Annotated in this window: 105 protein-coding genes and 2 pseudogenes (1 of these 107 running past the window's edge); 58 read left to right on the top strand and 49 right to left on the bottom strand. The window is 45.8% G+C overall.

Annotated elements, in window-relative coordinates; translation table 11 throughout:
• The 3 genes from NC996_RS13805 to arsM form a co-directional block, all read right to left on the bottom strand.
• On the bottom strand, nucleotides 1-65 hold the beginning of the coding sequence (locus NC996_RS13805; RefSeq protein ID WP_242033843.1) for an MIP/aquaporin family protein. 652 nt of this gene lie to the left of the window's left edge; the window shows 65 of its 717 coding nt (coding positions 1-65); it begins with the start codon at nucleotides 63-65; the stop codon falls past the left edge of the window.
• An 87-nt stretch (nucleotides 66-152) separates the two neighbouring features.
• The gene (locus NC996_RS13800) at nucleotides 153-476 is read right to left on the bottom strand and encodes a metalloregulator ArsR/SmtB family transcription factor (RefSeq protein WP_190414878.1); all 324 of its coding nucleotides are present in this window, start codon (nucleotides 474-476) and stop codon (nucleotides 153-155) included.
• Nucleotides 477-535: 59 nt separating this feature from the next.
• Nucleotides 536-1,504, bottom strand: a complete 969-nt coding sequence (gene arsM, locus NC996_RS13795) for an arsenosugar biosynthesis arsenite methyltransferase ArsM (protein WP_190414877.1) — start codon at nucleotides 1,502-1,504, stop codon at nucleotides 536-538.
• 191 nt (nucleotides 1,505-1,695) lie between these two features.
• Between arsM and NC996_RS13790 the strand changes: the two genes are divergently transcribed.
• The 3 genes from NC996_RS13790 (at nucleotide 1,696) to NC996_RS13780 (ending at nucleotide 4,714) form a co-directional block, all read left to right on the top strand.
• Complete coding sequence (locus NC996_RS13790) at nucleotides 1,696-2,031, top strand: (2Fe-2S) ferredoxin domain-containing protein (protein WP_242037691.1); 336 nt, start codon at nucleotides 1,696-1,698, stop codon at nucleotides 2,029-2,031.
• Between the two features lie 194 nt (nucleotides 2,032-2,225).
• Complete coding sequence (locus NC996_RS13785) at nucleotides 2,226-3,200, top strand: M48 family metallopeptidase (RefSeq protein ID WP_190689254.1); 975 nt, start codon at nucleotides 2,226-2,228, stop codon at nucleotides 3,198-3,200.
• Between the two features lie 227 nt (nucleotides 3,201-3,427).
• Nucleotides 3,428-4,714: a hypothetical protein gene (locus tag NC996_RS13780; protein WP_242031450.1), complete on the top strand. Its 1,287-nt coding sequence runs from the start codon at nucleotides 3,428-3,430 to the stop codon at nucleotides 4,712-4,714.
• Nucleotides 4,715-4,839: 125 nt separating this feature from the next.
• Here the strand turns inward: NC996_RS13780 and NC996_RS13775 are convergent, their stop codons facing one another.
• The gene (locus tag NC996_RS13775; RefSeq protein ID WP_190689230.1) at nucleotides 4,840-5,844 is read right to left on the bottom strand and encodes a lysylphosphatidylglycerol synthase domain-containing protein; all 1,005 of its coding nucleotides are present in this window, start codon (nucleotides 5,842-5,844) and stop codon (nucleotides 4,840-4,842) included.
• A 90-nt stretch (nucleotides 5,845-5,934) separates the two neighbouring features.
• On the opposite strand from NC996_RS13775, the gene NC996_RS13770 reads away from it, so the two are divergent.
• From NC996_RS13770 to NC996_RS13695, 16 genes are all read left to right on the top strand, one after another.
• Nucleotides 5,935-6,105, top strand: coding sequence for a hypothetical protein (locus NC996_RS13770; RefSeq protein ID WP_190430270.1), 171 nt, complete (start codon nucleotides 5,935-5,937; stop codon nucleotides 6,103-6,105).
• A 230-nt stretch (nucleotides 6,106-6,335) separates the two neighbouring features.
• A complete protein-coding gene (locus tag NC996_RS13765) occupies nucleotides 6,336-6,890 on the top strand; it encodes a DUF6658 family protein (RefSeq protein WP_190414873.1) in 555 nt (184 codons plus the stop codon).
• A 100-nt stretch (nucleotides 6,891-6,990) separates the two neighbouring features.
• On the top strand, nucleotides 6,991-7,587 hold the full coding sequence (locus tag NC996_RS13760; protein ID WP_190414872.1) for a DUF6658 family protein: 597 nt from the start codon (nucleotides 6,991-6,993) through the stop codon (nucleotides 7,585-7,587).
• Between the two features lie 363 nt (nucleotides 7,588-7,950).
• A complete protein-coding gene (locus NC996_RS13755) occupies nucleotides 7,951-8,931 on the top strand; it encodes a HetZ-related protein 2 (protein ID WP_190689227.1) in 981 nt (326 codons plus the stop codon).
• Nucleotides 8,932-9,160: 229 nt separating this feature from the next.
• Complete coding sequence (locus NC996_RS13750) at nucleotides 9,161-10,510, top strand: hypothetical protein (RefSeq protein WP_348260000.1); 1,350 nt, start codon at nucleotides 9,161-9,163, stop codon at nucleotides 10,508-10,510.
• Nucleotides 10,507-11,862 (top strand): DUF1822 family protein, encoded by a 1,356-nt coding sequence (locus NC996_RS13745; RefSeq protein WP_190689222.1) that lies wholly within the window; start codon nucleotides 10,507-10,509, stop codon nucleotides 11,860-11,862. Before NC996_RS13750 ends, NC996_RS13745 begins: the two co-directional genes overlap by 4 nt.
• 64 nt (nucleotides 11,863-11,926) lie before the next feature.
• Nucleotides 11,927-14,392, top strand: a complete 2,466-nt coding sequence (locus NC996_RS13740; protein WP_199303313.1) for a CHASE2 domain-containing protein — start codon at nucleotides 11,927-11,929, stop codon at nucleotides 14,390-14,392.
• Complete coding sequence (locus tag NC996_RS13735) at nucleotides 14,385-15,146, top strand: DUF928 domain-containing protein (RefSeq protein WP_190689219.1); 762 nt, start codon at nucleotides 14,385-14,387, stop codon at nucleotides 15,144-15,146. The genes NC996_RS13740 and NC996_RS13735 overlap by 8 nt, the downstream gene beginning before the upstream one ends.
• A gap of 116 nt (nucleotides 15,147-15,262) precedes the next feature.
• Nucleotides 15,263-17,812, top strand: a complete 2,550-nt coding sequence (locus tag NC996_RS13730) for a CHAT domain-containing tetratricopeptide repeat protein (protein ID WP_348259999.1) — start codon at nucleotides 15,263-15,265, stop codon at nucleotides 17,810-17,812.
• 113 nt (nucleotides 17,813-17,925) lie between these two features.
• Nucleotides 17,926-20,115, top strand: coding sequence for a caspase family protein (locus NC996_RS13725; RefSeq protein WP_190689213.1), 2,190 nt, complete (start codon nucleotides 17,926-17,928; stop codon nucleotides 20,113-20,115).
• 210 nt (nucleotides 20,116-20,325) lie between these two features.
• Nucleotides 20,326-23,016, top strand: a complete 2,691-nt coding sequence (locus NC996_RS13720) for a tetratricopeptide repeat protein (protein ID WP_190689210.1) — start codon at nucleotides 20,326-20,328, stop codon at nucleotides 23,014-23,016.
• A gap of 264 nt (nucleotides 23,017-23,280) precedes the next feature.
• On the top strand, nucleotides 23,281-24,672 hold the full coding sequence (locus tag NC996_RS13715) for a serine/threonine-protein kinase (RefSeq protein ID WP_190689207.1): 1,392 nt from the start codon (nucleotides 23,281-23,283) through the stop codon (nucleotides 24,670-24,672).
• Between the two features lie 203 nt (nucleotides 24,673-24,875).
• Nucleotides 24,876-26,186, top strand: coding sequence for a serine/threonine-protein kinase (locus NC996_RS13710; RefSeq protein ID WP_242037688.1), 1,311 nt, complete (start codon nucleotides 24,876-24,878; stop codon nucleotides 26,184-26,186).
• 175 nt (nucleotides 26,187-26,361) lie between these two features.
• Complete coding sequence (locus tag NC996_RS13705) at nucleotides 26,362-26,592, top strand: hypothetical protein (protein ID WP_190430751.1); 231 nt, start codon at nucleotides 26,362-26,364, stop codon at nucleotides 26,590-26,592.
• 134 nt (nucleotides 26,593-26,726) lie between these two features.
• Nucleotides 26,727-27,497 carry a hypothetical protein gene (locus tag NC996_RS13700; protein ID WP_190689204.1) on the top strand — a complete coding sequence of 257 codons (771 nt, stop codon included), beginning with the start codon at nucleotides 26,727-26,729 and terminating at the stop codon, nucleotides 27,495-27,497.
• 145 nt (nucleotides 27,498-27,642) lie between these two features.
• The gene (locus NC996_RS13695; RefSeq protein ID WP_190689201.1) at nucleotides 27,643-29,103 is read left to right on the top strand and encodes a serine/threonine-protein kinase; all 1,461 of its coding nucleotides are present in this window, start codon (nucleotides 27,643-27,645) and stop codon (nucleotides 29,101-29,103) included.
• Between the two features lie 136 nt (nucleotides 29,104-29,239).
• On the opposite strand, the gene NC996_RS13690 is transcribed toward NC996_RS13695, so the two are convergent.
• From NC996_RS13690 to NC996_RS13675, 4 genes are all read right to left on the bottom strand, one after another.
• Nucleotides 29,240-31,792 (bottom strand): sigma 54-interacting transcriptional regulator, encoded by a 2,553-nt coding sequence (locus NC996_RS13690; RefSeq protein ID WP_190689198.1) that lies wholly within the window; start codon nucleotides 31,790-31,792, stop codon nucleotides 29,240-29,242.
• A gap of 211 nt (nucleotides 31,793-32,003) precedes the next feature.
• A complete protein-coding gene (locus tag NC996_RS13685) occupies nucleotides 32,004-32,678 on the bottom strand; it encodes a GNAT family N-acetyltransferase (RefSeq protein WP_190414858.1) in 675 nt (224 codons plus the stop codon).
• Between the two features lie 20 nt (nucleotides 32,679-32,698).
• On the bottom strand, nucleotides 32,699-33,523 hold the full coding sequence (locus tag NC996_RS13680) for a PD-(D/E)XK nuclease family protein (protein ID WP_190689195.1): 825 nt from the start codon (nucleotides 33,521-33,523) through the stop codon (nucleotides 32,699-32,701).
• A 211-nt stretch (nucleotides 33,524-33,734) separates the two neighbouring features.
• Complete coding sequence (locus tag NC996_RS13675; protein ID WP_190438285.1) at nucleotides 33,735-34,316, bottom strand: PAP/fibrillin family protein; 582 nt, start codon at nucleotides 34,314-34,316, stop codon at nucleotides 33,735-33,737.
• Nucleotides 34,317-34,530: 214 nt separating this feature from the next.
• On the opposite strand from NC996_RS13675, the gene NC996_RS13670 reads away from it, so the two are divergent.
• The 5 genes from NC996_RS13670 (at nucleotide 34,531) to NC996_RS13650 (ending at nucleotide 39,366) form a co-directional block, all read left to right on the top strand.
• Nucleotides 34,531-34,770, top strand: a complete 240-nt coding sequence (locus tag NC996_RS13670) for a DUF3134 domain-containing protein (RefSeq protein WP_190414854.1) — start codon at nucleotides 34,531-34,533, stop codon at nucleotides 34,768-34,770.
• Between the two features lie 90 nt (nucleotides 34,771-34,860).
• The gene (gene mraY, locus NC996_RS13665) at nucleotides 34,861-35,973 is read left to right on the top strand and encodes a phospho-N-acetylmuramoyl-pentapeptide-transferase (protein ID WP_190689248.1); all 1,113 of its coding nucleotides are present in this window, start codon (nucleotides 34,861-34,863) and stop codon (nucleotides 35,971-35,973) included.
• A gap of 419 nt (nucleotides 35,974-36,392) precedes the next feature.
• Entirely contained in the window at nucleotides 36,393-37,076 is a 684-nt protein-coding gene (locus NC996_RS13660; protein ID WP_190414852.1) for a response regulator transcription factor, read from the top strand.
• Between the two features lie 591 nt (nucleotides 37,077-37,667).
• Nucleotides 37,668-38,252 (top strand): low molecular weight protein arginine phosphatase, encoded by a 585-nt coding sequence (locus NC996_RS13655; protein ID WP_190689192.1) that lies wholly within the window; start codon nucleotides 37,668-37,670, stop codon nucleotides 38,250-38,252.
• 130 nt (nucleotides 38,253-38,382) lie between these two features.
• The gene (locus NC996_RS13650; protein ID WP_190689189.1) at nucleotides 38,383-39,366 is read left to right on the top strand and encodes an alpha/beta fold hydrolase; all 984 of its coding nucleotides are present in this window, start codon (nucleotides 38,383-38,385) and stop codon (nucleotides 39,364-39,366) included.
• Between the two features lie 96 nt (nucleotides 39,367-39,462).
• Here the strand turns inward: NC996_RS13650 and NC996_RS13645 are convergent, their stop codons facing one another.
• Complete coding sequence (locus NC996_RS13645; RefSeq protein WP_190689245.1) at nucleotides 39,463-40,170, bottom strand: PHP domain-containing protein; 708 nt, start codon at nucleotides 40,168-40,170, stop codon at nucleotides 39,463-39,465.
• Nucleotides 40,171-40,266: 96 nt separating this feature from the next.
• On the opposite strand from NC996_RS13645, the gene NC996_RS13640 reads away from it, so the two are divergent.
• On the top strand, nucleotides 40,267-40,995 hold the full coding sequence (locus NC996_RS13640) for an ATP-binding cassette domain-containing protein (RefSeq protein WP_190414849.1): 729 nt from the start codon (nucleotides 40,267-40,269) through the stop codon (nucleotides 40,993-40,995).
• Between the two features lie 68 nt (nucleotides 40,996-41,063).
• Here the strand turns inward: NC996_RS13640 and NC996_RS13635 are convergent, their stop codons facing one another.
• Both NC996_RS13635 and NC996_RS13630 read right to left on the bottom strand, forming a co-directional pair.
• Nucleotides 41,064-42,260: a HetZ-related protein gene (locus NC996_RS13635; RefSeq protein ID WP_190689186.1), complete on the bottom strand. Its 1,197-nt coding sequence runs from the start codon at nucleotides 42,258-42,260 to the stop codon at nucleotides 41,064-41,066.
• Between the two features lie 480 nt (nucleotides 42,261-42,740).
• Nucleotides 42,741-43,394, bottom strand: coding sequence for an L-threonylcarbamoyladenylate synthase (locus NC996_RS13630; RefSeq protein WP_190414847.1), 654 nt, complete (start codon nucleotides 43,392-43,394; stop codon nucleotides 42,741-42,743).
• A gap of 70 nt (nucleotides 43,395-43,464) precedes the next feature.
• Here NC996_RS13630 and larC point away from each other — a divergent pair, with 70 nt between their 5' ends.
• The 6 genes from larC to recJ all read left to right on the top strand — a co-directional run bounded on the left by larC (nucleotide 43,465) and on the right by recJ (nucleotide 52,800).
• Nucleotides 43,465-44,802, top strand: coding sequence for a nickel pincer cofactor biosynthesis protein LarC (gene larC, locus NC996_RS13625; RefSeq protein WP_190689183.1), 1,338 nt, complete (start codon nucleotides 43,465-43,467; stop codon nucleotides 44,800-44,802).
• Nucleotides 44,803-44,903: 101 nt separating this feature from the next.
• Nucleotides 44,904-45,764 (top strand): class D beta-lactamase, encoded by an 861-nt coding sequence (blaOXA, locus tag NC996_RS13620; protein WP_190689180.1) that lies wholly within the window; start codon nucleotides 44,904-44,906, stop codon nucleotides 45,762-45,764.
• 239 nt (nucleotides 45,765-46,003) lie between these two features.
• Nucleotides 46,004-47,152 carry an alanine--glyoxylate aminotransferase family protein gene (locus tag NC996_RS13615; protein ID WP_190689177.1) on the top strand — a complete coding sequence of 383 codons (1,149 nt, stop codon included), beginning with the start codon at nucleotides 46,004-46,006 and terminating at the stop codon, nucleotides 47,150-47,152.
• Nucleotides 47,153-47,504: 352 nt separating this feature from the next.
• A complete protein-coding gene (locus tag NC996_RS13610; protein ID WP_190689174.1) occupies nucleotides 47,505-48,215 on the top strand; it encodes a hypothetical protein in 711 nt (236 codons plus the stop codon).
• 9 nt (nucleotides 48,216-48,224) lie between these two features.
• Nucleotides 48,225-49,982 carry a zinc ribbon domain-containing protein gene (locus NC996_RS13605; protein ID WP_190689171.1) on the top strand — a complete coding sequence of 586 codons (1,758 nt, stop codon included), beginning with the start codon at nucleotides 48,225-48,227 and terminating at the stop codon, nucleotides 49,980-49,982.
• Nucleotides 49,983-50,424: 442 nt separating this feature from the next.
• Entirely contained in the window at nucleotides 50,425-52,800 is a 2,376-nt protein-coding gene (gene recJ / locus NC996_RS13600; RefSeq protein ID WP_190689168.1) for a single-stranded-DNA-specific exonuclease RecJ, read from the top strand.
• Between the two features lie 58 nt (nucleotides 52,801-52,858).
• Here the strand turns inward: recJ and NC996_RS13595 are convergent, their stop codons facing one another.
• Nucleotides 52,859-53,572, bottom strand: coding sequence for a YdcF family protein (locus NC996_RS13595; protein ID WP_190689164.1), 714 nt, complete (start codon nucleotides 53,570-53,572; stop codon nucleotides 52,859-52,861).
• A 292-nt stretch (nucleotides 53,573-53,864) separates the two neighbouring features.
• Between NC996_RS13595 and ctpB the strand changes: the two genes are divergently transcribed.
• Nucleotides 53,865-55,172: a carboxyl-terminal processing protease CtpB gene (ctpB, locus tag NC996_RS13590; RefSeq protein WP_190414839.1), complete on the top strand. Its 1,308-nt coding sequence runs from the start codon at nucleotides 53,865-53,867 to the stop codon at nucleotides 55,170-55,172.
• A 175-nt stretch (nucleotides 55,173-55,347) separates the two neighbouring features.
• Here the strand turns inward: ctpB and NC996_RS13585 are convergent.
• The 3 genes and pseudogenes from NC996_RS13585 to psb28 all read right to left on the bottom strand — a co-directional run.
• Nucleotides 55,348-55,716 (bottom strand): annotated as a pseudogene (locus tag NC996_RS13585) (four helix bundle protein); the annotation flags it as partial.
• A 123-nt stretch (nucleotides 55,717-55,839) separates the two neighbouring features.
• Nucleotides 55,840-56,352 (bottom strand): MogA/MoaB family molybdenum cofactor biosynthesis protein, encoded by a 513-nt coding sequence (locus NC996_RS13580; protein WP_190414837.1) that lies wholly within the window; start codon nucleotides 56,350-56,352, stop codon nucleotides 55,840-55,842.
• Between the two features lie 487 nt (nucleotides 56,353-56,839).
• Nucleotides 56,840-57,175: a photosystem II reaction center protein Psb28 gene (gene psb28 / locus NC996_RS13575; protein ID WP_190414836.1), complete on the bottom strand. Its 336-nt coding sequence runs from the start codon at nucleotides 57,173-57,175 to the stop codon at nucleotides 56,840-56,842.
• 299 nt (nucleotides 57,176-57,474) lie between these two features.
• Between psb28 and NC996_RS13570 the strand changes: the two genes are divergently transcribed.
• Entirely contained in the window at nucleotides 57,475-58,059 is a 585-nt protein-coding gene (locus NC996_RS13570; protein ID WP_190525116.1) for a DUF99 family protein, read from the top strand.
• Nucleotides 58,060-58,152: 93 nt separating this feature from the next.
• Here NC996_RS13570 and cax read toward each other — a convergent pair whose 3' ends face one another.
• Nucleotides 58,153-59,250 carry a calcium/proton exchanger gene (gene cax / locus NC996_RS13565; RefSeq protein ID WP_190415026.1) on the bottom strand — a complete coding sequence of 366 codons (1,098 nt, stop codon included), beginning with the start codon at nucleotides 59,248-59,250 and terminating at the stop codon, nucleotides 58,153-58,155.
• A 221-nt stretch (nucleotides 59,251-59,471) separates the two neighbouring features.
• On the opposite strand from cax, the gene NC996_RS13560 reads away from it, so the two are divergent.
• From NC996_RS13560 to NC996_RS13540, 5 genes are all read left to right on the top strand, one after another.
• On the top strand, nucleotides 59,472-60,374 hold the full coding sequence (locus NC996_RS13560) for an EamA family transporter (protein ID WP_190689158.1): 903 nt from the start codon (nucleotides 59,472-59,474) through the stop codon (nucleotides 60,372-60,374).
• Nucleotides 60,375-60,896: 522 nt separating this feature from the next.
• Nucleotides 60,897-61,799 carry a 3-deoxy-7-phosphoheptulonate synthase gene (gene aroF, locus NC996_RS13555; RefSeq protein WP_347277798.1) on the top strand — a complete coding sequence of 301 codons (903 nt, stop codon included), beginning with the start codon at nucleotides 60,897-60,899 and terminating at the stop codon, nucleotides 61,797-61,799.
• A 285-nt stretch (nucleotides 61,800-62,084) separates the two neighbouring features.
• Complete coding sequence (locus NC996_RS13550; protein WP_190689153.1) at nucleotides 62,085-63,089, top strand: nucleotidyltransferase domain-containing protein; 1,005 nt, start codon at nucleotides 62,085-62,087, stop codon at nucleotides 63,087-63,089.
• A gap of 65 nt (nucleotides 63,090-63,154) precedes the next feature.
• The gene (locus NC996_RS13545; RefSeq protein WP_199303312.1) at nucleotides 63,155-63,364 is read left to right on the top strand and encodes a hypothetical protein; all 210 of its coding nucleotides are present in this window, start codon (nucleotides 63,155-63,157) and stop codon (nucleotides 63,362-63,364) included.
• A complete protein-coding gene (locus NC996_RS13540; protein ID WP_339380487.1) occupies nucleotides 63,313-63,741 on the top strand; it encodes a GNAT family N-acetyltransferase in 429 nt (142 codons plus the stop codon). The genes NC996_RS13545 and NC996_RS13540 overlap by 52 nt, the downstream gene beginning before the upstream one ends.
• 147 nt (nucleotides 63,742-63,888) lie before the next feature.
• Here NC996_RS13540 and NC996_RS13535 read toward each other — a convergent pair whose 3' ends face one another.
• Complete coding sequence (locus NC996_RS13535; RefSeq protein WP_190672406.1) at nucleotides 63,889-64,728, bottom strand: SWIM zinc finger family protein; 840 nt, start codon at nucleotides 64,726-64,728, stop codon at nucleotides 63,889-63,891.
• A gap of 2 nt (nucleotides 64,729-64,730) precedes the next feature.
• A complete protein-coding gene (locus tag NC996_RS13530; RefSeq protein WP_190689150.1) occupies nucleotides 64,731-67,913 on the bottom strand; it encodes a DEAD/DEAH box helicase in 3,183 nt (1,060 codons plus the stop codon).
• A gap of 393 nt (nucleotides 67,914-68,306) precedes the next feature.
• On the opposite strand from NC996_RS13530, the gene NC996_RS13525 reads away from it, so the two are divergent.
• Nucleotides 68,307-68,471, top strand: coding sequence for a hypothetical protein (locus NC996_RS13525; protein WP_190430771.1), 165 nt, complete (start codon nucleotides 68,307-68,309; stop codon nucleotides 68,469-68,471).
• Between the two features lie 477 nt (nucleotides 68,472-68,948).
• Here NC996_RS13525 and NC996_RS13520 read toward each other — a convergent pair whose 3' ends face one another.
• Nucleotides 68,949-70,238 (bottom strand): cation:proton antiporter, encoded by a 1,290-nt coding sequence (locus NC996_RS13520; protein ID WP_190672412.1) that lies wholly within the window; start codon nucleotides 70,236-70,238, stop codon nucleotides 68,949-68,951.
• A gap of 353 nt (nucleotides 70,239-70,591) precedes the next feature.
• On the opposite strand from NC996_RS13520, the gene NC996_RS13515 reads away from it, so the two are divergent.
• The 6 genes from NC996_RS13515 (at nucleotide 70,592) to NC996_RS13490 (ending at nucleotide 75,928) form a co-directional block, all read left to right on the top strand.
• Nucleotides 70,592-71,317, top strand: coding sequence for a Crp/Fnr family transcriptional regulator (locus tag NC996_RS13515; RefSeq protein ID WP_190438337.1), 726 nt, complete (start codon nucleotides 70,592-70,594; stop codon nucleotides 71,315-71,317).
• Nucleotides 71,318-72,074: 757 nt separating this feature from the next.
• Nucleotides 72,075-72,227 (top strand): hypothetical protein, encoded by a 153-nt coding sequence (locus tag NC996_RS13510; protein WP_190414825.1) that lies wholly within the window; start codon nucleotides 72,075-72,077, stop codon nucleotides 72,225-72,227.
• Nucleotides 72,228-72,365: 138 nt separating this feature from the next.
• Nucleotides 72,366-72,497 (top strand): hypothetical protein, encoded by a 132-nt coding sequence (locus tag NC996_RS13505; RefSeq protein WP_277878397.1) that lies wholly within the window; start codon nucleotides 72,366-72,368, stop codon nucleotides 72,495-72,497.
• A 64-nt stretch (nucleotides 72,498-72,561) separates the two neighbouring features.
• Nucleotides 72,562-73,953, top strand: coding sequence for a CheR family methyltransferase (locus NC996_RS13500; protein WP_199303311.1), 1,392 nt, complete (start codon nucleotides 72,562-72,564; stop codon nucleotides 73,951-73,953).
• Nucleotides 73,954-74,180: 227 nt separating this feature from the next.
• Nucleotides 74,181-75,302 (top strand): AI-2E family transporter, encoded by a 1,122-nt coding sequence (locus tag NC996_RS13495; RefSeq protein ID WP_190430723.1) that lies wholly within the window; start codon nucleotides 74,181-74,183, stop codon nucleotides 75,300-75,302.
• 377 nt (nucleotides 75,303-75,679) lie between these two features.
• Nucleotides 75,680-75,928: a hypothetical protein gene (locus NC996_RS13490; protein ID WP_190433965.1), complete on the top strand. Its 249-nt coding sequence runs from the start codon at nucleotides 75,680-75,682 to the stop codon at nucleotides 75,926-75,928.
• A 78-nt stretch (nucleotides 75,929-76,006) separates the two neighbouring features.
• Here NC996_RS13490 and NC996_RS13485 read toward each other — a convergent pair whose 3' ends face one another.
• The 7 genes from NC996_RS13485 to NC996_RS13455 form a co-directional block, all read right to left on the bottom strand.
• Nucleotides 76,007-76,639, bottom strand: coding sequence for a hypothetical protein (locus NC996_RS13485; RefSeq protein ID WP_190689148.1), 633 nt, complete (start codon nucleotides 76,637-76,639; stop codon nucleotides 76,007-76,009).
• Nucleotides 76,640-76,793: 154 nt separating this feature from the next.
• Nucleotides 76,794-77,612: a hypothetical protein gene (locus NC996_RS13480; RefSeq protein WP_190433960.1), complete on the bottom strand. Its 819-nt coding sequence runs from the start codon at nucleotides 77,610-77,612 to the stop codon at nucleotides 76,794-76,796.
• Between the two features lie 30 nt (nucleotides 77,613-77,642).
• Nucleotides 77,643-78,992 carry a hypothetical protein gene (locus NC996_RS13475; protein ID WP_190689146.1) on the bottom strand — a complete coding sequence of 450 codons (1,350 nt, stop codon included), beginning with the start codon at nucleotides 78,990-78,992 and terminating at the stop codon, nucleotides 77,643-77,645.
• A gap of 345 nt (nucleotides 78,993-79,337) precedes the next feature.
• Nucleotides 79,338-79,784: a hypothetical protein gene (locus NC996_RS13470; RefSeq protein WP_190430728.1), complete on the bottom strand. Its 447-nt coding sequence runs from the start codon at nucleotides 79,782-79,784 to the stop codon at nucleotides 79,338-79,340.
• Between the two features lie 166 nt (nucleotides 79,785-79,950).
• Nucleotides 79,951-80,553 carry a nucleoside triphosphate pyrophosphatase gene (locus NC996_RS13465; protein WP_190689144.1) on the bottom strand — a complete coding sequence of 201 codons (603 nt, stop codon included), beginning with the start codon at nucleotides 80,551-80,553 and terminating at the stop codon, nucleotides 79,951-79,953.
• A gap of 137 nt (nucleotides 80,554-80,690) precedes the next feature.
• On the bottom strand, nucleotides 80,691-81,236 hold the full coding sequence (gene psbP / locus NC996_RS13460; RefSeq protein WP_190430730.1) for a photosystem II reaction center PsbP: 546 nt from the start codon (nucleotides 81,234-81,236) through the stop codon (nucleotides 80,691-80,693).
• A 289-nt stretch (nucleotides 81,237-81,525) separates the two neighbouring features.
• Nucleotides 81,526-83,007 (bottom strand): cytochrome P450, encoded by a 1,482-nt coding sequence (locus tag NC996_RS13455; protein ID WP_190689142.1) that lies wholly within the window; start codon nucleotides 83,005-83,007, stop codon nucleotides 81,526-81,528.
• Nucleotides 83,008-83,279: 272 nt separating this feature from the next.
• On the opposite strand from NC996_RS13455, the gene NC996_RS13450 reads away from it, so the two are divergent.
• Nucleotides 83,280-83,825: a hypothetical protein gene (locus NC996_RS13450; protein WP_190689139.1), complete on the top strand. Its 546-nt coding sequence runs from the start codon at nucleotides 83,280-83,282 to the stop codon at nucleotides 83,823-83,825.
• 217 nt (nucleotides 83,826-84,042) lie between these two features.
• Here the strand turns inward: NC996_RS13450 and NC996_RS13445 are convergent, their stop codons facing one another.
• Entirely contained in the window at nucleotides 84,043-84,900 is an 858-nt protein-coding gene (locus NC996_RS13445; RefSeq protein WP_190689136.1) for a hypothetical protein, read from the bottom strand.
• A gap of 194 nt (nucleotides 84,901-85,094) precedes the next feature.
• Between NC996_RS13445 and NC996_RS13440 the strand changes: the two genes are divergently transcribed.
• Together NC996_RS13440 and NC996_RS13435 are read left to right on the top strand one after the other, a co-directional pair.
• Nucleotides 85,095-85,232: a hypothetical protein gene (locus tag NC996_RS13440; protein ID WP_190433945.1), complete on the top strand. Its 138-nt coding sequence runs from the start codon at nucleotides 85,095-85,097 to the stop codon at nucleotides 85,230-85,232.
• Nucleotides 85,233-85,257: 25 nt separating this feature from the next.
• Complete coding sequence (locus NC996_RS13435; RefSeq protein ID WP_190689133.1) at nucleotides 85,258-85,968, top strand: alpha/beta hydrolase-fold protein; 711 nt, start codon at nucleotides 85,258-85,260, stop codon at nucleotides 85,966-85,968.
• On the opposite strand, the gene NC996_RS13430 is transcribed toward NC996_RS13435, so the two are convergent.
• Complete coding sequence (locus NC996_RS13430) at nucleotides 85,940-86,773, bottom strand: SGNH/GDSL hydrolase family protein (protein WP_190689130.1); 834 nt, start codon at nucleotides 86,771-86,773, stop codon at nucleotides 85,940-85,942. The two genes, NC996_RS13435 and NC996_RS13430, sit on opposite strands and share 29 nt — an antisense overlap.
• 493 nt (nucleotides 86,774-87,266) lie before the next feature.
• Between NC996_RS13430 and NC996_RS13425 the strand changes: the two genes are divergently transcribed.
• Nucleotides 87,267-87,797, top strand: coding sequence for a DUF2243 domain-containing protein (locus tag NC996_RS13425; protein ID WP_190414540.1), 531 nt, complete (start codon nucleotides 87,267-87,269; stop codon nucleotides 87,795-87,797).
• 196 nt (nucleotides 87,798-87,993) lie between these two features.
• Here NC996_RS13425 and NC996_RS13420 read toward each other — a convergent pair whose 3' ends face one another.
• From NC996_RS13420 to NC996_RS13400, 5 genes are all read right to left on the bottom strand, one after another.
• A complete protein-coding gene (locus tag NC996_RS13420) occupies nucleotides 87,994-89,289 on the bottom strand; it encodes an ATP-grasp domain-containing protein (RefSeq protein WP_190525104.1) in 1,296 nt (431 codons plus the stop codon).
• Nucleotides 89,290-89,643: 354 nt separating this feature from the next.
• Nucleotides 89,644-90,597 (bottom strand): isoaspartyl peptidase/L-asparaginase family protein, encoded by a 954-nt coding sequence (locus tag NC996_RS13415; RefSeq protein ID WP_190689128.1) that lies wholly within the window; start codon nucleotides 90,595-90,597, stop codon nucleotides 89,644-89,646.
• Nucleotides 90,598-90,998: 401 nt separating this feature from the next.
• On the bottom strand, nucleotides 90,999-94,133 hold the full coding sequence (locus tag NC996_RS13410) for a plasmid replication protein, CyRepA1 family (protein ID WP_190689125.1): 3,135 nt from the start codon (nucleotides 94,131-94,133) through the stop codon (nucleotides 90,999-91,001).
• Nucleotides 94,134-94,439: 306 nt separating this feature from the next.
• Nucleotides 94,440-96,005 carry an adenylate/guanylate cyclase domain-containing protein gene (locus tag NC996_RS13405; protein WP_242037687.1) on the bottom strand — a complete coding sequence of 522 codons (1,566 nt, stop codon included), beginning with the start codon at nucleotides 96,003-96,005 and terminating at the stop codon, nucleotides 94,440-94,442.
• A 713-nt stretch (nucleotides 96,006-96,718) separates the two neighbouring features.
• The gene (locus tag NC996_RS13400) at nucleotides 96,719-97,306 is read right to left on the bottom strand and encodes a universal stress protein (protein ID WP_242034026.1); all 588 of its coding nucleotides are present in this window, start codon (nucleotides 97,304-97,306) and stop codon (nucleotides 96,719-96,721) included.
• 531 nt (nucleotides 97,307-97,837) lie between these two features.
• Here NC996_RS13400 and NC996_RS13395 point away from each other — a divergent pair.
• Entirely contained in the window at nucleotides 97,838-98,062 is a 225-nt protein-coding gene (locus NC996_RS13395; protein ID WP_190689122.1) for a hypothetical protein, read from the top strand.
• A gap of 97 nt (nucleotides 98,063-98,159) precedes the next feature.
• Here the strand turns inward: NC996_RS13395 and NC996_RS13390 are convergent, their stop codons facing one another.
• Together NC996_RS13390 and NC996_RS13385 are read right to left on the bottom strand one after the other, a co-directional pair.
• Nucleotides 98,160-98,606, bottom strand: coding sequence for a hypothetical protein (locus tag NC996_RS13390; RefSeq protein WP_190689119.1), 447 nt, complete (start codon nucleotides 98,604-98,606; stop codon nucleotides 98,160-98,162).
• On the bottom strand, nucleotides 98,603-98,776 hold the full coding sequence (locus tag NC996_RS13385; protein ID WP_190689117.1) for a hypothetical protein: 174 nt from the start codon (nucleotides 98,774-98,776) through the stop codon (nucleotides 98,603-98,605). Before NC996_RS13385 ends, NC996_RS13390 begins: the two co-directional genes overlap by 4 nt.
• A gap of 227 nt (nucleotides 98,777-99,003) precedes the next feature.
• On the opposite strand from NC996_RS13385, the gene NC996_RS13380 reads away from it, so the two are divergent.
• A complete protein-coding gene (locus NC996_RS13380) occupies nucleotides 99,004-99,498 on the top strand; it encodes a peptidoglycan-binding protein (protein WP_190434747.1) in 495 nt (164 codons plus the stop codon).
• 275 nt (nucleotides 99,499-99,773) lie between these two features.
• A complete protein-coding gene (locus NC996_RS13375) occupies nucleotides 99,774-100,145 on the top strand; it encodes a hypothetical protein (RefSeq protein WP_190689114.1) in 372 nt (123 codons plus the stop codon).
• On the opposite strand, the gene NC996_RS13370 is transcribed toward NC996_RS13375, so the two are convergent.
• The 5 genes from NC996_RS13370 to NC996_RS13350 all read right to left on the bottom strand — a co-directional run bounded on the left by NC996_RS13370 (nucleotide 100,106) and on the right by NC996_RS13350 (nucleotide 102,326).
• Entirely contained in the window at nucleotides 100,106-100,453 is a 348-nt protein-coding gene (locus tag NC996_RS13370; protein ID WP_190689111.1) for an antibiotic biosynthesis monooxygenase, read from the bottom strand. The two genes, NC996_RS13375 and NC996_RS13370, sit on opposite strands and share 40 nt — an antisense overlap.
• Before the next feature lie 141 nt (nucleotides 100,454-100,594).
• Nucleotides 100,595-101,335 carry a DUF2993 domain-containing protein gene (locus tag NC996_RS13365; RefSeq protein ID WP_190434754.1) on the bottom strand — a complete coding sequence of 247 codons (741 nt, stop codon included), beginning with the start codon at nucleotides 101,333-101,335 and terminating at the stop codon, nucleotides 100,595-100,597.
• Between the two features lie 53 nt (nucleotides 101,336-101,388).
• Nucleotides 101,389-101,511, bottom strand: a complete 123-nt coding sequence (locus tag NC996_RS13360) for a hypothetical protein (protein ID WP_277878744.1) — start codon at nucleotides 101,509-101,511, stop codon at nucleotides 101,389-101,391.
• 312 nt (nucleotides 101,512-101,823) lie between these two features.
• On the bottom strand, nucleotides 101,824-101,985 hold the full coding sequence (locus tag NC996_RS13355; RefSeq protein ID WP_190434759.1) for a hypothetical protein: 162 nt from the start codon (nucleotides 101,983-101,985) through the stop codon (nucleotides 101,824-101,826).
• A gap of 74 nt (nucleotides 101,986-102,059) precedes the next feature.
• Nucleotides 102,060-102,326, bottom strand: coding sequence for a hypothetical protein (locus NC996_RS13350; protein WP_190414553.1), 267 nt, complete (start codon nucleotides 102,324-102,326; stop codon nucleotides 102,060-102,062).
• A gap of 276 nt (nucleotides 102,327-102,602) precedes the next feature.
• Between NC996_RS13350 and NC996_RS13345 the strand changes: the two genes are divergently transcribed.
• The 3 genes from NC996_RS13345 to NC996_RS13335 all read left to right on the top strand — a co-directional run bounded on the left by NC996_RS13345 (nucleotide 102,603) and on the right by NC996_RS13335 (nucleotide 105,017).
• Nucleotides 102,603-103,244: a hypothetical protein gene (locus NC996_RS13345; RefSeq protein WP_190414554.1), complete on the top strand. Its 642-nt coding sequence runs from the start codon at nucleotides 102,603-102,605 to the stop codon at nucleotides 103,242-103,244.
• Nucleotides 103,245-103,382: 138 nt separating this feature from the next.
• Nucleotides 103,383-104,234 (top strand): pentapeptide repeat-containing protein, encoded by an 852-nt coding sequence (locus NC996_RS13340; RefSeq protein ID WP_190414555.1) that lies wholly within the window; start codon nucleotides 103,383-103,385, stop codon nucleotides 104,232-104,234.
• 99 nt (nucleotides 104,235-104,333) lie between these two features.
• The gene (locus NC996_RS13335; protein ID WP_190689109.1) at nucleotides 104,334-105,017 is read left to right on the top strand and encodes an SDR family oxidoreductase; all 684 of its coding nucleotides are present in this window, start codon (nucleotides 104,334-104,336) and stop codon (nucleotides 105,015-105,017) included.
• 231 nt (nucleotides 105,018-105,248) lie between these two features.
• Here NC996_RS13335 and NC996_RS13330 read toward each other — a convergent pair whose 3' ends face one another.
• Nucleotides 105,249-106,355 carry an alkene reductase gene (locus tag NC996_RS13330; protein WP_190434768.1) on the bottom strand — a complete coding sequence of 369 codons (1,107 nt, stop codon included), beginning with the start codon at nucleotides 106,353-106,355 and terminating at the stop codon, nucleotides 105,249-105,251.
• A gap of 126 nt (nucleotides 106,356-106,481) precedes the next feature.
• Nucleotides 106,482-106,853: a thioredoxin gene (trxA, locus tag NC996_RS13325; protein ID WP_190414557.1), complete on the bottom strand. Its 372-nt coding sequence runs from the start codon at nucleotides 106,851-106,853 to the stop codon at nucleotides 106,482-106,484.
• 397 nt (nucleotides 106,854-107,250) lie between these two features.
• Here trxA and NC996_RS13320 point away from each other — a divergent pair, with 397 nt between their 5' ends.
• Nucleotides 107,251-107,613: a metalloregulator ArsR/SmtB family transcription factor gene (locus NC996_RS13320; RefSeq protein WP_190414558.1), complete on the top strand. Its 363-nt coding sequence runs from the start codon at nucleotides 107,251-107,253 to the stop codon at nucleotides 107,611-107,613.
• Between the two features lie 49 nt (nucleotides 107,614-107,662).
• On the opposite strand, the gene NC996_RS13315 is transcribed toward NC996_RS13320, so the two are convergent.
• A complete protein-coding gene (locus tag NC996_RS13315; protein WP_190414559.1) occupies nucleotides 107,663-108,208 on the bottom strand; it encodes a pentapeptide repeat-containing protein in 546 nt (181 codons plus the stop codon).
• A 50-nt stretch (nucleotides 108,209-108,258) separates the two neighbouring features.
• On the opposite strand from NC996_RS13315, the gene NC996_RS13310 reads away from it, so the two are divergent.
• Complete coding sequence (locus tag NC996_RS13310) at nucleotides 108,259-108,555, top strand: hypothetical protein (protein WP_190689107.1); 297 nt, start codon at nucleotides 108,259-108,261, stop codon at nucleotides 108,553-108,555.
• A 253-nt stretch (nucleotides 108,556-108,808) separates the two neighbouring features.
• On the opposite strand, the gene NC996_RS13305 is transcribed toward NC996_RS13310, so the two are convergent.
• The 5 genes from NC996_RS13305 to rppA all read right to left on the bottom strand — a co-directional run bounded on the left by NC996_RS13305 (nucleotide 108,809) and on the right by rppA (nucleotide 114,331).
• The gene (locus NC996_RS13305; protein WP_190430570.1) at nucleotides 108,809-109,495 is read right to left on the bottom strand and encodes a class I SAM-dependent methyltransferase; all 687 of its coding nucleotides are present in this window, start codon (nucleotides 109,493-109,495) and stop codon (nucleotides 108,809-108,811) included.
• Nucleotides 109,496-109,529: 34 nt separating this feature from the next.
• Nucleotides 109,530-110,894, bottom strand: coding sequence for an amino acid permease (locus tag NC996_RS13300; protein ID WP_190689105.1), 1,365 nt, complete (start codon nucleotides 110,892-110,894; stop codon nucleotides 109,530-109,532).
• 70 nt (nucleotides 110,895-110,964) lie between these two features.
• Nucleotides 110,965-111,543 carry a hypothetical protein gene (locus NC996_RS13295; protein WP_347275833.1) on the bottom strand — a complete coding sequence of 193 codons (579 nt, stop codon included), beginning with the start codon at nucleotides 111,541-111,543 and terminating at the stop codon, nucleotides 110,965-110,967.
• Nucleotides 111,544-112,248: 705 nt separating this feature from the next.
• Entirely contained in the window at nucleotides 112,249-113,508 is a 1,260-nt protein-coding gene (locus NC996_RS13290) for an ATP-binding protein (protein WP_190430572.1), read from the bottom strand.
• Nucleotides 113,509-113,647: 139 nt separating this feature from the next.
• Nucleotides 113,648-114,331 (bottom strand): two-component system response regulator RppA, encoded by a 684-nt coding sequence (rppA, locus tag NC996_RS13285; RefSeq protein ID WP_190414564.1) that lies wholly within the window; start codon nucleotides 114,329-114,331, stop codon nucleotides 113,648-113,650.
• A gap of 243 nt (nucleotides 114,332-114,574) precedes the next feature.
• On the opposite strand from rppA, the gene NC996_RS13280 reads away from it, so the two are divergent.
• On the top strand, nucleotides 114,575-114,973 hold the full coding sequence (locus NC996_RS13280; RefSeq protein ID WP_190689103.1) for a hypothetical protein: 399 nt from the start codon (nucleotides 114,575-114,577) through the stop codon (nucleotides 114,971-114,973).
• 78 nt (nucleotides 114,974-115,051) lie between these two features.
• Here the strand turns inward: NC996_RS13280 and NC996_RS13275 are convergent.
• Nucleotides 115,052-115,231: pseudogene (locus tag NC996_RS13275) on the bottom strand (phage holin family protein); the annotation flags it as partial.
• Nucleotides 115,232-115,343: the final 112 nt, after the last annotated feature.

The raw sequence follows: 115,343 nt of genomic DNA, 5'->3' as shown, positions 1-115,343 counted from the left end.
TGTTGCTTGCACGATTGGAAAACTGAGTTCCAACGCGCCATCCGCGACACTGATTTCACGACCATCCCCAGTACCAAAGAATTTTCTGCAACTTACATTTCAAAAAAAGTTGATGAATTAAGCATATTTCAAAAAAAATTGATGTGTCAAGCCTAGTCTTTACAGGGAAGCGCTGATAAGAGCGGGCTGAAGCGACTGTACTCTGCCAAATACTGCTCCAAAACAACAAATTGAGGCAGATTGAGGCTGTAGTAAATCCAGCGCCCTTCCTGTCGGGAGCAAACTAAAGCGGCTTCTTTGAGAGTTTTTAGGTGAAAGGAAAGTTTAGACTGAGTGACCCCCAACTGTTCGCAGAGTTCGCAGACGCAGCGCTCTTGTTCGCGGAGCAGCTCTAGCACTTGAATCCGTAGGGGGTCAGACAGGGCATGAAAGCCAGAAGAAACGGAAGGAGGTGCGATCGCAGGTAGTTTAGCCATCAAGTTTTATTGAAGAATCTCTTCAGCTATCCTATCCAAGCACCCAGCAAATTCGTCACTTAACAGCAACCGCCGCCCGTATAGTACCAGGTTGAATCAGTAATCAGGATGTCTTTTGGCATCAATGCACCAAGCTTTCCTGCTGTCTTATCGCACACCGCGGCTGGTAAACCCCGTGGGAGGATATGCCCATTCGAGTCATCAAAAAACTCTTCGGTGCCGGTGTAAATCGCCGTTTTGCCAGTAAAAATACAAGCACCATCTTCAGGAATTGCCACTTTAAAAGAAACAGAATCCAAACTTTCTAATAGCAATGGTTCCTGCAACCCGTAGCTAGCGCAATCCAGCAGTCGGTAAGGACGCCGCGCTCGAATTTCTATCTGCCCAAATCCAGCATCAATAAGATGCTGAGTATATTGCTCGTAAGTTAAAGCACCTGACAGACACATTGCCCGTAACCGTTCATCCTGCCGCAGATGGGGTGGGATGGGACGAGTGGCGATCGGGTCGCTCATCAGTAGACGACCCCCTGGTTTTAACACCCGGAAGGCTTCTTGAAGCGCCCGATGCAGGTCAGCGGGTTCAAAGATATTAAATAGACAATTCTGCGCCACCACATCTACAGAGGCGTCTGGCACCGGCAGGGAGAAGGCATCCCCTTCCCGAATCTCCACAAAACTGGGGTCAAACCAGGAATTTTCTTGGGCAGCGATCGCTAAGTTCCGAGTCGCTGCCTCGCGCATCGCCGCCACTGGATCGACGGCAATCACCCCACCCGGACGGCGAGAAAAATAAGCAAATTGCAGCGCTTCCAAACCACCGCCAACGCCGACATATAGCACCGTCGGGTCATTAGCGAGTTCAGCGGCATGGACGGTAGTACCGCAACCGTAGTTCATCTCCTGCATCTGAGGCGAAATTTTTAGTCCTGGCAGTTGCAGGGGACTGCTTTGGACACAACAAAGTCCGACTTGTGGCGTCTGCGCTACTTCACTATAAAACTCAGCAGCAGTTTCGAGATAGCTCACTCAAATATTCTCCTAGATTGGCGTTGCGACTTTTTAGCAAATTGCTAAAAATACTCTGATTCCAATCTATAAGGCTATCAAATCCCTAATAAATGAGCATTGCCTGAAAAAGGACTCTCCCCAGCGCTACCAACTTTTCCCCTGGTCTGCTAAGGCGAAGTTAACATAGAGCCATAGGAATTTATACTGTGCTGGACTCAAAAGTGGAAACTGGTTCGCAAGAAAAGTGTTTGGAGCAAGATCGGCGTTGCGTCATCGTTTGCCAGTACCGTTCCTGTTTGGTAAATGGAAGCGCAGAGGTACTTGCCGCTTTTGAGAGTGCTGATATTCCCGGAGTCATAGTGACGGGGAGCGGTTGCCAGGGACAGTGCAGCTGTGGTCCTACAGTGCGAATTGTCCCGGAAGAAACTTGGTACTGCCGAGTTCAACCCAGCGATGTCCAGACGATCGTTGAACAACATTTACAAAAAGGGGAACCAATAGAAGCAAAGCTGAATCCCAGAATTCACATGAAAATTAGTTTTTGAAGTGATTTTCACTCCGATAACTGCCGCCGTGTCAAGTTTTCTCAGATGTAGGTTGGTTACTTGCTTAAATCAAGCAGTTTTTGTGGCAGTTTAACGACACGGCGATCGCGCATCCCTGTGATGTAGATCAAAAGCCGCTCGTTGTATTTCTAGGCTTTAATAGTTCAGTAGAACGCTGTATAAGGCTCATCAATATGCCTACTTATACCGGAATTTCCAGTGAAGCTTTTAGACATCCCCTCGACCGACAAGCCGAGCAAGCCTTACGCAGCGTGCCTGGATTTGATATGGTTGCCCGTAAATTTGTGGAATTTGCCTCTGAGCGTCCCCAGTTTGTCTACCACATGGGCAATAGCATTCAGGTCGGGCCGCGTCAGTATGCTAGCATCTATGGCATTTTCCGGGAATGCTTGCGCGATCTGGACGTTTACCCAGAACCAACGCTTTTCGTTTCCCAAGCGCCTTGGGTTAATGCCAGCGCCCTCGGACAAGAACGCCCTTATGTGATCCTGAACTCTGGACTTTTAGACCTGCTCAACGAAGCGGAACTTCGGGCAGTCATTGCACATGAATTAGGACATATTAAATGCGGTCACACGACCTTACGTCAGATGGCGGTTTGGGCTTTGCAAGCTGTCAATTTTATCGGGAACGCGACCTTTGGCTTCAGCACTTTGGTCAGTACCGGCTTGGTTTTGGCATTTATTGAATGGAGCCGTAAAGCCGAATTATCAGCAGATCGAGCCGCTTTCCTGGTGACAGACGACCTGAATCCGGTGATGCACTTAATGATGAAATTTGCTGGTGGCAGCGCCCGTTATGCCAATGAAGTAAATTTAGATGAATTTATTCGTCAATCGCAAAAATATCAGGAATTGGACGAAGACGGGTTGAATCAAGTCTACAAGTTCTTACTTTACAATAACTTTACTCAAGGTTGGTTTACGACCCATCCCTTTACGGTCGATCGCCTTCACCATTTGCAGGAGTGGGCAAACTCAGAGGAATATCGTCAGATTCGCCGGGGCAATTACCAACGTTCCTCTGCACAGGGCGCGGTGAATGTCTCATCAGAAACAGCCGTTAATGAGGTGGATGCGCTACAGCGTCAAATTGAGGAATTGCAAGAACAAATTAACCGTCTCCGGTCTGAATCAGAAGATCCTTAGCGGTTAAGAGCAAGTTCCCCAAGCGTATGTATTTTCAAGGATTGCTATGGGCAGTCAAGTCAAGTACTATACACTGCAATTAGCATTGACGCTGGGTGCCATCTACTTTCGCTCTTCACACTCTAAGGAAGGACTCAATAGTCCTAATTAATGGAATGGTCAGGGACATTCTATCAGATGGATATCAGGCCGAGTTTCGTGTCATTTCCAACCAGTCAGATCGAGATATGATCTATCGTTTTTTGGTGGACATTGTTCAGCAATGGCCCCCAGAAGCCGTTCTGCAAGAATTTAAGCAGTTATTTATTTATTACAGTCCTAACGCTGTTAATACCAACGCGATCAAAGCGCTTTCAGACATTATCTTTGCAAATGATGAAGAAGAATTTAAAAACACTCTAAAGCGCTCTTGTTATATTCTCATCAATAATTGGGAAACGACGCGAAGCTATAAAGCAATTAAAGAATTAGTTTTAGTATTTAGCGATTTAAATATTAGCAAGTCAACCTTGTCTCCAAGTTTAAGTAAGTTGAGACTTTGGCTTGTAAATTTTATTAAAAGCCAAGACTATCAAGATTTAAAGATATTTGCTGCTAGATACGAAGAACATGAAGCAACCCATTGGAGCCATCGTTATACTTCTTATCTGTTAGTTCCTCAATATGCGAATCTCTCAAACCCCGTCGAACAGCGGGAAGCTGCCAGAGCATTGTCGCAAGAACTGAAAGATCGCTTTAAGTTTGAGCTAGCAATGTATACCACGCGATCGCAGTCGGCGATGCCTAGAGAAATTTTGCCTAAAAACCCGACTGGTTTAGGGGATGAGGTACTGCGTCTGATCAAGACGATTGTTGCGAAACGGGGGCCATTTAGCTATACAAATCTGGCAAATATTTTTCTCCAACAAACTCAAGGACTTCTCTACAAAAACTTTAAGCATAGTCTACAAAAGTATTTAATTTTTTCTGTGGAAAACAGAAAATTTGTAGAGGTCTTGAAAACAAAATTAGAAGAAAAGCTAGATGTTGTATATGAAAATCATCATGAAGAACCGCTAGATGATGCCCTGTTGTTAAGAACCTGTAATCGGGTGATCGAATATTTAACGACTGAAAATCATCGGGAACCTTCGCCTCTATTTATTTTATTGATGTCGCAAGGGCATCCTTTGACTTTAGTAATCGTACTGCTGAAAATTTTATTAATTTGTAAAAATGTTCGCACCCATTTAGAAACTTGCATTGCTGAACTAATCAAATACTATATGCACTATCCGGAAGAGGATTGCAAGTGGGTAGTGAATTTCTTTGAAATATTTCATATAACCTTTGCTATCTATGGTGAAAACGTTCAGTACAATTTGATCAAGATGAACGGAAATGGCACGAAGAAGCTGCCTAACGGGACGGCAGAGATGTATCGGGTTTTTTCTCAACTGAAGTTAGATAGCGATATAAAAGCTGCAACTTCTGCGATCGCAGAGGCGATGTCAGATCAAGTTGCAGAGGATTAGGTTTCTGGCTACCCGTTGAAAGCGGGACAGGGGAACCCCACCCTTAATCCCTCCCCGGTTTTCGGTGAGGGGAACCTGGATTGAGGGGGAATAAAGTTGTCATAGCTGTGTAGTTGATAGCCCTTTTAGCGATCCTTCAGCTCGCTCAAAGTTGCCAATCCAGCAGCGGCGGCTTCCGCTAAAATACTCACCAAGCGGAATAGGGCGACGACGCTGAGGAGAATGGCGGCAGAAAAATGTTGACCGAATAGAGCGATCGCTGTCGCTTCAAATACCCCGATTCCCCCAGGTGCGCCGGGAACAATCAAACCCAACAGCCATGACAAACTAAACCCACTCAGCAGCATTGGGATTTGATTGGGATTCACTGGTGTCAGAGCAAGCATGGCAAACAAAAACCCCGCGCCACGCAGTAACAAAAAGCCAATTTCTCCCAACAAAGGAAATAGAGGATAGCGCTCAAGTCGAAAAGAAGCTTCTGCCGCTTCTGTGGGGGGTTGAGAAGCTGAAGCAGAGATAGCATTTTCTTCTCCCCCACGCCCCTGCGCCCCTGCACCTCTTGCTTTCTTTCCCTTAAATTTACTTGCCAACTGCATCAGCGGGTTCAAAATTCGGGGATGAACGCCCAGCAAAACCACACCCAAACCCAGAAGTTGTAAGGTTCTCGTCTGGGTATTCTGAGGGACACCTGCCCAACCCAACTGGCTACCTGCTAAGGCAACTAATAAAGCGGCAGCCGCCATCAGCAGGGGTTCGAGTAACACGCTGAGAGTCGCGGCACCGAAAGAACCCCCGTGGGATGTCACCGCCACGATGCGCCCGTAGTAGTGCCAGACATTCCCTGGTAAATACTTGGCAAGGTTGGTTTTCAGGTAAACTTGGAGCGCCCATCGAGGCTGAACGGGTTGCCGGAACGATTGCAAAATCCAACTCCAGACGAATCCAGACCAAGTATGAGCCAGTAAAGTAATCAAAAAGGCGATCGCTAGATTTGTCCATCCCGCACCAGTCATTCGGATGGCTGCGACTTCCCGCCAATTGTCTTTGAGAGCTTTTGCCAAAAAAAATAGCGTCCCGCCGAGAATCACCCAGCGCAAGTACGGCTTCAGGGATGACCAAATTTTTTTCATGACCTTTCACACTGGGTAGCGAGTTGAGGCAAATACCTCATCCTAGAGTATGAGAATACCAAAGTGAGAACGGTAGCGAGTCTGTAACTTTTGCCAGAGGGAGCGATCGCTCTTCTGTTTCTACACTTTGCAGACATTCGCGAACAATTTCCCAGCCAAGCTTGGCACATCTGGGATACGGATAACGATCCGCTACCTGATGGTGAGGCAAGTTTGATGTCAGCGATCGCGTTTGAAGCAGCGATGCCCAGACCCATCTGATGCTGAAAGATTGAGAAAAATCAGCCAAGTTCTAGGCTGAGCGATGTTTTTAGCTGGCATGGTCGCGAACCAACCAATATCACCGTAGTTTTGCTTATTTTTTGGGAATCTCTCTACGGTTAGAGAGAGGTTGCTTTTAGTTGCAACCAGAATGTGACCTGCGCTAGAGGTAGGAACACTGTAGCTTTTGTATTGTTTATGACAGTTCGTAAAAATCTTGGGAGTAGTGTGTGAAACACTTAACTGCTTTCTTTAAAAAACTACGGTTACGTCAAATATTGACCGTTTTTTTGGCAGGCGCGTTGCTAATTGTTACCAGCGCTTGTAACAATGGCGATTCTTTAGGGGCACGTCCACAAAATCCCCCCGTGCAAATGGGAGGGAACAACAATCCCCACAGCAATGGTGGAGATGGCTACACGAATTACAAAATGTCTACCGATCCTAACGTCAGCAAAACAGCGAATCCACGCGATCGCGCTGACTTGCAGATCCTGTCCAATCAGTTAATTGCTACCAGCGATTCTGAAATCCTCTACCCGGGTGCTGAGACACCAGCAGGTCGAGCCGCAAAGGAAAAAGAATTGCCCATAAAAACTTCAGAGGATTTTGAAGTCTCTGGAGCTGGAGGTCGTCAACCTATAATCAATCGCAGCGATCCTAATGCCAAGATATTAGAAAGTATCGGTGAAGAGTTCAAAGAGGCTTCCAGCTTCATCAAAGATAAATCAGATGAAGCCGGTCAGAGACCTGAAATGCAAAGCAACCCTGCTTTGCACAAATAAGCAAATAATTGAGATTTTCGATTGGCAGTCAATCGAAAATCTCGGATTGCAATGCTAACCAAAACAACCATTGACTCGTACAGAAAAAGGAGTTTTTTTGATGAACAGCGTAATTAATTGGTTGAAAAAAATCAACTTGGGCAAAATCCTGACCGTGTTTTTGTCCGCCACGATCATTTTTGTTACCACCGCTTGTAATGGTGGGGCACAAGCGAAGACCGCCGACCAAATTAGGGAGGACGTTCCTACAGGTGCCTTAACCAATGAGTATAAAGGTGGGATGAACGACTATAGCGATACCGATCCCAGAAGAGACACCTCAGGCGTAGCAGCTAAGGCAAAAGGCCTAATTGACAATGCTGAGCGCCACGTAATTGACGAGACCGATGACGTAGGTACAAACACCAAGCGGATTCTGGATAAGAAGGGCGAAAACGCTAAACAGTTCGGTGAGAATGTCAAGCAAAATACCGACGCAATTGGCGACAAAGCGCAAAAATCGGCTAGTGATTTCGCTAAGGGAACAAAGCAGGGAATTGAAAATCTCAAGGGCAATACTCAGGATGCAACCAAAGACCTGGGTAAAGGAACGCAGCAGGCAGCTGACAATGTCCAGGAAAATAGTAAATATGCAGGCAGAAATGTAATTGAGAGTGCTAAGCGGGCAGCAGATAAGGCTGCTGATGCGATTGATTAGCAGCGTCTGGAATTAAATAAACACCAGACTCAATCAATGATTCTAGGGGCGGGATAATCCTGCCCCTATTTGCTTTTGTATCCCTATAGCGGTTCTAACTTGAGTGCTATATCACTCGGAACCTCACTCCCAGCCCCTCTCCGTTCACGGAGAGGGGAGAATATTGAACCCCTCTAGTTGAAGTGAAGGGAAGGTCGAGGGGCAAGGGTGGGGTTAAACCGTACTGCATCGAATAGAGAATTGTGATAGTACCCTGTCAGGGTTTCTCCGGGAGAATCCTTTCGGAGAAACCGGATCAAAAATACATAACCTCAGCCTGACTAAAGATATAGCCGAATAGAACACACACTCTCGGCTATTGAAATGAAAAAATTTCTAACCGTTGTGCTGTCTCCAACTGAGGTGGCGAAGCAGCTGGCATCTGACTGTCCTGGCTATAGCGCAGCAACCCATGAAAGTATTGCTCTGTGGCTGGTGGGAGAGGAAGGAGAGCGTTTTGAAACGTTTAACGCAACTCAGAGGGTAATTGCCTTGCAAGCGATGGATTATCGCTATCGCATTTTACGGCAACGCTACTTAGGCGTGGCACCAGAGCGTGCTTATTGCAACTTGACGACTCGGCTGGGGAGTTTAGTATTGCTGAAGAATAAAATTCGGACTTGGGTGGCGCTATCGCGCGATCGCTCGGCAACGGTTGTCGATGTGTTGCAAGAAGTCATTCAGGAATTATTGCATCGCGATCGCTACATTCAACAGCAAATTGCCTGGATTAGCAAATGTACTTCAGACGCTCGCTTAGGCAACTCTCTACTGATGAGCAGCATCGAAGAATACTGTCTCAGACCAATTCGCAACCAGCCACTTTTAGTTTATAGATTTTTTAACTATCTACGTCGTTCCCGGCGGGGAGGGATGACTCATATCCCCGATGGTGAACTGGTGCGACTGATTTCTGAGGAAGTGGTGTCCCACGAGACAAACAATCCGGTGAGTTTCCTTGATATCCACGCAGTTGCCGAGTATCAGGAGAATCAAGCAATTGAAGAACAAATGTTTCTGCGGACAACTGTAAAGCAGGAGTTTTACAACTATTTAGCCGAAAATGTCAGTCGAGAAGCGGCGGTTTGGCTGGAACTTTACCTCGCTGGCAATTCTCAAGAAGCGATCGCTCGCGCCTTGAATTTGCGGACTAGGGAAGTCTATCGTCTGCGGGAAAAAGTCAGTTACCATGCAATTCGCATTTTTGCTCGAAAAACAAAGCCGGAGCTAGTCGCAAGCTGGCTAAAACCCGCCGCAGCAGGTAGAACGTCTGAGCAACTTGTGGCGATAGGAATGGAAAAGTAGCCGAGTGAAGTTTGGGGAAAAGCGGGAATTTCTTGAAGATGTCACTCGCTTTGTTTAAAGTTATCCTTATCGTTTTTAGCCGTTCAATCAGCTCCCCCGAACTTGCCTCAATTGACTTTGATCGGCATCCTGGTTTACGCGAGGCAAGGATGAGGAATTTCAGAGTCGCTTTGCATTTGCACAATTGAGTGAAATAACGATGGGTACGGCATCGAGATACTGGCTTTTGATGAGAATTGATAGTTTCGGCAAGTGTCGAACTGAAGAAGTTGAGTCGGCAAAAGCCTTTTTCTTGACTCAATTTCCCGAACTCTCTGACCGAGAGGATATGCCAGACCGGGAAATTCAACGCCAACTCATGCAGTGGTTCCAGAACGATGACCGTCGCCGCCAGATGGCTGAGGTGTGTCTGCGCTGCTTTATCTCTCATCAAATTCAAGAATTTTGCTTAGAACTAGAGCAGAAGTTTGGCAAAAACCATGACTTCACCAGTATGGAGCTGTTGCCGTTGGTACTCGATAGCACTTTGCGTTCTCCGCGTCAGGAAATGGATGAAAGCCGGACAAACTATCCATCTGTAACCGCTCGAATTTTGCAAACCTTTGACCCCGATAAGAGTAAATTATCTACTTGGACGGTCAGGATGGTAAAAAGCGATCGCTTCCTCAAACGATTCTTACTCGAACACGGAATTGAGCAAGTAACTGACTGGATGATTCTGAGTTACATGAACCCCGGACGATTACAGCGAGTTTTATTAGAGTTTGACCGGACACCAGCAGAAATCAACCAAGCACTTCAGCTACTTGATAGCTACCATCAGATTTATCGCACCCAACTTTTGCAGCACCGCAAGGCTGGAGAGAAAAGCCGATATCCAGACCCAACCGCCTCGCAATTGCGTCAAATGGCTGAACAATTGTCAACCACTGGGACAATATTTCCCGAACAAATCTTAAGAGAATTGCAAGAACTCGCGCAGTTACTCAGAGCCGAACGCCTCCGGACTCGCAAAGGCTTACCGTTAGATAATTCAAGAAATTCCGCGGAAATAAATAGAACATCCTGTGAGGATAATTCTAATGAGCAATCTGAGTTCTTAGCAGGTTATCACCAGCAATTTAATACCTGTTTATCTCAGTCTGTCAAGCAGGTTATTCAAGCTCGCTTTATCTATTTGCAATCAAAAAAAAATCAGAAAGCGCAAAACTTCCTCAAGGCACTTCATTTATTTCACTGTCAGGGAGTTCCTATGAAAGAAATTGCTCCCCAACTTGGCTTAAAAGACCAGCCTCAAGTAAGTCGCCTGCTGGAACTCAAAAACTTACGCAGTGATATTGGACGCCGAACCTTATTGTGCTTGAGAGCTTGCGTTTTAAAGTTAGCTCAATGTTACGTTAATCCTGTGCAGCTCCAAGATTTGGAGTCAAAAGTCCAATTCATTTTAGATAAAGAGATTTCTACAGAGATTGAGAAGGCGAAAAAAGAATCTCACATAGGACACAATCGAGTGATGAACAGTCAACTAGCGGCAACTATTTGTAACCATCTGAATAGCCAGAAAGAAGAACGAGCATGAATTACTTAACAGATTTGACAGATGATTGGGTCGAACTTGAAGAATTGCCAGAAACAATTCCCTTAGAATCGGAGCAGCTTGACCAAGCTGTACAATTGAGCAACCAAGTAGGGAATGAAGACCGAAAATGGCAAATTTATCTTCAAGCTTTAAGTTTATTTAGTTTTGAAGAATGGCTGCGTAAACGAGAACCGGAGATTTATCTAGATAAAGAACATTCTTCAGTTTTACAACCTCAGTATGCTAATGCAATTGACGCCGTTTTTAATTTGAGAATTGGCGAATTTAAAGTTTGTTTAATTTCTACCATCACCTTAACCGACAAAGAACTTACTATCCCTAGAGCCGTAGTAGATTTGCCAGAATTTGCAGCTCATTTTTATGTATTTATTGGTATTGAGGAAGAATTGGAAGTTGCAGCAATTAGAGGTTTTCTGCGTCACGATCAAATGATGAATTATTTACCACAATTAGAACCCGAAGGTGATTGGAATTATCAGATTCCGCTTGCTTGGTTTAATCGCGAACCTAATGAACTATTGCTTTATTTGCAATGTTTAGTTCCATCAGCAATTCCTTTACCTGAAATCCCAACAAATCGTCAGAATACCCTAGCTCGAATGCAGGCTACCCTATTAACATTATTACCCCAACTGCGTAATCGTCCTTTGTGGCAAATCTTGACGTGGGAGCAGGGAACAGCAGTCCTAACGACGCCGGATTTACTTAATTGGCTCTACCAGCCGCTAACTGAGAATACAGCAACCGTTACCAACCATCTATCAGAGTTGCTGCAAATCTTGACTCAGCAAGCAGTAAATGTCAGGAACTGGTTACGCAACCAAGTGGATGAAGTAATGCAAGAATTGTCCTGGGAAGCCTTGCCAGCACCGTCTCCTTTGCGCGGAACTGAGCCACTAAGAGAGTTGCCAGCATCATTCTCCCTTCGCAGAAACGAACAAAACCCATCTCAAGAATTAGATGAAATTTTGATAGAAATTAGTCGCAATAATCAGTTAGAGATTCCAGCCAATACGGGTCGTGCTTACCGAGACTTAACCCTAGTAAATCGGGTGCGGCTGTATGCTGTTACCTGGTCTTTCCCGGATGATGATGGCTGGACGTTATTGCTGATATTAAAGGCGATTTCTGGAAATGAATCTCACGATGAGATGACGTTGCGCGTAAGCGATCGCGTGGAAGTTTTGGCAGAAGATACACTGCACTTAGATGGGGACGAGGACTATATTTTTACTCAAGTGGCGGGGACTTATCAAGATAAATTTCTCGCAACCATTACCTCGGAAACTGGGGAATTCCAAACTTTGCCGCCGTTTGAATTTATTTTATAACTCCTCGAAAATCATCAGAGGCAGGACAACTCCGACCTCCGCAAAATCCAAAATCCAAAATTAAATGATGGATAGAATAGTTTTTAAGCTTAGGGTTAAGCAAGTTGGCACTGTTTGCGACTTTGAGTTGTCTTGGGGGAAAGGAAAAATACTCTCTGTAGAGCTGAATTATCCCCTCTCGCTGACCAGGAGTTACGAACAGTGGCAAAGCGCCTATCTCAACTACTATAGGCGGCTGCGAGGGCACAAGGTCATCAGCGGTAAAGGCACTCTCCCAGTTGATCGACATCGCGAACTGGTGAATGCAGAGGTTCAGCTAGGGGAAGAATTTCAACACTGGTTGCTCACTCCTGAATTAGTTAGTATTCGCCGCGAGATTGTCAAGGCGGCTCATAAACCGGAACATCATACGGTTGAGGTGTTCCTGACTTGCACTCCTCTAGAACTGGCGCGATTACCGTGGGAAATTTGGGAAATTGGGACGGATTTGGGTGCTACTCAACAAATACGCATTGCTCGCACTCCCGCCAATATTCTGAATGAACCCGTTCGTCCGATTCGCCGTAAAGCTAGGGTTTTAGCGATTTTAGGGGATGACACTGGCTTGAATTTGGAAGCTGATCGAGAAGCACTGCGATCGCTTGATCGTGTTGCAGATATTCAGTTGATTGGTTGGAAACGGAACCAGGGGAAAGCTGAACTGAATATCCCTAAGAGTATAGAGGCTCGATTTTTTGATGCTGATGCACTGAAAATGGAGATCCAGAAAGCGATCGCATCTGAGCCAGGTTGGGATATCTTATTTTTTGCCGGACACAGTAATGAAACTGTCCTGACGGGTGGAGAATTAGGCATTGCACCACACACCTCAATCTCGATTTGGGAAATTGAAGAGTCACTGAAACAGGCGAAAAAACGGGGACTTCAGTTTGCAATTTTCAACTCGTGTAGTGGCATGAATATTGCCGAATCCTTGATTAACTTGGGATTGAGCCAGGTAGCAGTAATGCGGGAACCGATTCACAATCAGGTAGCACAAGAATTTTTGGTGCAGTTTCTCGCCAGTTTGACTCAATACAAGGATGTTCATTCAGCTTTGCTGGAGGCAAGTTTATTTCTTAAACAACAGGAAAAGCATCTTTCCTACCCTTCTGCTTACCTGGTTCCCTCCCTATTTCGGCATCCAGAAGCCGAGCTGTTTTGCATTAAACCTTTTGGCTTTTTTGACACACTAAACCGCTGGTTGCCAACGAAAAAAGAAGCCTGGTGGCTAGGCGCTATCCTGTTTTTAAGTTTATTGCCACCCGTACAAAACTTATTATTAGAACCGCGCATTTTACTTCAAGCCTTCTATCGCCAAGTCACCTTCCAAGTGCCAGCCAAAGGAAGTTCACCCGTGCGACTTATCCAAATTGATGAGGAATCTTTAAAGGCTGATGCGGATAAAATTAAACAAATTTACCCTATCGATTATCGTTATGTAGCATTACTGTTGAATCGGGTTTCTGAATTAGAAGCTAAAACCGTCGGCATTGATTATATCTTAGATGATAAAAAGCAACCGAATAACAGTTTAAAACTAAAGCAATCTGTACAGAATATTGTTAATAAAAATACTTGGTTGGTATTTGGTTCTGGAGAGGGAGAATCCACTCCTAGGTCAGGGGTAAGCAAGGATATTGCCAACCTCAATTGGAGTTTGGAAGGGGATATCATGTTCTTCCCTTGGTATGTTGAACTTTTGCCAGCAGAACCCAAAAGTTCACAGATGTATCCTTTTGCTTATCTCTTAGCGATAGCGTATGTGTTGAATCAAGAATTACCACTGAATTTACCGCAACCCAATTTGCAGGCTCGAACAAATTTTAATTCCTCAGCGATTAACTATTTAAATCAAATAAGCCAACCCAACCAGAAAATAGCTTTTTTACAAGAAATCCGCCTTCATTCACTTACCCGCTTTTCTCAAAATTTTATTCAAGCGTGGTTCCATCCAATTATTGACTTTTCTATTCCCCCCGAATCTGCCTACGAACGCATTTCTGCCTGTAAGTTACTAGGAGATTGCCTAGGAAAAGGAAAAGTACCAGACACCTTTAAGAATGAAGTGGTGTTGATTACTCCAGGTGGATATAAAGGAGCCGGGTTAGAAGGAGAAAATGAAGATAATTATGCGATTCCTTTAGCTGTCGGTTTCTGGCGCGGTTGGGAGGAGGAAAATTTTCCTGGCGGTGAAGCTCATGCTTATATGCTTCATCATTTATTAACGGGGCGATTGGTGATACCTATCCCCGATTTATGGATGATTTTACTTTCAGGATTGCTGGGGAAAGGCGTAACGCTGATGTTACAGGATAATCTTCATCAACGGCAACGCTGGGTAATAAAGTTAGGAACGGCTACAACCATTTATATCATCGCCTCCTTGCAAATCTATATATCGGCGGCGATGTTATTACCTTGGTTTTTACCAACAGTTTTGTTTTGGAATTATATTCGTTTAGCATTCAGGGAAAAGTCTCATGTCTAACTTAAAAAAACTCCAATCCATTTTGTTAATATCTGCCTTGATTACAACTTCTTCCTCAGTGCCTCTACAAGCGGCAATTAGACAACAACCGCATCCCGTCCTAACAGAAAGCAATGAGACATATCTAGCTTTATCGTGGGGTGATATCTGGAAGAAATTACGTCGTAAAAGGAAAGGAGGGGGCGGGAGAGGAGGAGCGATTTGCGCGATCGCTCCCTCTAAACTGGTAGACGCAGATTCGCTTTATTCAAAGCAAGGGGAAATCCTTGAGATTTGGAGCGATCGCCCTCTGTTCCTCTGGAATATCCCAGGAGGAACGGTAACGCGAATTGAGCTATCTCGTCAGGGGAATAAGGAGGCATTCTGGGAGCGACCAATTAAAGGAGAGACAAGGGCGGTTTATGATGGTGAACCATTGCAACCTGGACAGTCTTATGTATGGAAATTGTCTGCTTCAGAGCCGTACCCAATTGAAACCAGCGTCATGTTTCAAGTGATGGAACCGGAAACACGCGATCGCATTTCAGCCGAATTGATCTCAATAGCACTCGTACAGCAGCTTAAAGACCCATCACCAGAGGCTTTGGCAATGGAGAAAGCCTACTATTTTGCCGAACGCGAACTCTGGTCAGATGCGCTGCGGGAACTCTATTCGGTGCCAAATCCCTCAGCGGAATTAAGGAATGCGATCGCGCTTCTTCAAGCTCATGATTTCTGTGCAGAAGATGAGCCAAACGTTTCTGCATCTCAATAGGCTACGGCTTGGGTTTTTACATAAGTACCCCTTGCCCAAGGATATTATATGTAAGCGGACAATATCTTAAACGCTGCGATCGCACTCCTACAGCTATGGAATTAAAAAGATTTTTCTTGCTTGCGTCTAGCACAGTTCTACTGACTGGGTTGCAGACTTGTTGGCTGAATTTTCCGGTGACATTTAGTGGATCTGCGGTGATGGCGCAGACGGTTGAGGAGAGGAAGGCGCAAGCAGATAAACTTTATCAGCAAGGTAATCAGCAGTATAAGACTAGCCAATTTCAGGAAGCATTACAGTCTTTTCAAGAAGCGCTCTTAATTTATCGGGAACTAAAAGATACCAAAGGCGAAGCATTAACCGTGAACTACATCGGGTTAATTTATCGCAGTCTCAGCCAATATCCAGAAGCCCTGAAATTTTATCGGCAAGGTTTAGAGATTTTCAGAAAACTCGGCGATCGCTGGAACGAAGGAACTGCACTTAACAACATTGGCTCAGTTTATAGAAGCTCAGATCAATATGCTCAAGCACGAGATTTCTTTCAGCAAGCCTTATCTATTCGTCGAAAAGTTCAGGATCGCGAAGGCGAAGGGGTAACTCTTAGTAACCTTGGAACGATTTATCATGGTTTGGGTCAATATTCTCAAGCATTGGAATTATACGAGCAAGCCTTAGTTATTCGTAGAGAAGTTGGTGATTTTCAAGGTGAAGTAGTAACCCTCCTTAGCTTGGGAGTTATCTATTATGATTTAGGTCAATATAATCAAGCACTGGAAACTTATCAGCAAGCTTTGAATGTAAGCAGAAAAATTAATAACAAAAATGGAGAAGCTCTTGTTCTGAATTCAATGGGAACAGTTTATATGAGCCAGGGTGACTATTCCAAAGCATTAAATTTGTATCAGCAAGCTTTAATTATTGCTAGAAAAATTGGCGTGACTGGTCTGGAAGCAGCGCTACTCAACAATATTGCCGAATTTTATAGATATCAAGGTCAATATTCGCAAGCATTAGATTTTTATCAGCAATCTCTAGTTATATATAGGAAAATTGGCAGCTTTGGTGGTGAAGAAACAGCTATTAACAACATGGGTAAAACTTATGATAATCAAGGTGATTATTCCCAAGCGCTGAAACTTTTTCAACAAGCTTTAACTATTTCCAGGAAAATAGAGAATTATCCAGGTGAAGGACGAATTCTGAGAAATATGGGTAGTAACCTCTATCAATCTGGGAAGCTAGCGGAAGCTACAGAAACCCTAACTGCTGGAATTAAGGCTTTAGAGTCTCTACGGTCAGGATTGAGTGATAGCAATAAAGTATCAATTTTTGAAACCCAGGCTAGTATCTACCGTCTACTCCAACAAGTTTTTATTGCCCAAAATAACATTAATGATGCTTTAGAAATTGCTGAACGAGGGCGTGCAAGAGCATTTGTGGAGCTATTGGTAAAGAGATTATCTTCAGAAACTAGAGGTAACGTTACTTCCCCACCACCACCAAATATTGCCCAAATTACACAAATTGCCAAAGCTCAAAATGCGACTCTCGTTCAATATTCAATTATTGATGATGACTTTAAAAGTCAAAATAAATCGCAAGTCAAGCAAACAGACCTTTACATTTGGGTGATTAAACCTACAAGCGAAGTAACCTTCCGCAAAGTTGACCTAAAACCATTGCAGCAAAAAAATACCTCTTTAAAAGACCTTGTTAGCTCTAGCCGTGACTCAATCGGAGTAGACGATCGCAGTATTTTTAAAGCAGAAGTTGTAAATCCAGGTAATCAAGAAAACTCAGCCAAAAGCTTACAGCAACTTCATCAACTATTAATTTCGCCCATCGCCGACCTTCTGCCCACCGACCAAAATCAGCGTGTAATTTTTGTCCCGCAAGGTGAATTATTTGTAGTTCCCTTCGCCGCACTGCAAGATAAAGATGGCAAATACTTAATTGAAAAACATACAATTTTGTCCGCACCTTCAATTCAGGTACTAGAACTAACACGCGCCTCACGGGAAAAGGTGAAGCAAGCATCCGCCAAAGATGCCATCATCATAGGAAATCCCACCATGCCCAGCGTAGCGCCTAAAATTGGAGAAAAGCCGCAACAGCTAGCTTCCTTACCAGGAGCAAAACGAGAAGCCGAAGAGATTGCTCCTTTATTGAACACCAACGCCCTTACTGGCAATGCAGCCACCAAAACTGCTGTTTTATCACGAATATCTCAAGCTAGAATTGTGCATCTGGCAACCCACGGCTTATTTGATGATTTCCAGGGATTGCAAAGCGCGATCGCACTCGCACCCACTAGCAGCGATCGCGGTCTACTCACTGCCGAAGAAATCCTTAATCTGAAACTAAATGCAGATTTAGTTGTCCTGAGTGCTTGCAACACCGGACGCGGGCGCATCACGGGTGATGGGGTAATTGGACTATCCCGCTCTTTGTTTATCGCCGGTACTCCCAGCGTTGTTGTCTCCCTGTGGGCTGTTCCTGATGCTCCCACGGCTGAATTAATGACCGAGTTTTATACTAATCTTTACCAAAAGAAACTTGATAAAGCCCAATCCTTGCGCCAAGCAATGCTCAAGATGATGGAAACACACCGCGATAATCCTAGAGCTTGGGCAGCTTTTACCTTAATTGGTGAAGCTGAGTAGGAGCATCGGTTGAGTAATCAGAATTTACGTGTAGGGAGAAGCATATCCTTTCCAAAGGGTATACTTCGCCCCTACTTAAATATTCCCGAATAGGATACTAGGAGGAATTAGTAATGTCCCGTATTTCTCGCCGTCATTTCTTACAATTCGCTGGCTCAACTATAACTACTTTGGGATTGAGCCAGTTAGATATTATCAACAAAGGAAATCGCTACGCTCAAGTTCTGGCGCAAAATACCTCCCGCAAGCTTGCTCTTTTAGTGGGAATTAATGATTATCCAGCCAACGATCGCTTTCTTAGAAATCTGGAAGGATGCGTTACGGATGTCGCTTTGCAAGAAGAACTCTTGGTTCATCGTTTTGGTTTTAATCCCAGTGATATTGTCAAGTTGACGAGCAATCAAGCTCCCGCTCAACAGCCGACTCGCAACAATATTTTGACAGCGTTTGAAGAACACTTAATTAAACAAGCTAAACCGGGAGATGTGGTTGTTTTCCATTTTTCCGGTCACGGTTCTCGATTGCGCGACCCTAATCCTATCCAAGGTTGTTCTAATCAGGCATTCAATGATGAATTTAATAGCACTTTAGTCGTTGCCGATGAAGGACAAAAAGGTTTAGCACCGGACATCATGGGACGCACATTGTTTTTGTTGATGTCGGCTTTAAACACAGAAAATGTCACAGTCGTACTAGATAGTTGTTACTCTGGTGGTGGTACTCGTGGTAACTTTCGAGTGCGTTCCGTACCTGGTGATAAACTCAATCCCAGCCCTGAAGAAATCGCCTATCAAAAAGGCTGGATGGAACGGCTGCAACTGTCCGAAGCCGAACTCTCTCGTCGTCGCTGTGCAGGTGTTGCAAAAGGGGTTGTTTTTGCCTCTGCTCAACGAGAAGAAGAAGCTTTAGATGCTGAGTTCGATGGCTTTTCTGCTGGTGCGTTTACTTACCTGATGACGCAGTATCTCTGGCAAAAAACCGATACGGTGGGAAGCGCGATCGCTCAAATCACTACTGGCATAAATTCACTTTCTAGTCAAGTTCCTTTAGCAGATGGCGACCCCAAAAAACCAGTTTATTTCATCAACAAACAACTCCCTCCGACTGATGCCGTAATTACCAAAGTAGAAGGCGATAAGGCAACTTTGTGGTTGGGAGGAGTAGACTCTGAAAGTCTAGAAGCTTTCCAACCCGGTGCTACATTCGCAATTGTCGATGACAAAGGGCAAACATCGGGAAAATTGCAATTAATCTCTCCTCGTAGCGGCTTAAGGGGAGAAGCGAAACTGGTAGACAAAGCAACTAATACATCTCTAAAACCAGGGACGCTGCTGCAAGAAGCAAGTCGGGTTGTGCCAGCAGATTTGAAGTTAAGCATTGGTCTCGATCCGTCTTTAGCAGGAGAGACGAACGCGGCTAAACAGGAACTCTCCGCGATTAATCGCATTGCAGCGGTGCCTGCACAATCTGGAAATGTCCCCTATCCGGGAGGGGTGCAGTACATCTTCAGTCGGATGACGGCAGATTATCAGCAAAAACTGCAAAAGCAAGGGGCAAATCTTCCAGCCGTCGGCAGTATTGGTTTATTTACCGAAGGGCTGGAACTGGTGCCGAAATCCTTTGGCGAACCAGGGGAATCGGTAACGGCAGCGGTGGAGCGTCTGGCAGCTAAACTCAAATCTCTGTTAGCAGTTCGGATTATTAAAAAGACTTTGAATGCCGATTCTTCGCAGCTTTCTGTAGAAGTTTCGATGAACTTGGTAGAACAACCCAATCAAACCCTTGCTAGAACTTCCAGTCGAGGTAGAAACACTCGTCAGGAGTTGGAACAAACTTATGCTAATAAGTTACCAGTGAATAAACTATTTCAGTTTCGAGTTACCAATCACGAGTCTAGCGACCTCTATCTGACAACTCTACTGATTGACTCGACTGGGGGATTAGTGGTGGTGTTTCCCTATCAGTGGCCTGCGTCAAATGAGACGATGAAATTACGACCCAATCAAACGCAACTAATTGGCGACCCGCAACAGATGAAATTGAGAGCGATCGCAACCGGAACAGGAGAAGCGCTAGTAATTGTCAGCCGTTCACCCTTAGAAAGAGCTGTCAAGACATTAGCATCTCTAGCCGCTGAACTAAATCAAGATAGAGGAGCGTTGGAGTTAAAAGAGCCAGTTGAGGTGATGGGGGATTTACTTGATGATTTGAGTGGTGAGCGTGGTGGAATCGCTGTAGAAGCCATACCCATGAACACTTCAGAGATGGCTACTTTATCAATCGCCTTTCAGGTAAGCGATTAGAGACTCACGGATTTAGAAGGAAAGAAAAAAGCATCTGAAACCGCTGTTGAGCAATTTCATCCTCAACTGAGGCAAGGAAATTGTCAAAATATTTACGAACAGCGCACTCTTCGGAATCTTTGGGAAGAAGTTGAGTGAATTTTTACATAACCTCCCAAGATGGGAGATATATATAAGCAGTTCGCTAACCCACTGCTAGAGAATTCTGCTATGAATTATAATCTGCGTCGCCTTAGCGTTGTTACTGCAACCTTGCTCATCTCGTTGAGTTGTCCGTTACAAGTGGTAGGGCTTACTTGGGGAAGCAATACGGTTTTGGCGCAGGCGCAGACAGGAGATGAACGAAATGACGAAGCATTACGGTTGAGCGAATTAGGTTTTCAGCAATTCAATAAAGGTCAGTTTCGAGAAGCATTGAATACGTTTCAAACTGTTTTAGTTATTACCAAAGCAATTGGCAACAAGGCGATGGAAGGTAATACGCTCAACAATATTGGAGAAGCTTACCGCAACTTGGGACAGTACCCTCAAGCTTTGGAGAATTATCAACAAGCCTTAGTCATTGCCAAACAAATTGGTAACAAGGCAGGAGAAGGTACTACGCTCAACAATATTGGGTTAGTTTACAACAACCTGGGACAGTACCCAAAAGACTTGGAGAATTATCAACAAGCCTTAGCCATTGCCAAACAAATTGGTGACAAGGCAATGGAAGGTACTACGCTTAACAATATTGGGACAGTTTACAACAACCTGGGACAATACCCTCAAGCTTTGGAGAATTATCAACAAGCCTTAGCCATTGCCAAACAAATTGGTGACAAGGCAACAGAAGGTACTACGCTCAACAATATTGGAGAAGCTTACCGCAATCTGGGACAATACCCTCAAGCTTTGGAGTATTATCAACAAGCTTTAGCTATCCACAAACAAATTGGTGACAAGGCAGCAGAAGGTACTACGCTCAACAATATTGGGTTAGTTTACAACAACCTGGGACAATACCCTCAAGCTTTAAAGAATTATCAACAAGCCTTAGCTATTCACAAACAAATTGGCAACAAGGTGATGGAAGGTAATACGCTCATCAATATTGGAGAAGCTTACCGCAATCTGGGACAGTACCCTCAAGCTTTGGAGAATTATCAACAAGCCTTAGCCATTGCCAAACAAATTGGTTACAAGGCAGCAGAAGGTACTGCGCTCACTGGTCTTGGGTTAGTTTACAACAACCTGGGACAATACCCTCAAGCTTTGGAGAATTATCAACAAGCCTTAGCTATTCACAAACAAATTGGCAACAAGGTGATGGAAGGTAATACACTCCATAATATTGGGTTAGTTTACAACGACCTGGGACAATACCATCAAGCTTTAGAGAATTATCAACAAGCCTTAGCCATTGATAAAAAAATTGGTAACAAGGCAGGAGAAGGTGCTACACTCACCAATATTGGATTTGTTTACAATACTCTTGGTCAATATTCTCAAGCCGAAACCACGTTAATTGCAGCAATTGAAGCTTGGGAATCTCTACGACCGCGAAACTTAAAAGATGACCAGAAAATCTCTATTTTTGAACAGCAATCTAATTCATACCGCTTTCTGCAACAAGCTTTAGTTGCTCAGAATAAATTTGACAAAGCACTCTTAATTGCTGAACGTAGTCGCGGCCGTGCTTTAGTAAATTTATTAGATTCCAAGCTATCACAAAACCCCAGCAATCAACCCAATATCACACCCCCAACCCTTCAAGAAATTAAGCAAATTGCCCAAAAACAAAACGCCACACTTGTTCAATATTCAATTCTTTATGACCCGTTTAAATTTCAAGGAAAAGAAGAATGGCAGCAATCAAAAATCTACATCTGGGTCATCAAATCCACAGGTAAGATTGCCTTTAAACAAGTCGATCTAAAAAAAACATCGAATAAATCCTTACAAGACCTCGTTACCACCAGCCGTGATGATATTGGTGTCAGAAGCCGCAGTATCTTTGAAGTAACTCCCACAAATCCTCAACCCGAAAACCCAACCGAAAAATTACAGCAACTCCATAAAATCCTCATCGCACCCATTGCAGACTTGCTACCAAAAGACTCCAATGAGCGAGTCATCTTTATCCCGCAAGAATTCCTATTTCTCGTTCCCTTTCCCGCGCTGCAAGACGAGCAAAGCAAATACTTAATCGAAAAACATACCATCCTCACCGCTCCTGCAATCCAAGTTTTGGACTTAACCCGTAAGCAGAAGCAGAACAGTCAAAGATTAGCTAAGGATGTGCTGGTTGTCGGCAATCCTACCATGCCTAAAATTAAAATTGGGAAATTGGAGGCAAGCTTAGAGCCTCTGCCTGGTGCAGAAAAAGAAGCAATTCAAATTGCTAAATTATTCAATACCAAAGCACTTACAGGTAGCAATGCCACCAAAACGGCGGTAATGCAGAAAATGCAGAAAGCTCGTATCATCCATCTGGCTACCCACGGCTTACTTCATGATTTTAAAGGATTCGGTGTACCGGGAGCGATCGCGCTTGCTCCTTCTGGTAAACCTGACGACGTAGTTGATGGCTTACTTACCGCAGGCGAAATCTTTGATATGAAACTAAGCGCCGATTTAGTGGTTCTCAGCGCTTGCGATACGGGGCGCGGAGACATTACAGGTGATGGTGTGGTTGGCTTATCTCGCTCTTTAATTTCTGCGGGAGTTCCCAGCGTCATGGTCTCGCTGTGGGCAGTTAATGATAATTCTACAGCCTTTTTGATGACAGAATTCTATCGCAATTTACAACAAAATCCTGACAAAGCTGTTGCACTACGTCAAGCAATGCTGACAGCAATGAAACAATATCCCAATCCTAAACAATGGGCGGCTTTCACCCTTATCGGAGAGTCCGAGTAACAGTGCAAAACATTCGACTTTAGACAAATCTGTGCAATATCCAAACTAAGAAAGTCTTAATTATTATCCAGTAGCTGAAACTCTCTGCCCTCTTTTGCATAACTTCTCCTCGCTGGGATATATATACAAGCAGTTTGTTAACCTTTAGGAAACATTGTCTATAAATTGTCATTCGTGCCTAACAAAGGTGACTCAAAGGGCATAAGGGTAGTAGCAACGTCAAATACGTAACCAATAACAAAAGATAAAATATTAGGTGAGCAAATGGATAGTCAAATCTTAGGAGCGCACTACCAAATCCACCAGGAATTAGGAAAAAAAGCTGGTCGAAGGACAATTTTGTGTAGCGAACAAGCGACTGGAGAATTAGTGGTTGTCAAGTTACTGACTTTTAACAGTGATTTTGAGTGGGATGATCTCAAACTGTTTGAGCGGGAAGCAGAAGCTTTAAAAAACTTGTCACATCCAGCTATTCCTCGTTACTTAGACTATTTTGAGATAAACGCTTCCGAGCTAAAAGGATTTGCTCTCGTTCAAAGTTATATTCCTGCACAATCTTTGTCACATCATGTCAAAGGAGGTCGAATTTTTACTGAGATAGAAGTTAAAGAAATCGCTAACGCTATCTTAAAAATTTTGATGTACCTACATCGTCAAAATCCGTCATTGATTCACCGAGATATTAAACCCAGTAATATTTTATTGGGCGATAGGTCTGGTAATAGTGTTGGCATTTATCTGGTAGATTTTGGATCGGTGCAAACTGTCGCCGCCCAAGAAGGCGCAACTCGCACAGTAGTGGGAACTTATGGATATATGCCTCCAGAGCAATTTGGTGGACGTACAGTTCCCGCTTCAGATTTATACAGTTTAGGTGCAACGTTAATTTATTTATTAACAGGTGTCCATCCTACAGATTTACCACAGAGAGATTTTCGCATTCAATTCGAGCAAAAAACGAATCTTAGTCTGACTTTTAGTGACTGGTTGCGGCGGATGTGCGAGCCAAACTTAGAAAATCGTTTTAATTCAGCATACCAAGCTCTACAAGCTTTGAATCAAAATCCCAATCTTGTAGCTATCAATCGACCACTTATCAGGAGAATTCAACTTAGAAAAAGTAGCAAATTTCTAGAAATTTTCATGCCGCCAGAACACTTAGATTTTTTTGAGGTTTTGGGAACGTTTATTTTTATTTCATTTGCTATAGGAATTGGAACCCTGTTCTTGTACGCTTTGTTTGCTGAATTCAATATGACTTATCTGCTACCTATAATATTTTTATTAGTGTACTTATATTTCCTTTCATCGTACTTTATTAGTAAAACACTTTATATAAACCAGGAAAAAGTTATTTTTACTAAAGAGTTGTTTGGATTTTTGAAATTTTATTTAGCTCCAGAATCACCGCGAGAGGAAATTGTCAAATTGGTTTATTTCTCCGAATACGTTGACCAACGTGAAAATTCTCACGGTAATAGATATTCAGTAACTGTGGGCGCACAATTAGAAATTTGGGCTGGGATTTATAAATATAAGTTTCCTGGTGCTAGCATAAATTTACCCAAAGAAGAAGTGCAATGGCTGGCAAAAGAATTAAGCACTTGGTTAGATTTGCCGATTTTATATGCAGGTAAGCAAGTTTTAAAAAATTAAATTAGGGCAGAGCAGCCATTCAATAAAATTAAATAATTACTAGAAATATCGCTAAGCAAATATTCTGTTTGTTCCAATCAAAATCAGAAAATCTTAAGGAGTAATATTGCTTATGCTAGTGAATAAGATATTAGATGATCGCTATCAAATTCAGCAGGAGTTAAGCAAAAAAAAACGGACGAAAAACCATCCTAGCGCATGATTTGCATACGTCAGAATTAGTAGTTATTAAATTACTATCATTAAGTAGTGATTTTGAATGGGGTGACCTTAAATTATTTGAGCGAGAAGCGGAAACTTTAAAAAAACTCAACCATCCCTCGATTCCTCGTTATTTAAATTACTTCGATGTAAATTTACAAAACCTAAAAGGATTTGCTCTAGTACAAACCTATATTTCTGCAAAAACTCTAGAGCAATATTTACAAGCAGGTCGAACTTTCACTGAAGAAGAAGTAAAAGAAATAGCTCTATCTATTTTAGAAATTTTGATTTACTTGCACGAACAAAACCCACCTGTCATTCATCGCGATATCAAGCCAAGTAATATTTTATTAACCGATAGGTCTGGTAATAGTGTTGGTAACGTTTATTTAGTCGATTTTGGCTCTGTGCAAACTATTTCTGACAGCAAAGGTGGAACAATGACTATAGTAGGAACCTATGGCTATATGCCACCCGAACAATTTGGCGGACGCACTGTTGCTAGTTCTGATCTTTATGGTTTAGGTGCTACTTTAATTTATTTAGTAACTGGAACCCATCCCGCAGATTTACCACAAAAGGATTTTCGCGTTCAATTTAGGCAAAAAGCTAATCTTACTCCAAGCTTTACCAACTGGTTGCAGCAGATGACGGAACCAAGGTTGGAAGAGCGTCTGGATTCTGCAAAGCTAGCGCTACAATCGCTTAATGAACCACGGTTAAATCTCATTTGTAAGTGTGTTAAAAAGCCATTCGGAAGTAAAATCAAATTAACCAAAAACATACATAGCATAGAAATTTTTATTCCTCCATCTGGCTTTTTTGACTTAATCAAAGCTGGGGCTAGTATGTTTTTTCTTACTCCAATTATTTGGGGTTTAACCTGGTTTTTAACTTTTCAGTTTTTTTCTCTTGGTTTGGTAACTATATTGTTCCTACTCTTCTTCTGGCTACCATTAATGTTTCTAAGTTTATGGATATTAATTTTTTGGGTATGTTTCCCATATTCACTTATCGACTCTTTATTGGGTAAACGACGATTGCGTATAGAATCAGAGCTGATTTACTTCACCCATGAGTTGTTAGGATTTGAGTTTGAGTCTTTTCTCGCAATCAAAAATATTACTAAATTAATTTATAATCCAGGCGAATTTATTAATAAAGACAGAGAGCAATATCCAGATACTTTAGAAATTTGGGGTGAAAACCAAAAAATAGAAATTAGTAGCAGTATCAAATCAAATGTAGAAAAAGAATGGATAGCCCATGAATTAAGTGAGTGGTTAAATGTACCAATTACACAAACTTAGCTGAGTTTTCGAGTTGAAGAAATTTCAAATATACAACGGTTATTAAACTTAAATAAATACTGCAAAGCTTTTCTAATTTACTATAGGACAAGGTATATATAAAATTAATCCATATAAATTAAAACAGCAGCTACCGGAACAATAGAAAGGCCAGTAATTCCTCTGAATTAACTAGTTGCATAACCTGCTACGCCAGATAGGAGTAGTAATTCCCCATGCTAGGAGAAGAATAGATATTTTGCGATCGCCTAATTGCGATCGCAACCCTTGGGGTTCTGCGCGAGCATTCCGGGGAACGGGAACGCCTTCGGAGTCAGCTTCACGCTACTTCCAGGGAAACGCCTGCAAGAAATCTGAACGACAAACAGTGTTGGCTATTCCAGCGAGTTCTTCATCTATTGCATAAGTGCTGATGATCCAAAGATATATATTCTGCGAGCGCACAGCCTTGTATATAAAACTCGCATTGCTGTGTGTTCAACGGAGAAGCATCAACTCATCGTTTATTGGGTGTTGAAAGGTAGAACCAAGGAGCCAACGATGCAGAAAAATAAGTTGCAAATTCTGCACTGCAATTGCGGAATGCTTTATGTCAGTAAAGGTCGAGCTTTAGGAAACAAAATGACTTGTTCTAAATGCGGTCGAACTCCTCAGATAGAACAACTCAAATTAGCATCATTTTCTTCAAAAACTATCCACAGTCGCTCTACTCTTCTGAGGAATTACAACCAGTTTTCAGCAATTTTTTTGACCAGACGCATTGTTTTAGCAGCAGTATCTATTGCCAGCTTATTAGGTATGATGATTTATCTCCCTAGAACGCAACCTCCAGGAACGCAGCTATCTACCGTACCAGTCTCCTTAAAGTCTGCACGGAAACCAAGCCCAAACCGTCCTCCTGTTTCTCTTCCAAACGGCACTGATATTATCCCACCTCAAGATTTGCAGGGATTTGGGAAGCTAAAAATTATTAATGGAACGACCCGCGATGCGGCTGTAAAACTTGTAGATAGCGTCTCTGGGAAGACGCGCCGTTTTGTGTACGTTCAGGCTAATCGAGAAACGAACATTGTAAATATTAGCCCTTGTAACTGTCGCTTAAAGTTCAGTATGGGAATAGATTGGGAGCAAAAAAAACAAAAGTTTTTGCAGAACCCTTCGTTCTCGGAATTCAGCAAACCCTTAGATTTTAAGGAAATTAAAAGAGAGGCGGGAGTAGAGTGGATGGAGTATCGGGCGACACTACATCCTGTACCTCACGGAAGCGCCCGAACAAGGCAAATTGATGAAAGGGATTTTGAAGAGAAATAGGTTGGTAAACAACCGTAAATTCGGCGCAATTCTCCTTAGAGACAACAGAAATGTTAAAAATGAAACCCTTGTTGAATCCTCATCATTTGGAATTCACATAGCCTTGCTGCAAAACTTGATTACCACACAGGAGCAATAATTTCCCATGCTAGGAGAAGAACAGATACTGCGCGATCGCTATCACATTCAATGCCAATTGGGACACAATTCTGGACGGCGTACCTTATTAGCGCAGGATTTACAAACCCAGGAACTTGTTGTGCTTAAGATTCTCACTTTTAACAGTGACTTCCGTTGGGAGGATTTAAAACTGTTTGAACGAGAAGCAGAAACCCTCAAATCTCTATCGCATCCGGCAATTCCCCGCTATCTTGATTCCTTTGAATTGCACTTACCCGATCGTCAGGGATTTGTACTCGTGCAAACTTATATTCCTGCAACGTCCTTGCAGGAATGGATTAAGCGCGGACGGACATTTAGCGAAGAAGAGGTAACACAAATCGCGAAAGCATTACTGAATGTATTGAGCTACTTGCACTCTGGCAACCCTCCGGTGATTCATCGGGATATTAAGCCAAGCAATATTTTATTAACTAGCGATCGCTCTGCTCATCAGGTTGGAGATATCTACTTGGTTGATTTTGGTTCGGTGCAAACGGCTGTCCGAGAAATCGGGACGATGACGATTGTCGGAACCTATGGTTATATGCCACCCGAACAATTTAGCGGACGTGCTTTTCCAGCCTCCGATCTCTATAGTTTAGGCGCAACATTAATCTACTTGGTGACAGGGAGACACCCCGCGGATTTGTTACAAGAAGATTTGCTTCTTCAGTTTGAACCCGTGCCGCATCTAGTTCCCAGCTTTGTGCAATGGCTCAAGCAAATGACCCATCCCAACCGCAAGCAGCGATTTAGTTCAGCTCAAGCAGCTCTCGCGACATTAGAGCAGCCTTCTCTTCTGCAACTCCCATCTGTTGCATCAGCGACATCAACTCCTCTAATACTGCAAAAACCTCATGACAGTAAAATTTCACTTCTCAAGAATGCAGAAGCTCTAGAGATATCTCTACCTCCAGAAACTACTAATGCAGGAGCGGGTTGTTCAATTTCCTTTATCTTCTGTTATACGATTTTTTCGTGGATGGCGTTAATTGGCTCTTTGTTTAGTGGTAATGGGCTACTAATCTTGTTCAGCTTATTTCTTTTAGGAGTAGGTCTTTCTAGCCTGTGGCAAGCTTTTTACATCAGCAGGGTAAACACGCACATTTATATCGATCGCAAGTCAATCAAGGTAACTCAAATAGCGTGGAAAATACGGCGGCTGGTTTTTCAGGCAAGTCGCAGTAACCTCTATAAATTGACTTACCTGAAGCGCCTCTATCGTCGCGATACTGAAGCGGGCATTATGGAGGTACCGCCAGAGCTAAAAATTTGGGCTACAGATGGAGTCAATTACACAGACGCCAGCTCTAGCTATCGCATCGGGCAATCGCTGAGTACGGACAGCGAAAACCGCTTCTATGGCTATCTGACAACACAAGAACTTGATTGGTTAGCACAAGAATTAAGTAATTGGTTGGAGTTACCGATTACAAGAGAATAGGGTTAAAAGTTTTTGAAAATACTGCAAGTTACATAGTTTGTGGCAACTTTCGTATATAAGAATCCTAAATGATTCGTCAAAATAAGATCCCCGACTTCTCTAAGAAGTCGGGGATAAGAGTGATTTACTGCGCCGACTATCTCACAATAATTGCCCAGAGACTAACAAATAGAGCGATCGCGCCCAGATGTTGAGGCAACAGCGCTCGGAAAGATTGACGAGCGATTTTTTGGGTTAATAGCATCGTCAACAGGAGTGAGAAAATTAGCGTTGTACCTTGCAAAAACTCGATCACAGCCGGGTGTGCGACCAACACAGGCAACCCTTCACCGCTAAGACCGAAAGTTGCCATTGTTAGCGGCAAAATGCGTCCCGCTTCCCCTAAACCCAGCCGCCAATAGTGAGCTAAATTTGCCCCCAGCACCAGCGGCAAATATCCATAAGCCAACTCTATAAACGAGCGAGGCTTTACGGAACCCTTCAAAAGTTTGATGGCGCTATAAGCTAAAAACGGCACAGTCGCAGGGACGATTAAAGCTACCAAGGAAAATCCGAAATGTTGCCAAAACTGGGTTAAATCCAGATGCAATCCCAAAGTTGATTGCAATTCCGGCAATCGATGGAGATAGACGCCTCCTAATAGCAACATTAACAGTGCCACTTCAGAGCCTTGGGGGATATGAGTTGTCCACAATTCAATTCCTGGCGGACGCAAATTTAACTCGACCGAACGGTGGGGACAAGCTTTAAGACAGGTCATACACAAAACGCAGTCTTTGTTATCTTCCAACTGAGCTGGGTGAGAGTACAACGGACATCCGCCGGTTTCTAAGCCTTCCCCTTTTTGAGGGCCACCTTTGTAGCATTGATAGGTGGTGCATTCTGCCGAACAAGTTCCCTGTTGCGCTCTGAGTTCAGTCATTGACAGCTTGGCAAAAAGCCCATTCATCCCGCCAATTGGACATAGATACCGACACCAAAACCGCCGCTCAAAAATTGCGGAGAAAATCATCGCCCCAGCGGTAATTAATAACAGCAAACAAGCGGATAGGTAGGCAGTATCTTCTAAATGCCAGAGTTCTTCCCACAGGTAAATGAGGACAAATAGCCCGAACAAAAACCATCCGCCCCACTTCTCGGCAGATTGTCGGGGCCAACGCTTCAGCGATCGCCCTGGAAAAAGCCACTGAGAAAGCTTTTGGGTGACTTCCCCATAAATCATGAAGGGACAAACAGCGCACCACAGGCGTCCGACAAAGGGAAAACCGATCAATATCAAAGGCCACCACCACGCCCAAAATAGGTTTAGAGCTACATTTTCGGAGCGATGCTGGGGACCCAAAAATAATAGGGCGACGACAAGCGCAAAAGCACCCAAAGTAAAGCCGTAGTTAATCCGGTCGGGCCACCAGGAACTGCGGAGAAATCGCCGCAAGTCGGGATAAGCATTTAAAAGATTGACGCGAAATCGCTTTTTATGGGTTTCGACTGACCAGAATACTTCTTCGGTGAGCAGATTCGCACCGGCACATTGAACGAGTGCCCGTTCTACCAGACTTTGTAATTCTTTCAGGTTGCCGGGGAAATCATAGGCTTGTAAGCGGCGTATAGCTTCTGGAGCGACTTTGGGTTTGCGAGTGCCTTTGGCTCGACAGAACAGGCGAATGTAGTATTCTACCTGGTCTTCAATATCCGCTTTTCGCACCCGCAGCGGCGGCACTTTAATTAAATGACCGACTTGACGCTCAATTGTCGGTAGGTGTTTTTCCGCAATCATCATAATGCGGGCTTGACACGAGCGGCTTGGGGCTGGGGAGTCTTCCGAACGGCTGAGGGGAGTGTAGGTATTGGTTTCTAATAATTGAGCCAGCTTCGGCGTTAACTCTGGGGGAAGTTCTTGGATGTTGTTGAGGACTAAAGTGCCTGTCCCCAGGGATTCAATTAGCCCTGGTTTGCCACTAGCACGACCAAATAGTTCTGCACCACTTGCTTGCAGCGTACTACAGTCTACTTTAACGATCGGTTCGCGCCGATAGGAAGAACCAAAGTGAACCAAAGCAGCAGTATTGTCTTTTTCTAGTCCCGGTTCCCCAAAAATCAAGACTGGACGCCTTGACTCAGCCGCCTCTTTGATTTGCTGGCGCAGCCGGACTGCATAGCGGCTTTTTCCCACCACCCCGCGTCTTGCCTTTGCTACCAGATAAGGGCGCAAGGCGGTTTGACGCTCTTGTTCGTAGTTCAGTTGAGACGATAGTTGAGCGAGTTCTTGAGCCAACCGCTGGGAGAACGCTTGGGTAATTTCGGGATATTGGGCGACTATTTGCCGAAATTGCTCTGCGGGAATAAACCACAGCGTGCATTCGCTGAGTGTCTTGATAGTTCTTTGAGCCTGCTGGTCTAACAGTAGCTCTTGTAAGTGAATGGTGGCTCCAGGAAGAAAACTAATCACCCAGGCTAAACCTGTTTGGTTGGTGCGTTCGCGTAGCGTCTCTGAAAGAGAATCGCCTTCTAGTTGCCCTTGTTTGAGAATATAGAGTCCTTCGGGGGGCGTTTCCTCCGCCACTAAAGTCGTTTGCGCTGGTACGACTTTTTCTTCCAGAAGTTGCGCGATCGCTTCTAACACTTCTGCCGATAGTACACCCAGCGCTGTTCTCTCTTGTAGCCATGTCACCGTATCTTTTGATGTCATGGTTGCCTTAAAAATAAATTTCGCTTTACATTTTAGCCATTTTTTATAAAAAATATTAATTAATTAAGTTGATTGCCAAGATTAAAACAACTGAGATGAGCGAGCTTGTCAATCTGTGGGTTCCCCTAGCCTTATTGGGTTTGATAGTCTTAGCGGCGATTTTCTTTAGCCGCAGCAGTAGTTAAGGAAAATTGTTATCAAAAAGAAAAGGTTAACTTTCGGGATCGGAGAAATTCGGCGGTTCGACAGGGGTTGATGGAGTGTCAGTCACCATAACTTTTGTCGCTGCTTCGCTAGCAATTCCTTGGGTTTGAGTGGAAGGACGGCGGCGCGATCGTTTATAAGCAGCCCTCTCAGCTTTTTCGCGCTCGTAGGCAATCAGCCTGCCATAATACTCGTGCTTGCTCAAATTCATCGACAAGAAAATGTGCTGGCGAGTATTGCCAAAACCTTTGCGGCTAAAAAACTTCACGGCTGGGACATTTGCGGGATCGGTATCCACCAGCATGAACCGCACCCCATCTTCAATCATCCGTTCTACCAGCTTATCAACGAGCTTGTCCCCGACGCCTCGACGCTGAAAATTCGGATTCACACCCAGCCAAATAATGTATCCATAAGTCCAGGATGCTTTGCTAATCACGGTTCCCAAAATGAACCCTGCCAGTTGTTCGTCGATTTCAGCAACCAGACAGTATTCCGGATCGGTATTGTAAAGTCCAATCACCTCCCATTCATCCCAGGTGCGATATAAATAAGGGTACAAATTGCTTGTAAATACAGCTTCTCCCAAGTGGTAAACTGGGGCAAGATCGTCAATTTCAAGGTCGCGGATATAGATGGAAGAGTAGTTAGATGCAGGCTCGTTTTTATCAGGATTTGTCATAAATTTTGATTTTTTATTTTTTACAGGGAAACTTCCTGAATATTCGCTAAATTGGGTAGCCAATCTTGATGAGAGAAATTTTCTTCACTGGTAAGATGCGAAGTATTTGAAAAATTGCGATCGCGCTGACACCGAATCGCAAAGTTACAGTCAGGGCAACGATTAGCGGTTTCTGGAACTTGAGGAAAATCTTCTCCTTGCTGATAACGTTGCAAATAATCGGTTAGCTGCGTCAACAGTTCTGTTAAATCCCTTTTCGTTTGCTCGTGTTGAGCGGCATTATAAGTAAATTTGAGGCTTTCTGGTTGAGGCTGAGACTGGACAAACCAGTAAGTCATAGAAATCTGTTCTGGCAGATAATCGCTAGTTTCTGCCAAAATATAAAGATACAAGCGAGTCTGCCAATCTTTTTCTAACCAACGCCGATTTTTTGGTTGAGGATAAGTTTTCCAATCCAAAATTTCAGCAGATTGCGTGTCTTCAATGAACAAATCATAGATGACTGTCAATAAATATCCCTGAAAATTCAGCGTGCGACAATGTTCGCTTTGGCGGAAGGTTTTCGGGTTAGATATCAAGATTTCTGGCGCTGCATCCACCAATGCCGTCACCCAACGATGTAATTGGGCGTCCTCTTGCACCAAAGATTCTACCGGCAATCCCAGTTCTCGCTGCTGCATCAATAAGTGAAAGCGACTGCCCCAATTTTGCCGTTCTAGTTGTTCTGGATTGGTGGGTGAACTCAGTTTATCTAAGTAGATTTGTTGAAACTTTCGAGGACAAGTTTGTAGTAGATTTAATTGTCCTTGGGACAAGCGGAATAAAACTTCTTGCGTAGATTCCATCTGATTAATTGCTAACGGCTAATGATTTTTAGATAACTGGATATTATTTATGTGTAGTAATCCCAATTAATTCGTCAAATCCTCTTTTTCTTCCTTGGCATCCTTCGCGTTCTTAGTGGTTCGTAAAAAAAAGACTAACCCCGCCCTATTTTGCAGGAATTTATCTTCCTAATGGCTAATAGTCATTAACCATTAGCCACTAGCCATTAACCTAAGCTTTTGTTAAGACAAACACGCTGCCTTCATTGCCTCGGCCTATCCGCAAATCCTCATCTAGATAAGTAGTATCCAGCCAACCTTGCTGGTTGCTGCTGTCGATACCAAAATCCAAAGCTGGAAATCGCTGACCGCTTTCAATTTGCCGAATAAATGCTGAAGGCGACTGATAGTTAATGAGACGCTGTAAACCAGAAATAGAACGCTCAAATTTTACCAAGACACGACGTTCAGAAACTGGTTCAAACCGAGCAGCAACGCTAACAAATCCTTCCAGATAGGGTAAACCATAAACTTCAGCAATATTGTAAACTTTGGCGTCTTTGGCTCGAATGCATTGATAGATTTGACCGAGTTTGAGGAATGGCAGTTGGTCAATGGTTAATAAACCGCGACTGGTGGTGTAAAGTAGTCGCCAATTGCCATCTAGTAGGTCAGTTGCCTCAACCGGACGGGGAGTAGGGTTGAGGTCTTCCAATCGCGCAACCGCTGAGAGAATCGCTATTTTGTCGGTTTCGGTTGCTAGCAGTCCGCGATTTTGAGAAGCGATCGCTTCCAACAGTGCTGCTTTCCTCATTTCCTCCTAGACCTCTCTTCTGGGTGACTTCTCTACCCCCAGCTTAACTTTTGTTCAATACGCAGATGGCATCAGCCACCAGCACCTAGTTGATAAGTTTGATAACAACTCCCTTGACACGTAATAGTCTCCACGCCAGCGATCGCGTTTCTGGGAGTGGTAAACTCAATATGTCTAGTTAGCTCCCAATCCGAAATCCTCAAATATGTCAAATATGTACAACCCGTCTCTGCGTGAAGAACCTCGTCACCAGCTGGCTGGTCTGATTCCGTTACAACAAGAACCATCGATTCTCGACTGGCTGGAATCCACAGGACGCTTGTTGGCGCGGGATGTTCAAGCGGAAGATAGTTTCCGCGATGGTGATGCAGAAATCTCCGATCTGATGGCACCGGATGATGTTTACGATGATCTCGAAGACGATGATGAAATCATCGATGTAGACGAAGATTAGTCAGACGAAAAGAATTCAGCACTCAGGCGTCAGAGTAAATTCTGGATTCTGAAATTCTGAATTCTGGTGTGAGAAGTGAACGAAAAATTTGTGGACGCTAAATTATTTTCTGGTCGGTCGTTCAACCCCTCAGGAACTAGCCTGCTAGCGTTACTGGCAGTTGGGCTTTCCCTAGGGACGATATTATTCGATCTGCAAGCAGGTGTCTTCCCATCGGTAGGCATCTCGATGACGTTTCCCCTGTGGCTTTGCGCCTTGGTGACAGCTCTTTTAGGATATTGGGCAGTCCCCTTCCTGCAAGCCCTAAAAGCGGGTCAATTTATTCGGGAGGATGGCCCCCAAGCGCATTTACAAAAAGCAGGCACTCCGACAATGGGCGGGGTGTTTTTTGTGCCTGTCGGGGTAATCGCCGCCTTGGTGTGGTCTGGATTGGCTGTAGGCATACAAGGATTCTTTCCCGTACTTGCCGTATCAATCGTAACTTTAGCCTACGGTGCAATTGGCTGGGTTGACGATTGGCAAGTCATTAGACGCCGGTCGAATAAAGGCATCTCGCCCCGGATGAAACTGATTTTGCAGATTGGGGTGGGTGTTCTGTTTTCTTTGTGGCTAGTCTGGCATCAACCAGCCAGTATCACCACGATTGCCTTGCCTTTTGGTTTAGCGATTCCTTTGGGGTTACTGTTCTGGCCTTTAGCAGTATTTGTGCTAGTGGCGGAAAGTAATGCGACGAACCTCACGGATGGAGTCGATGGACTAGCAGCGGGAACGGGCGCGATCGCTCTTTTGGGACTCGGTGCCATTGTTGCTCCCGTGTCGCCAAGTTTGATGATTTTTTGCGCCTGCATGAGTGGCAGCTACCTAGGCTTTTTGGTTCACAACCGCAACAAAGCCCGCGTCTTTATGGGCGATACGGGTTCGATGGCGCTGGGAGGCGCACTGACAGCAGTCGGACTTCTGACGAACAATCTCTGGGCGCTATTTATCCTCAGCGGTATTTTCTTCGTGGAATCGCTCTCAGTAATGGCGCAGGTGGGCTACTATAAAGCCACCAAAGGCCCGGATGGGATCGGCAAGCGTTTATTTAAGATGGCACCGATTCACCACCATTTAGAACTGAGTGGCTGGAGTGAAACCCAAGTGGTTGCCGCCTTTTATCTGATTAACGGCATTTTAGCTTTGTTGTGTTTTGTCCTCCGTTAATTAAATAGACTTAACTCAGCTAAAAGTGAGCAAGGGTTAATTTTTAATCAATCAAGGTCTGCGATCGCTTGTTTTACCGAACAGACTGAGTCGGTAGCGATCGCACCTACTCCATGCGCCGACTTTAAGGCAAACAAACCCCCATTTCTAAGGCATCTGAAATTCAGGGGTTCAAAAATCTGGCAGAAAGACGATCCTTTTTCCTCTCCCTAATTGGGTAGGCAAGGGGAAGCACTTCTGTTAAACAGAAGACAATTTGAGGGCGTTTAATTTTATTATTGATGGTTGCATTTGGATAGTCCAGAAGTCCGAACAAATAGAGGTTTAAAAAGTTCGCTACATTAATTAAAAAACCAGCAGCAAGGGAACACATCTGTTAAGAAAATACTGTTAAAAAACGTAGCGGCAAGGAAAGATAAATGACAGGAAAATTGTTACTGGTAGACGACGAACCCGGACTGCGCGAAGCAGTCAAAGAATATCTGCAAGACAGTGGTTTTACCGTTCAGGTTGCCAGTAATGCTGGTGACGCATGGCAGATGTTGCAGAAGAACCAGCCGGATTTAGTGATTTCAGATGTGATGATGCCCAAGGTGGATGGGTATCAATTCCTCAAGCAGCTGCGGGAAGATCCTCGCTTCAAAAATTTACCTGTAGTATTTTTAACGGCTAGAGGCATGACAAGCGATCGCATCCAAGGCTATCAAGCGGGGTGCGATGCGTATCTCCCGAAGCCCTTTGATCCAGAGGAATTGGAGGCAATTGTCAAAAACTTACTGGAACGTCGCACCACTCCAACTAGCACCACCGGCGGTAACGATATTGAGGACATCAAGCAACAGATTGCTGCCATCCGGGGGATGTTAGAAGATACAAATCGAATCCCCCAGTCGCCTTCCCATATCCGCATAGACTTAACGCCACGAGAGCAGAGTGTTTTAGACTTGGTTGCGGAAGGATTGATGAATAAAGAAATTGCCCGACGCTTGGAAACCAGTGTCCGCAACGTTGAGAAGTATGTCAGCCGCTTGTTTAGCAAGACAGGGACGAATAGCCGCACCGAGTTAGTGCGCTATGCCCTTGAACACGGTTTGACTCGATAACTGTCCTCGCTCTCAAAACGTTTAGGGGAACGGGCTAAGCCCGTTCCCTTACGTGTTTTTTTATCTATATCTGTGCTTGTCTTTAAGAGCGATCGCACTGGCGATTATTAAGAACTGTTGCGTTTATTAAAGAAAATTGTGCTTTTCTCATTGATCCCTTAAGGTTGCTGGTATTCTTCATTTAATACAATTCAGAAATTAAAAGAAAACCACATGAAAGTTTCACAAGCGCCACATCTGGGTCAATCAGTTTCTCTAGCAATTCTTTTAGTATTGATGAGCGTCAGTGTTACCGTCCTGATGGTTATTCAAAGTGGAATCTAACTTTAAAAATAGCTAATTTTTGCTAATTTTACCTAAACAAAAGCCGCTCCGCAATGAGCGGCTTTTGTTTGGCTAAAAGTGACATTATATTTCTTTAGATAGAAGCGGAAAGTGACTAAATACGTAGGTGTTTGTTAAATCAAAAATTGTAGCTGCGGGTGCCACCCATTCGTCTGTAAAAATCAGCCGAATGGATTTTAAAAGGTGAAAGGGTTCACCATCGGTCGTAGCGTAGCAAAATAAATCATTGCTTCACTCACTTCTGGTATGCGAGTTCTATTTGTTTGTACTGGCAACACCTGTCGCAGCCCGATGGCACAAGCGCTATTTCAGAAAAAGATTCGGGAACTGAGGCAAAGGCAGGAAATCTTAGCCCAAACTGAGGTGCGTTCAGCTGGACTTTATAAATTTAAGGGGATACCCGTTTCGGCCCATACTCTAACGGTATTGGGAGAGTACGGAATTCAATATGACTGCGAACCGCAAGGGTTAAAGCCAGAACTCGTCGAATGGGCAGATTTAGTGCTGACGATGACAAAGTTTCATAAATATATTGCGATCGCGATCTATCCGGAGGCGCTCAACAAGACTTTCACGCTCAAAGAATTTGTAGGAGAACAAAATTCCTTAGATATTAGCGATCCCGTTGGCAAATCTTTATCCAGATATCGCCACTGCGCTCAGGAAATCGACTTGGCACTCAATCTTTTACAGCAGAAGTTAGTCCGCATCTTATCGGAAAGCAGCTTTGGTTCTTTTGCATTCCCCACGCCTCAACCCTTACCCCGCACCCTACCGCTGTTCAGGTGGCTGATTGGACTGACTCGGTTAACTCAGAAAACGCGCACTTGAGACATGACTTCATTTTTGAATATCCTTATGAAGGATTCACTGAGTTCTGGTGGCTGTTAATCTAAATAGATATAGATGTGCTGCGCCGCATTGAATTCGGGCTTCCCATGCAAAAACGATTTAGATAACAATGTTTAACTATTCCACCTTTACCGCAGCATTGGTGCGAGAGACGAAAGCCCGTGAAGATGCGCTACCGCTGATGGATGAAACCCGCGGCTCTCGGTTTTTTCTTTACTCTAATCCTACGGACAAAGTGTGTCTGTTCTTTCATGGGTTTACTGCCACTCCAGAACAATTTGTACCCATAGGAGAAGCTTTCTTTAAGGCAGGCTACAACGTCTTGATTCCTTTGCTCCCTGGGCATGGGATTGCAGGCAATTGGGATGGAGATAACCCTCCTCCGCTTCCCGAAGAACAAGAAGTTTATCAACAGTTTGGGATTTACTGGCTACAACAAGCTCAAGCTTTGGGAAGAAAAGTAGTAGTGGGAGGGCTTTCTGGTGGCAGCACTTTGGCCGCTTGGCTATGCCTAGAACGCGCCGTACAAATTTATCGGGCTTTGCTGTTTGCCCCTTATTTGAGTGGCAGCAATAAAGTAGTCGATTTGTTTGTGCAGGTATTTAATATCTATTTTAAGTGGAAGACTGCACCGGGAGTCGCACATTTTGGTTATGACGGCTTTCTCATGCCATCATTGCGAGTATTTTTAGATATGGGAAAAGATATTTTCGAGCGGGCGGAAACGAGTTACGCTGCGCCCATGTTGATTGTGTCGAGCGAAAGCGATCGCGCAGTCGGCGACGAAGAACATAAAGCTCTGTTTAAAACCTTACTCCCGCAACAACCCAAGTGCTGGTATCACCGCTTTGACCAAACTCTGAATATTCAGCACAATATGATGACCAAAGCAGAGGGGAATGAATACGCAGACTTAGTAATCGCAGTGGCTAAAGCCTACGTCGAGAGCGATTTAACCTGGGGTGAAGTCGAGGAGATGCGCGATCGCTTGCAGCAGGGCGGCTCCTTCCATAGGGTCGTGAATGAACTAAATCTGAGTCAGCGGGTTTCTCCCGATCTGTCTACCGTCATGTCCTTGCTAGCCCTGGATTAAAAAAAGCCAGATAAAATCCGCCGGAGTGCGCTTTGCAAACGGCTTCCAGTTCCCTTCTAGAGCTTGTTTAGAGGGATTGGGAGCGAGGTGTTTTAATTACAGGCGTTGAAGCAAATTTAAGCCGTGGGTATCGGTGCCGCAGGTGCTAAACAAACTATAGGTGGCAGCGAGCTGTTCCACCTCTTTCGTTTCCCTCGGACTGGATTGCCAAGGGCTAGGGTTGTTGTAGGCGTAGTAGGTTTCAACGCCGTCAATGCCTGCCTCAGCGGCAGCAGGGATAAGTTTTGCAGCAGGAAGGCGGTAGCGGGCTGGATGAGCCAAGACGGCAAAACCACCCGACTGATGGACAGCGGCAATCACATTGGCAGCGTCAGCATCACCGCCCTTGGGTGCAGAGCCTTTCAGATATTGCTTCATCGCAGAGTGTTCTGGATCGAAAGCATAGCAAAGGATGTGGACTTCTGTGTTCAGCAGGCTAGAGGTGATTTCGGTGCCGATCCACAAGTGGGGTAAGTGGGCGGAATCAGGATTCGTGTAGGTGTTTTGCAGCCAGTATTGAGCCTCTTTGAAACCGCCAATCGTATGGTGATCGGTGATCGCCAGCCCTTTAAGACCTATCGCGATCGCCTGTTCCATCAACGCACTCGGTGACAAACGACCATCCGAGTAGACGGTGTGCATATGAAAGTTATAAGAGTGCGGACAACTATCAGCCTGAATCGTCTCAAAGACTTGCCTGAGTGCTGTTGTATTCTGGGCTGGTGGCTGGGGTGAAGCAGAAGATTGAGCCAGATTGATCGCCATAACCGCCGAGTAGCTGTGCGCGTTCGTTGACAATTGTTAACATATACCCTAACAAAACTAAAGAGGAATTGCGTTGGGACATTCGATGTGTATTCCATGCTGAAAGTCGCCTTTGGCAAAAATTTTCTGCCTAAGTCGGCGACCATTGGCGGGCAGTTTCATTTAAATATTCAGTTTGAAGTTTCTAGCGGCTTAACCGTTCTATTTGGGCCATCTGGCTGTGGCAAGAGTTCGACATTACAAGCGATCGCAGGGTTGTTGCGTCCGGATTGGGGCCGGATTGAAGTGGCGGGAACAATCTTCCTGGATACTAAAGAGCGTCTGAACTTGCCAGCGCACCGGCGAAATGTCGGTTATGTCTTCCAAAACTGCGCCTTATTTGGGCATTTGAACGTAGCGGAAAATATTGGCTTTGCTCTCAACCGCTGGCAACGGCACCGGCGGCAGCAGCGCGTTCGCGAATTGGTAAATTTGTTAGAACTTGAGGATCTGGTACATCAACCCGTGCAGAAGATTTCTGGCGGGCAAGCTCAACGAGTAGCGATCGCGCGGGCTTTAGCTCCCTATCCCAAAATTCTGCTTCTTGATGAACCTTTCAGCGCCCTCGATGATGATTTGAGAGCAACCCTCCGAACCGAGTTGAAAACCATTCAACGTCAATTTAACTTGCCGGTTGTCCTGGTGACTCATTCACGAGCCGATGCCCTGGAACTCGCCGATCGTTTAGTAATCTTGGCAGCAGGACAAGTTGTTGCAGTCGGTCAGGCGGAGCATTTGCTCGATTCCCGTTCCTATTCTATTCCGGGGAAATTCCAGTGGGGTTAGAGGAAAGTGATGAGTGATGAGTGTTGAATTAAGAGAATTATCTTAACTCAACACTCGAAACTCATTAGTCATAAATCTCCTTGGTTGCGGATTTTCCAAGCCATTTCCAGCACTTGAGTCCAGCGCTTTTGTAACTGTTTGGGCGTGCATCCGAGTGTTTGAGCAATTTCCCGCTCGCTAACTTGAGCTTGTTTTAACTGCAATAGCTGCTGCTGTTCCAGAGAAAGTTGATTCCAAAACGCTTCCCACTGCTGAGAAGAGAGTCCCAGTTTTTGGTCGAGATCGGCTCCCAACCATTGATGTACCAGCTTCCAGTTATTTTGACGAGAGAATTTTTCCACATGGTACTTAAAGCGCTGTTGCAAGTAGTCGCGCTGACGTGCGGTTAAACCCAGGATTTCGTCAATCTCTGGTGCGGAGAGGTCTTGCAGCTTTAAAACCAGGTAATTGACACAGTCCTCTTGACCTTGGGCTTGCAGGTATTCCATCAGTTCGGCAACGACGCGATCGCGCAATACTGCTTCCGCCGGGTCAATCGTATCGGCAACCAATTGCGATCGCAGCTGGTGCATCGCCGCTGACCGACTTTGCGTGTCCGCATCTTCACCTCTGGGAAACTCAATCGCCTTCTCAATATCCATGCTCGTCTCAGCAGGCTGGCGGCGAGCAAACCCCTGTGCCCTCAACACAATTAGCTGCTGGCTGGTACCATTCGGTAAATTGATGCGACGCTTGGCATACTGTTCGCTGAATGCCATATACTCCGCCAGTTCCAGTTGAGTGCGGGGAGTGTAGTCTATTGTCAGCTCGTTTTCCCGCCGGAAAGCTTTGATTGACTCGGCGTAGAACTCTTGCAAGAAGTCCTCAATCAGGTTGTAGCGGGCTTGAAAACCTAACTGAGAGTTGGGCGACACCACATAGCGATAAACCATCGCGCTGAGGTTGCTATGCAGTTCAACCCGACCCCGCTTAGAACCCAGCCGGTAGTATGACAGACACTTTTGCAACCGATGCCGTCCCAGATTTAACTGCCAAGAGCGAACTTCGCCAGAAGTCTGGATGCGCGGACTCTTGCTACAAATCCGCTGCACCTCTAGGGCGATCCGGTTAGCGATCGCCTGAACGTGCAATGACGTCGTTTTGATTTCAGTCCGCAATTCCTCTAACAACAGGCCGGTCATCGTTTCCACGTCGATTCCCAACAGTTGCTCGGTCGAGTGGCATAGATTTTCAGAAGATTGGCTGAGAGAATTAATAGTTGTCATGGTGAAAGCCCCTGGTAGCGACAGTATTCAAAGTCAACAAGAGCCACTGAGAACGGTTCAAAAGTTTTGTCTCCCTTCAGGCAGCGCCTGCGATTGACCGTCTCAACTCTCTATATATAGACTGTAGGGGCTGATTGTTAGACACCGGACAGCGGGTGTGTTACTACTCTCAGCTCACTATGGGTCATCTCTACGCTCTCTCCCCATTCCATCTGACCTAAAAGAAGCACTAACCCTTGCTGTATCTGGGCTTGCGCCCCTCAAACTATCGACGCACAAGTGTTGTCGCAAAGCGGTAGGAGCTGGTGTTAAGTGGACAATCCAGGAAGTGGATTGCTGGTAGGGTTATCGTCCGAATTCCCTAGTGCCGAGGCTGTAGTTAATTGTCTTTAGTTCGCAAAGGGATTTTAGATTAGCGATTGGGGATTTTGGATGTAAAAGCTTTAACTCAATCTTTAATCTTTAATCTTTCATCTAAAATCAACTGACCGATGTCGCCCAAGCCGTTGCAGCCTCCCATCCCAGACCGCGCCGGACGATGACAGGTTCCTCATCTGTCAAATCTAAAATTGTGGAAACCCCATCTCCTGGTTCCGAGCCAATGTCCACAATTAGATCGACTAGCTTGTCTAGCTGGTCAAACAATTTTGCCTTCTCCAACCCTAGGGTTGGGGCGTTGCCATTCTCATCCACGAGGTGAGCTGAGGTGGAAATAATCGGATTGCCTAATGCCTGCAACAGCGACTGGCACACTGTATGCTCCGGAACCCGAATACCCGTCGTTTTGCGCTTAGGACTCATCACCAGTTTCGGCACTAATTTGGTGGCGGGTAGCAGAAACGTGTAAGTCCCAGGAATTAAATTCCTCATAATCCGATAAGCGACATCACTGACGATGGCATATTGGGCAATGTTGGACAGAGACGGACACAGGAACGTCAGGGGCTTATCATTAGATAGCTGCTTAAGGAGCCTCACACGCTCCACCGCTGACTTGACATTTAGGTCACAGCCAATCGCGTAGACAGTATCAGTGGGATATAGCATCACAGCGCCTGCTCTTAGGGCACCTACTATTTGTTCTATTCCACGAGTTTGCGGTGTATCAGGATGGATATTGTAGATTGTCGCCATAATGCAGAATCCAGAACTGAGACTACAGAATTCAGAATCCAGAATTTTTCCTGACTCCTGATTACTCCTTATGAACAAGCTAGCGTATCTAGAATGTCCAACAGGAATTGCCGGTGATATGTGCCTGGGGGCACTTGTAGATGCGGGAGTTCCCCTAGATTATTTGATAGAAAAGCTCAAGAGGCTGGGAATTTCCCAAGAATACCAGTTACGAGCCGAACACGTTCACCGGAACGGTCAGCAAGCTACTAAATTTCACGTAGATTTGAGCGATCGCGATCGCACCGATTCAAATCACCACCACGAACATCACCGGCAAAATGGTGGGCATCAGCATTACGATGGCGATCGGGTTCATTCTCATTCCCCGACGCGGCATTTGCCAGAAATTGTCCAGTTGATTGCAGCAGCAGAGTTTCCGTTACGAGTACAGGCGTCTAGTTTGGCAGTGTTTCAACGGCTGGCAGACGCAGAAGGAGCGGTTCACGGCATTCCCCCAGAAGAAGTTCATTTTCATGAAGTCGGGGCGACTGATGCCATTGTAGATATTGTCGGCACTTGTCTGGGCTTGGATTGGTTGGGGATTGACGAACTATACTGTTCGGCACTCCCCACTGGTGGCGGGATGGTTAGAGCAGCTCACGGTCAGCTAGCGGTGCCGGTACCGGCTGTATTAAAGTTGTGGGAATCTCGCCAGGTGCCAGTTTATAGTAATGGGATCGATCGGGAACTGGTGACACCGACTGGAGCAGCGATCGCGTGTACGCTTGCCACCGGCTTTGGATCTCCACCCCCCATGACGATCCAGCGGGTTGGAAATGGTGCCGGTTCCCGTCAGTTACCGATTCCCAATATTCTACGCCTCTGGATTGGCGAGGGTGTAGAGACGCGATTTGCCTCTCTACAAGAGTCGGGATTCATTCAGCCTTCCGAAAGCCCCTGTTTAGAAATAATTTCGGTGCTGGAAACCCAAATTGATGACTTGAGTCCCCAAGCCATCGGCTATGTGTTTGAGGCACTGTTTAACGCCGGTGCGGTGGATGTCTTCACTCAACCGATAGGGATGAAAAAGTCTCGTCCTGGCATTTTGCTGACGGTTATTTGCCATCCCGAACAAATATCCGCTTGCGAAGCGATCTTATTCCGAGAAACGACGACACTCGGCATCCGGCGTCAGACACAGCAACGCTCGATTTTGCAGCGAGAAATTCAACAGGTTCTGACAGAATATGGCTTCGTTCGCGTCAAGGTTGCCTGGACGGGGCATCCTAACCAGAAAGCGATCGCGAATGTGCAGCCAGAATACGAAGATTGTGCCGAATTAGCGAAGGCAAATAACCTTCCCTGGCGCGAGGTGCATCAACTGGCGCTCAATACCTGGTATCTCCAGAACAGTCGCAATACTTGAATTTGCTGCCAGCACGACCCAGATACCTAACTAGATTTCTGGAATCGCCAAACCCATTCCTGTATTACGACTGGTTTGAAAATCACGTAAGGAAAATCCTGATGTATCGAATTAAGCAAGTGCCCTTAGCGATCGCGATCGCCATTGCTAGCCTCGTGGCGCTATTGACCATTAGCGGTTTCCTCGGCACTGCTGCGAACTCTCAGCCACCTCAACCAACTTCGGAAATCACTACAACTCAAGGGATAGACCTAGGGCGTTCTTTCCGAGAACTGGGCATTGAAGGGTCAATTGTGGTTTATGACCAAAATAAAAACCAATTCTACGAACATAACGCGCCTCGAAATTCAACGGCATTCTTCCCCGCTTCAACCTTCAAGATTTTCAACGCGCTTGTGGCATTGGAAACAGGGGTGATTCGAGATGAGGTGACTGTTTTAACCTGGGACGGCATTCAACGGAACATCGCAGCTTGGAACCGAGACACTAACCTGCGCCAAGGTTTCAAAGACTCAACGGTTTGGTTCTACCAAATTTTGGCTCGGAAAATTGGGCACGAACGGATGCAGAAATTTATCAATCAAGTCGGCTATGGAAACCGTCAAATTGGGACATCTGAGCAAATCGATCGATTTTGGTTAGATGGTCCTTTAAAAATTACGCCCAAACAAGAGATTGAGTTTCTGCAACGTCTCTATCGCAACGACTTACCCTTTTCCCAACGCAGCTTAGATTTGGTCAAAGATATTATGGTACGCGAACAAACTCCAGACTATGTGCTGCGCGGAAAGACTGGCTGGACGGACAGTACGAATCCTGAGAATGGCTGGTTTGTGGGATATCTGGAACAGAACAAAAATGTTTATTTCTTTGCCACAAATATGGATATGCGAAATGATAATGATGGCGTCAATCGCATTGAAATTACCCGGCGCAGTCTTAAAGCCTTAGGACTACTTTAAAAACACTAGCAAGTCCTTAAGTTTCTGCTTTCAGATTTTCTTCAAAAATAGTCTCTTAGATGATTTATCGCAATTCTATTTGAGCTGTGAGGCAGCCCTTCAGATCCCGGACTTCTTAAAGAAGTTCGGGATCTCGCCTTCACGAATTATTTAAGACTGCTATATCAGTAGCGTTACTTGCACTCAGCTAACCTTTAGACTCTAAAATAGTCCTCGCTTGATCGAGCCTAGAACCAATCATGACTCTAACCTCCTCAATTAACAACACGACTCGGCTGCAACTCGCCCCTCTAGAAATTCCGACTCGTTTGCTGCTGGGTCCAGGCCCATCCAATGCCCATCCCGCTGTCCTTCAGGCGATGAATACCCCTCCGGTGGGGCACCTCGATCCAGCATTTCTGGCACTGATGGACGAAATCCAGATGTTGCTGCGCTATGTTTGGCAGACAGAAAACCCCCTCACCATTGCAGTCAGCGGGACGGGAACGGCAGCAATGGAAGCAACCATTGCCAACGTTACCGAACCCGGTGATGTGGTTCTAGTGGGCGTTAGCGGGTACTTTGGCAACCGCCTCGTGGATATGGCAGGACGATATGGTGCGGATGTGCGAACGATTACCAAACCTTGGGGGCAAGTGTTCCCTATAGACGAACTCCGAACCGCCTTAGAAACTCATCGCCCTGCGATTCTGGCTTTAGTCCATGCCGAGACCTCCACGGGGGCACGCCAACCGTTAGAAGGAGTCGGTGACCTCTGTCGTGAATTTGATTGTCTGCTATTAGTGGATAGTGTTACCAGTCTGGGGGGCGTCCCCTTGTTTCTAGATGAGTGGAAGGTTGACTTAGGTTATAGCTGTAGCCAGAAAGGGTTAGGTTGTCCTCCCGGTGCTTCGCCGTTTACCATGAGTCCCCGTGCAATTGAGAAATTGCAACAACGTGGCACGAAGGTGGCTAACTGGTATTTAGATATGACGTTGTTGAGTAAGTATTGGGGCAAAGAACGCACCTATCACCACACGGCCCCGATTAACTTGTACTATGCTCTGCGGGAAGCGTTGCGTTTGATTGCAGAAGAAGGAATCGAAAATAGCTGGACGCGCCATCAAAAGAACGTCGAGTATCTCTGGGAAAGTTTAGAAAACTTAGGACTTACTATGCACGTTAAACGAGAGTTTCGCCTGCCAACCCTGACAACAGTTTGCATTCCAGAGGGTGTGGATGGGAAAGCGATCGCGCGTCAACTCCTCAACGAACACAATATCGAAATTGGGGGCGGACTGGGCGAACTCGCAGGTAAAGTCTGGCGTGTGGGTCTTATGGGCTTCAACAGCCGTCCAGAGACTGTGGATCGCCTTGTGGAGGCATTAAAGCAGGTCTTACCTCATTAGGTGAGAATTTAAGGTGCTAAGAGAAACGCACCCTCCAAAAAGGCGATCGCGCTTTTCTCTAGTCTCTGGGTAATTATCGTCCGTTAGTTGTCTTTCATCCCCAACTGCTGCTCATTAGTTGGCAGTTGGGGTACTTGAATGAAAATTGCGACCGTCCAAATCCTCGACAACTTATTATCAAGTTCCATCAACTAGAAGTCTTTGGTTTGTGCTAACTGTATCCCAGGGATAAGCCTACGGCTACAATATTAGCGTCAGACTTTCCCTCTTAAACAGTTGTAGGAGTTGTAGTGGTTGTATGTAATCTGCAAACAACTTTAATGTATAAATCTAATAATAGAGAGGTAAAATTATGGACTTGAGTGAGGAGCAAAGTCCGGGAGCAACCCAAATTTTCATAGAACTTCAAGAGAAACTAAGGCAAAATCTAAACGTTTCTCTTTTAGAAAATATAGAAAAACTATCTCAAGTAGAAATAAAAGCGCGTGCCTTTGCTATTCTCGGTCAAGTTATACGCGAAAAGCCCTATTTATCTCAATCTCAGAAAGAAATTACAACCATATTTGATGAGGTGTTTGCAGATGTCGTAACTTCAGTATATCTAGCTGGATGCTCCCTGGATAAACCTGCTCAAACTCTTCTTCGTAGAGTATTAGAGCTTGGTGTTGCTATCATATACTTATGGGATATGCCTCATCAGTTCTGGGGATGGAAGTGCCACGATAAGGATCTTAACTTTAATGAAATGATTGATTACCTCAATAGTCCCAGTTATAAATCATTTATTTTAAATGAAAATTATAAAAAATCTACTGCCTTTCTATTTGAGGTGGAAGAATGCAAGAAAATATATAGAATTCTTAGCAATACAATACATGGAAAAATTTCTACCTTTGAGTCTGTTTTACCCGACCGTTTTAATCATAATTCTGTAGATTGGCAAAAGCATCTCGATCTAGTAACACAAGTCCAAAATATACTGTTACACCTGTGGGGAAATCGATTTAGCGACAGTTTTTTTGAATTAGAAAAAAAATTACCATCCCTTTCCCGATTGCAATAAATTATAAGAATGTCTGAAAATTCACAAGTTTTAGAGTTACTACAGGCTGCTAGATGTGAGGATCTAGTCTATACCCAAATTCCGCAGTTAACAGTTTTAGGTAACTTTGAACGCAAAGTTGTAGACACTGTAAAAGGTGGTGGCGCTCATCTTTTGGAAGGTTCTCGTGGCGTTGGAAAGTCTATGCTACTTAGGCAAGCGGAATTCGAGATGGACAGAGACTTTACGATACATCGAAAGTTAGCTGTATATGTTACGTTTCAAACCAGTACCTTACTAGAGGGAATTAAAGTAGGGGAACGGGATGCTTTCCAATCTTGGGTAGGTGCAAAAATCCTTGAAAAATTACATGAAAAGCTTCTTTTTCTTGATTTGATTAGTCATCAAAGTGTGATCGATCCATACGAGGCAATGTTTGGTATAAAATCTCCTAAAGAGACAAAAATATATTTGCAAGAAAAAGCCCATCAGTTGCAAAACCTAGCGATGGCAGTAAATAAGGAAGAAATAATAGCTAAAATCGGAAATGATTTTTTTGATAAAGTTAACGATTTAGGCTATGTAATGGAAACTCTTAAGGAAATAATTGCAAAATTCGATCTACAAAAGATAGTCTTTTTATTTGATGAGGCCGCTCACACTTTTATTCCTAGACAACAAGAAATTTTCTTTGAAATATTTAAACGTATTCATGGCGGTTCAATAGCCGTTAAGGCAGCTGTTTATCCAAGCATAACTTCTTATGGAAAGAACTTTGAACCTGAGCAAGATGCGATAGCTATACCAATGGATAGATTTGACCATACTATTGAAGGACGTCAGGCAATCAGAGAAAATTTTAGAGATATGTTGAAAAAGCGCATAGATTCTGATAATTCTTTATGTAAAAAGATTTTTAGTAAAGGTCAGACACTAGATATCTGTATTTATCTTTCTACAGGAAATCCTCGGGCATTTTTACATATTTTGAATCGCACTCTTGAAAAAGCTCAACAATTAAAAGAAGGGTTTTCTGAGAGGGCAGTTAGGTTAGCAGTACAGGATTTTATTGATAAAGAACTTATTCCTTATCATCAAAACTTATCCAAAAGAATCCCTAAGTTTTCTCACCATGTTGGTGTTGGGATGGATTTATTACGGAGTTATATTATTCCAGAACTTAGAAGTAAAAACCATCGTCAAAAGCAAAATAACTACCAGTCAGCTTTTTTCACAGTTCGACGTGATATGTCGCCTAATCTTAAACTAGCATTAAATATTTTATGCTACTCAGGCGTACTAACAAACAAGGGAACAATCGCTGTTTCTGATAAAAAAACTGGTTTTAGATATATGGTGCATCTTGCACTTCTTGTTACAGAAAAAGCATTTTTAATGCCTGATTTGGCAGAGGCGATCAAGGTTTTAAGTATTAGATATTCTAAAGAGTTTGCAGGTGACGATCCGCAGTTTGAAAGTTATTTAAGGGCTTTAAAAGAGGCATCAGACCAATGTGCTAATTGTTCGGCGGACTTACCACCCAATGCAAAGTTTTGCCCTGAGTGTGGGCAAAAAGTTCAAGCAACATCCATCATAAGTGGCTTACTAGAAGAATCAATTGATGCTTTATCTATTAGTGGAAAGCTTAAAGATAGAATTAGGCAGCAGTTCCCTAAGATTGGTGATATTGTTCAGGCGAAACGTACACAATTAATGGCTATAAGATTGATAGGAGAAGTTCGTTCGAGGATAATCAAAAACGCGGCAGATGAATTCATCTCTGGGTAACTATTGCTGTTGATGGCGTTCTTGTATCCGTTCGGCAATGATCTTATTGCAAGTATTTCTATCAAATAGATTGCCAAAGCCATCAGTAAATGTTGAGGATGTCCATTCATCCGCTCTAAGATGGTCTTACGAGGCTGTAAAGTTAGCCAATGCTGGCTAAGCAGGTGTTTTAGTAGTTCGCTGCTGGTTGTTTTTTCCTTTGCCAGAATTTATAATAAATATATATGTGTCTCTTGATCCAAATTTACACTTAGCATAAAACTCCCTGCACTTTTAACTACTACGAGAATAACGTAGCAATGTCTTATAAGTCTTGACAATACAATTGCAATCGCCCAAACATCGCTTTTAACTCAACATCTGCCAAGGCGAGCGCTCCCTTCTTTTATCTCTTTTGCAATTATTGTGAGATAGGATGCCAGAAAGAGGGATAAAAAGAAAAATGTCACAGCAGCAACTTCAATGGCAAATCCAATCAACGGTTGAACCACCAGCGGCATTTATTGAGGAAGTCAGACGCCACGCCCCAGGATTACCCGGACATTATGCCGCACAGCTGTTGTGGCAACGGGGGATTCGCGATATTCAGCAATTGTCAGGGTTTTTAAATTCTCAGTTGTATCACCCGGCAAGTCCCTTTGAATTTGGGCAGGAAATGCAATGGGCTGTAGAACGATTAATCAAAGCCCGTAACGGTGGGGAAAAAGTTGCCATTTGGGGAGATTTTGATGCTGATGGGATTACCGCAACATCGGTTCTCTGGGATGGACTGGGACAGTTTTTTAGCCAGCAGCGGCAGCTAGTTTATTACATTCCCAATCGTTTAACCGAGTCTCATGGACTCAATGAACGGGGAATTGACGCCCTTGCTCAGGATGGAACGAAGCTAATTGTAACTTGCGATACTGGCAGCACAAATCTGAAGGAAATTGAATATGCCCATCAGCTAGGGATTGATGTAATTGTCACGGATCACCACACCCTGCCAGAGGAACGTCCAGCGTTGACAGCTATCATCAACCCTCGCTACTTATCCAATGACCATCCGATGTTTCACCTTTCAGGTGTGGCTGTTGCCTATAAGTTAGTGGAAGCACTTTATGAAACTTTGCCGGATGTTCCCCAACAGCCGTTAGAAGATTTATTGGATTTAGTAGCAATTGGTTTAATTGCCGATTTGGTGCAGTTAAGCGGTGATTGTCGCTACCTGGCACAGCGAGGAATTTCAGTGCTACAACAGCAAACCAAAAAGCGGAATCGTCCTGGGGTGGCTCGTCTATTAGAATTGTGTCAGAAAAGTGGCGATCGCCCAACGGATATTTCTTTCGGTCTTGGCCCTAGAATTAACGCGGTTAGCCGCATTCAAGGCGATGCTTCTTTCTGTGTGGAGTTACTTACCAGCCGCGATGAGAAGCGCTGTCAGCAGTTGGCATTAGAAACAGAATTAGCCAATGCCCGTCGTAAATCATTGCAAAAAGATGTCGCCGCTGAAGTTAATAAAAAATTAAGCCAGTTGGACTTATCAACCACTAGCGTGATTGTTCTTTGCGATACGCAATGGCCTGTCGGTGTCTTGGGTTTAGTGGCGGGGCAAGTGGCACAGGAAACAGGGCGTCCTACGATTTTGTTGAGTACAGAGGGCGATTTGAGTGAAAACGCTTTAGCACGCGGTTCCGCCCGGTCTGTGAATCAAGTCGATCTTTACCAGTTGGTGAAAGCGCAAGAACACCTCTTACATCGATTTGGCGGTCATCCCTTTGCTGCTGGGTTGAGTCTCCCAGTTGATAAGATTCCCCTGTTTACAGAAGCTGTTAACCAGCAATTGCGAGCTTCTGTGGGCACGCCAGATGGGACACCTTTAGCGCCGATTGTGCAGGCAGATTTGGTGTGTACGGTCAGTGAATTAGGAAGAGATTTATTTTGGGAACTGAAACTATTAGAACCCTGCGGAATGGGCAATCCAGTACCAAAACTGCTCATTCAAAATTGCTGGTTTGAAAATAGTTGGAATAGCAATACTCAGGACTTAAAAGGCGCAAAAGTTCAATATATCAAAACTACTTTTAAAATTCGGGATAACTCTTGCGAAACTGGGTTTTCCGGAATCTGGTGGGGACATTATAAGGAAGAGCTACCCCAAGGTAGATGCGATGCAATTGTCGAGCTTGATTTTAATAGCTACGAAAATCCTAATAAAGGGATTAGACCTCACTATGAAGTGCGGATAATTGCCGTGCGTTCTTTAGAACAGCCGCAGCAGTTAGGCACTCCGAACCAGATAGACTGGATTTTAGACTGTCGTGAGGAGTCCCCACTTGCTACTGCTGCGCTATCAGTTCTGCCAGTTCGAGAGTGCCCCAGTAGCTGGGATGAGCTGCAAGTGTGGTTCAGGCGGGCAATTCAGGCGAATCAAACCCTCGCGATCGCTTATCCTCCCCCAGAACCCGTTCCCCCCAGCCAAATCTGGCTGCAACTGTTAGGAATTGCCAAATATCTGAGTCGCACGGGTCAAGAGGCGACGTATACTCAACTGCACCAAAAGCTGGGAATTAGCGATCGCACTCTCCAACTCGGATTAGAAGCCATCTCTCATCTCGGCTTCCATGTTAAACAACTCGACTGGATGGTTCAAATTACTTGGCATTCCCAGGAAGATGCCGGTCATTCTGATTTAGGGAACGCACAATTACCGAAAGCAGAGACAGCCATTGAACAATTTATCGCAGCAGTTCAAGAAGAACAATTTCGCCAAAGGTACTTCTATGAAATTCCCTTGTCTACCATTCGAGCAATGGCTGCTCAAACTGCGGTTTATTAAAAAATGAGTCGGCGATCGCATTTGTTACGGCTGGGTAAGAGAATGCGATCGCGACTCGCTACTGAATATTCCCCTGGTGTTCGCACTTAAAACCCCGCCGACGCCAATCTTTTATATCTACATCCTTCAGGGGAATTAATTTTGAACATTTAGGCTGATAAACCTGACTCACCATTGCCCACAACAAACTACGAGATAAGTCCAATCCTGTCTTGAAAGAGGATTCTCGATTGCCAGGAATGCCTTGTTCGGGAACAATCTCTGGCTCTACCCAAATGCCTTGAGCGCCCATGAGAATCTGTGCTAGCCACTTAGCTCGTGGTAGATGGGTACCGGAAGTAATTAGTTTGACTTTTTTTACTCCCCATTCGCGTAGAATCGGCACACTATAGTAGAAGTTACCAAAGGTGGAGTCTGCACATTTTTCTAACCAAACTCGCTCTATGGGAGCATTTTCCCGTTGAAAAATTAGCAAAATGCACGGTTCGGGAGAACCTTGAGAAATTAATATGCGGGTTTGCGGGTATTCTTTTGCAAGCTGAGCTACGTATATTTCTCTACGAATACTACCTCCTAAAACCAAATAGGCATCTACTGGACCGGACGCCGCAGAGCGCAAAGTTAGCATAATAGTTAATAACCATGTCCCCAAGATGACGCTAAAGATAGCGATCCCTGGTGTTAGAAGTTGTCGCCATCTTCTGAAACCAGCCCGCCTAGATAAGTTGATGCGATCGCGCACAGTTGAACTACCTCTGCGTTTTCCGGGCATTTTGAGAATTTGAAGGGTATTTAGCCGATGCTTAACACTACTTTAGCTAGCCAAGCGATTTTGTTGTTCTTTTACTCTGGCGGCGATTACACTTAGGTAGACAAAAATTTGCAGGGGAGTCTAGCTAAATTAGACTGTTATCCTTGTTACAGAGACGAATAAGGAGGACACTGGGCGAACTGGCACAAAATTGATGCAGCCTGGTTAATTAACCTGAGTATCTTAGAAATAGTTCGTTTCAGGCGTCACGCGGTATCTACACATTAAACCCCACCCGTTCGAGCCACCGTTCATGAATCCATCCCCAAAAAACTTTTCCTTGCTCCATGTTGCTCTCTTTGGTGGAGCGATCGCCACGACAGCAGCTTTATCTTTCTTTGGCTCCTCCGTTCGCGCTGCTCTACAGGAAAGTCCAAAATCAGTCGTCGATGAGGCATGGCAAATTGTCAACCGCGAGTATGTTGATGGCACCTTTAATCAGGTGGATTGGCAAGCAAAGCGGCAACAGCTGTTGAACAAAAACTATAATTCCCGTGAAGATGCCTACAAGGCGATTCGGGAAGCATTGGAAACCTTAGGCGATCCCTACACCCGCTTTTTAGATCCTAAACAGTACCAAGCCCTCACCAGTCAAACTTCCGGCGAACTTTCTGGCGTCGGTTTGCGCTTGGAACTGAACGAAAAGACTCAGGTTCTTACCGTCGTAGAACCCATTGAGAATTCCCCAGCAGTGAGAGCGGGACTTCAGACTGGGGACAAGATTTTGACAATTGATGGCAAAGCCACAAAAGGGATGAGTGTGGAAGCCGCCGCTAACCTGATTCGGGGTGAGGTGGGGACGAAAGTAAAGCTTAAGCTGTCACGAGACGGAAAAGGCGACTTTGATGTGACATTGACCAGAGCGCAGATTGAAATAGCAGCCGTCCGTCAGTCGGTCAAGCAGGAAGGCAAGTTGCGCGTTGGCTATATCCGTCTGAATGAATTTAGCGCTCACTCAGCAGAGCAGATGCGCCGCGCTATCCAATCCCTGAATAACGACAAAGTAGATGCTTTTGTATTGGATTTGCGGGGAAATCCGGGTGGATTATTGCACGCGAGTGTGGAAATTGCCCGGATGTGGATGGACAAAGGTGCTATCGTCCGTACCGTAGACCGCAAGGGAGACAACGAAGAATTTGCGACAAATCGCACGGCGCTGACACAGTTGCCTTTGGCTGTGCTGGTAGATGGCAACTCGGCAAGCGCCAGCGAGATTCTCTCAGGTGCGTTGAAGGATAATGGTCGAGCCACAATTATTGGCTCTCAAACCTTTGGCAAAGCGTTAGTGCAGTCGGTACATTCTCTCTCTGATGGTTCGGGTTTAGCGGTCACGATTGCCCACTACTACACGCCCCTAGGAACGGATATCAGCCACAAGGGGGTGACTCCGGATATCAAGATTGACCTGAACGACGATCAGCGAAAGCGTCTGGGGACGAATCCATCACTGGTGGGAACTCAGCAAGATCCCCAATATGCTCGCGCGATCGCAGCTTTGGAAAACACCCGCCTTGCCCAACCCAATAAACCTCAACGGACCCGACCGATTAGCGTCCGGTAAGAGCAAAGGAAGTGAGGACTGAAGAGTGAGGACTGAGGGTTGAGGGCTGAGGACTGAGGACTGAGGAAAAGAGGAAGAAGTAAGAAGAAACTGGAGAAAAATTGACTGCTTTTAAATATTTCTTTTCTTCTAGCCCAGTCCTCAATCCTCTGTCCTCAGTCCTTTTTTGTTGGTATTTTTGTTTCTCAACGGCAGCGCGAAGACCGCCTGTAATTCGAGCAACTTCTTGTGCCTGTGTTAAAAGCTGGTTGAATTCAGTCTGCTTGAGATAACCAATATCAAAGGCGACATAGAGTTGAGAACGAAGTTCGGCACAAGAAGATTTGGCGATAGAAAGAAACTGATGAAACTCTGCCCGACCACCTCGCTCGAAGCCTTCTGCAATATTAGACATTATGGAGACTGCTGCTCGTTGAATTTGCCTAGAAAGCCCAAAGTCTTTTGCAAAATCACCCTGTTGAGTGACTTGATAAGTTGATTTTGTAAGGATTCTAGCTTTTTGCCAAGCAATCAAATCTTCAAATCGCTCTACTCTATCTTTCACTCGCCTATCCCCCTCTATTTCTCACTGACTCGCCTGTAAGACGCCTTCACTCCTGACTCTTGACTCCTGATTCCTGACTCTTCACTTCTCAGTCCTCAGCCCTCAGTCCTCAGTCCTAACTCTTCACTCCTCACTTTTCTGTAGCTGGCTAACTAAGTGAACAAGTTCTGGCAAAATTAGCTGTTGGATGGCAAGTTTAACGGCATTGGTAGAACCGGGGATGGAAAATACCAATTTGGTTTGATAGACACCGGCAACGGCGCGAGATGCGATCGCCCGCGAGCCAATTTCTTGATAACTGAGAAACCGGAACAATTCGCCAAATCCAGGCAAGATTTTTGAGAGCAAGCTTTCTAGAGCGTCGTAGGTGGTATCTCTCGGCGCGATGCCAGTGCCTCCATTGAAGATCAAAGCATCCAGATCCGGGCGTTGGGCGAGTGCTTGCAGCTGCGCCCGAATCTCCTCCGGTTCATCTTTGAGAATGGCGTACTCTGAGACCGCATGACCGGCATCTCGGAGTAACTGTTTAATCAATTGACCGCTTTTGTCGGTTTCGGGCGATCGCGTATCGCTAACTGTGATAACAGCGCAAGTCACTGTCATCCTCTCCGGGTCTGGGTGAGGCAGATTGGTCATGGGTAAGCTATTCCCTCAAGAGTTTTGAGTTTTTAAAAACGGGCTTTTCTGGGATATCTTACTGCCACACGGCTGTCCGATTAACCGTTCCTACGAATCTTGACTCCTGATTTCGCTAGCTCTCGGTAAGGGCACGCGCATTCAAATACTGTTCGGTTAACTCAAATTTTGCATCAAGCCCTCAGAATGGAATTTTGCGGCGATTGCATTCCAAGTCCTAAAAGCGCGAACCAACCGAAAATCTAGGGTTCTGTAACCTGCTCCCGGCAGGTTTTCATGTGTGCTTGCTGTCGCTGTGCGGTTTCAACCGCTCAGTGGAGGGGTGTAGAGACGCATTAGCGAAATGGTGCATTCGTGCTGCGACACGTTAACGCAGTGCAGTGCCGCACCATTTCGCGTCTCTACCGGAGGTTACTGGTAGGCAAATGAGCTTATCCGAACCGGATTGCATGGGTATTGCCTGTGCCCCAAGCACTTAGCTCTTTATTTAGGACTGGCTAAGTTCCAAACCATGATCTTTTGCATACCGTTGCATGAAGCGCATGAAGCGATCCCATTCTTCAGGAGACTTCATCAGGTAAGTTGCTTGGAGGTCTTTTGCTTGACCGTTGACAAATACGCCCTTGACTTCTCTCGTCAACAGTTCTCCTTCCTCGTCAACCATGTACATCCCAGTGATTTCCCCTGAGGTTTCGGTGTTAAAGGCGTTGGGACTTTCAAAATAAAACGTAGCGGTGCCATGAGCGCCACTCTTAGAGCGGGTTAGCTTTACATCCGGTATGACTTCTTCGTTGATCCCTCTGGAAAATTGAATTTGAGCCATAATTCTGCCACCAAGTTTTTATGATAGATAACTTAACATTTTCTCATTATTTAGAGCGGACTGGTTCAGCTTTCACGGGTGCTTTTGGGCACTTTAGTACCTCGGATGCCACCAAGAGGCCTGAGTTAGACGAGCGATCAAGTTAGAATTAAGCATATTTCCCTAAAAATTGGCAGAAATAAGCTTTTTTAGGACGATTAGTATGGTTTAGTTTCTTAAGCTCAAAAATGCTGCTTTAAGCGCTTCTAAAAGGGAAAATTAGCTTAAAATCACGGATGCGATCGCTTTTTTGGTGTGAGATGAATCTTGAATCTTTACTCCGACTCAATCGCCTAATTCGCGTCATCGGCTTCGATGATGCGCCGTTCGCACGCCGTAGGGGTGGTAGTGCCTCCATCGCTGGGATCGTTTGTGCAGGCACCCGCTTTGAGGGCATGGTGTGGGGAAAGGTGCGGCAAGATGGCTGGAATGCAACTGATACCGTTTGTAAGCTACTGCTCGGTAAAAAGTTCTTGCCGCAATTACACTTAGTGCTGCTCGACGGCATCGCTTTTGGCGGTTTTAACGTAATTGACCTTCCTAAGCTTGCCGAGCGATTGGAACTCCCCTGCGTTGCCGTGATGCGGCGTCAGCCTGATCTAGCCGCTGTCAAACAAGCCATTCACCACTTGCCACAGCCAGAGCGACGGCTCAAGCTTTTGCAGCGTGCTGGTGGAATTTATACCTTCCCGCCATTCTTTTTCCAAGTGTGCGGTGCTGAGCCAGACGTAACCGCTGCGGTGCTGCAACGTCTGACTGACTGCGGCAACGTTCCAGAGGCATTACGTCTGGCGCATTTAATTGGAGCAGCGGTGGTGAAGGGAGAAAGCGGACGTTCGGCGTAAGGATTTGGTAATGAGAGTTTTGAATTTTGAGTTTTGAGGCGAGCAGAAAGTCCTTTAACTCAAAACTTTTTCCCAATTATCAAAAAACAACCCTTAGGCGGGATGAAAGTAAAAAGCTGCTCCCAAGACGATGTAGGTTGCTAAGAGCAGTACGCCTTCTAACCAGTTAGAGCGTCCGTCTAGACTGATAAGATTGGCAACAGTGACAGCGATCGCTACCGCAATCACTTCAAAAGGATTGAAGTTGAGATCCATTGGTTGACCAATGACAACTCCTACCAAAACTAAAATTGGAGCCACGAGCAGGGCAACTAATAAACTAGACCCCATCGCCACAGAGACGGATAAATCCATATTGTTCTTGAGAGCGACGTTGACCGCAGTTACATATTCGGCTGCACCGCCAACGAGAGGCAACAGAACAACACCTGTAAATAAGGGAGTCAAACCCAGACCCTTTGTTGCTTCCTCCACAACTCCCACAAAAATCTCTGACTCAAAGGCAACTGCAACCGTAGAGGCTACTAACACACCAATCCAGAGCCAAAGATTCGGTTTGTGGGCAGTTGATTCAGCTTCAGAACCGATTGAATTTGGTGAGTCTAAATCGACTAATCCCACCTCGTAAAGATAGCTATGAGTTTTTAAAGAAAACAGTAACGTCAGAGCATAAACTACGATTAACACAGTGGCAACTGTGAGGGAGAGATTGCGAATTGCATCGAGTGGAACACCATTTGAGGTATTGATGACCGTCGTGGGCAAAATAAGAGCGATCGCTGCCAGCGTCATCGACGAACCATTCACCCGCGCCACAATCGGCTTGAATTCCTGTTCTTTATAGCGCAGTCCTCCTAACAGCATGGAAAGTCCCATGACCAGGAGTAAATTACTGATAATTGTTCCAGTAATACTTGCTTTAACAATGTCAACTAAACCAGCATTTAGAGCTGCTAAAGCAATAATTAGCTCGGTTGCATTTCCAAAGACTGCATTTAACAATGCACCAATCGAAGGCCCCGTAACGACGGCAACTTCTTCAGTCGCAGTGCTTAACCAAATTGCTAGGGGGACGATCGCGATCCCTGATGTAATAAAAATGGCAAGCGAACCCCATCCTAAATATTCAGCAGCAATTGAAATGGGTACAAAAATTAGCAGGACGTAAGAAATAATTTTCTTGATTGACATAGCGAATTGTGGCTGAAATTGCAGAGCATGATGAATTTTCCCACCCGATGAGACGTAGGAAAGTAGCAACGAGTTCTCCCCTGGATGGTTGAGACGAGTCATACTTTCACTGCTTGATGTCATCGAAAATTGGGCACCTCTCACCTCTGTAAGAATATCTGGAAACTTGTCAATTGCACCCTGTCGTTTCTCGTATGCTGATGTAGAAGCAGGAGGACTCGATGCCAAACGACAAACGAGAGGAAGGAAGAACCGCGCCTCGCCCCAATCGAGTGGGAGTTGCTCTGATAGCCGTCTCCGCAACGGGTTTTGCGACGCTGGCGATCTTCGCCAAGCTTGCCTATGCGGAAGGGTTAGATTTGTCCAGCACCCTGGCTTGGCGATTTACAGGCGCGGCAGTGGTACTCTGGGCGTGGCTGGTGTGGCGAGACGAGTGGCGCTTAAAACCGCAAGACGCGATCGCTTCCACCCTTTTGGGAGGCGTGGGGTATGCGATTCAAGCAACTCTGTTCTTCGGCGCTCTTGCTTACACCAGCGCTGGCGTTGCCGCTTTGTTGCTTTACACCTATCCCGCCTTTGTCACTGTCTTGACGTGGGTAATCGAAGGCGATCGCCCTGGGTTCTACCGGAAGATTGCCCTCGGTTTAGCCCTCACCGGCTGTTTGCTGACTGCCGATTTGGGTGGAACCACCGTGCAGCCTTTAGGGTTAAGCTTGGGGATCGCATCGGGAGCCTGGTACGCACTTTACCTAACCTTTGGGGCGAGATTAGTGCGATCGCTCTCTCCGGTGACAACCAGCGCCTATCTGTCTCTGGGAGCCGCCCTCTCTTTTATGGGAGCCGCTTGCTTGGGGCGGGGGCTGATTATTCCCCAAACGAGCATCGCCCTAGGGACAATCGCCGGTTTGGCAGCGATCGCCACAGTGCTGCCCATCATTACCTTGTTCGCGGGTATCCAGCGGCTGGGAACCTCCAGAGCTGCCATTCTCTCCACCATCGAACCCGTGGTGACAGTGCTGCTGGGAATCGTTTTCCTGGGAGAGCAACTCGTAGGCAGACAAATATTGGGAGGGTTACTGGTAGTCAGTTCTGTGGTGTTAATTCAGGCGTTTCCTCAAGATTAGTCGCTTGATTTACCCTCGCAGGGGTCTTGACGCAATTTGATCCCTTTGCTAAGTTCATGGATGAATGGACTTATTGCATAAAACTTAAATAAAAGAGTGATAAGTTCCATAGCGACCTAGAAAAAACTGGCTTTTGCCAGAATTCTCAGGTAAGCAGTAAATATTCAAATCAGGCATTTTCCCCCATGTTCATTAGCAGTTTTTACTTTTATTGGTTTAGGACGGTTCACCGGCAGTGAATCCAGTGCCCGCATTGGAACCGCCCGGTGAACCGCAGAGTAAAATCTGCGGTTTTTTGTTTTAAGGAGCAATTTTTCATCGTGATGACCTATTTCAGTAGCTGGTTTTATGGCTTTTATTTTTGGCCCACAAGTTCCGGGTAAATAGCGTCATGCCGATGAATCGTCTATAGCCCGGAAATACAAAAGGTTCCGGGCTTTTTTGTTGCCAAACTCTAACCTCCCCCTACCCTCTCCTACAAGGAAGGGGAAGAAACAATCTTTTAACTTCAAGGAGACTCAAATCATGATTAACGCCAAACTTGCCTCGCAATCCCACGCCAATCACCAAACTACTGTCAAACTTTCCGAACAAGTTTCCATCGGTGGGACGGAACTTGCGATCATCGGGGGGCCTTGTACAGTGGAAAGCTTGGAACAGATGGAAACGGTCGCTAGCCAACTCGCCGCAGCGCCCGTTCAGGCGCTGCGTGGCGGTGTCTACAAACCCCGTACCTCTCCTTATGCGTTCCAGGGAATGGGAGTGGAAGGACTCCAGATTTTGGCAGATGTGCGATCGCGTTATGGCATACCCGTCGTCACAGAAGTGATGTCAATTGGGCAAATAGAAGCTGTTGCGACTCATGCGGATATGCTGCAAATTGGGAGCCGTAATATGCAAAACTTCGATTTGCTGAAAGCTTTGGGACAAGCTGGCAAGCCAATATTGCTCAAACGTGGTCTAGCTTCTACGATTGAAGAATTTGTCATGGCGGCGGAATATATTTTAAGCCACGGCAATCCCGATGTGGTGCTGTGCGAACGGGGTATTCGCAGCTTCGATAACTATACGCGCAATGTGCTGGATTTAGGCGCGGTAGCGGCTTTGAAGCAGATAACCCACTTGCCAGTCATTGTCGATCCGTCTCATGCCGTCGGTAAGCGGGAATTGGTAGCACCTTTGGCAAAGGCAGCGATCGCTTGTGGTGCAGATGGCTTAATTATTGAGTGTCATCCAGAACCCGAAAAATCTGTTTCCGATGCTCGTCAGGCGCTTTCCTTAGAAGATATGGTGGATCTCGTTCATAGCTTAAGACCTGTAGCAGCAGCTGTTGGGCGAAATATATCGGAAGTAGGGGTGGGTTTCAATTTAAAACCTGCCCCTATTCATTTCTCTGTCAAAAAACCATGTGGACTTACGGCTTAATCCCATTGATTAATTCTGTCGCTATTTGCGTTCCTTCTTAGCCCCCCAATTCATGAGGTTGGGGGGATCTGCTGCCATGTGTTAGATTTCTCAAGGAATTTTAGAAGAGGTGCGATCGCTAATTTCTGCTAATACCAATTCTTTATGAGCAATATTTATTTTCTGTAGGGACATTGGATTGTTCTGTCCCGTACAGAACAATTGAATGCATTGTTATAAAGAGTTGGTATAATTCAATTCCTTTACAATCGCAACGGAAAGTCTACAAGCAGACTTTAACCGAAGATGACAAATATTACTCTCATTGCCTCAACAGGTGTCGAGAAAGTTGACGCGATCGCCTGCGAAATTATCGGCAAAATCGGGGAAAGTTTTCCAGGTCGCATTCGCGGCTATTATTTGGAAGGCAGTTATGCTAATGGTACTGCGGTAGCTACCAGCGATATCGATCTGCGCGTCGTTTTTAAGGGTAGCCTGACTTCTGACGAACGACAGGAATTCGCACAGGTAAGCGACGAGTGCCAGAAAATCACCTCGATAGAACTGGGTATGACCGCAGACAGTGAAGAGGCGCTGTTTCGGATTGGTGCGGTTAGGTTCCAGAAAGGCACGCTTCTGATATATGGGGAAGACATTCGCCCTCTGGTTCCAATAAAGCCAATAGATAGCTATATCCTGGACAGTATGCACTTTCCATATCGGTTGTTGACGCGATCGCGTGGCAATCCGGAGGTGTTAACGTTTCCTCTCGACCCCGATCCGGACGGTGAGTTTTATGGTTGCGATCGCCGTCAGATGCGTGCGTCGGATGGAACGATTCACTACGGGACTAAAGATTTAGTGTTAAATGTCCTTTGTCCGGCGACAGCACTCATCGCCCTAGATGCCGGACAATATGTGGTAACGAAGCGCGAATGTGTTATCCAGTACCGCAAATGGATTAATGACGAGTGGACGGCGCTTGTAGAAGGTATTTACGAGCAATGCCGCAATTATTGGAATTATCTGGTGCCGGAAGCAGAGGCAAATCGAAAGCAACTGAGGGAATATTGTAAAAGCGCTTTAGCTTTCGAGAACTATTTTCTTTGGCGCTACAAAGCATTTTTGCTTGACGAGTTGCAGCATTCAGAGGAGTTTCGCCAGTTGTATGCTGTGAAACGGTTGGGACAAATTATCTATCCTGACCAAGCAGTGAAGTTGGCTTTAGAAAATGTAAAAAAGAGCAATTCTCCAGAAATTCATCTGACAGTTGATGCCACCTTACAAAGATATCTCTCGATCTCAGGTTAAGCCAAAAACCAGAAAATCAACACTCAAGTTACATCTAAAAAGTAGGTTGCGATAAGATACGTTTCATGATTGCTCAAGCCACGTTAAAGACAAATAGGTTAGTCTTGCGTCCACTCACTTTTGAGGATGCTCTATCCATCCAGACATTTGCTAGCGTTCGTGAACTCGCTGATGCCATGATTTCCATTCCTCATCCCTACCCTAATGTGAAGCTGAGCGATACATCTCTAAGCAACTTGCAGAGTTTGAAGCGGGTCATTCTGTCACATTTGTGATTGAGAGCAAATCTGAGAGGGTGTTTAGCGGAATCATTGAGGTTCGGGATATTGAACGGGAGCATTCTCAGGCTGAACTGAGTTTTTGGTTAGCAGTTGAAGCATGGGGACAAGGTTACATGAGTGAAGGATTGAAACCAGTGCTTCGTTTCGGTTTTGGAGATTTATCTCTTAATAGGCTCTATGGCTATCATATGGTCAGAAATCCGGGTTCTGGAAAAGTATTTCAGAAAAACGGGTTTGTACAAGAAGGTTTGCTACGCCAGCGAGTGCGAAAGTTGGGAGTATTTGAGGATGTGGCGTTATGGGCAATTCTGCATAGAGATTGGCAAAATTCTCTAAGAATTACTGGTAAAGGATTTCACTCCACTTCATAAAAAGACTGATACAGATCCCCTTAAAAAAGGGGCAAAGAGCAAATTCCAAGTTTATCGCTATTAAAGGTAATTTGTATGAGCCTATTTTAATTGACGTAGAGACGCGATTAATCGCGTCTCTACAATGCACGCGAGAGATAAGCCGTCTTACATGACTTCTTTATTTTTTGTTTTCACTCGCTCATACAACTCCTCCATCACTTCAATAAAAGAACTATCTTTCTTCCAAAAAGGCGGAAAGTCTCCCTGCTTTTTAATCAAAATTGCTGGCAAACTTGCCAGCGATGCCATTTCAACAGTTTGAGGCAGTCGCTTCGTCCCCAGCCAAAATTCTCTGGGATTTATCTTCTCAGTAACGGGGACTTTTTCCAGTGGGGTGTAGTAAGACGCGGAGGATTCTAAAGGGATTTCTTTTGCCGTAAGTTCAGTGGATAAAACCTCTCCTAAAGGAGATTTTGCCAGTTCCGCTTGCAGTGCCTCTTTAGATAAACCTCTGAGTTCAAACAAGAGAAACGGATTGTGGTCTAGTTGGGACGCTACCAAGTAGTAGACACCCGCGATGTGTTTGCAGGGATTGGCGTAATCTGGACAAGAACAATTGGTTTTAAAATCTTTGCGATTGTGGGGGAGAAGATGCAATCCTAGGTCAGAAAAAGCATCTTCAATATTATCGGGAACTTCATTCATCAATAGCTTGGAGACAAAGCTAGCTTTTGATGAAAGGTGTTTAATCGCCTTCGACCAACTGGATTTATCAATCGGTGTAATTTCAATATTGATAATATAGGTTGGCTCTTTATAAACTCCAAAATAGGGATTCACTGAACCTTTGACAACAGCATTAATTTCATTCTGGTCAATTTTGTAGTGGAGGACTTTCCCCCCATTCGCATAGGAACGTCCTCGTCCTAATCTCGCAGGATCGGTAAAAGCTTCTAAGGCTTGAATGAAGCGTTTTCCCCACCAGGTACGGCTAAATTGAGCCATGATTACTCCAAGATTGCAGCTTTGTTCAGTGAAATCAGTTGTTTAAAGGCTTCGTTATCAAGTTCTGTCAGCCAAGCTTCATCGGTACCGACAACAGCAGAAGACAGCTTTTTCTTATCTTCAATCATTTTATCGATGCGTTCTTCCAAAGTCCCAATTGCAATAAATTTGTGAACAAATACATTTTTATTCTGACCAATCCGAAAAGCTCTATCTGTCGCCTGATCTTCAACGGCGGGGTTCCACCAGCGGTCAAAGTGAAAGACGTGATTTGCTTTCGTTAGCGTAATGCCAACGCCGCCAGCTTTGAGAGAGAGAATAAACACTGATGGTTCAGTTTCTGGGTTTTGAAATTCGGTAATCATTTGTTCTCGCTTGTTGCGGTTGGTGCCTCCATGAATGTAATAAGTGTTGTAGTGACAAGTATGCTTGAGGTATTTTTCTAGGGAGTCGCAGATTTCCTTGAATTGGCTAAAAATTAACAAACTTTCGCCTTCAGAAATGGCTTCCTCAACCATTTCTGCAAGACGGCTAAGTTTATGCGATCGCTCAGTTGAAAATTCGCTCCCATCTTGTAAAAATTGCGCTGGATGATTGCAGATTTGTTTCAGCCTCAGCAAGGTTGACAAAATTAACCCTTTGCGCTGAATGCCTTCGGAATCATTAATTTTTTCGCTCACATCTTTGACGACAGCTTCATAAAGAGAAGCTTGTTCTTTCGTCAAATTGCAATATAATTTTTGTTCGACTTTATCTGGCAGATCGTTAATAATTGATTGGTCAGTCTTGACTCGACGTAAAATAAAAGGCTCTACCAATTTCTTCAACGTCGTAGATTTTACCCGATTATTATCTTTCTGAATTGGGATCTCAAAACCCTTGCGAAATTGTGCTTCTTTACCCAAATAGCCAGGATTCAGAAAGTTAAAAATCGACCATAAATCCAGTAACCTATTTTCTACTGGGGTTCCCGTTAGTGCCAGTCGATGGTTAGCAGTCAACTTTAAAATTGCCTTGGTTTGAGCAGCTTTAGGATTTTTGATATTTTGCGCTTCATCCACCACCACTCGATGCCATTTCAGACTATGCAAAAGTTTTTCATCTTTTCGAGCCAAAGTAAACGATGTAATCACGACATCATGCTTAAGGCAAGCTTCTTTAAAATCAGCGACTTGTTGAAAGCGGCTACTGCCATGATGCACCATTGCTTGTAGATGAGGCGCAAATTTTTCGATTTCTTTTTGCCAATTTCCGACAACTGATGTTGGTGCAATTAACAAAGTTGCTAGGATTGAATCGGCAGATTCTTTTTCATTCACCAGCCGAGCAATGACTTGAACCGACTTACCCAATCCCATATCATCAGCAAGACAACCATTTAGACCGAGCGTTTCTAAATATTGCAACCAGGACACGCCGCGTTTTTGGTATTCGCGTAAATTTCCCTGCAACTTCGGCGGATTTTGAACCGGCTCTAGTCTACTTTTATCCTCCAATTTCGCCATCATTTCTGACAATGTCTGGTCATGCTCGACTTCAATATCATCCTCCGCTGCTGCGGCTAATTTCATGAAATCTAACAAAGTCATTTCTGGCTGTTCTTTAGCCTGAGATTGCCAGAATTCCAACATCTGCTGCATCTTTTCTTGGTCTAGTTCTATCCACTGACCGCGAAATTGCACCAGCGGCGTTTTAGCTTTGACGAGTTGCTGCCATTCTTTTTGAGTAACCGGCTGACCGCCAATTGATAGCTCGTATTGATATTCAACAATCGCGTCTAAATTAAAGTATCCTTTGTTAGCAGCTTTGGATTTACCAACGCTTCGAGAAGACGTTTTCAGCCGAACTCTAGCTTTCCGACGACCATCCGGCGTCCACCAGGCGGGAACGATGACTTTGTAACCGGAATCTTCTAATACCCAGGCGCTTTCTTTGAGAAATTCAAAGGCTTCTTGCAGATTAAGTTGCAACCCGATTGGCTGGTCAGTTTCTAATCCCTGCCACAGTTTAGGATACATCCGCGCTGCATATCCCAAATTCAAAAGCAGATTATTTTCAAAATCTTTGCCAAAGTATTTTTGAATATCTTTTTTACTTTTCTGATTCAGCCGCCAATAATCCCCTAAAGAAAGTTTTAAGGATGGATCTTGTTTGGAGTTAGCCAAGAAAACAATTTGCCAGTTATCTGTTTCAGAGTTAGCTTCTTTTAACTGAAAGCAGAGGTCAAAATTCCCTGTATTTTGGCTGCGGGTTAGTTTAGCTTTCCAGGCATACCACTGCTTGTATTCTTCTAAAGCTTTTTCGGTAGTTTGCGGGTTTTTGCTGTCCGGATAGAAACAATCATAAAGGATGGTATCTGTAATCTGCTGATCGAATTTAGCAGTCGAGGGAGTATGGGTGACAATTTCATGCAACAGACATTCAGAAAAGTGACGGAGTAAGCTTTCTTTAGAAAAAAATTCTACTGTTGTCCTGGGTACGGAAGAACCGGCAACGCAGACTAGAGGCATATAGTCTGCATATCTTTGAATTAAGGTTTCGTATTTTTCAGAAACAATTTCCCATCCTGAATAAATTTCAAAGGAATTAGCGGTTTGCTTGCGTTTTCCCTTGGTTACAGCAGGAAGTTCTCGATATTTGAGGCTGGGAATATATTGGTCTTTGAATATAATTTGTTTAAATGCTTGGGTATAGTGATACCAAAATAGGAGGTCTGAACCGATAATAATTTCACCAAAGTTATGTAAAGCCAAGAAGTGAATATCGTTAAGCAGTTTAATAACATTATTGACCTTGGCATAGCTATAACTGCCGGTTTTTACCCTAGCGTTAACTTCATAGGTATCAATTTCCCAGTCCGTAAATTCTTCATAGTCTTCGTTAACTTCTTCTTCCAAATATTTAATTAATTCAGGAGAAGGAAGAGGCTGGTTGTTCGCGGTGGGAAGAGCAATGTATTGAGTAGAAATATTCTCGCTAATCTTATGATAGGGTGCTGTGGCGATTCCCAGTTCATTGCTTAGAAAAGCTTCCAAGTCGTCTTTGGCAAGATGGCTGGGATGGCTGTTTTTTTGCGAGTTGCGGCGTTTTTTTAAAATTGGGGTTTCTACCCACAGGTAAAATGCACCTGTTTGTAGGAAATTAGCTTCTGCCTTAGGAATCCAAGTACCGTGGAGGATTTTCATAGGTAGATGCCTCAAGGAGAGTTTTCTCAAATTGTAGCGGGTTAAGGATGCGAACCTTTCGCAGAAGTCGTCCCTTGGGGACATTGCTTCTTATCTGTTGCAATTATTTAGCTATTTGCGTTCCTAGTGTCAAGTTTTCTAACTGGCTTCTGGATTAAAAAATGTAACGGTAAAAGTTAAAATCCGAGTAAAACAGAGCTTTCTACAAAAAACAAAGATTGGTCTTAGAAAGGCAGCCAATATGCTAAACGGTTAATTTCAGTTGTGGCTGAGACTTTTGGAGGGATTCATCCTCTTGTGAATAGGCTTGTACAGATAGCCGTCGTGGTTGCTGTATACACAGTTACAGCCCGGAACTTTCCCACCAGAGATAGATGTTAGCCATGCTAGTAGTTGCACCTACAGACTGACAGCGGTTCTACCGCTAGCACGACAACATTTAAATTGGCGATTGTTATTCTGATTAAGGAAAAAAACACCGGATGGGCGTTATGCCGCAGTGGCCCAGAATCGGACATCAAAGAAGAGCGACGTCAGATGTCCGAACGGTTTAAATAACAAAAGGCCTAGAAGGTGTGGAGTTTTTGTCGCTTCCTCCACTTTGTTACTACCGAGGGGAGGCGCAACCCTCCATCAGAGCGGTCTTAGGTAGTAAACGCTTGTGCTGTAACAACTCATTGTCTATGCAAAAAAGCCTTGACTCCTTTTGGAGTCAAGGCTTTTCTGTCTGATTATCTTATCTGCATCCTAAATGATTTGTGAAGGCGAGATCCGCGATTTCCAGACAGAAGTTGGGGATCTCAAGGGCTGGCTCATTACTCAAATAAAATTGCTATATCTGCGATCGCTATTGGCAATTTTCTGTATTTCTTCAGCAATTTATTTTTGCTACCCTCAGCCCCTTTTTAAAATCTGTAGGCACAGCAGGCTCCCCAAACCTCTCTCCGACCCGGTAGAGGGGTTTTGAAGAGGAAGGGACTGGGTTAGATTTGCCAGGGCTTTGAGCGAATTAGAAAAACTTGCACCTGGCGTGGCTTATCTGGGAACAGGTTCATAATTGGTTCCTTGCAACAATAATGAAACCAGCGGGGATGCCATGAGGGTAGTGATAATTGCCATAACGACCATGATGGTAAATAAGGTTGGAGTAATTACACCTTCCTCTAAACCAATGTTGAGGATAATTAACTCCATCAATCCTCGTGCGTTCATTAGCGCCCCAATGGTTGCGGACTCGCGCCAACTTTCACCTGCGAGTTTTGCTGCCAACATACAAGCTAGCCCTTTCCCTGCGATCGCTATCAGGATAATCAGTAATGCGATCGCCCAGAGTTGCGGCGTGTTGACTAACCCGATTTGCGTGTTCAGTCCGGAGAAAACGAAGAAAATCGGGAGCAAAAACGAAGTCGTCAAAAACTCCGTGTGGTGGCGCACTTGGTCGGCAAATTCGCCCCGTGGCATCACTGTGCCCAGAATAAACGCCCCAAACACCGCATAGATGCCTACCAAATCGGTAAACCACGCGCATACCATCAAAACGACTAAAACTAATGTCAGGGTTTGCATCGTCACGCCCTTCTCTTGCCGAGTCCGACGTGCGAAAAAGGTAAATGCCGGTCGTCCGACGAAAATCATCAACAACACATAGCCAAAACCCCCGCCAATCGCAAAAGCGGCAATACTGGCGCTGCCTTTAATGCTGGCGAGTACAATCGCCAGCAAACACCATGCCGTCGCATCATCGATCGAACCAGCTGCCAGTGCCAGCGTCCCGAAGCGGGTTTTGGCGATGCCGCGTTCGTATAGCATCCGGGCGAGCATCGGAAATGCTGTAATCGACATGGATGCGCCCAGATATAAGGCTGCTGCCGGACGAGTAATTCCAGGTTTGAAGAGTTCGCCATTGCCGTACAACAACAAAGCTGCGATCGCGCCTAAGATAAAAGGAGCCAAAATTCCTGCCCCAGATACCAAACCGGCACTCTTGACTCGGCGCTTGATCAAATCGGTATTAAACTCTAAGCCGATCAAGAACATATAAATGACCAACCCAATCTGGCTGATGGCAAAGAGAATCGACATCGATGGGTTGGGAATTTTCGTCGCCGCATCAATCACAATCGGGGCTTTGGGGAACAGCCATTGCTGCACATCAGGAAGCAGCAGACCAAACAGAGATGGCCCTAACATCACCCCCGCGATCATCTCGCAGACAACATCGGTTTGACCAAAATAGCGCCGCCCAATCATCGACACAATGCGACAAGTAGCGAGAATAACGGTTAGTTGCAGCAATAACTTTAAAACGAGATCAAAATTCGACATCCTATGCCTCTGGGTCGGGAGTGTTGCGATGTATCTAGGAGTAAAGTGCTGAGAGTTTATATAGAATCAGCGCTTACATCCCGATTTCCGTACCCAAACTTTTTTCAGCAAGTTTTTGCAATATAACCTAGAAAGTTGCTCTAGGAATCTAGGGAATATTGTTAATGTGAGAAAATTTCACACCCCATTAGAATGAATACAGCATCAGTAAGCGGCTGTAAGACTTTAACCTGCTAAGCGTGCGGCTTTCTATTCAGAAAATACACCTTTTGGTATTAGGATTGGTTTACTGAGTTCTTCTCCTTCTGCCGTTAGATGCCTTTTCTAACACGGCTAAATTAAGGAAACTCCTCATGTCAGTCCCCAAAGATCCTCTTCAGCCAATAAAAAATCGACTTCTTGCCGCTTTGCCTGACGAGGAGTACGAACGTCTGGTTCCCCATCTAGAACCCGTCTCGCTCCCACTCAATCAAGTCCTCTACGAACTTGGCGTACCAATTGAATACGTTTATTTTCCCCAACAGGGAATTGTTTCTTTACTCAGCGTGCTGGAAGATGGCTCGACTGTGGAAGCTGGAATGGTGGGTAATGACGGAATGGTAGGTCTCCCCATAATTTTAGGAGGCAACAAAACGAGCAACCGAGCGTTGGTGCAGGTCGCAGGCAATGGCATGAGAATGAAGGCAGAGCAGCTCAGATCCGAGTTTAAGCGGGGAGGGGTACTGCAAAGCCTGCTGTTGCGCTATACGCAAGCACTGCTGACTCAGGTTTCTCAAGGAGTCGCCTGCAACCGCCTGCATACGATAGAAGAGCGACTTGCCCGGTGGCTGCTAACCGTTCAGGATCGCGTGGAATCAGACCAGTTTCCCCTCACTCAGGAATTTATCGCCCAGATGTTGGGCACGCGCCGTTCTGGCGTCACGGTGGCGGCTGGCACCCTCAGCAAAGCGGGAACGATTCGCTACAGCCGTGGCAAAATCACCATTCTGAATCAAGGCGACTTGGAAGCGATCTCCTGCGAGTGTTATGGAATTATCAAAGCCGAGTTCGGTCGGTTGCTTGGCACGGAACACCGTTAGATGGCGTTGTACTAGATGGTGTTGCCCTAGATGCTGTTGCACAACTGCGGCTAGGATTAATGATTGGGCGAGCGTTGTATATAGGGTTTCTCTTTTGGATGCAATAGATTCGGAACCTCACCCCCAACCCCTCGACCTTCACGGAGAGGGGAGAATATTCAACCCTGGGTTCACGAATAGCTATCAAATTCATTCTTCAAGCGGGCGACGCTGGGTAAATGGCGGATAAATTCTTTTTAAATTGTTTGTTTTCTCGTATGTGCGAAAGCGGACAGACGGCGTTTGCGAGCGCGTTTATTGTTTAAATAGTACCAAGTGTAACTTGAGCTGAAACTGTCATTCTGCGCGGTTTCCTAAGCGCTACTAAGGGGAGCCAAGCACAAAGCGCACAATCGTAGTACATGGTGAGATGCTACCGTCACCATCACAAGAGACAGTTACACATCATTAGATAGACAGCTTTGAAGCTCCCTCGTGTTGCCAAGTATGAAGGCGAAGATGGCAACTGACAAATGTGATGAGTCTCAGCAAAGCTGAGCTAAAAGGGGTTTTTGACCACAAAACATGACTAGATGCCGATAAATCTTGTATGTTTCCCTAAATATGTGCGAAACCGGACAGACGTTACTGTTACTCGCGTTTATGCTTGAAATAGTCGAGTATTAAGTTCCTCTCGTGTCCCTTGTTGTCTCCTTTAACAGACGACTGAATTAGGGAGTTTCCATCTGTCAGGGTCAAAGGAAATAAGAGGTGTAAAATGAATAATTTAACAAGAATGCCTTTTACATATAATGATACGAACCAAGAAAAACTTTGGGGAAATGGTTGGAATAAACTAACTCCAAAGCAGAAAGAATTGGTTTCAGAAATTCTTAGGAATTTAAAACAAAGAAGCCTAGAAGTCTGGTAGTGCGACTCCCTGTTAAAAATAGGTGGATAATTATCTTTCAGAGTGCCTTGACCTCAAGGTTGGTTGCTTTGATACCAAGGGTCTAAAAACCTCTTCATCCGTTGGAATATCTGTTACTGTTCGCTCTACTTTGTGAGGATGAATCTAGAAGCATTCACCGCTAAAGTAATTACAGCGATCGCAATTTATCTAGATGATGCTAAATATCAAAAAAATAAACATCAAAATCCCGCCTTGCCCCGCAAGCGGGGCAAGGCGGGATCGATTTAGGACAATTGCTAAAAAATATACCTCTACTTGACAGGTCGCTACACTTTTACTTGTATAACGATAAATGATGCCAATATCACAATCAACTGCCTATACGACTCCGCCCCGGACTAAAGCAGCTTATGAGTTAGAAGCTTTGCTGGACTACATAAAGCGAAGTCGTGGTTTTGATTTCACCAGCTACAAGCGTCCTAGTTTGATGCGTCTGGTAATGAGCCGGATACAGAAAGTGGAAATCGACAGCTGTACAAAGTATATTGATTACCTAAAGGCGCATCCCCAAGAATTTACTCACCTATTTAACACACTTTTAGTCAATGTTACTTCTTTCTTCCGCGATCGCTCAGTTTGGGATTATTTGTCTCACGAGCTGATCCCTCAGATCGTTGCGAAGAAGGAACCAGACGAACCGATTCGAGTTTGGAGTGCTGCATGCGCTTCTGGAGAAGAAGCTTACTCGTTAGCAATCATCCTTGCGGAGATACTGGGAATCGAACAGTTCCAGGCGCGGGTCAAAATCTACGCCACAGATATCGATGAGGAAGCGCTTAAGCAAGCTCGTCAGGGAACTTATACGGCTAAGGAAGTTGCGGGGATTCCTCCCGCTTTGTTAGAGAAATACTTTGATAGCACTCCTAACAGCTACATTGTTCATAAGGAGTTGCGTTCTGCGCTACTGTTTAGTCGCCACAACTTGATTGAAGATGCGCCCATCTCCCGTCTCGATCTGCTGATGTGCCGCAACGCCCTGATGTATTTTAATCCCGAAGCCCAACGAAAAATCCAGTCCCGCTTTCACTTTGCGCTCCGGGATAGTGGCTTTCTCGTATTAGGTCATGCGGAGGGACTGCTCAACAGCCCTCAGACTTTCAGCACCGCAGATTTGAAGCGACGTGTTTATACAAAGACGCCAAAGGTGAATGTGCATCTGAATGCATCTGAGGTGCAGGACTCCAAACGCGATCGCATCCGCCAAGGTGTCCAGACTAGCCAAGGTGTCCAGACTAAGGGAGAGGAGTTGCGATCGCCTACCCAGACAAGCCCTGAAAAGGCACTGAAGCCTCTAGAGAAGCAACCCTCATACTTCCAGCAAGAGTTGCAGCAAGAGTTGCAGCAAGCGTTCCAGCAAGTGTTCCAGCCAGAGTTCCAGCAAGTGTTTCAGCCACAGGTAAAACCCAAGCAACCCTCGTCTACCCATCAAGCGTTAACAACCGAGCAGATACAACTCCTGGTGCTTCAAGAAGAGCTAAAAACCGTTCAACAAGAACGTCTGGATCTCAAAAAACAGTTGAACAGGACTCAAGAGGAACTCCAGTCCACCCACGAACAACTACAGACGATGAATCAGGAGTTGCAGTCTCTCAGTGAAGAACTGTACCAGCGCAACGAAGAACTCAATCAAGCCAAAGCTTTGTTAAAGAAGATGACTCAACCTAAATTTCATGGAGTCGCCTAGCGCGTTGTGTCCCTCTTATCGCACTTCTCGTTGGGATGCAGTGCAATTTAACCCCATCGCGGCCCCTTTCCACTTGTGGAGATCGAGTTGGGGGTAAGGTTAGGAGTGTGTATTGCAACAAAGTGGCGCAAGTCTAAACAGAGGGATTTCTCGGTGACGCTGCAAGCCCACACGATAGCGCTATTCTTTGTGTAGGTAGTTTACACCTAGCCCATCGCTACTAAATCATGTTCGAGCGGCGCACTGCGATTTCTCTATCGAATATCCTGCTAATTGTCGTCACCAGTTTGTTGGGAGTGTTGCTATGGCAGCTGCGGAGTCTCCTAGTCATCCTCATGGTTGCCGTAGTCATCGCAGCGACGATTTCCCCCCTCATCGACAAGGCTGAACGCTTGCAGCTTCCCCGGTGGTTGGCGGTCATTGTTGTTTATGTAACGCTAATTTCTGGCATCGTTGGGGCGGGATTGATTATTGGCCCTACCGTAGCCGCGCAGATTCAACTGCTTGCCGTCAATTTGCCAATATACATTGAAAATCTTCGGGCACTCATTCAGAAAATTGTAATCAGTTACAACGACGAGCGACCCGATTTAGTCAACCAACTCCTTGATACCCAAGCGCTAACTAGGTGGGTGTTTAGTTCCAGTCAACAAGTCCTGCTGCGCTCTTACGACATCACTAAAGGAATTATTGGCGGCGTTTTTAGCTTAATTTTGGCTTTATTGATTTCCGGTTATATGGTGGCGGGTAGTCAAAACCTGGTTAAAGGTTTGGTGCAGCTATTCCCGTCGCCTTGGGATGAACGTCTGGAGGCTCAAGTGGCACCGATGAGCCAGCGGATGGGGAATTATATCCAAGGTCGAGTTGCGGTTTCAGGGATTTTAGGGGTAGCGATTACCCTTGGCTTAGGTTTTTTAGGGCTATCAGAGTTTGCACTCGGACTTGGCGTGATCGCTGGTTTCACCAATTTGATCCCCTTTGTGGGGCCAGTTTTGGGAGCCATTCCCGCTCTCATCGTGGCAGTTTCTCAAGGTGGGTGGACGTTCCTGTGGGTGCTGCTGTTGTTCGTGATTATCCAGAATGTGGAAACTTATGTCCTCGATCCGCTACTGGTAGGTTCTTCTGTGAAAGTCCATCCTTTGTATCAACTGCTGGGGGTGCTAGGAGGAACGCAGGTTTTAGGCATTCTTGGCGCGTTGATTGTTCCTCCTTGGGTGGCGGGTGCCGCTGTCCTGTTGGAAAATCTTTACTTAAAACCTAAATTGATAGCCGAAAATAAAGCGGGTGTTATCGTCGAAGCCTCACCTGATTCCACCGCTATTCCCCTCAAATCTTCAACAATGAAGTAGTCAATTCTGGGTCGTTTTTTTAACTTTGCTTACCTCTGCATTCTTTGCTGAACTCGGAACCTCACCCCCAACCCCTCTCCGTGAACGGAGAGGGGAGAATATTGAACCCCTCTGGGTGAAGGTCGAGGGGCGGGGGTGGGGTTAAACTTTACTGCCTCCAATAGAGAATTGCTATTCGCTGGATCTTGCATCCCTCTTAGGTTTCGTCTTATCAAACATAAAGTTTTACGACAGGTAGTTGATTTGATCGGCAAAAATTCCGTAGCATTTGTTACAGAAATGTTTTGAAAATAGCTTATCAGTGGAGGCTCTTAACTGCGACGGAGAGCAGTCAGCCAACTCTGAGTGCTGTTATTGCTATTGGAGGGGAAACAGATATGACATTGAATTATTGCGTACTTCCTTTGCTGTCCCGGACTAGAAACTGGGCACCTCAACCCAGCCGAACCCAGTCTCAGATGGATTATCAGGATTCGACTTGGGTACAGTTGCTAGAACTTCCCAACCCTTATAGCCACGATGAAGCGTTGCTACTTTGCCAGCAGTCTGAGGACGAATGGGTAGCATGGATTCCGGATCATGGTGAAGCGGTGCTGCATACAAGCCAGTTTATTAGAGTTCGTTAGAAGGATGCGAGTAGAGCGATCGCTACGCTTTATGCAACGCAACTCGATAAGCGATCGCATCACCTCCCACTCCTCTGGTTATGGTACGAACCGCCCTAAAATGCCTTTCGCAATCTTTCTATCCCTGGGATTGGAAGAAAGCAAGCGCAACAACAATTGACGAAAAACCCAACGTCTCAGCAACGGCAAAAATAACAGCAACAGACGCTTAAAGCCTACTTGCAAGAACCATGCCATCGCCGCCGATGCTAACAGCGTCCAGAAATTCAGGCGCTGTAAGTTAGAGATAACTGTCGCCGCCGTAGTTAGCAAAGAGAGCATCCAAGATAGCCCATTTAACCATAAGGCAATCTTGAGCTGTAGCTGATTGAGCAGTTGATCGATTAGCCAGTGGTGAGCAGTTGCGATCGCTAAACACCAAATAGAATCTTTAAGACAATCGTGGCGAATTTGGTGAATGATGTCTCCATCGAGAGCGATCGTACTCTGCATGACAAAGTTTTCCGCTACTGACTCTCTACTCTCCGCTTGCTCGTAGTGAGTGCAGAAAATCAGCCCAGACTGCAAGCAGCTTCCCGCATCTACTAGCGCATAAGAACGCAACTCTGCTAGCAAACGCCGGGAAATGGATAAGTTTTGTCCATTGGTTCTCGCTTGCAAAATTTGATCGAGGATGTTTTCATCTAAGTTGAATCTGATGAAATGAGACACTAACTGTCCCTTTGCGTCTTTGACTTCCTCGATTTGAATGCATGAATCTAAATTAAGAGGTTGCCTAAAGGAACCTGATAGATAATTTCCCACTCCTTCTCAGCTCATCTTTCCTATTTTTTTGGCCTATTTTTTTGGATCGGTTTTTTCAGGATTAATTGCGGTTTTTGAATAAATTTTTCATTGAGGAACTACCTTGATTGACCAACGATTCTACTAAATTCACCATAAATTCTAATAACCCATGCCACTGTTTTTCACCCGCAGTAACACCCTGTCTATGGATATCTAAAATGATATCTTTATGCTCGTGTTCAAAAAGTCTCTGATGATAGCGGTTGATAATATCTCCATCTAACTGAATGATTGATTGGGCATAAATCATATCGGTTGTTACTTCTTCAACCGGGTCTAATGCTTGCGATGCTTCGCTTTTTTGCAAAGACTTATTCCGATTATCCAGGGCTGCTTTCAGCTCATCAACCTTCCGCAAGCTCCGTAAAAATCTACTGTCGTCGAGTAAGTTTTGAATCTTGTTAATCTCAACAGCCGGATTCGCAGAAGGACTCAGTGGGTTAGGCAATTTTGTTTTTTGAATATCCAGTTCTGCTGTGGGATCGCTGAGAACTCGGACATATTCCCTGAGCTGTGAAGCATCCTGTTCTAAAAGTTTCTCCTCAAGGCAATATAGGCAATACTCTGTCTCGATTTGTTTACGCAGACTCAGATACCGAGACCATAGAGATGGATGGATTCCTGCCCTTTCCAAATAGGTTGTGGAAATTGGGTAAATATCTCGATACGCTTCCCAAGGAATAAACTTAGTCCCGCTAATATGATCCACGACCATTGTATTTACTTCGAGAGCCGTGATGTCGATTAGCACATCGGTCAGAGACTGCAAAAAGTTGTTAAAATTTTTCCGCAGGTTGGGATTAATCTCGTTGCTGTTGGTATCTGGTGTGTTGACCATCGTTGTATGAATCCAGTTTGGTTTTAATGATTATTTGGAGGGTGGTGGAGGCGATGGATTGTCAAATTCGTCTTCATCTTCTTCAAATTCATCAAACTCATCAAACGGCTTTGGCGGTGTTTGTGAAGGCGGTGTTTGTGAAAATAAAGCCTCTTCAATGTTGACGGGCGATCGCGTATCTGACATCGGTGGAGAAGGCTGGGAAGGCTCCACGGGAGTGTCTCCAAACAAAACCGCTATGGGATCTGAAATGCCGCTAGGATTGCTGGGATCAGGCGTCGTTGACGGCTCCTCATCTTCTTCCCAGCCATCGTCATTGTCATTCCAGTCCTCATCTTCAACAGGCGCAAACCTCGCTGAGAAGGGGTGTGTCGGCTCCTCCTCCACTTCCACTTCTTCCCACTCCTCCTCGGTTCCCCAGTTTACCGCCGAGCCGAATTCCGGCGTCCACCCTGGCTCAAACGGCGGTTCCTGGATGACGGCTTCTTCCCGCTCCTGGGCACTCACGGCTGGCTCTACAGAGGTTTCTGGGGTCACTGGGGGCAGGAAATCCGGGGGAAGCGCCGAGCCGAATTCCGGCGTCCACCCTGGCTCAAACGGCGGTTCCTGGATGACCGCTTCTTCCCATTCCTGGGCACTCACGGCTGGCTCTACAGAGGTTTCTGGGGTCACTGGGGGCAGGAAATCCGGGGGAAGCGCCGAGCCGAATTCCGGCGTCCACCCTGGCTGAAACGGTGGTTCCTGGATGACGGCTTCTTCCCATTCCTGGGCACTCACGGCTGGCTCTACAGCGGTTTCTGGGGTCGCTGGGGGCAGGAAATCGGGTGTGACGGATGGTGTGGGTGCAATGGCAGGAACGGTGTCAATCTCCACGCGGGGGTCAAATGCGATCGCATCTGTTGGCGACCCCTCAAAAAGCGACACTTCAGGCTCAATCGTCACGATAGAAGCTGCGGTTTCGTCTGGTGGTAGGCGAGGATCAACTCTAGACTTGTCTGGAGGAATCGGGGCAGCTTTAGGATTCTGGTACCCGACTCTTACCAACATCCCAAATAACTTTTGCAAACTCTTGAGATTGTCGTTGATAATCACGCGGCTTTGCTGAACTTGCTCTAGATGGAATTGTCGCAGTTCGCTATAGGGGCCACTGTTGAGAAAGCGATCGCCAATCTCGTTGGTGATGTCGCCCTCAACGATATTAATCCGAGTCTGCATCCGAGAACCTGGTTGAGGCTGTTCTTCGCTTGTCCTGTCATCTACGTCGGCAGAGCTAACCCAGGTGGTGATTTCTAACTCAATCGTCTCACTGAGTGCCGTAGAAAGTGCCTCAACAATTTTGCCAGCTTTGAGTTGTTGTTTGAATTTATCGCTTGCCGCCATAACCAAATTTCCAGCCAATTGTGAGTTGTCAATAGAAAGAGGACTGAGGACTGAGGACTGAGGTTTGAGGACTGAGGACTGAGGTTTGAGGACTGAGGACTGAGGTTTGAGGACTGAGGACTGAGGACTGAGGACTGAGGTTTAAAGTAACTAGGGTACAAGCCTTTTCAAAACGGAAATTAGAGGCGCAGTTTGTTTCAAGTTGATGTAGCCCCAAGGAATAAAGCGTCCTGATTTCAAGCCCCTATTTTTAAGTCTGGGGTATACTCAACACTCAAAACTCAGTCCTGAAGAGAAGCTTAACCTTTGACTTGCATTTATTTTGGCTCTCAAGTGTTCTGACTCTTAAGGATTATCTGAATCGATAGGAGGTAAAACTTGCTGTGGATTTGAACGCGATCGCGATCCTGGTATCTCAGACAGCGTGTTCGTTAAAACTGTAAACAGCTGTTGCAAGTTTGCCAGGTTTTCCTGAATAATTTCCCGACCTTCGTGAACTTGCTGGAGGTGAAATTCCCGCAGTTCGTTGTAGGGGCCGCTATTCAGAAATTCGCTGCCGACTTCATTTTCTATATCACCATCCACAATATTGATGCGGGTTCGCATACAGTGACCGGGTAAAGGTTGACCGGATAAAGATTGGTCTGTCCTCACCCCAGGCGAGGCGTCTGAGTCAGCCGATGAAACCCAGGTGGTGATTTCTAACTCGATGGCTTCGCTGAGTGCCAAGGTGAGCGCCTCAAAAATTTTGCCAGCCTTGAGTTGTGCTTTAAACTCGTTACTTACTCCCATGAACAAAAGCCCTCCAAAAGCTTTGCCTTAGCCAATATTAGACACGCAGATCCTTTGCCTCAATCAAAAATCTAGGAACCTTAACAAATTCCGGATCAATTTAAGAAAAAGGCACAAATCAATTATCAGTTGTTATTTGCTAGTAGCAATGGACAACAAACTTCTTTCATTTTTTATCCTGCCAAAAGTCGGTGACATCATATCCCAGTTCACCGAACATCTGGCGAAGTAGTGGCAAGCTCAGACCAATGACATTCGTATGGCAACCTTCCAGTTTGTCTACAAATAGTCCCCCTCTCCCTTCCAGGGCAAAGCAGCCAGCACATTTGAGGGGTTCGCCAGTGGCGACGTAGGCTTCAATCTGGCGATCGCTAGCATCGGCAAAATAAACTTTTGTGATGCCGCATCGTACCACGGTTTTGTCTTGCTGCTGGTCAATTAAAGCATGACCCGTATAGAGTTCGCCGATTTGGGAGCGCATTTTTTGCCAACGGGCGATCGCTTGTGCTGCATCTGCTGGTTTCCCATGAATCTCACCGTTAACCAGCAACACCGAATCGCATCCCAATATCAAAGCATCTGGAAATTGATTCGCAACCGTTTCCGCTTTCCGCAACGCCAGAGTTTGCACCAATTCGGATGCAACGCTAGTTGAGACTTGGGACTCATCAAAATCACTAGGGCAAACCACCGGCTCGATTCCGGCACTTTGCAACAGGCGACGGCGGGCTGGAGAAGCGGAGGCTAAGACTAAAGTGGGAAGGGTCATCGTTCTGTTGTCAGTGGCGAATTGCTAATTGTCAACAAGTTTTAAGTGTTGAGTTTTGAATTAAATAATTCTCTTTTTGCCTCAACTCTTATCACTCTCATCACTTTTATGAGCCATTAGCCATCAGCCGATCGCTATCAATAGACGGAAAATGAACTAACGACTTGCTCTAACAATGGCTTCAACTTTTCCCAGCGTTTTTCTGTGGTAGAAGCGTTGAAGGTGACAAGTTTACCGCGACTGACGGCGATAGAGGCAAGATTATGGCGTTGCTGATTGGGGAGTTTGACGGTGTATTCCAGTATGTAATAAGTCTTAGAGTTAGATTCCAGCTTTTCAGCGTTCACTAATTCTGCCTCGCGTCCCGATCCTGGGGGTGCGATCGCGCTTTTTGATAATTTGTATCCCACTTCCGTCGGTGTCCCCAACTCAGCGAGGCTTTTCTCTGCCCCAACCGGGTTAATGACGACTGACACATTTTCAGAAGGCTCAATGATATCGTGGAACACCACATCGGCTCCACCCTTCACCTCGACTGGAAGCCAGCCGTTGGGATATAGGAACTGATAACCGTCGGTGCTATCTACATAGCTTTTTAAGCCACTGGTGGCACTAGCGACAGTGCAACTTTGCAAGCTTACGCTTAATACCACCAGTAGTAGTGCGGCAATCCGTTTTAGCATTTCCCTCTTTCCTTGCAATTTTGTCACTAAGCGCCATTTGTCTCATTTTCCCACTTCCGGGGAACTTCAGAGGAAACAACGCTACAGAGGAAATAACCTGGTTTGCCGTCTCAAATAGCCGCAATTCTCTATTGGATGCAGTCCCGAACCTCACCCCTAACCCCTCTCCGTGAACGGAGAGAGGAAATATTGAACCCCTCCCCGTTCACGGGGAGGGGCAGGGGTGGGGTTCCGAGTGTCTATCGCCCAAGATTTTTTGTCCGAATGCGTCGCCCCTACTCGTACCGGATTATTCAGGCAATTTCACCATCTCTCGCACGTTACCGCGCACGCCACCCACTCCCTGGCTAAACTGACGATCTTGCTGATGGACGATCGTTGGCATCCCATATTTCGGTGCCATGACAATCACCCCAAAACGGTCTACCTTCAGATGGGGAATGCATTGCAGGCGGTAGCGTTGTAAAAGCATTGCCAGCACTATTTTGATTTCCATCATGGCAAAGGCTGCACCGATGCACATCCGGGGGCCAGCGCTGAAGGGATTGTATTCAAAAATAGTGGGTTCAAATCCTTCCCAACGGTGCGGATTAAAAACCGCCGGTTCTGGATAAAGTTCGGGCATCTGGTGAGTCTGGTAAATACTGACAAATACCTCCGTTCCCGAAGGCAAGGCATAACCACCGAGTTCAGTCGGTTGCGCGGTGACGCGCCCATTCCAGGGGACTGGCGGCAATACACGCATACTCTCTTTGATAACTCGCTCTAATAACGGCAACTGTTGCAATTGCTCGACTGTCGGCGCTTCACCATGCAGCACGCTTTCGAGTTCGTCGAGGAGATCGGCAAAAATCTGCGGATGTTGCGAGAGGAGGAACAGCGTCCAGGTAAGTGCATTGGAACTGGTTTCGTGTCCGGCTAAAAAGAATACCCCAGTATGTCCCAGCAATTCATCATCGCTCAGAGCGAGGCCAGTTTCGGCGTCACGAGCTTGGATCAGCATCGACAGCACATCTCCATCGTCAGTGCCCTTTGCCCTTTTAGTTGCAATCAGCGATCGCATCTCGTCGTCAAGTTGGGCGATTAGATTCAGAAAGCGATGGTAGGGCAATCCTGGTAAGTCCACAGGGAATAGTGCCATCATGGGCGTTCCCAGCAAACCTACAGTATCCTGAAAAAGTTTCCCGGTAATGCCGCCCATCTCGCCAACATCAGCACCGAACAGTGTCTTTGTCGCCACTCGCATTGTCAGCAGTCGCATAATCTGGTCAATGTCACTTTGCTCCCCAACCCGGATTTGATCGAGTACCGATTGGGTGATGGTAACGATATCGTTGCGGTAGGACTCGATGCGCTGTTTGTGAAAGGCGGGCATGAGGAGTTGACGAGCTTGCCGATGGCGATCGCTATTGATGCCAAAGAGTCCCACAGCAAAGTGCTTCAGGGGTTCTGTCCGCGCCGAGGCTTCCCGCCTGCGGTACAATTTTCCGGATAAGGGATGCTTATAATAAATCTCGTGCTGGGTCGTCACTTGGCGCACGAGTTCCGGGCCATAGACAAATACAGTACCAGGACAATTGGGGAGCGGTGAATAAAGATTTGTGCCCCCTCCATAAGTCAGGGAGACAACTGAGCCATAGGTTTGGAAAAGGTCGCGGGTATAGCCGATCGAGTCGGATGCGAAGCGATAAATATGGGTAGCACGTCCGAGAATGGGTCCTGGACGGGGGCCGGGAACGGTTAAATTAGGCTTTAGGGTGGTCGAAGTCATCGTAGTCTCCTTCAGTGATGACATCAAATCAAGCAAATGCGCGAACAGTCTGTAACTGTATGCGCTTAACCTTAACTGCCTCTTGAGTTTACTTGCTCCGTTGGGTTAACTATCTTCATCAACCAGAAGTTATTGCGATCGCGTTTTTGGTCGGGTGCCAGATAACTACGGCTTAGACGGTTTTATCGAGCTAACCGGAGTCAGGATGCATGGGCTTGTATCTCATCTAAGTGGCACTTATCTTGTTCAATGCCCTACAGGAGAGGACAAGCATGGGAACTGACAAAAATTCCAAAAAAGCAGGGCGGCGATATACCTCATTTGAACTTCAGGGCGTTTCCGTATATCTGAAAGAACCCTTCTGGATAACGGTTCTAGGCGTTTTTATGGTTATCCGGGGTGGAATGTTTTTGCTGAATCCTCAACTGGCAACCTTAGAATGCGAACGTCGCCAATCGTTAGGTATGTGTAAACTCGTGGTGTCGAGTTTGCGAGGGAAAACCGTGACTCCCTTTCCACTCGATCGATTAGAGAAAGCAAACGTTCAGAAACATGGAAAATCAACTCAGCTTGTCTTGCAAACATCTGACGGGAAACTCTACTTTCCAATGAATAACGGTTTTAGTTTTACAGAGAACAAAACCTCCCAGATCAATGCATTTGTCCAAGATTCAAAAGCTAAGTCTCTAAAAGTTGAGCAGGATAATCGTTGGTACGTCTATCCGCTCGGAGCTAGTTTGATAATGTTAGGAAGTTTATCTCTCTGGTTTACCTTAAAGGATTTTCTAAATCAGTCTAAACGTCGCTCTAATTTTTAATCCTCTTTGCAAGCGCGAACTGACAAGTCAGCGCCTTCGCTATCGCGTGCTGGGTTGGGTGCGATATAACTATCGCATAGACGCGTTTCTACAGCTAAGTAACAGTTGAATAAATCGTTATGCCGCTTGCTTGGGAGCCGTCGGTGAAGCAATTTTGCAGAGGCGATCGCTTTTGCAGGGACGATCGAGTTGGGGGCAGAAAAAATCAGATTTCCCCCTACCTTCGACAGACGATTGTTTCTGTTTTCCCCCGATTGGTAAATCGAACCTGTGAAACCGAAGTAACGATATGGAAGTTAAAGTTAGCGACACCTGCACCTTGGTCTCCGATTACTTCTAAAGTCAATTCCCCCTGATGACCGGAACTCCCTGGATCGGAAATAATATAGTTTCTACCTTGGGTCGGTGCCACAACTTTCACGCTGCCTACTCGTTCTAGAATGGGCTGACAAGTTTTGATTGAGTTCACCACTTCCTTGTAATCCCCAAATTGTATGTACGCCCATTCCTGCCGAACTTCAGCAGGAGCCTTGACACTGGGAAAACTGCCGTTGTGAAGCCAGATTAAGGTTAAGGCGATCGCGCACGGAATTAAGGCTCTAAACACTAAAACTCTTAGCGTGGAATTAGATTTACTTCGTTCATATCTACAAGCAATCCGAATTCCTAAAAAAGATAGCAAAAGTGAAATAGGCAAAATAATATATGGAGAATAAAGCAGGTACGGGATTGGGGTTAGGAAATTCAGGAAAAAGGGTAAACTGCCAACCAGCAAACCGATGATGCAACCCAACACTAAAAACGATGGCTCAATTGCCGATTTTCGGGTTGAAATCTGTTGAAACGCCAGAGCCGTCGTATAGACACCCAGAAGATATAGCCCAAGAGCGATAGTTGCCCCTAACCTAAACCACCCAGGAATGGTCATTGCCCGATAGTTGAAAAAATAAGAGTTCAGAGACGTGAAGATGCCGAGCCATGCATAGGAAAGCCCCACCAACACAGCCAGTAGCGAAACTATATTTTTTCTCACCAGACGATCGCTCCCAAAAGCATATAGCTCCTCTGAATACATCTGTATCTTGATGTTTTACAGAATTTAACGCTCTATATCCCTCTGATGGGATCGACGTTCCAATTAATAACGGTTTTATCCTTTTCTAGAGTTAACAGGCTGATAAAACCCAGCGATTAAATCAGTCTGAATCTTCCCAAAGATTCAGGCAGGAAACCGTTAAAAATCCTAGCGTGAAGGGATAGCTCTCACGGATGACTAGCGAGCCGGGGACGCTGCGCGATCGCTATGAGGCAATACAAAAGCTTTCCTGCTTATTGGACACGGCGACAACTACTCCGGCTTGGGGTAGCAGGCACGATCTTACCGTTCGCGGTCTCTCAACTCTCTAGTTGTTTGCAACAGAATTTATTGACAATGGAAAGTTCAAAGCAAGCTGATTCTTCCGCTACAGACGGACGATTATTATCCCGTCCAACTCGCCCCACCGCAACCGCAACTCCCGGATTGCATCCCCTAGGCCTGGACGGACAGCGGGATGGTTTCATCTATGTACCCAAAAGCTATCGGGCAGACCGCCCCGCGCCACTGGTGTTGATGTTGCATGGGGCAGGAGGCGATTCAGAAGGGGCGCTGAATATCGTCCGCCATCTGGCAGATCCCTTCCAGACAATTTTGTTGGCAGTAGACTCGCGCCGACAAACTTGGGACGTGATTCGGAGTGGGTACGGTGCCGATATTACTTTTATTGACCGGGCGCTGGCACAAACCTTCAGCCGTTACGCGATCGCTCCAAATCAGGTAGCGATCGCGGGTTTCTCTGATGGGGCTTCCTACGCCCTTTCAGTGGGCATTACCAATGGCGACCTATTTAGTCATGTCATTGCCTTCTCCCCGGGATTCATGGCTCCTGCCGGACAGGAAGGGAAGCCGCAGGTATTCATTTCTCACGGGAAGGGGGACACGGTGTTGCCGATTGAGCGATGCAGTCGCCGGATTGTGCCGCAGTTACAACGGGCAAGCTATGACGTGCAGTACCACGAGTTCAATGGACCCCACACGGTTCCAGGAGCGATCGCTCAAGCTTCAATGGAGTGGTTTACCCAAACAGCACCGAAGGAGAATTGAGCATCCCTGCTTCTTGAATCGCGGCAAAGGCAGTTTCCCCTAAAATGCGATGAGTCGCTGTTGTTGGATGAATGCCATCCCAGAACAAAAACTGGTCTGGACTGCCAGAAGTCCCAGCGCCAGCCAAACAGGCATTGAGGACATTAGTAAAGCCAAACGCTGCCGGATTCGCGATCGCTTCTCGATACAGCCGATTGGCATCTAGAGTCGCAATCTGAAGGTCAGAATGCTGCTGAGCTACCTTAAGCGATCGCCTCAAACCTTGATTATGGGCTTGGGTTAATGCACTGAGTCTGGCAGCATTTGCACTGGTTCGGGTAGTCGGCAACTGTCCCAAATCGGGTAAGTTTACCACCAGGAGCTTTTTAGCACCCTTATCAGCCAGAGAAGCGATCGCTTTAGTGATATTTTCAACAGGAATTGTGGCGTTGCTGACTCCCTGTAAATAATCATTTCCCCCCGCCCATAGCACATACAGTGCCTCTGAATTCAGCGGTTGATGTGTTTGGATAAACGATTGCACTTGGGCTAGCAAACCAGGGACAAAACTGTTGCGATCGTTTCCAGAAGTTGCTCCTCCGTAAGCAAAATTTTTGGTTTGATTAGAGTCGAGATGCAGGCGAAGGGCAAGATACTCAACCCAAACCCGACCATTTGAGTAACGTCCCTGAAAGTAAGGTGGGTTGGGTGGATACATTCCTCCCGTCGCTCGGAACACCGTCCCCGCATCCGAAAGGCTGTCGCCAAACACATAGAGTTCTGTAATCGGATGAGTGTTCTGAATAGATGTTGTGAGTACAGCCATGACAAAAATCAGGTCTCAAATCCTGTTGATAAAATTCTGTTCTTTCTTGGTTCTTTCTTGAAAGATCCGAAGAGTGCTATTTTTACCTGATTAAAACCAACTTCAACAATTATTGGTTCTAGTTTTCAGTAAAGATGCTGGCGATTTGTCGCTTCTCTAGGCTAACAAGCTGACTTCAGCAGTGGAGGACGCAACCGAATACTTTCTAGTGTGGATTTTGCCAATAGCCTAAAATGCGATCGCTGTTTAACGCCAGGGAATTCGCCTAGCTTGTATACCAAAAAACAATCGTCAATCCTCTAGGAGTTAGATGTAATTTCTGAGAGGAAGCGAAACAATTGAAGCAGCCTAATCCTGAAGATAGGTCTGTTTCCGCTTCCGTTTATTTTCTGGGAGTCAAATTCTTCTCCCCGTCGTCCATAACGAACCGCACTCAAGAATTCGTTTTCGTTGCGAGTGATATACGCGCTGAGGTTGTTACAGAGGTATTCCCATGACTTCAAACCAAACTACATCCCAGGCGAGTAGCCAAGAAAATTCTTCCATCCATCAGCGCGATCGCCGCCCTCTGATTGGGGCTGGTATTGTGTTAGGAATGAGTCAGGCTGGATTTTTTGATGGGATTGTCATTCATCAATTATTACAATGGCATCATATGTTTTCTAGTGTTAAAACTGATGCTACCGTTGCCGGTTTGGAACTAAATACTCTTGGCGATGGGTTGTTTCATCTGTTTGATTGGCTATTAACATTAATTGGGCTTTTTCTGTTTTGGCGAGCCGCAAAACAAAGTCATTCTTTGTCGGCACCAACCTTTATTGGTTCACTATTACTAGGATTTGGAGCGTTCAATCTTATTGAAGGAGTTATCGATCATCAGATTTTAGGCATTCATCATGTCAGACCGGGTTCGCATACGTTAGCTTATGATATTGGCTTTTTAGTGATTAGTTCCTTAATCGCTAGTGCTGGTTGGATAGTATTGCAATCAGCAAAATCTAATAAAAATGAAGCTGAAACGTAGAAGTTTGAGCGAGTCAGTATTGAGAACAGTCATTATTGCTACTAGGCAGACCTTATATATGAAGCAGTCCTACTGATTCGTGAACGTCAGAACCCCGACTTCTCTAAGAAGTCGGGGTTCTGAATACATAGAGTATAACTATTGACAAAGATTCAACAGTTAATACCCGGTATTTAAATCAGCTCTCCAGTAACCTCTAACTGAGTATGTGTAATCCTTTATGTTGTAAACTCTGCTCGATCTGTTGCATTTCTTCGGTCGTTTCTCCAGCAACAATTCCGTAAATTTCGGTGTAGATTTTCCCGTATTTAACCTTCTCCAAAGCTGACAATATCGTAAAATCTTTACGCTCCAATTCTGGTTTCAACGTGGCAAGAATGGACTCTAATGTCCCATCCATCCGATAATCGCTAGAATACTTAGCGACTTCTTTTCCCAGTCCCAGCAAAGTATGACGCTGTAAGCAGAGTGGAGTCGATCCATTCACTCGAAAATTGGCATCGATTGCATAGAGTTGTCCGTCTTTATCTTCCAATACATCAAAGCCAATCACGCCGAAATACCCCTGTTGATGAGCATACTTACCAACCGCAGCAATCATCTCAAAGAACTTGCTCATGTCGGTTTCTCGGTAGTGAATGAGTCCTCCTAAATAATTGCCTTCTGGAGTGACAAGTTGGGTTGTAGTGCCAATCAGCGTAATCTCTCCTGTCTTGCTGACATAGAACTGCACGCAGTAGTTCTGCACTTCATTCTTGACAAATTCCGAAACAATAATCGTATCCACGAACTTAATCTCTAGGTATTTCCTTAATTCATGCAAGCAGTAGTTTAACTCGCTGGCGCTTTTGATAATATAAGTACCTTCGCCTGAGAGTCCGTGGGAGGTTTTGATCAAGTATGGGAATTGTGGTAGCTGAATGTCTTCCAGGCTAATTTGGTGCAGATTGTAGGTTTTATATTTTGGACATTGTATCCCCAGATCGGCTAGCGCTACTTTGCTAAGCAAGCGGTAGTGAGTATCCGGATGAACAGCGTGTTTTTCTGGTTTGAGATGATCGAAGGGAAATAGAGTGATGAGTTTGTCAAAGCGATCGCTTTGAGATTCTTCCGGAGTATCTATCTGGCTGAGTTCATCCAGATAAGTTGAGCAGTCTATCCTCTCTATGTTTTTGTAGCTGAAACCAAAATGTTCCCGCCAATAGTTAATCAGCGCGTCTTCTGGCGAACTGATGATAACTCCTGGAAGGAGATCGCCTAACACCGCTAGATTTTTCCAAGGTTCCTTCTGGCAAATTTTATCGAAGGAAGTTTTGGTGGCTTCACTACTACCGTCTTGAATATAGTATTTTTTATTGTTAGGGTAAGCAGCCCAAGTCGCAGTCGCCGGGTAATTTAGGATAAATGCATACCGCCCATCTGTGATGTCTTGAGCAAACAGATCGGAAAGAGAATTCCCCTGAAAGTATTGAAAGTCGTATGTTGAGTTCATAAAAAATTACCCCTATGAAGCAAAAGCAGGCTGCACAGCAAACAATCAGTATTCTCTCAATAAACCAATTTTTCTATCATCTTCCTAGGGAGTATTCACTTCAGGAGAAATGGGAAGATAAGCAAAGCTGATAAAATGCCCACACAACTTTTAGTTAGAGAATGAATGAATTGTTATTATTCAGCAATTTGGGCTTTTCTAGCTACTTGCATCACCGCCTCAATCTGAGCTGAACTGAATACGAGATACCCGACTTCTCCAAGAAGTCGGGTATCTGAACTGCTAGCACCTTACAAAGGTTGGGCAAAGGTTGGGGTGGGGTTCCATCCCGTCTTAAATGGGTAGCCAACTCGATTATGCGGCTGGTAATTGAGGCGTCGGCAGCTGTTGTGTACCTGACTCAAAGGATGCTACTTTTGAGTTGTTTTCTTCTTCTTTCTTGATAAACGCCACTGGTTTGTCCATTTCTGCGGTCATATAAGCTACCGCCATGTCAGACGAGTTATACGACCACCCAATACGTCCCTGACGGTCTATCAGGATGCAGCCAGCCTCTCCTTCAACTTTAGAGACAAGAGTGTCAATCGCCTTCTGTGCGGCTTCCTCTGGATGGGTGTCTCCAGCCAAAAAATCAATCGCTGTCTTGGCAAGAACCACTGGGATAATTGACTCGCCATCACCCGTCGTTGAGCAACCGCCCAAGTGGTTATCAGCGTATAAGCCGCAACCAACCAGGGCTGTGTCGCCAACGCGACCTTGTGGTTGACCTGTAGTGCCCCCAGTGGAGGTTCCGGCAACTATGGTGCCGTTAGCATCTAGAGCCACACAACCGACGGTGTTGGGGCGATCGATAACTTCTTGCTCCTCTTCCCACTCCTGTCGCTGCTCCTCACTGATCAGGTCTTCTTTTGCACACATCTCCATCTCGTGTTCAGCAGCGAAGCGTTCGCCGCTCCGCGCTACTAGGAACCGGGCTTTTTCATCCATAATCTTGTGTGCCACCGAGATTGGATGACGCACTCCTTGAACTGCTGCTACCGCTCCCCAACCCAATCGATCGCCCTCCATCATCGCCGCGTCTAGCTCTACCTCACCTTCACTGTTGAGAGTCGCACCAAATCCGGCGTTAAATGTCTGGTCGGCTTCGAGAACCCGGATGGCTGCTTCTACGGCTTCTCCAGCACTGCCTCCACTGCGAAGCACTGTCCAACCTGCTTCTACAGCTGCCAAGCAGCCTGCATGGTTCGCTTCAACCTTGCCCTCTGTAATGGTTTTTGCTCCACCATGAACGATTATGCTTATTGTCATACGTGCCTATTTCTAAATTCTGGTTAGATGTATGTAAATGCGATCGCGCAAGCGGCTTTGTGAAACAATCGCACTCATCCCTGCGTTAGCCTAAGTAAGCCTAAGCACCTAGCAGCGTAAAGAAAGACTGCTTAGGGAGCTTGCTCAGCTAAAGCCGGGTTTGGCTATTGACCCGATTGCGATCGCTGTGTCTAGTGGTTGGAATTCCCTACAGGTAATATTCCCTGTCGTTTGTTCCCTGTTTTACATTTAAGGGCAGCCTTTAACTTACAGCTTCATCCCTATAGAATGTCTTACTTGCACTTAAGGCTGAATTCTGTATGAACTAAATTTGTAACTTTAAATACAAAAACTCTTAAAATTGCTGGTTGTTGCATCGGTGTTGCTCCCCGTTCATCCGTTTATCCCTGGGAATGAAATAGCGCTGGTTTGTATGGGGTAGTACATCTTTCAGATTTCAGGGTGAAAACTCTCTGGTTGGAAACACTCTCCTCTATCAAGCCTTCCCTGTAACGCCACGCTTCAAAGATTTCGTTCCTGCCATCATCAAGAGTTTTTGAGTCAATTTTATAAACTTTTAATGGATTTTTATATCCATTCTCTTTTCTTTTAAATGACCTTAGCTTTAATCCGAGTAAATTCAAAACCTTGCTAAGCACTTTTATGCAACTTAGGCGCTCTTTTTCGGTTTCCATCGGAATGCTGATTCCGATAGCACGTTTAATGTGTTTGCTACACCGGAGTGCAGTCGCTTTGAGTTCAACTAAGTCTAAATCAGTTTCTTTAAATTCACGCTCCGAATGGATAAATTGCAGCACTCCTAATGCTCTAAGTGCCTCTATTTTCAAAGTGTAAGTATTCAAATCTGGCAGGAAAACTTTACCCTCGCCTCTTTCCAACTGCTGATGCCATTCTTGTTGATCTTGTAGTTGAAAATACTCGCTTTCGTGAGTCAAATAGTAATGAACCAACAACTGTGAATAATATCCCCGATCGTCCCGTAACTTTAATTGAGGAGTCACTTCTACCCCATAGCGCTGTTTCAAGATGTATTTCTGCACTTGATTTCGCTCCTCATCTGTCAAAGAACGCTTGGTTAACAGACGCTCATATTCTCTGCGCTCAATGTCTGGAGAATTCGCAACTGCACTCGCTGCTTGTAATTCAATTTGATTCCGAATTTTGACAATTTGATGCTTGATAGATTTAGTCTTTTTGCGGCGCACTTCAAATTCTTGTTGAATTTTAACAATTTCTCGAACCAGCTTCTTAGAAGTTTCCCAATCGCGAGGAGCTGCTGCTAAAAGCGCCATCCGTAGCTCTCTGAGACGCTCGTGAGGGGGAGCATCGCTCATGACATTTACCTGATGTCCTTCAGCGATTAATCCTTCTAACATCGATTGACGATAAAGGGTAATCGAAGCATTTACTCTAGCTGCAAATTTTGCCCAACTTCTGAGGTGAATTAAGTCATAAACTAAAGGCAAATCAACATCAACTGGATGAAGCGGACTCATCAAAGCTAGGTTTTCTTTCTGATTTTCCTGGTACCAGTGAGACAGTACCCGATAATTCTTACTACCACTGCCAATCATGCCAATGCCTCGTTTGGCACACCAAACAATTCGCGGCACGCTCTGACGAACTCTGGCTAATGCTTGTCGTGCTTCCGAGTCTGGGATTACGCCTTGAAAAATTCCATAAACCCGGTCGAAATGTTCCACGTCAATGCTGACTCCCGTACCTAGGCTAGGAGTCACAAAAACCGCGTCATAGTCTAAGGCTTTTTGATTGATGGCTTCAACAAAATTGACCGCCTCATGACCGGGAGTGCTGGTTGTTTGGGAACTAACTACTAATGTCTTGGGGTATTGTCGAAGGAACTGTTCTAGACGTTGTTTGATGTAGCGATCGATGGTTTCTGAACTGTAACGACCGGAACGACTATCGGTTGTGACATAACACTTCCGCCCGGCTATCAGATCGAGTTCCAACTGTTGTATTAGCAGGGTTGGGTTTGGGGTGTTGTGAAAGGTGACATCCCAGCCATCAGGCTTCCACTCATTTAATACAACCCACGGCTCAATTTTAATTCCTGCGAGTCCCTTCAGGTAGTCTAGGGAAAGGTCTGATAAGTCAGCATCTTGGGCGATAACCAAACCGCCAGTTTTCAGCACGGTGGAGATTAGCTGCTGGAAGACTCTTAATATCTTGATTCGCTTGTCTTTACAAGTGTCGCTGTTGAGGAGATGCCATAAGGATTGCTCAACTTCATCCAGAATCACGATCGCGCCTTGCCAATGTTCTGGGTTCAGCTTCCAAATGGAATCAATACAGAGTCCTAAAGATGGGGCAATGGGTAATAAGTTATCCGGGTTTTTATCCCGTTTTTCGAGTGTGCGGTGATTAATCCAGTTCACTCCAATTTTTTCGCACAAGAACTGCCCTAGTTGGATTCTATGGGTGAGTAGCAGGACGCGATCGCCTCTATTTTTCGCTTCTTGGATCAGCGATACCAGCGCGGTAGTTTTGCCGGTTCCTTTAGCAGACTTGATTCCAACTAATCCAGAGGTGGGAAAAGGCAATTTTTCCAGGTAGCGACGGTTGAGGGTGAGTGCTGGGGAGTAGGTTAACTCGGTGTGGGGTTTGCTTTTGGCAAGGTCAGTTTCTAAGGTGAGGCTGGCTTCATAGACGGCCTGGAAGGCGGCAGCACCTTGGGCGACCATAAAATCATCAACGCCTTTTTCTAAGCCGGGAAGCCGGATAATTTTGACCGGGCAATTTTGTGCTTCTAACAGTTCGCCTAGTTGAGTTTGCGCTTGATTGACTGCCTTAATGGTTTTGGGTTGAGTTTCGTAGTCAAAGCAAATGAAAAAGGGGCGCTTGAGCCGAGTGAAGGCGAGAAGGTCTGGAATTAATTGTCGGCTAAGAACATTGCCTTGAAAGTCTTTGGTGACGCGGTAGCCGCTAGTAATGCCCGGTAAAGCGATCGCAGCATATCCTTGGGTTAACAAAGCGGCTGCTTTTTTTGCTCCCTCGCAAAGGATCGTCGGAATTTTCATCTCTAGCACCCACTGCCAAAATCCCAGCGCTTCTCCGGTTTGAGCGATCGCAATCTTCTCTGGCATGGGGACACCGTAGCGGGATGCCGTCTGCTGCCAGATATGAAGCGGCACTCTCAGACAAAAAATCCGTGTCGGCGTGCAGGGCGGATGCTCGTACTTGATGAGTTTACCCTTTTTATCTGGTCTGGGATGGTTCGGCTTATAACACCCCCACTCCATCAACCGCCAATCGTTAAGGGGATCGAGTCCCGAACACCACCAGCCTCCTTTCGCCCCATGAGCATAGCGATGCAGCCACCAACTGCTCACCATCCCAGTATTCGTCCGGGGAATGCGATTGGAGATCAACAAATACTCATAAAAGGCATCTCCTTCCAATGAGATGAAGTTGAGTAAAGCCAGATCGCGGTCAATACCGCTGTCTAAGGCTAATTCCTGAAAGTGTTTGGGGTTTAGGCTGGGTGGATGCATTTGGAGGAGTATAAAACTCTTGAGACATCAACGGATCTAAAACCGTACCACGAACCAGCCGATTAAACAGCTAAAGCGTGGATGTCTAATTCACAGACCCAACTCCTGAAACCCTTGTAAAATCGTAGTTTTTTCCGGTGCCGTTACCCAACAGAGCGCACCAGGGCGAGAAATTTCGGAACCTTACCCCCAGCCCCTTGACCTTGACGGAGAGGGGATATTGAACCCCTCCTCGTTTACGGGGAGGGGCAGGGGTGGGGTTCAACCGTACTGCACCCAAATGAGAATTGCCGCCATGAATACCGACTATTCCTTTAGGCAATACACAATAATCGGGTGGGGTTGCCCCTTTACCTGCTGGGGAGGCAATTCTTGAGTCGAAATCGTCGAGGGTAATTGCTTGTGAGTCGCTGCACTCAGCAGCAACGGTTTTCCAAGTTCTTTGGTCAAAGATTCGATCCGCGAGGCGACGTTCACCGGATCTCCGATCGCAGTGTACTCCAATCGCTGGGGCGATCCGATACTGCCTAACACCACAGATCCCGTATGAATGCCAATTCCCATTGCTAAAGGAGCTTGTCCCTGTTTTGCTAAGTCGCTATTAATAGATTGCAGGCTGAGGAGCATTTTTTGAGCCGCTGCAACAGCCTTGGCAGCATGATTGTGTGGGTCATCTCCGACGCCAAACAGCGCCATAAATCCATCCCCTAAGAATTTGTTTACCATCCCCCCATGTTCCTGCTCAACAATTTTTACCATTTCAGTCAGGAACAAGTTCAGCATGGTCACGACTTGCTGAGGAGAAGAAACCGCGCATCGGGCTGTAAAGTTGCGGATGTCAGCAAACACAATTGTTAATTCCTGCTCGACCCCGCCTAAGCTGGGATCGCGCTGGAGAATCTGTTGAGCGGCTGTTTGACCGACATGACGACCAAAGGTTTCTTGCAAGCGTTGTTTGTCTCGCAACTCCTCAATCATGTCGTTAAAATCATCAATTAAGGGGCCAAATTCGTCAGCTCGCAGCAATTTGATGTGAATGTTAAGGTTCCCGGCTGCCACAGCGCGAGCCGCTTGCTGTAGAATTTCTACGGGTTCAACGACTAATTGACCGACCATCCAAGCACTGCTAAACCCGAAGACCATACCCAACACCCCGACGGATATGGTAAACCAGGGGTCGGGCGTTGCGGATGAACGATAAGTCAAGCTTAAAAGTAATAGCGAAGCGATCGGGCATACCCCAGCCGAGACTGCCCACACGAGTCCTCGTTGCCGCAGCGAGAGGGGGAAAGCCCCCGGTGTTTCCGCCGGGTGAGCTTCTTGAAACAGCAACGGGTATAACAGTCGCTGGGTAAACAGCTCAACGATAAAAAAACCTTGAGGGATAGCAATCAGCGCTGCAACGATCACCGAAATCGACAGGTGCAAGAATACGCGCCGGTCGAGCGTTCCCGGAGCATAATGCAGGGTAAGTATAAATACGGGAATGCACAACAGCCAACCGATTCCCGCCAGAAGCATTCCCCACCACGGCAGATTAATCGCGAGTTGTCTGGCTTTAATCAGATGCTCGGCTCTTAAGGTTTGCTGGTGCAGGATCTGCTGTAAAGGTCGCTGTAGCGACAGCACGAGCTGCACCCAGAGGGACAGAGCGACTGGGTAGACGACAACGTTGTAAACCAACAGAGTATTGACAAAGACTCTATTCTGCGCGGGAGTCAGCAGCGATTGAATCTGGGTCAGGTTGTACCAGATATTAAATGCACTGCCAATCAACTCGGCAGCGAGTGGCGCACAGGCGATCATCCCTAGACGATAAAGAATGAGCCAGTTTAATTGACTCCTATCAACCAATCCATAACGGGATGCCATTTCCGCCTCCTTGATGGGGAAAGCCAATCGTTGTTGGCATGGTTTTACAGCGATCGCTTCCCGGCTTCTGGTTTTACCGATTCCTACGGCAGTGTGTCTTACTCATCATTGTGCGAAAAAGATAAGTATTTCAGTGATTTCTTACCACTATGCTTTACAAATTGAGCTGTTTCCGGGGCATTTTCAGATGAACTGACAAACTCAGCCAATTTTTTAGTCGGGGAGGAATTATTACCCAATGCCTCGCCGCTACGAGATGCCAAGATGAATCCAGATGCATTGCCATGTCCCAATGGCAATGCCGTGTCCCTACGCTCATTGGGATGAATCGCAATTTCACAAAAAAGCCTTCTATAAAGAAGGCAGAATCTCACTGATGAGTAAGCAGTTCTTGAGTGGTAGATAGATTTATGTATAGCGATTGTTCAAGGTGGGTTTCCAGTCGCTTTTTTGAGCGAACCTTATTTGAGGTAGCTCAAATGAGTGACATTCACTTGCGCGATCGCTTAGTAAAAAAAATGCCCTCTCATCTCTTCCGCTGAAAGGGCATCGTCTAACTGATGGGTGTGAGAAGGGTTTTCACCATGCTTCTTAAAAACAAGCATAAGTCGGCAATGTGACAGGGGTATGACAAGTAAATAGCAATGCTGCGATCGCTGTTGCTCGTCTTGCCCTCGTTCCTCTAAAACAACCAAACCGTGCTATTTACAAACTCAACGATGGACAACCAGAACCGAGCAGGGGGCATGATGGAGGACGTAATTGCTGACGCTACCGAGAACTAACTCACCAATTGCAGAACGACCCCGACGCCCCATTACGATGAGATCGGCACCCCAAGTTTGGGCTAAGTCACAGATGTTTTCACCCCGACTGCCAAGGCTTTGGGTGAATTCGGTACTAATTCCTGCCTTCGTTGCTTCATCTGCACGCGATCGCAGTAGCGCCAAGTATTGACTTTCAAATGCATCCCACTGCTGTCGATAGTCGCTTGGGACATCATCGCGTCGCCAAGGATAGTAATCCAGACCGGGCATCCCAGGAATCCCCGGACTACCCTCTTCATTCGCAGATAGGACGTGCAATAGCATCAGACTGGCATGGAACGCTTTCGCTAAGGATACGGCTTCATCAAAGACTTGCTTGCCGATTTCAGAGCTATCCATTGCCACGAGAATTTTGTAAAACATACACACCAGTCCCAACCTGTTTTTGTTGCCAGAATGCAGCACTTCTTGACCAGCGAAGCCTGGATGTTTAGCTCTCCTTGCGGTTTGGGCTATGACTACCAGTTCCTCCATTATCAGAGGTGCAGATGATACTCTTCGACCAAATTAGTCGAGACTGGGCAGGAATGCCAAAGAGCAACTGGTCTAGCGCTTTACTTGTCTGGTAGCGGAGGACTAGCTTTCCCAACCCGGGTATCGTTGCCAATCCCAGTCGCGATCGCTATCCATAAAAAAATGCCCTCTCATTCCTTCTGCTGAGAGGACATCGTTCTTTAACTGATGGATATGTCAGAAGCAATTACCCTATGCCTACATAAAGTTTACTCATGCAAATGTGACATCAGGGTGACAACTACATAGCAATGCTGCGATCGCCAATTACCTACCGTGAAGATTGTTTAATTTGATACCGTTTTTCCCCGGAAAAGCTTGTGAAATCAGCGTCCCGCAACGATCCTCTACCTTTCCTTTAGTTGATCCCAGCCCCACTGGTAGGGTTAAACACACTTTACTAGAATTAGCAACACTAGCAGTAGTGGAGTGAAGGGGCTACACTCAAACTAGCATTGCTCGTGGCAGCACTCTTCGCGCCGAGGTCTGAAAATGGTGAACACTAGCGCGGTCGCTCTCAAACCCTGCATCTCACCCAAACTGGTTGAGCAGTTTCCGGTTGGGTGTCGAGTCAGGCGCTTGGACTTTTGTACGGAAGGGGTAGTGGTGAAATACGAGGCGAGCGATCGCATAGGCTACACAACCGATGATGGCTGGTATGATTTTCCTCATCATTCTCAGCTCCAACGGATTGATGCGGATGAGGTGGATTGGTAAATAGCACAGACTTGTCATCGGTAGGCGAACGCCTCGCTTTGAAGACACGCGATCGCGTCTACCCAAAAGAGTCGCTCATAGCGTTTTTGCCGCCACTTTAATGGCTGAGAAATTGCTGGATGTAGCTAGCCAAACTTTGTTGTAATTGCCAGTCAGTGCTAGGAATCGGAGTTAAATAAAATCGCTGTCCTGATAAAAGCATCAGCGTAAGCCGGTAAAAGCGAATTCCTCCTAAGTTAGATTCTTCTACTTGAACGTCCGTAATCTTGTCAATTGAATAACCCGTTACTTGAGTTCCCAGCCAGCCTTTTTGTTTGAGAATTACTCGATTGAGATGTTTATCAAATCGGCAAGTCTTCACCGGACTTCCAAACATCATCAAGTTAGCGCAAAAAATGCAGAACAATCCAAAAAAATCAATCGGCCAATTGGAAGAAATAAAAACGAGAAGCCCTAAAACAGCGGTAAAACTACTCAGCATCCAAATGCCAACTGGGCGTTCTCGCAGGGTGAGTAATGTAAAAGTTTGCTGAATTACCTTCATCGGTTTAGCTGTGGATGCGATCGCACCTCAAGAGCAGATTTGCTCTTGCTACTGTCATAGGTCACGCCTGACAAGAATAACCAAAACTGCTGCCACGAATCATAAAAAGCAAAAATCCCACTTCCCAACTCGATGCAAGTCGATGTCTTGACGCGCCATAAACCCATCATAAGACTGCCAACTTAAGTTGGGACAAACCTTCTCGACCAAGCCGTCTCTGGTTCCTGGGAGCGAATCAAGGAGCCACTCAGTAGTTTTTATCACCTCCTGCTAATGGGTGACCAACAAGCGGGATATTGAAATATCCAGTTGCATGAACTGAGCGTGCGAGGTGGAAGGGAGAACGCTTTGGTTAGTTTGGAATAGTCAAACACAGGAATTCCAAGAGACTTAAGCCATGCTTGCTAAAGAATCAACTCAAATATCAGTCAAACCAGCTCAACTCAATAAGCCCGTACTGCAAATAGGGAACTCTGGAGCCGCAGTAAAAGAATTACAACAACTATTAACTAAAAGGTTTGCTTATAACGGAGCTATCAACGGAAACTTTAATGAAGAAGTCGAATTTGCCGTTCTTGTTTTTCAAAATTGGATGTTTCTCAAAGAAGATGGCGTCGTGGGTCAAATGACCTGGCAAGCTCTCTACAGCGGCGCTCCCGTAAATATGCCAGTGCTGAAACGAGGCGCTAAAGGTGAGATAGTCATCACGCTTCAGAGTGTACTGTCTTTATCTGGTGATTTTGATGAAGAAGTGAATGGAATCTTCGGACCCCACACTGAAGCTGCTGTGAGATCCTTTCAACTGCGTAGTGGTCTATTAGCAGACGGAATTGTGGGCGAAAAAACCTGGTACGGGTTGAGTAAGGTGCGTCAACAAATCGGGGGGTGTTGAGCCGGTTGCGTGGATACGCTTTTCAATACTTGCACGTTTCAAGCGATCGCTAGCCGTAGATTTTGACATGGCGACGCCACCCGCTGAATTCTACCAAACCGCTCTCCTGCTTGCGAATGTGATGCACCTCACACTCACCATCCGAGGTGCATCACGAGGGGTTCCAAAGTTCTGTCACCTAAATCTTTTTAAACAATCACTTTTGCTTGCGGGTTGAATCACGATTCGCCATAGTATTTTCACCGATATTTAGGGCATTAAGTTCCCGTGCCCTAATGATGATCCCACCGAGTCAACCCCAACCCTCAGTAACATCCAACGTCCTTGATACTGACGTTAAAGAAGTTCCCAGCCAATATAAAGGCTGGTCAATTACCACAAAAGTGATTGATGGAAAGCTATGGTTGCGTTGGCAACATCCCCAAGAATCCTTCCCCCGGTTTGGGTGTCCTGTAAACGAAGCTGGCCTTGCTTCAACCATTGGTCATGTGCGATTCCTCATCGATCTCGCCATCAAATTGGAGTCAGGAGTGCCCGCGAGAAAGCCTTTGACATCAAATGACTCAAATTTCTCCGACCGGATAGAGCGATCGCTTTTTCGGGTTGATTATATGGATGGAGATTCACCACTTTCATTTGTGGGCTGAATTTCACTGACGATTTCATAGAAAGCAGTGGTCGGCGCTTCCTCAAACAAAGGATTCATCTGATTTAAGATGGCTTGGTATGCCTCGCTTTGATTGGCTTGCATATCTTCGACACTCTCCCAAAGAATAATAGCGATTCCTCGGTCAGTCCCCGGTTCTTGCAGTAAGTACGACCCCTTAAAGCCGTGCGTGTACGTTGAGACAGCTTTTTCATAGAGTTGCTCAGCCTCATCAAATTTGCCAGGTTTGAATTCTCCAATCGCAACATAGGCAAATTTGTGCTTTAAAAAATCTTGAAACTCTGTCATGGTTTCCTCCTAGAAGCTGGGGTTATCGCGGTTTTGTCGGGGCTAAGCCTACGGTACGCTAATGGGTTGAAGGGAGAACCGCTTGATGGATGCGATCTGCTGAAAGCAGCAGCGCTTCGCTATCGCGCCCTTCATCCTCGATCATTGATCGGGAATTTGCTTGATGTAGGCTTCGGTATAAAGGGTTAAACTACCCTCTTGTACATCCATCTCCTTAATGCGGATTGCCATCCCCTGGAGGTCAAAATAGGGCAAGTTTGCCAGTTCTCCTAACTTCTCCATCAAGGCGATCGTGAGTTCCAGTGAAATGCCTTGTCCAGGATTACAGCTAAACCCCTCCAACAAGATTGGCGTTGAAGAAGTACGCGGACGCACTACGGCGGCGAAACCGACTTGTCGAGCCTTATCCACGTCATGCAGTAGCATTTTTCCACTGAATTCCATCTTGCCCTCACCCGGCAGATGCATTTCCAGTTCTTGCGGTTCCAAGGTCACGATTTGACCATCCGCATTCAACTCCATGCTTTGAAACTTGCTGCGGATGTAGTCTGAGTTTAAAGCGCGGTTGATATCTTGTTCGGTGAGGACAACACGGGCAGTCGCGTCTAGCGGATGGTTCAGCTTAATCTGACCGAATATCGCGTCAAAGAGATTGATCGCAATATTATCGGCGTGCAATTCCATTTCCTGCACGCGAATATCTTTCTGAATCGCCAGACCCCGACCTTCAACCGAAACTGAATTAGCCTTTCCTTGAGCCATCTTCAGCAAATCGGTTCGGACATCTACATTGATGTTCTCTACGCTATCCATCTGGCTAGATAACCCCATTTCGACAGCCTGGGAGAGGGCCTGCTCCTCTAGGCGTGGCTCGTCTGTCATAGTGCTTAATCTCAAGAAGTGTGCTGATACTGGTTACTCTAGACGCTCATCACTCAGCAGCGTATCTGCATCTCGGAATAAACAAAATGTAATAAATCATCTAGTCCAATATTTTTTGGCTCTGACAAACCTAACCCCCAACCCGTTCCCATGCAGGGAACGGGAGCCAGAGCCATTTTCACAGTTCCTCTGGGGATTGGAGAGGGTTTGGGAAGAGGTAAAACGCTCCATCCATTCCCGATCTCAAAGTATTGCCTACCTGCTTATCAGTCTAAATGTGTCGTTTCTGGAGACAAGATAAGCCATGAATCTGGGCTGTAGTTCGTTGTTGAAGGATTTTGACAGATATGAAAAAGCGCCTGGGAGTCTTGCCGTGTTTCGACCCCAGACGCTTTTTCTTCTAAACTTGCTCCTCACACAACTAAAGAATATCGCTTGTTCAATCGAGCCAATACTCTAATACGTGACACTTGATCAACTGACACGCGCTAGATAAAAATCTTTACATTATGGTTGATGAGCGCCCAGACGGAGGAAAATCGCTCGGCGGCTACAATATTAAGCTGGTCTCTGGGAGCTGGTCTCTGGGCGATCGCTCTTTTGTAACGTGACACACCCAACACATTCCAGGTTTCCGAAGCGTCGGTCATCTTTACAATCCCCGCTCGGGATTCATCTAGAACAACCGACGCCATCCCTGAGTATCAGACCCGATTTAGGAATTTTAGGTGTATTCAATTTGAAGGAAAACCGCGAGAACTCCGAGAATTGCCACCCCAACAATGGTTTCCCGTTGCTCATCCCAAAGACGGCGCAAGCCATAAAAAACATAGGTAAACGCTGCACGGCGTTCTCGTCCGAGTTCAGCCATGAGCAATTGAACTTTAGCATCTACCTCTTCAATCGAGACTTCGCCCTTTTCATAGGCAGCTTCTAACTGATCTAATTTGCGCCAATATTCTTTGGTTGCTTCAAACAGGTTAGGCATCATAACTTAAAGGTGTATTCTTTTATTGTTAACTTATGTGAATTAAGCTAACGCGCCAGTCTGGGTGGTTGTGTCTATAAAGGGGTAGAACCCGATTGTCTATAAATAGGTAGAACCCTGGTTGCGTGAGTCTTCAAATCCCTAAATGGGAGAGTCCTTCGGCGGGAAGCGATCGCTTCTCTTATCGGCTGACCAGATGCAGCTTCTGGCGATCTGAGATCGCGGTAAACTCAGATGTTGCACCCGATTCCTTTTTTCTAACTTCCGGAGTTAATTACCTTGGGCATAGAACTACGCAGTTACGTATTTCTAGACAGCTTGCAGCCTCAGCACGCAGCTTACATGGGGACGGTAGCACTAGGGTTCTTGCCATTGCCAGGAGATACGTCGCTGTGGATTGAAATCTCACCGGGCATTGAAATTAACCGGATTACTGATGTTGCCCTCAAAGCTGCCTCTGTACGTCCAGGGGTGCAGGTGGTCGAACGACTGTACGGACTACTAGAAGTGCATTCCAGCCGCCAAGGGGAGACGCGGGCGGCGGGTAAAGCCATTTTGGAGGCGCTGGGAGTGCATCGAAATGAATGTCTCAAGCCGCACGTCGTTTCTAGCCAGATTATCCGCAACATTGATGCTCACCAAACGCAGCTGATCAATCGCACGCGGCGAGGACAGCTACTTCTGGCAGGGCAAACGCTTTATGTATTAGAAGTTCAACCTGCTGCTTATGCAGCACTGGCGGCGAATGCGGCGGAGAAAGCGGCGGCAATTAACATCTTGGAAGTGCAAGCTGTGGGAAGCTTCGGACGCCTCTATTTGGGCGGAGCAGAACAGGATATTCTGGCGGGTTCTGCGGCGGCGTTGGTGGCGCTAGAAGGCGTGCCTGGTCGTGAAAATCCTGCTAGTTGGCGTCAAGAATAGCGAAAGGATGGGGATGACGAGGGAGAGAAGGGGAATGCGATCGCTCTTTACAAATGGGCGATCGCTTGCTTTCAAAGAAAGCCACTTCAGATTAAAGTCAATGCGTTAGCACTGGTGGGTTAAGCAAAGGAAATCCAAATGGCAAATCTAGAGCATCTTGCACTACTTCAGAACGGTGCAGTGAAATGGATTGAGTGGAGAAGAAAAAACCGACAAATAGAACCTGATTTGAGCGAAGCAAACCTCAGAGGGGTCAACCTCAGAGGCGCAATCCTCACAGGCGCTAACCTGAGAAGGGCGGATCTGGGCAATAGTTTACTCATCGCCGCTAACCTCAGCCATGCTACCCTCAGCGATGCAAATCTCCACTCCGCTTCCCTAATGGAGGCAAACCTGAGTGAAGCGAACCTCAGCATTGCGAACCTCAGCAAAGCCAACCTCAGCGATGCCGATCTGGGCGATGCGAACCTGATCGGGGCTGACCTCAGAGGAGCTAACCTAAGAAGAGCGAATCTAACTAACGCGAACCTGATCGGCACCGATCTCAGAAGCGCTAATCTTCACAAAGCCGATCTCGGTGCAGCAAAGCTGGCTAGAACGAACCTCAGCGAAGCTAACTTGATGGCAGCGAACCTAATAGCCGTCGATCTCAGTAATGCTAATCTTTACGACGCTGAACTACTAGGAGCTTACCTTTACAAAGCTGACCTACACAAAGCAAACTTAATCGAGGCTCACTTCAATGGTGCTTATCTCTTTAGGTCTAACTTGAGCGAAGCGAACCTGACTCAGGCTGATTTCAGATGGACTAACCTCAGCAAATCGAACCTCTCCGGCGCTAATTTGAACAAAGCGAACTTGAGGGGTGCTAATCTCACCGGCGCTAACCTCACTGCGGCGAATCTTACCGGCGCTAACCTCACCGGCGTTAACCTGACGCGGACGATACTCCAAAAAGCAATCATGCCTGATGGCACAATTCACCCTTAGCTGGCAATTAAATTTTGGGTTGTAGAAATGCGATTCATGGCTTCTTCCCGCCAGACCCTTCAAAAATCCCAAATCTAAAATCCTAAATTAGTCTAACTCATGAAAAAACTGATTGTAATTACAGGGGTAAGTCGGGGTCTCGGTCTTGCTATGACTGAAAAATTTATTGAGCAAGGTCATACAGTTTGTGGGTGCGCCCGTTCCACAGAAGCAACACAGAAACTTGAGCGAAAATTTGGAACGCCCCATCATTTTTCCAGCGTAGATGTTGCGGATGAATATCAAGTAAAAACCTGGGCTGAGCAACTTTTAAATAACTACTCATCCCCTGATTTATTAATTAATAATGCCGCATTAATCAATCAACCCGCCCCGCTTTGGAAAGTTGATAGCGCGGAATTTTCTCGACTCATTGATGTCAATATTAAAGGAGTCGCGAATGTAATCCGCTCCTTTGTTCCAGCCATGATTCAAAAGAAAAGTGGCATCATTGTCAACTTGAGTTCAGGGTGGGGTCGCTCCACCTCGCCTGAATTTGCACCCTACTGTGCTTCTAAGTGGGCAATTGAAGGATTAACTCAGGCATTGGCTCAAGAATTACCTTCGGGAATGGCGGCGATTCCCCTCAACCCAGGCATTATTCATACTGATATGTTAGAGGTTTGTTTTGGAGAAGAAGCGGCTGCTTACACAGCAGTAAAAGATTGGGTTAAAAAAGCGGTTCCCTTTTTACTGCAAATGACACCAAAAGACAATGGTGTGTCGCTGACAGTTCCTTCATAACCTTTCTATGCGGTTAATCTATGAACGAGAATTAAAGACAGAAATAAGGAACCTCACCCCCAACCCCTCTCCGTGAACGGAGAGGGGCTTTGAGCATGGCTCTCATTTCTTCATAGTTCTTGTCAGGTCTGGGAGCGCTTTGATGAGCAAAACAAGTCACTTGTGTGTAGACCGTAGCTCTTTAAAGGAAAGGGGGTGGGGAGGAGGTTCTCTGTGAGGAAACAAATCAACTCAAGCCGTCTGTAATTCAAGGCTTGGATAGTCGATATATCCCTTCTCATCGCCACCATAAAAGGTGGAGCGATCAGGCTTATTTAGGGAAGCATTGAGTGCAAAACGTTCTGGTAAATCTGGATTAGCAATATACAGTCTTCCATAAGCCACCAAATCTGCATTGCCAGAAGCCAAAACAGCATTCCCTAAGTCGCGGTCATATCCTCCTGCGGCGATTAAAGTCCCTTTGAAGATAGGACGGAAGTATTCGGTAAACAAGCCTCCTGTAGAGTTATCGAGGCTAGTATTGCCATCGGTTCTTGGCTCAACGATGTGGAGATAAGCCAGGTTGAAACGGTTGAGTGAATCAGCTACATAACTGAACAAAGCAGATGGATTGGAGTCGGACATACTGTTGAAAGTACCGCTTGGGGAGAGGCGAATTCCTACCCGTTGTCCACCCCAAACACTGACGACTGCTTCAGTCACTTCCATCAAAAGTCGGGCGCGGTTCTCAATTGAACCGCCATATTGGTCGGTGCGTTTGTTCGTCCCATCCTCAAGAAACTGGTCAAGTAGATAACCGTTGGCACTATGAATTTCCACCCCGTCAAATCCAGCAGCTAAGGCATTTTCTGCCCCTTTGCGGTATTGTTCGACGATTCCTGGAATTTCTTCAGTTTCTAGGGCACGAGGTGTGACGAAGGGTTTTGGCCCTTCATTCGTCATTGCTTCACCTTCGGGTGCGATCGCGCTGGGCGCTACTGGCAGTTCTCCTCCTGGTTGCAGTAAGGGGTGAGAAATCCGCCCAACGTGCCACAACTGTAAGAAAATCCGCCCCCCACGAGCATGAACTGCATCTGTCACCAGTTGCCATCCTGCCACCTGTTCTGCTGAGTGAATGCCTGGGGTATTCGCATATCCCTGTCCTTGAGGCGATACTTGAGTGGCTTCTGCGATAATTAACCCCGCCGATGCCCGTTGTGCATAATAAGTCGCATTCATCGCTCTAGGAACATTTCCCGCTCCCGCACGCATCCGGGTTAAGGGAGCCATCACGATTCGATTGGGAAGTTCTAAAGAACCCAGCTGAACAGTTGAGAAAAGATTGATATTCTCGCTCATTGACTTAATCTCCATTGGAATGACATTACAGTTTTTGATTGCACAACGCAGACATCAGGAACTCTAGCTAGCTAGTGTATGAGCGGTGCGGATAAGAGTTACCCGCACCGCCAACAAACTAGACAGTTAGTTAATCGCTACTGGCTTTGTGGTTAAGTTGTTCTGTGGAAGTAAAGCTTGAAGTTTGTCAGACAGCACTTCCAAAGGAGCTACGCCAGTGGTTCGATCCACCACCACACCATCTTTGAAGAACAGAAGCGTTGGCACGGCTTGGATGTTGTATTGTGTAGCGATGTGTCCATAGGCGTCAATATTCAGCTTGCCAACCTTAGCAATTCCTTCAAAATTGGCAGCTAATTCTGCAACTAATGGGTTGAGCATCCGGCAAGGACCACACCAAGCCGCCCAGAAATCTACCACAACTGGAACTGAACTTGCGAGGACTTCGGTTTCAAAGTTGTCTTCGGTCAAGGTGACATATTTCGCGTTGTCTGACATGGTTTCCAGCCTCCTTCAGGCTGTAGATCAAGGTGAGGAGAGTATCAGCAGCTGTTGCAGAAAGCGCATTGCATCATTTCATGCGATCGCATCCACTCAACTCGCTGCTAAAAGTTACCAATCTGGTTTCAATCCCCTAAAGGGTTTAGTAGTTAAACAACCATTTGACTAAATACTAGAACAATCTTTCCCCAATAGTCAAGTAGTTGTTTAACTATTTCAATACTGAGCGCCAAGACGTAAAATAGAAGTAAGACGGTGAGTTTTCGCCAACGGCATACATCCACGTCAGACACGCCTATACCGTCGTTCAACCTTCTTTTAGCGTTGACATCAGGAGTAATGCAGAGTCTTGTTGGGGCTTTCTCGTGGCTTCTTTTAGTAACCCCTACTTCCCATGATCGATAACAACCATAGCGTTCAACTGCCCTCTGCGTCTCAAGCTGCCGTTCAAGACATAGAACTTCGGGCTAAAATCTTTGCAGCTCTCTCCGATCCAACACGTTTGAGGATTGTGGAGATGTTAGCTTCTTGCGAGGAAATGAGTGGCAGCGAAATAGCCAATTATTTAGGGATTAGTTTAGCTCTCTTCTGTCACCACTCCAAGACACTGGCGGAAGCGGGGTTAATCCAGATCCGAAAAGAAGGTCAAACCAAGTACAACTCGCTGAAACGGGAGTTACTGTTTGATTGCTTCGCCAGTTTTACACCCAAACAGCTAGAAACAACCACAGTTGAAAATAATTCCAGATCCAACTAACCGCTGTATGTTGATGATTTTGCAAGGAATATAGGTTTTCCTTGCGTACTTAAGCGTAGTCGTGAACTTTTCCGTCAGGCATTCTGGCTTCAGTTAAGACAGCTTCACTGAGGTTGGTTTCAATTAAACTTGCTTGCGTTAAATTTGCCCTGAGTAAAATAGCTTTACTTAGGTTTGTTCCTAGTAAAATTGCTCCAGTAAGGATGGCACCCATTAGCTTGGCTTTAGATAAGTTGGCGTATCTCAGGTTTGTTTGGTTCAGGTTTGCCTCACCTAACACGGCTTCTTCCAAATTTGCCCCTTTCAAATTTGCTCTGGTTAGATTTGCTCCCCGAAGATTTACCTTACTTAAATTCGCTGCCCCCAAGTTAGCTTCAGTGAGGTCTGCTTGACGTAAGTTTGCCCCTGTTAAGTCTGCTTCGCTGAAATTGACTCCGCGCAAATCTGACCCTCTCAAGTTCGCCAAACATAGATTCGCTTTGCTAAAATTTGCTTCATTTAAGCAGACAAAAGCTAATTTTGCCTTATATAAATCTGCTTTTCTAAAGTTCCTTTTTCCGGCTGTATATAGCTGTACAATGTTTTTGAAATTCATCGTGAATACCTCCTATTTTCTTATGACTAAGACTCGCCAAAGGCGGGATAATGCGTCAACCCACCGTCAAAAAACCGAGTTTGGCTTGTGATGTAAGTAGCTTCGTCAGATGCCAAAAATGCCACCGATGCTGCCATTTATTCCGGCGGACTTGCCCGAAACCTTGGGATATAAACTTTCTACCTCAGCCTTTGCTTCTAAGTCATGTAGATGCGCGTAACTGTGGCACCCAGCCCCGTAGCATTGACCCCAATACCTTTAGTATTTCGGCGCGATCGCATAAAATTTTCTATGCCGCCTTTCTGGCAGGAAAACCAACCTATTCTGGCTTAAGGATAATTTCGTGAACGCTGGAAATGGTGAGAATAACATCACTCCTATTCTGTTTTAGAAAGTGTTTAATCGCTTAGGGGCGCTTATCGGTGCGCCCCTAAATAAGCGCCCCTAAGATTAATTTTTTGGAATTCGCCAACAGCATCTTAAAAGGGAGGCTAACTTCTCCCTTTTAAGATGCCGTTAAGGGAGCTGTTGCAGATTATTGGTGAAATAGTATCAGCAAGATTAGTTCGGCTGGATGGAACTAGCAACAGGATATCCCGGTTATTTCAAATTATCCGGGACAGTTTCAGGCACAACCCAGGAGTAAATAGTATGCTGGCGACCGGGGCTACTTTCTACCTGCACTACTTTCTCAGGTTTCCATTCACCCATGTCGTAGTTGTGCGAAACAATGCGAGTGCCTGGTTTAAGTTCCTTGAGGAGCTTCGGTCGCAGCCGCAAGTTCACCTCAGGAAGCAGGTACAGCGTTACCACCGTGGCATCGCTGAGGTCAGTGGCGAATAAATCTTGTTGTAAAAACCGCACGCGATCGCTTACACCCGCTTTTTGGGCATTTTCTCGACTTTCTTGAACCAGTTGCGGATTGATATCTACACCAGTTCCGCGAGTGCCAAATTGTTTTGCAGCGGTAATCACGATTCGTCCATCGCCACTGCCGAGGTCGTAGAGTACATCGTTCCCTTTTACCTGCCCCTGTTTAAGCATTTCGGCGACGACGACTTCGGGGGTTGGTACAAAGGGCACATCCGCTGGCTGTTGTTGGGTTTGAACGTCGGTTGCGGGTGCTTCGACTTGAACACTCGGTGCGGTCGGTGCGGTGGGCGCTTGGGCTTGAAGATCGGGTTGAGTTTGTGCATCAAACTGGCGTTGTTGGGTGCAGCCTGCGAACAAGAAGCTACCCGCACTCAAACTAGCAACCAGCAACAGCTTAATTTGTTGTAATTGCATTGCATCTTCTCCTTTTGAGTTGTTAACGTTTTGTTCAAATTTGCCGACGACGAGATAACAGCAATAGCGGTGCGCCAGCGATCGCGACAGCCACTCCGACAAGCGCCCCAACCCCTGTATAGGCAACGCTGGAGTAGAGTAAATAAGCACAGATTGCACAAAAAAGTAGGGGCGTTAGAGGATAGAGAGGGACGCGGAAGGGTCGCACTACTTGCGGTTCTCGAACTCGTAACACTAACAGCGAGATACCCGATAGCAGGAAGAAGAACCAGAACACCGGCGCAGTGTAGTCCACCATCGTTTTAAAGCCTTCGCGGGTGAGAGTTCCCAGAAACACGAGGGCTAACGCGATCGCACCCTGCACTAGCAAGGCATTGGCTGGCGTACTGGCGCGATGGTGCCAGCGTCCGAGGAAGCTGAACAAGGAAAAATCTTGTCCGAGGGCGTAATTGGTACGTGCGCCGGTGAAAATCGTGGCGTTGATCGCACCCAAGGTAGAAATGGCAATCAGGAAGCTGATAAACCAAGCACCGGGTTCGCCAACTGCACGACGCATCAAATCCGCTGCTACGGCTTCTGAGGCTGCCATGTTCGCCAATCCTAAACCGTGGATGTACGCGAAGTTTATCGCTAAGTAAATTGTCGTGATGATGCCGATACTCACTAGCAGCGATCGCACCATGTTTCGGTTGACGTTGCGTAACTCGGCTGAGATATAAGCCGCTTCATTCCAGCCGCCATAGGACAACAGCACGAAAAGCATTGCCATCCCAAAGTTTGTTTGGGATGTTGCTGGTGCAGCAGGCACCTCCGGGAGACTGGGAACGGCAAAGGCTAAACCCCCAATTACCACCAACAGCAAGCCACCCACTTTGGCGACTGTTAGCCAATTCTGCGCCCACTTTCCTTGCTGAACGCCGATGATATTTAAACCTGTCAACAGGGCGATCGCAATCCCAGCGTAAAGTGAGGATGAATAATTCCCAAGGCGCAGTAATTGCGAGGCATAGTCTCCGAATACGAACGCCAACAGGGCAATCGAACCTGTTTGAATCACCGTCATTCGCGCCCAAGCAAAAAAGAAGGCGGTGTTTTTGCCGAAAGCACGCATCAAGTAATAGTAATTCCCCCCAGCGTGGGGATATGCTGTTGCCAATTCTGCGTAGCACAATGCGCCGACTAAGGACATCCCGCCACCCAGAATCCACAGGGAAAGTGCAACCGCTTCACTCCCAGAAGCAGCAGCGACTAGGGACGGTGTCTCGAAAATTCCGGCACCAATCACGATGCCAACAATTAGGGCGATCGCGTCTATGAAAGCCAGCGCTGGCTTGGGTGCTGCTGTTTTGCTTACCGCGAAGACTTGATTTGGGAGACTGTCGTTTACCCGTCTGCTCATTCTGGCACCTTCACCGTTGCGATCGTAATTTCTTTGAGTTGCGATGTGAAAAGATTAAAGCAAAGTCGGTTTAAAGTCCTGAGAAAGTGTAACCAACTCCGATTAATAATCCCACCTCTGTTTCATCAACAAAACCGACATTCACGCCAGCGGTTGCGGTGAATTGGGATGATAATGGAACATCGACCCCGCCCGTAATCAGTGCGCCAATAGTGCTATCGTCACCCGTTGAAATCGCCACTCCGCCTCCAATATAAGGGGCTACACGGTATCTGATTTGTTCCACTCCTTGAGAGGGGAAATCGTAAGTAAGTGGAACCAGAAAAACTGTATTATCGCCAAATAAAGCAGCGGGTCGCACAGATAAATTTCTGGTGAGTCCAATTTTGCTAATGACTGCAAAGGCACCTTCACTTAAAGTCGTATCGCCACCTAATCCAATGTTGCCTGCAACCCCGATATAACTTGGGCCAGAGCGAGTGGCTCTACCAGGTATTACATCCACTTGAGCGATTTCCGGCGCTGTGGTTTCAGTCGTCGCTGCTTCTGGGAGTTGAGGTGTTGAAGGTTCAACAGTCAAAGCCGACGCAGACGTTTTCACCCTTTTGTCTACAATCTGCTCTGGGTTTACCGCATCGGAGGTTGCGATCGCTGTTTTCTCAGGAATTTCCTGCTTTGTCTCGCTAGAAAGGTTAGATGGAGATTGATTCGCCCCGGCTGATGCAGTGGCAGTTGGCAATTTTATTTCTGAAAAATCTTGCTCTTGAATTGTTGATTCTGTCAGTACCTTTACAACAGAATCAGGTGAACCTGAATTCGCTACATTCACTTGTTCTTGTACAAAGAAAGTTGTAACTTGGTCAGATTGAATTGGAGTCTTATTTGATTCAAAATTATGATTAGGTACTCTGGCAAACGCATCTGTCTTAGGGGTGAAGTCGTCAGTTTCAGCTTGAGCTGATAAACCACTACAAACAACAGCCAGAGCGGCAAGGCAGAGTAGAGAAGAAGTACCTCTGAACAACATCGGATTTACACTAACTCCATGAAAAAAAGTGTTGAAAACAAACTAAAGAAAAATGATTTAGGAGTGATAACCTTCTGCTCCTGCTATCTTCAGTGTTGGCAACAAATGTGACTAGAAAGTGACAGTGGGAGCATCCCGTATTTGCAAATCCCCCACAGACTGGAAGTCTGGGGCTACACAAACAAAGCCTGCCTCCGCAGGCTGAATTGATTCCGCGCAGGCGGACTTGGTTGAATAGAAGCGAAGCAACTTATGTCCCCTCTTCTTCTTGAAGGGGGGTAAGGGGGGTTGGCGTAGCCGCGATTTCCAATCGCCAGGTTATTTTTGCTACTGGAGTGGCAGCTCAATTTGAAAAGTTGATCCTTGACCGACTACACTGGTGACTTCGATCCCACCTCCATGAGCTTTGACGATTTGCTCAGCGATCGCTAATCCCAAACCAAAACCCCCTGTAGTGCGAGAGCGATCGCGATTCACCCGATAAAACCGTTCAAAAATATGGGGCAAATCAGTCGCCGCAATCCCCATCCCAGTGTCTGAAACTTGAATAATAGCCAGATGCGATCGCGTAAACAATCGCAGTTGAACTTCACCGCCCTCCAGGGTATATTTGCAAGCATTACTCAGCAGGTTCATCACCGCCAGACGGAGCAACTCTGGATCGGCCTTCACCTCCAAGCTCTCAGTCGGCAGATTACTAACAAAATTTAGATTTTTGGTGGCTGCTTGCGTTGCATAATTCTCTGCTAGCTCCTGTAGCAAAAGAGTTAGATTAATCTTTCTCAAAGATTCAGGAGATAATGACCCATCATTCCGAGCCAAAAACAGCAGATTACTCACCAGCGAATTCATTGACTTAGCAACATTCACAATCTTGTCTAGCCGAAGCCGTTGCTGTGAATGATCGTCAGACAGCAACCCGACTTGTGCATTGCTAAGAATCGCCGCCAATGGTGTCCGCAATTCATGGGAAGCATCTGCGGTGAAGCGATGCAGTTGCTCGTAAGCATGACGAATCGGTTGCATCGCTAGCCCCCCCAAAAACCACCCAGTCAGGCTAATTACCCCCAAGGTGACTGGCACCAAGAGCGTCAGAACCAGCCGCAATTCAGACAAAGCCTCTTGAGTGGATGTCAGGGAAGTCGCAACCTGGAGATAACCAATTAATACACTCTTCTCGTAGACAGGCAGCGTTACCTGACGCAGCCAACGTGCAGAGCCATTGGCAGTTTTGATGGTTTGAAATCCATCTGTCACCGTCAGCTTCTCTGGGGGAAGCGTACCAAAAAATTGCACCAATTGCCCTTTGGCATCGTACCAACGCCCATACGCCAGCCCACTATCCAACGGCTGTGGGTTATTTCCCAAAAGTGGCACATTGTCCAGCTCTACCTGCCACTGACCATTGCGACGCTCATAATTCACGCTCGCTGCCATTACCTTGGTTTGTTGGTAGAGTAATCGATCCAATGCTAAGAGCGCGTCTGCAACTTCTACGTAGTAGACGACTCCTGCAAAAATCACCAAAATACTTCCCATTGATAGGGTGAACCAGCGAGCCAGATTGCGACGGCTACGACCAAACATGGAAAAAGGCAAAGTTAAAAAGCGCCTGAAGATTTAGGGAAGCAAAGTTACACCCGAATTTGGGGCAAGACAGGCAAAAAGCAAAAGAAAGATTTATTCTGTCATTTTGATTCATTTCTATTTTGAATTTCTTCTCTTTTTACTTTTGACTTCCCGAAGGATTGAGGCGATATCCCATGCCATAGACTGTTTCAATCCAATCTGCCGCACCGACTAACTGCAAACGCTGCCGCAGCCTCCGGACAAGGGTAGTTACGGCATTGCTCTCTGGTTCTGCACCCCACTCCCACAAGGCTTGTTCAATTTGATCGCGGGTTAAGACCTGATGAGGGTGGCGCAGGAAGTATTCTAATAGCTGAAACTCGCGGGCGGACAATTGGATAGTTGTCTGTCCCCGTTCAACAGTCAAGCTATTCAAGTGTAGTTGTAAATCTTCTATGCGGAGGATATCTCCCTGCCATAGAGGCGATCGCCTTCCCAATGCCCGCACCCGTGCCAAAAGTTCGATAATATCAGTCGGTTTAACCAGATAATCATCGGCACCGGCATCCAAACTCGTAACTTTATCCACAGTCGTGTCTTTGGCAGTCAGCATCAACACCGGCGAGGTTTTCCCTGCTTGTCGATACTGGCGACAAAGGCTCAACCCGCTGACTGTCGGCAACATCCAGTCTAAAATTAACAAGTCATAGTCTTTTTGAGAGATCAGCCATTGGGCAGTTTCCCCATCCTCAATGCCATCGACAATATGTCCGGCTTGCAACAAAGCTGCGTTTAGTGGCTCTAATTGTTCGGGGTCGTCTTCTACCAGTAAAATTCTCATAAGACGCTTTAGTGAAACCTCTTTTCCGGAGAATCGTCGATCGCGCTGCTCATAGTAGAGAAGCCTAAAGCGATCGCACGTCTTCCACCAGTCAGATTTTTATCGAGTACCGAAGAAAATCAAGAGTCAAAAGTGAATCTTCTCTTTTTTTATCTTTTAAATTTTGACTTTTGATGTCGAATTTGATTGTTTTTTTCCCTTAAACTCAATTAGCTGTGAAGCTAAAATTCCTCACCTCTCCCTATGTCCTCTCCCCGTTGGTTACAAAGATTACATTTTTTAGGGCTAGAATTTTGGCTACCTCTACCCCTGCTAGGAATTATTTTTTGGGTTGGGGGTGGACTGGTAACAGACCAAGCATTAAGTCGCTCCTACGATACGGTTGATAAGCTTCAAGCTGATACACAGTTGGAAGTGCAACTTTCAGTCACCTTGCTAGTCATCAAAGCAGAAATTGACAAAGAGCAGGGATTTACCAAAGTACAGGTCAAAACGACAGATTCGACACTCAAAAAGTTAGAATTTGAGTTTCCAGTAACAGAATTCAGTCAGGTGGAAGCTGCGATCGCGCAAGAATTAGGACTGTCTGCTGAAAATGTTAGGACGCTAGTGCGTTACCAATTGAAAAACCGCTCCTTATAGACAGTTACTCTCACTCAATCCGAACTCTCTGAACCCTCTACTTCCGGTTTTCTTTCCCCGCTCAGAACAAACCTGCGCTTACAATCTGAGCGATGCTAGCAGATGGAAAAGTACAGAATTAACAATACTCAGTGCCAATGAGCCAAGCAAAGCACTCCAAAAACCCCACCGTAACCGAAATCCTGTCACTAACCAAGCGGCTAAACCGAAAATAACTGCATTTAAGACAAACAGGAATAAACCAAATGACAAAAGAATAGACCTCTTGCATGAATCAAGAAAATGAGCCAAAAGTAGGTAAGCGTTACTGAATCTGCTCATGCTCTACCAACAGTTGAAAGTCCTCAATCCGAGCGCCTTCAGACGGGCG

The organism is Trichocoleus sp. ST-U2 (assembly GCF_039961875.1).
GTDB lineage: Bacteria > Cyanobacteriota > Cyanobacteriia > Cyanobacteriales > FACHB-T130 > FACHB-T130.
Note: the sequence above shows the minus strand (reverse complement) of the source record. Positions and strands in the feature narration are given on the sequence as shown.

Excerpts from the sequence above, each read along its gene's own strand:
- NC996_RS13800 (WP_190414878.1), bottom strand. The coding sequence starts at position 476 with ATGGCTAAACTACCTGCGATCGCACCTCCTTCCGTTTCTTCTGGCTTT.
- NC996_RS13785 (WP_190689254.1), top strand. The coding sequence starts at position 2,226 with ATGCCTACTTATACCGGAATTTCCAGTGAAGCTTTTAGACATCCCCTC.
- NC996_RS13780 (WP_242031450.1), top strand. The coding sequence starts at position 3,428 with ATGATCTATCGTTTTTTGGTGGACATTGTTCAGCAATGGCCCCCAGAA.
- NC996_RS13775 (WP_190689230.1), bottom strand. The coding sequence starts at position 5,844 with ATGAAAAAAATTTGGTCATCCCTGAAGCCGTACTTGCGCTGGGTGATT.
- NC996_RS13760 (WP_190414872.1), top strand. The coding sequence starts at position 6,991 with ATGAACAGCGTAATTAATTGGTTGAAAAAAATCAACTTGGGCAAAATC.
- NC996_RS13755 (WP_190689227.1), top strand. The coding sequence starts at position 7,951 with ATGAAAAAATTTCTAACCGTTGTGCTGTCTCCAACTGAGGTGGCGAAG.
- NC996_RS13750 (WP_348260000.1), top strand. The coding sequence starts at position 9,161 with ATGAGAATTGATAGTTTCGGCAAGTGTCGAACTGAAGAAGTTGAGTCG.
- NC996_RS13745 (WP_190689222.1), top strand. The coding sequence starts at position 10,507 with ATGAATTACTTAACAGATTTGACAGATGATTGGGTCGAACTTGAAGAA.
- NC996_RS13740 (WP_199303313.1), top strand. The coding sequence starts at position 11,927 with ATGATGGATAGAATAGTTTTTAAGCTTAGGGTTAAGCAAGTTGGCACT.
- NC996_RS13735 (WP_190689219.1), top strand. The coding sequence starts at position 14,385 with ATGTCTAACTTAAAAAAACTCCAATCCATTTTGTTAATATCTGCCTTG.
- NC996_RS13725 (WP_190689213.1), top strand. The coding sequence starts at position 17,926 with ATGTCCCGTATTTCTCGCCGTCATTTCTTACAATTCGCTGGCTCAACT.
- NC996_RS13720 (WP_190689210.1), top strand. The coding sequence starts at position 20,326 with ATGAATTATAATCTGCGTCGCCTTAGCGTTGTTACTGCAACCTTGCTC.
- NC996_RS13715 (WP_190689207.1), top strand. The coding sequence starts at position 23,281 with ATGGATAGTCAAATCTTAGGAGCGCACTACCAAATCCACCAGGAATTA.
- NC996_RS13700 (WP_190689204.1), top strand. The coding sequence starts at position 26,727 with ATGCAGAAAAATAAGTTGCAAATTCTGCACTGCAATTGCGGAATGCTT.
- NC996_RS13695 (WP_190689201.1), top strand. The coding sequence starts at position 27,643 with ATGCTAGGAGAAGAACAGATACTGCGCGATCGCTATCACATTCAATGC.
- NC996_RS13690 (WP_190689198.1), bottom strand. The coding sequence starts at position 31,792 with ATGACATCAAAAGATACGGTGACATGGCTACAAGAGAGAACAGCGCTG.
- NC996_RS13685 (WP_190414858.1), bottom strand. The coding sequence starts at position 32,678 with ATGACAAATCCTGATAAAAACGAGCCTGCATCTAACTACTCTTCCATC.
- NC996_RS13680 (WP_190689195.1), bottom strand. The coding sequence starts at position 33,523 with ATGGAATCTACGCAAGAAGTTTTATTCCGCTTGTCCCAAGGACAATTA.
- NC996_RS13675 (WP_190438285.1), bottom strand. The coding sequence starts at position 34,316 with ATGAGGAAAGCAGCACTGTTGGAAGCGATCGCTTCTCAAAATCGCGGA.
- NC996_RS13670 (WP_190414854.1), top strand. The coding sequence starts at position 34,531 with ATGTACAACCCGTCTCTGCGTGAAGAACCTCGTCACCAGCTGGCTGGT.
- NC996_RS13660 (WP_190414852.1), top strand. The coding sequence starts at position 36,393 with ATGACAGGAAAATTGTTACTGGTAGACGACGAACCCGGACTGCGCGAA.
- NC996_RS13655 (WP_190689192.1), top strand. The coding sequence starts at position 37,668 with ATGCGAGTTCTATTTGTTTGTACTGGCAACACCTGTCGCAGCCCGATG.
- NC996_RS13650 (WP_190689189.1), top strand. The coding sequence starts at position 38,383 with ATGTTTAACTATTCCACCTTTACCGCAGCATTGGTGCGAGAGACGAAA.
- NC996_RS13645 (WP_190689245.1), bottom strand. The coding sequence starts at position 40,170 with ATGGCGATCAATCTGGCTCAATCTTCTGCTTCACCCCAGCCACCAGCC.
- NC996_RS13640 (WP_190414849.1), top strand. The coding sequence starts at position 40,267 with ATGCTGAAAGTCGCCTTTGGCAAAAATTTTCTGCCTAAGTCGGCGACC.
- NC996_RS13635 (WP_190689186.1), bottom strand. The coding sequence starts at position 42,260 with ATGACAACTATTAATTCTCTCAGCCAATCTTCTGAAAATCTATGCCAC.
- NC996_RS13630 (WP_190414847.1), bottom strand. The coding sequence starts at position 43,394 with ATGGCGACAATCTACAATATCCATCCTGATACACCGCAAACTCGTGGA.
- larC (WP_190689183.1), top strand. The coding sequence starts at position 43,465 with ATGAACAAGCTAGCGTATCTAGAATGTCCAACAGGAATTGCCGGTGAT.
- blaOXA (WP_190689180.1), top strand. The coding sequence starts at position 44,904 with ATGTATCGAATTAAGCAAGTGCCCTTAGCGATCGCGATCGCCATTGCT.
- NC996_RS13615 (WP_190689177.1), top strand. The coding sequence starts at position 46,004 with ATGACTCTAACCTCCTCAATTAACAACACGACTCGGCTGCAACTCGCC.
- NC996_RS13610 (WP_190689174.1), top strand. The coding sequence starts at position 47,505 with ATGGACTTGAGTGAGGAGCAAAGTCCGGGAGCAACCCAAATTTTCATA.
- NC996_RS13605 (WP_190689171.1), top strand. The coding sequence starts at position 48,225 with ATGTCTGAAAATTCACAAGTTTTAGAGTTACTACAGGCTGCTAGATGT.
- recJ (WP_190689168.1), top strand. The coding sequence starts at position 50,425 with ATGTCACAGCAGCAACTTCAATGGCAAATCCAATCAACGGTTGAACCA.
- NC996_RS13595 (WP_190689164.1), bottom strand. The coding sequence starts at position 53,572 with ATGCCCGGAAAACGCAGAGGTAGTTCAACTGTGCGCGATCGCATCAAC.
- ctpB (WP_190414839.1), top strand. The coding sequence starts at position 53,865 with ATGAATCCATCCCCAAAAAACTTTTCCTTGCTCCATGTTGCTCTCTTT.
- NC996_RS13580 (WP_190414837.1), bottom strand. The coding sequence starts at position 56,352 with ATGACCAATCTGCCTCACCCAGACCCGGAGAGGATGACAGTGACTTGC.
- psb28 (WP_190414836.1), bottom strand. The coding sequence starts at position 57,175 with ATGGCTCAAATTCAATTTTCCAGAGGGATCAACGAAGAAGTCATACCG.
- NC996_RS13570 (WP_190525116.1), top strand. The coding sequence starts at position 57,475 with ATGAATCTTGAATCTTTACTCCGACTCAATCGCCTAATTCGCGTCATC.
- cax (WP_190415026.1), bottom strand. The coding sequence starts at position 59,250 with ATGTCAATCAAGAAAATTATTTCTTACGTCCTGCTAATTTTTGTACCC.
- NC996_RS13560 (WP_190689158.1), top strand. The coding sequence starts at position 59,472 with ATGCCAAACGACAAACGAGAGGAAGGAAGAACCGCGCCTCGCCCCAAT.
- NC996_RS13550 (WP_190689153.1), top strand. The coding sequence starts at position 62,085 with ATGACAAATATTACTCTCATTGCCTCAACAGGTGTCGAGAAAGTTGAC.
- NC996_RS13545 (WP_199303312.1), top strand. The coding sequence starts at position 63,155 with ATGATTGCTCAAGCCACGTTAAAGACAAATAGGTTAGTCTTGCGTCCA.
- NC996_RS13535 (WP_190672406.1), bottom strand. The coding sequence starts at position 64,728 with ATGGCTCAATTTAGCCGTACCTGGTGGGGAAAACGCTTCATTCAAGCC.
- NC996_RS13530 (WP_190689150.1), bottom strand. The coding sequence starts at position 67,913 with ATGAAAATCCTCCACGGTACTTGGATTCCTAAGGCAGAAGCTAATTTC.
- NC996_RS13520 (WP_190672412.1), bottom strand. The coding sequence starts at position 70,238 with ATGTCGAATTTTGATCTCGTTTTAAAGTTATTGCTGCAACTAACCGTT.
- NC996_RS13515 (WP_190438337.1), top strand. The coding sequence starts at position 70,592 with ATGTCAGTCCCCAAAGATCCTCTTCAGCCAATAAAAAATCGACTTCTT.
- NC996_RS13510 (WP_190414825.1), top strand. The coding sequence starts at position 72,075 with ATGAATAATTTAACAAGAATGCCTTTTACATATAATGATACGAACCAA.
- NC996_RS13505 (WP_277878397.1), top strand. The coding sequence starts at position 72,366 with ATGAATCTAGAAGCATTCACCGCTAAAGTAATTACAGCGATCGCAATT.
- NC996_RS13500 (WP_199303311.1), top strand. The coding sequence starts at position 72,562 with ATGATGCCAATATCACAATCAACTGCCTATACGACTCCGCCCCGGACT.
- NC996_RS13495 (WP_190430723.1), top strand. The coding sequence starts at position 74,181 with ATGTTCGAGCGGCGCACTGCGATTTCTCTATCGAATATCCTGCTAATT.
- NC996_RS13490 (WP_190433965.1), top strand. The coding sequence starts at position 75,680 with ATGACATTGAATTATTGCGTACTTCCTTTGCTGTCCCGGACTAGAAAC.
- NC996_RS13480 (WP_190433960.1), bottom strand. The coding sequence starts at position 77,612 with ATGGTCAACACACCAGATACCAACAGCAACGAGATTAATCCCAACCTG.
- NC996_RS13475 (WP_190689146.1), bottom strand. The coding sequence starts at position 78,992 with ATGGCGGCAAGCGATAAATTCAAACAACAACTCAAAGCTGGCAAAATT.
- NC996_RS13470 (WP_190430728.1), bottom strand. The coding sequence starts at position 79,784 with ATGGGAGTAAGTAACGAGTTTAAAGCACAACTCAAGGCTGGCAAAATT.
- NC996_RS13465 (WP_190689144.1), bottom strand. The coding sequence starts at position 80,553 with ATGACCCTTCCCACTTTAGTCTTAGCCTCCGCTTCTCCAGCCCGCCGT.
- psbP (WP_190430730.1), bottom strand. The coding sequence starts at position 81,236 with ATGCTAAAACGGATTGCCGCACTACTACTGGTGGTATTAAGCGTAAGC.
- NC996_RS13455 (WP_190689142.1), bottom strand. The coding sequence starts at position 83,007 with ATGACTTCGACCACCCTAAAGCCTAATTTAACCGTTCCCGGCCCCCGT.
- NC996_RS13450 (WP_190689139.1), top strand. The coding sequence starts at position 83,280 with ATGGGAACTGACAAAAATTCCAAAAAAGCAGGGCGGCGATATACCTCA.
- NC996_RS13445 (WP_190689136.1), bottom strand. The coding sequence starts at position 84,900 with ATGTATTCAGAGGAGCTATATGCTTTTGGGAGCGATCGTCTGGTGAGA.
- NC996_RS13440 (WP_190433945.1), top strand. The coding sequence starts at position 85,095 with ATGACTAGCGAGCCGGGGACGCTGCGCGATCGCTATGAGGCAATACAA.
- NC996_RS13435 (WP_190689133.1), top strand. The coding sequence starts at position 85,258 with ATGGAAAGTTCAAAGCAAGCTGATTCTTCCGCTACAGACGGACGATTA.
- NC996_RS13430 (WP_190689130.1), bottom strand. The coding sequence starts at position 86,773 with ATGGCTGTACTCACAACATCTATTCAGAACACTCATCCGATTACAGAA.
- NC996_RS13425 (WP_190414540.1), top strand. The coding sequence starts at position 87,267 with ATGACTTCAAACCAAACTACATCCCAGGCGAGTAGCCAAGAAAATTCT.
- NC996_RS13420 (WP_190525104.1), bottom strand. The coding sequence starts at position 89,289 with ATGAACTCAACATACGACTTTCAATACTTTCAGGGGAATTCTCTTTCC.
- NC996_RS13415 (WP_190689128.1), bottom strand. The coding sequence starts at position 90,597 with ATGACAATAAGCATAATCGTTCATGGTGGAGCAAAAACCATTACAGAG.
- NC996_RS13410 (WP_190689125.1), bottom strand. The coding sequence starts at position 94,133 with ATGCATCCACCCAGCCTAAACCCCAAACACTTTCAGGAATTAGCCTTA.
- NC996_RS13405 (WP_242037687.1), bottom strand. The coding sequence starts at position 96,005 with ATGGCATCCCGTTATGGATTGGTTGATAGGAGTCAATTAAACTGGCTC.
- NC996_RS13400 (WP_242034026.1), bottom strand. The coding sequence starts at position 97,306 with ATGGAGGAACTGGTAGTCATAGCCCAAACCGCAAGGAGAGCTAAACAT.
- NC996_RS13395 (WP_190689122.1), top strand. The coding sequence starts at position 97,838 with ATGGTGAACACTAGCGCGGTCGCTCTCAAACCCTGCATCTCACCCAAA.
- NC996_RS13390 (WP_190689119.1), bottom strand. The coding sequence starts at position 98,606 with ATGAAGGTAATTCAGCAAACTTTTACATTACTCACCCTGCGAGAACGC.
- NC996_RS13385 (WP_190689117.1), bottom strand. The coding sequence starts at position 98,776 with ATGATGGGTTTATGGCGCGTCAAGACATCGACTTGCATCGAGTTGGGA.
- NC996_RS13380 (WP_190434747.1), top strand. The coding sequence starts at position 99,004 with ATGCTTGCTAAAGAATCAACTCAAATATCAGTCAAACCAGCTCAACTC.
- NC996_RS13375 (WP_190689114.1), top strand. The coding sequence starts at position 99,774 with ATGATGATCCCACCGAGTCAACCCCAACCCTCAGTAACATCCAACGTC.
- NC996_RS13370 (WP_190689111.1), bottom strand. The coding sequence starts at position 100,453 with ATGACAGAGTTTCAAGATTTTTTAAAGCACAAATTTGCCTATGTTGCG.
- NC996_RS13365 (WP_190434754.1), bottom strand. The coding sequence starts at position 101,335 with ATGACAGACGAGCCACGCCTAGAGGAGCAGGCCCTCTCCCAGGCTGTC.
- NC996_RS13360 (WP_277878744.1), bottom strand. The coding sequence starts at position 101,511 with ATGGCTCTGGCTCCCGTTCCCTGCATGGGAACGGGTTGGGGGTTAGGT.
- NC996_RS13355 (WP_190434759.1), bottom strand. The coding sequence starts at position 101,985 with ATGACCGACGCTTCGGAAACCTGGAATGTGTTGGGTGTGTCACGTTAC.
- NC996_RS13350 (WP_190414553.1), bottom strand. The coding sequence starts at position 102,326 with ATGATGCCTAACCTGTTTGAAGCAACCAAAGAATATTGGCGCAAATTA.
- NC996_RS13340 (WP_190414555.1), top strand. The coding sequence starts at position 103,383 with ATGGCAAATCTAGAGCATCTTGCACTACTTCAGAACGGTGCAGTGAAA.
- NC996_RS13335 (WP_190689109.1), top strand. The coding sequence starts at position 104,334 with ATGAAAAAACTGATTGTAATTACAGGGGTAAGTCGGGGTCTCGGTCTT.
- NC996_RS13330 (WP_190434768.1), bottom strand. The coding sequence starts at position 106,355 with ATGAGCGAGAATATCAATCTTTTCTCAACTGTTCAGCTGGGTTCTTTA.
- trxA (WP_190414557.1), bottom strand. The coding sequence starts at position 106,853 with ATGTCAGACAACGCGAAATATGTCACCTTGACCGAAGACAACTTTGAA.
- NC996_RS13320 (WP_190414558.1), top strand. The coding sequence starts at position 107,251 with ATGATCGATAACAACCATAGCGTTCAACTGCCCTCTGCGTCTCAAGCT.
- NC996_RS13315 (WP_190414559.1), bottom strand. The coding sequence starts at position 108,208 with ATGAATTTCAAAAACATTGTACAGCTATATACAGCCGGAAAAAGGAAC.
- NC996_RS13310 (WP_190689107.1), top strand. The coding sequence starts at position 108,259 with ATGCGTCAACCCACCGTCAAAAAACCGAGTTTGGCTTGTGATGTAAGT.
- NC996_RS13305 (WP_190430570.1), bottom strand. The coding sequence starts at position 109,495 with ATGCAATTACAACAAATTAAGCTGTTGCTGGTTGCTAGTTTGAGTGCG.
- NC996_RS13300 (WP_190689105.1), bottom strand. The coding sequence starts at position 110,894 with ATGAGCAGACGGGTAAACGACAGTCTCCCAAATCAAGTCTTCGCGGTA.
- NC996_RS13290 (WP_190430572.1), bottom strand. The coding sequence starts at position 113,508 with ATGTTTGGTCGTAGCCGTCGCAATCTGGCTCGCTGGTTCACCCTATCA.
- rppA (WP_190414564.1), bottom strand. The coding sequence starts at position 114,331 with ATGAGAATTTTACTGGTAGAAGACGACCCCGAACAATTAGAGCCACTA.
- NC996_RS13280 (WP_190689103.1), top strand. The coding sequence starts at position 114,575 with ATGTCCTCTCCCCGTTGGTTACAAAGATTACATTTTTTAGGGCTAGAA.